This is a genomic window from Lysinibacillus sp. FSL M8-0355 (assembly GCF_038008985.1).
Lineage (GTDB): Bacteria > Bacillota > Bacilli > Bacillales_A > Planococcaceae > Lysinibacillus > Lysinibacillus fusiformis_D.
Window position 1 is genome coordinate 115343 of sequence record NZ_JBBPAI010000001.1, and the last position, 115343, is coordinate 230685.

General features: G+C 38.4%; 89 protein-coding genes, 11 tRNA genes, 5 rRNA genes, 1 pseudogene and 1 riboswitch (2 of these 107 running past the window's edge). Of the genes and pseudogenes, 71 read left to right on the top strand and 35 right to left on the bottom strand.

The features are described 5' to 3' along the window. The 16 genes from MKY46_RS00550 to rrf (MKY46_RS00625) form a co-directional block, all read left to right on the top strand. Nucleotides 1-35 (top strand): 23S ribosomal RNA (locus tag MKY46_RS00550) (it extends 2893 nt beyond the left edge of the window). Between the two features lie 112 nt (nucleotides 36-147). Next, a 5S ribosomal RNA gene (rrf, locus tag MKY46_RS00555) occupies nucleotides 148-263 on the top strand. A gap of 10 nt (nucleotides 264-273) precedes the next feature. After that, nucleotides 274-349, top strand: a tRNA-Val gene (locus tag MKY46_RS00560). Between the two features lie 3 nt (nucleotides 350-352). Further along, nucleotides 353-428: transfer RNA gene (locus tag MKY46_RS00565), tRNA-Thr, on the top strand. Between the two features lie 7 nt (nucleotides 429-435). Then, nucleotides 436-511 (top strand) — tRNA-Lys (locus tag MKY46_RS00570). 17 nt (nucleotides 512-528) lie between these two features. Further along, nucleotides 529-613, top strand: a tRNA-Leu gene (locus MKY46_RS00575). 35 nt (nucleotides 614-648) lie between these two features. Further along, nucleotides 649-723, top strand: a tRNA-Gly gene (locus MKY46_RS00580). Between the two features lie 5 nt (nucleotides 724-728). After that, nucleotides 729-817 (top strand) — tRNA-Leu (locus tag MKY46_RS00585). An 8-nt stretch (nucleotides 818-825) separates the two neighbouring features. Next, nucleotides 826-902, top strand: a tRNA-Arg gene (locus MKY46_RS00590). Nucleotides 903-910: 8 nt separating this feature from the next. Continuing rightward, a tRNA-Pro gene (locus tag MKY46_RS00595) sits at nucleotides 911-987 on the top strand. Between the two features lie 16 nt (nucleotides 988-1003). Then, nucleotides 1004-1079: transfer RNA gene (locus MKY46_RS00600), tRNA-Ala, on the top strand. A gap of 147 nt (nucleotides 1080-1226) precedes the next feature. Next, a 16S ribosomal RNA gene (locus tag MKY46_RS00605) occupies nucleotides 1227-2778 on the top strand. Nucleotides 2779-2872: 94 nt separating this feature from the next. Next, nucleotides 2873-2949: transfer RNA gene (locus MKY46_RS00610), tRNA-Ile, on the top strand. A 12-nt stretch (nucleotides 2950-2961) separates the two neighbouring features. Then, a tRNA-Ala gene (locus MKY46_RS00615) sits at nucleotides 2962-3037 on the top strand. 214 nt (nucleotides 3038-3251) lie between these two features. Then, nucleotides 3252-6179, top strand: a 23S ribosomal RNA gene (locus tag MKY46_RS00620). A gap of 185 nt (nucleotides 6180-6364) precedes the next feature. Next, a 5S ribosomal RNA gene (gene rrf, locus MKY46_RS00625) occupies nucleotides 6365-6480 on the top strand. Together the 16S, 23S and 5S rRNA genes with 11 tRNA genes alongside form the textbook arrangement of a ribosomal RNA operon. A gap of 250 nt (nucleotides 6481-6730) precedes the next feature. Here rrf (MKY46_RS00625) and MKY46_RS00630 read toward each other — a convergent pair. After that, the gene (locus tag MKY46_RS00630) at nucleotides 6731-7402 is read right to left on the bottom strand and encodes a LytTR family DNA-binding domain-containing protein (protein WP_036122152.1); all 672 of its coding nucleotides are present in this window, start codon (nucleotides 7400-7402) and stop codon (nucleotides 6731-6733) included. A 214-nt stretch (nucleotides 7403-7616) separates the two neighbouring features. Between MKY46_RS00630 and aceA the strand changes: the two genes are divergently transcribed. Beyond that, complete coding sequence (gene aceA / locus MKY46_RS00635; RefSeq protein ID WP_036122155.1) at nucleotides 7617-8900, top strand: isocitrate lyase; 1284 nt, start codon at nucleotides 7617-7619, stop codon at nucleotides 8898-8900. Nucleotides 8901-9012: 112 nt separating this feature from the next. Next, entirely contained in the window at nucleotides 9013-10611 is a 1599-nt protein-coding gene (aceB, locus tag MKY46_RS00640; RefSeq protein ID WP_058843784.1) for a malate synthase A, read from the top strand. 240 nt (nucleotides 10612-10851) lie between these two features. Here the strand turns inward: aceB and MKY46_RS00645 are convergent, their stop codons facing one another. After that, nucleotides 10852-11517: an O-methyltransferase gene (locus MKY46_RS00645; protein WP_036126597.1), complete on the bottom strand. Its 666-nt coding sequence runs from the start codon at nucleotides 11515-11517 to the stop codon at nucleotides 10852-10854. Nucleotides 11518-11646: 129 nt separating this feature from the next. Between MKY46_RS00645 and MKY46_RS00650 the strand changes: the two genes are divergently transcribed. From MKY46_RS00650 to MKY46_RS00675, 6 genes are all read left to right on the top strand, one after another. Next, nucleotides 11647-12540: a LysR family transcriptional regulator gene (locus tag MKY46_RS00650; RefSeq protein WP_036126611.1), complete on the top strand. Its 894-nt coding sequence runs from the start codon at nucleotides 11647-11649 to the stop codon at nucleotides 12538-12540. A gap of 73 nt (nucleotides 12541-12613) precedes the next feature. Then, entirely contained in the window at nucleotides 12614-13009 is a 396-nt protein-coding gene (locus MKY46_RS00655) for a GntR family transcriptional regulator (RefSeq protein WP_036126599.1), read from the top strand. A gap of 4 nt (nucleotides 13010-13013) precedes the next feature. After that, complete coding sequence (locus MKY46_RS00660) at nucleotides 13014-14111, top strand: DUF1648 domain-containing protein (RefSeq protein WP_036126602.1); 1098 nt, start codon at nucleotides 13014-13016, stop codon at nucleotides 14109-14111. A gap of 73 nt (nucleotides 14112-14184) precedes the next feature. After that, complete coding sequence (locus tag MKY46_RS00665) at nucleotides 14185-14856, top strand: response regulator transcription factor (RefSeq protein ID WP_036126605.1); 672 nt, start codon at nucleotides 14185-14187, stop codon at nucleotides 14854-14856. Continuing rightward, nucleotides 14853-16226: a HAMP domain-containing sensor histidine kinase gene (locus MKY46_RS00670; protein ID WP_036126608.1), complete on the top strand. Its 1374-nt coding sequence runs from the start codon at nucleotides 14853-14855 to the stop codon at nucleotides 16224-16226. The genes MKY46_RS00665 and MKY46_RS00670 overlap by 4 nt, the downstream gene beginning before the upstream one ends. Before the next feature lie 73 nt (nucleotides 16227-16299). After that, entirely contained in the window at nucleotides 16300-16704 is a 405-nt protein-coding gene (locus tag MKY46_RS00675; RefSeq protein WP_036126609.1) for a hypothetical protein, read from the top strand. Between the two features lie 176 nt (nucleotides 16705-16880). On the opposite strand, the gene MKY46_RS00680 is transcribed toward MKY46_RS00675, so the two are convergent. Further along, nucleotides 16881-18797: an SEL1-like repeat protein gene (locus tag MKY46_RS00680; RefSeq protein ID WP_340833609.1), complete on the bottom strand. Its 1917-nt coding sequence runs from the start codon at nucleotides 18795-18797 to the stop codon at nucleotides 16881-16883. 239 nt (nucleotides 18798-19036) lie between these two features. On the opposite strand from MKY46_RS00680, the gene MKY46_RS00685 reads away from it, so the two are divergent. From MKY46_RS00685 to MKY46_RS00700, 4 genes are all read left to right on the top strand, one after another. Then, nucleotides 19037-19744: a glycosyltransferase family 2 protein gene (locus MKY46_RS00685; protein WP_036125890.1), complete on the top strand. Its 708-nt coding sequence runs from the start codon at nucleotides 19037-19039 to the stop codon at nucleotides 19742-19744. 85 nt (nucleotides 19745-19829) lie between these two features. Next, nucleotides 19830-20090, top strand: coding sequence for a metal-sensitive transcriptional regulator (locus tag MKY46_RS00690; protein ID WP_036125888.1), 261 nt, complete (start codon nucleotides 19830-19832; stop codon nucleotides 20088-20090). 255 nt (nucleotides 20091-20345) lie between these two features. Continuing rightward, nucleotides 20346-21482: a transglutaminase domain-containing protein gene (locus MKY46_RS00695; protein ID WP_036125886.1), complete on the top strand. Its 1137-nt coding sequence runs from the start codon at nucleotides 20346-20348 to the stop codon at nucleotides 21480-21482. Nucleotides 21483-21572: 90 nt separating this feature from the next. Continuing rightward, a complete protein-coding gene (locus MKY46_RS00700) occupies nucleotides 21573-22877 on the top strand; it encodes a transglutaminase domain-containing protein (RefSeq protein WP_340833611.1) in 1305 nt (434 codons plus the stop codon). Nucleotides 22878-23338: 461 nt separating this feature from the next. Here MKY46_RS00700 and MKY46_RS00705 read toward each other — a convergent pair whose 3' ends face one another. The 7 genes and pseudogenes from MKY46_RS00705 to MKY46_RS00735 all read right to left on the bottom strand — a co-directional run bounded on the left by MKY46_RS00705 (nucleotide 23339) and on the right by MKY46_RS00735 (nucleotide 31515). Continuing rightward, entirely contained in the window at nucleotides 23339-24286 is a 948-nt protein-coding gene (locus tag MKY46_RS00705) for an N-acetylglucosamine kinase (RefSeq protein WP_036124964.1), read from the bottom strand. Next, nucleotides 24283-25797: an argininosuccinate lyase gene (gene argH / locus MKY46_RS00710; RefSeq protein ID WP_036124962.1), complete on the bottom strand. Its 1515-nt coding sequence runs from the start codon at nucleotides 25795-25797 to the stop codon at nucleotides 24283-24285. Before argH ends, MKY46_RS00705 begins: the two co-directional genes overlap by 4 nt. Before the next feature lie 27 nt (nucleotides 25798-25824). After that, nucleotides 25825-27546, bottom strand: a complete 1722-nt coding sequence (locus MKY46_RS00715) for an ABC transporter permease (RefSeq protein WP_036124960.1) — start codon at nucleotides 27544-27546, stop codon at nucleotides 25825-25827. A 12-nt stretch (nucleotides 27547-27558) separates the two neighbouring features. Further along, nucleotides 27559-28629: pseudogene (locus tag MKY46_RS00720) on the bottom strand (ABC transporter ATP-binding protein). An 83-nt stretch (nucleotides 28630-28712) separates the two neighbouring features. Beyond that, on the bottom strand, nucleotides 28713-29819 hold the full coding sequence (locus MKY46_RS00725) for an extracellular solute-binding protein (protein ID WP_036124955.1): 1107 nt from the start codon (nucleotides 29817-29819) through the stop codon (nucleotides 28713-28715). Nucleotides 29820-30018: 199 nt separating this feature from the next. Next, nucleotides 30019-30933, bottom strand: a complete 915-nt coding sequence (locus tag MKY46_RS00730; RefSeq protein WP_036124953.1) for an EamA family transporter — start codon at nucleotides 30931-30933, stop codon at nucleotides 30019-30021. 18 nt (nucleotides 30934-30951) lie between these two features. After that, the gene (locus tag MKY46_RS00735) at nucleotides 30952-31515 is read right to left on the bottom strand and encodes a GNAT family N-acetyltransferase (protein ID WP_036124951.1); all 564 of its coding nucleotides are present in this window, start codon (nucleotides 31513-31515) and stop codon (nucleotides 30952-30954) included. A gap of 338 nt (nucleotides 31516-31853) precedes the next feature. Here MKY46_RS00735 and MKY46_RS00740 point away from each other — a divergent pair, with 338 nt between their 5' ends. From MKY46_RS00740 to MKY46_RS00765, 6 genes are all read left to right on the top strand, one after another. After that, the gene (locus tag MKY46_RS00740) at nucleotides 31854-32801 is read left to right on the top strand and encodes a carbohydrate kinase family protein (RefSeq protein WP_036124949.1); all 948 of its coding nucleotides are present in this window, start codon (nucleotides 31854-31856) and stop codon (nucleotides 32799-32801) included. Between the two features lie 20 nt (nucleotides 32802-32821). After that, nucleotides 32822-33253, top strand: a complete 432-nt coding sequence (locus tag MKY46_RS00745; RefSeq protein ID WP_058843787.1) for a protein-tyrosine phosphatase family protein — start codon at nucleotides 32822-32824, stop codon at nucleotides 33251-33253. A 111-nt stretch (nucleotides 33254-33364) separates the two neighbouring features. Then, nucleotides 33365-33568, top strand: coding sequence for a PLDc N-terminal domain-containing protein (locus MKY46_RS00750; RefSeq protein ID WP_004233126.1), 204 nt, complete (start codon nucleotides 33365-33367; stop codon nucleotides 33566-33568). Beyond that, nucleotides 33565-34449 (top strand): ABC transporter ATP-binding protein, encoded by an 885-nt coding sequence (locus tag MKY46_RS00755; protein WP_036125076.1) that lies wholly within the window; start codon nucleotides 33565-33567, stop codon nucleotides 34447-34449. Before MKY46_RS00750 ends, MKY46_RS00755 begins: the two co-directional genes overlap by 4 nt. Continuing rightward, nucleotides 34446-35228, top strand: a complete 783-nt coding sequence (locus MKY46_RS00760; protein WP_036125077.1) for an ABC transporter permease — start codon at nucleotides 34446-34448, stop codon at nucleotides 35226-35228. Before MKY46_RS00755 ends, MKY46_RS00760 begins: the two co-directional genes overlap by 4 nt. A gap of 832 nt (nucleotides 35229-36060) precedes the next feature. Further along, a complete protein-coding gene (locus tag MKY46_RS00765) occupies nucleotides 36061-36765 on the top strand; it encodes a CBS domain-containing protein (RefSeq protein ID WP_036125082.1) in 705 nt (234 codons plus the stop codon). 20 nt (nucleotides 36766-36785) lie between these two features. On the opposite strand, the gene MKY46_RS00770 is transcribed toward MKY46_RS00765, so the two are convergent. Next, on the bottom strand, nucleotides 36786-37505 hold the full coding sequence (locus tag MKY46_RS00770; protein WP_080717103.1) for a DUF421 domain-containing protein: 720 nt from the start codon (nucleotides 37503-37505) through the stop codon (nucleotides 36786-36788). Between the two features lie 102 nt (nucleotides 37506-37607). Between MKY46_RS00770 and MKY46_RS00775 the strand changes: the two genes are divergently transcribed. Further along, complete coding sequence (locus MKY46_RS00775; RefSeq protein WP_036125084.1) at nucleotides 37608-38813, top strand: MFS transporter; 1206 nt, start codon at nucleotides 37608-37610, stop codon at nucleotides 38811-38813. Between the two features lie 33 nt (nucleotides 38814-38846). Here the strand turns inward: MKY46_RS00775 and MKY46_RS00780 are convergent, their stop codons facing one another. Continuing rightward, the gene (locus MKY46_RS00780) at nucleotides 38847-39533 is read right to left on the bottom strand and encodes a histidine kinase (RefSeq protein ID WP_036125087.1); all 687 of its coding nucleotides are present in this window, start codon (nucleotides 39531-39533) and stop codon (nucleotides 38847-38849) included. Nucleotides 39534-40100: 567 nt separating this feature from the next. On the opposite strand from MKY46_RS00780, the gene MKY46_RS00785 reads away from it, so the two are divergent. The 10 genes from MKY46_RS00785 (at nucleotide 40101) to MKY46_RS00830 (ending at nucleotide 48498) form a co-directional block, all read left to right on the top strand. Beyond that, nucleotides 40101-42512, top strand: a complete 2412-nt coding sequence (locus MKY46_RS00785; protein ID WP_036125089.1) for a Na+/H+ antiporter subunit A — start codon at nucleotides 40101-40103, stop codon at nucleotides 42510-42512. Further along, nucleotides 42502-42924, top strand: a complete 423-nt coding sequence (locus tag MKY46_RS00790) for a Na(+)/H(+) antiporter subunit B (protein ID WP_036125091.1) — start codon at nucleotides 42502-42504, stop codon at nucleotides 42922-42924. The genes MKY46_RS00785 and MKY46_RS00790 overlap by 11 nt, the downstream gene beginning before the upstream one ends. Before the next feature lie 3 nt (nucleotides 42925-42927). Next, nucleotides 42928-43266: a Na(+)/H(+) antiporter subunit C gene (locus tag MKY46_RS00795; RefSeq protein ID WP_036125094.1), complete on the top strand. Its 339-nt coding sequence runs from the start codon at nucleotides 42928-42930 to the stop codon at nucleotides 43264-43266. After that, the gene (locus tag MKY46_RS00800) at nucleotides 43259-44764 is read left to right on the top strand and encodes a Na+/H+ antiporter subunit D (RefSeq protein WP_036125097.1); all 1506 of its coding nucleotides are present in this window, start codon (nucleotides 43259-43261) and stop codon (nucleotides 44762-44764) included. Before MKY46_RS00795 ends, MKY46_RS00800 begins: the two co-directional genes overlap by 8 nt. Continuing rightward, complete coding sequence (locus tag MKY46_RS00805) at nucleotides 44764-45246, top strand: Na+/H+ antiporter subunit E (RefSeq protein ID WP_036125100.1); 483 nt, start codon at nucleotides 44764-44766, stop codon at nucleotides 45244-45246. The genes MKY46_RS00800 and MKY46_RS00805 overlap by 1 nt, the downstream gene beginning before the upstream one ends. Beyond that, nucleotides 45246-45530: a Na(+)/H(+) antiporter subunit F1 gene (locus MKY46_RS00810; RefSeq protein ID WP_036125101.1), complete on the top strand. Its 285-nt coding sequence runs from the start codon at nucleotides 45246-45248 to the stop codon at nucleotides 45528-45530. Before MKY46_RS00805 ends, MKY46_RS00810 begins: the two co-directional genes overlap by 1 nt. Beyond that, entirely contained in the window at nucleotides 45508-45867 is a 360-nt protein-coding gene (locus tag MKY46_RS00815; RefSeq protein ID WP_036125106.1) for a Na+/H+ antiporter subunit G, read from the top strand. Before MKY46_RS00810 ends, MKY46_RS00815 begins: the two co-directional genes overlap by 23 nt. Nucleotides 45868-46183: 316 nt before the next feature. Next, a complete protein-coding gene (locus MKY46_RS00820) occupies nucleotides 46184-46978 on the top strand; it encodes a transporter substrate-binding domain-containing protein (protein WP_036125757.1) in 795 nt (264 codons plus the stop codon). A gap of 145 nt (nucleotides 46979-47123) precedes the next feature. Next, entirely contained in the window at nucleotides 47124-47783 is a 660-nt protein-coding gene (locus tag MKY46_RS00825; protein ID WP_036125759.1) for an amino acid ABC transporter permease, read from the top strand. Beyond that, on the top strand, nucleotides 47776-48498 hold the full coding sequence (locus tag MKY46_RS00830; RefSeq protein ID WP_036125761.1) for an amino acid ABC transporter ATP-binding protein: 723 nt from the start codon (nucleotides 47776-47778) through the stop codon (nucleotides 48496-48498). The genes MKY46_RS00825 and MKY46_RS00830 overlap by 8 nt, the downstream gene beginning before the upstream one ends. 51 nt (nucleotides 48499-48549) lie before the next feature. Here the strand turns inward: MKY46_RS00830 and MKY46_RS00835 are convergent, their stop codons facing one another. Together MKY46_RS00835 and MKY46_RS00840 are read right to left on the bottom strand one after the other, a co-directional pair. Continuing rightward, complete coding sequence (locus MKY46_RS00835; protein WP_036125764.1) at nucleotides 48550-49593, bottom strand: saccharopine dehydrogenase family protein; 1044 nt, start codon at nucleotides 49591-49593, stop codon at nucleotides 48550-48552. Continuing rightward, nucleotides 49590-50294 carry a class I SAM-dependent methyltransferase gene (locus MKY46_RS00840; RefSeq protein ID WP_036125766.1) on the bottom strand — a complete coding sequence of 235 codons (705 nt, stop codon included), beginning with the start codon at nucleotides 50292-50294 and terminating at the stop codon, nucleotides 49590-49592. The genes MKY46_RS00835 and MKY46_RS00840 overlap by 4 nt, the downstream gene beginning before the upstream one ends. Before the next feature lie 99 nt (nucleotides 50295-50393). Here MKY46_RS00840 and MKY46_RS00845 point away from each other — a divergent pair, with 99 nt between their 5' ends. Together MKY46_RS00845 and MKY46_RS00850 are read left to right on the top strand one after the other, a co-directional pair. After that, entirely contained in the window at nucleotides 50394-51446 is a 1053-nt protein-coding gene (locus MKY46_RS00845; protein WP_036125768.1) for a response regulator transcription factor, read from the top strand. Nucleotides 51447-51751: 305 nt separating this feature from the next. Continuing rightward, nucleotides 51752-52567 carry a metallophosphoesterase gene (locus MKY46_RS00850; protein ID WP_089933967.1) on the top strand — a complete coding sequence of 272 codons (816 nt, stop codon included), beginning with the start codon at nucleotides 51752-51754 and terminating at the stop codon, nucleotides 52565-52567. A 15-nt stretch (nucleotides 52568-52582) separates the two neighbouring features. On the opposite strand, the gene tatC is transcribed toward MKY46_RS00850, so the two are convergent. The 4 genes from tatC to MKY46_RS00870 are packed head-to-tail and all read right to left on the bottom strand — an operon-like array spanning nucleotide 52583 to nucleotide 56145. Next, nucleotides 52583-53428: a twin-arginine translocase subunit TatC gene (gene tatC, locus MKY46_RS00855; protein ID WP_089933970.1), complete on the bottom strand. Its 846-nt coding sequence runs from the start codon at nucleotides 53426-53428 to the stop codon at nucleotides 52583-52585. A gap of 11 nt (nucleotides 53429-53439) precedes the next feature. Then, nucleotides 53440-53643, bottom strand: coding sequence for a twin-arginine translocase TatA/TatE family subunit (gene tatA, locus MKY46_RS00860; RefSeq protein ID WP_036125774.1), 204 nt, complete (start codon nucleotides 53641-53643; stop codon nucleotides 53440-53442). 29 nt (nucleotides 53644-53672) lie between these two features. Continuing rightward, nucleotides 53673-55385, bottom strand: coding sequence for a GMC family oxidoreductase (locus MKY46_RS00865; RefSeq protein ID WP_036125775.1), 1713 nt, complete (start codon nucleotides 55383-55385; stop codon nucleotides 53673-53675). Between the two features lie 13 nt (nucleotides 55386-55398). Then, complete coding sequence (locus tag MKY46_RS00870) at nucleotides 55399-56145, bottom strand: gluconate 2-dehydrogenase subunit 3 family protein (RefSeq protein ID WP_036125777.1); 747 nt, start codon at nucleotides 56143-56145, stop codon at nucleotides 55399-55401. Between the two features lie 328 nt (nucleotides 56146-56473). Between MKY46_RS00870 and MKY46_RS00875 the strand changes: the two genes are divergently transcribed. Next, nucleotides 56474-58471: a methyl-accepting chemotaxis protein gene (locus MKY46_RS00875; protein WP_036125779.1), complete on the top strand. Its 1998-nt coding sequence runs from the start codon at nucleotides 56474-56476 to the stop codon at nucleotides 58469-58471. 46 nt (nucleotides 58472-58517) lie between these two features. On the opposite strand, the gene MKY46_RS00880 is transcribed toward MKY46_RS00875, so the two are convergent. Beyond that, nucleotides 58518-59696: a serine-tRNA(Ala) deacylase AlaX gene (locus tag MKY46_RS00880; RefSeq protein WP_036125781.1), complete on the bottom strand. Its 1179-nt coding sequence runs from the start codon at nucleotides 59694-59696 to the stop codon at nucleotides 58518-58520. Between the two features lie 157 nt (nucleotides 59697-59853). Between MKY46_RS00880 and MKY46_RS00885 the strand changes: the two genes are divergently transcribed. The 7 genes from MKY46_RS00885 to MKY46_RS00915 all read left to right on the top strand — a co-directional run bounded on the left by MKY46_RS00885 (nucleotide 59854) and on the right by MKY46_RS00915 (nucleotide 66546). Then, nucleotides 59854-60141 carry a DUF6509 family protein gene (locus MKY46_RS00885; RefSeq protein WP_036125783.1) on the top strand — a complete coding sequence of 96 codons (288 nt, stop codon included), beginning with the start codon at nucleotides 59854-59856 and terminating at the stop codon, nucleotides 60139-60141. 224 nt (nucleotides 60142-60365) lie between these two features. Next, nucleotides 60366-61511, top strand: coding sequence for a VanZ family protein (locus tag MKY46_RS00890; protein ID WP_036125784.1), 1146 nt, complete (start codon nucleotides 60366-60368; stop codon nucleotides 61509-61511). 13 nt (nucleotides 61512-61524) lie between these two features. Beyond that, nucleotides 61525-62859, top strand: a complete 1335-nt coding sequence (locus MKY46_RS00895) for an FAD-dependent oxidoreductase (RefSeq protein WP_089933979.1) — start codon at nucleotides 61525-61527, stop codon at nucleotides 62857-62859. Between the two features lie 14 nt (nucleotides 62860-62873). Next, nucleotides 62874-63350, top strand: a complete 477-nt coding sequence (locus MKY46_RS00900; protein WP_089933982.1) for a glutathione peroxidase — start codon at nucleotides 62874-62876, stop codon at nucleotides 63348-63350. Nucleotides 63351-63561: 211 nt separating this feature from the next. Then, nucleotides 63562-64329 (top strand): ABC transporter ATP-binding protein, encoded by a 768-nt coding sequence (locus MKY46_RS00905; RefSeq protein WP_036125791.1) that lies wholly within the window; start codon nucleotides 63562-63564, stop codon nucleotides 64327-64329. Beyond that, on the top strand, nucleotides 64316-66184 hold the full coding sequence (locus MKY46_RS00910) for an ABC transporter permease (protein WP_036125793.1): 1869 nt from the start codon (nucleotides 64316-64318) through the stop codon (nucleotides 66182-66184). Before MKY46_RS00905 ends, MKY46_RS00910 begins: the two co-directional genes overlap by 14 nt. A 2-nt stretch (nucleotides 66185-66186) precedes the next feature. Next, nucleotides 66187-66546, top strand: coding sequence for a YxeA family protein (locus MKY46_RS00915; RefSeq protein WP_036125796.1), 360 nt, complete (start codon nucleotides 66187-66189; stop codon nucleotides 66544-66546). A 688-nt stretch (nucleotides 66547-67234) separates the two neighbouring features. Here the strand turns inward: MKY46_RS00915 and MKY46_RS00920 are convergent. Both MKY46_RS00920 and MKY46_RS00925 read right to left on the bottom strand, forming a co-directional pair. Beyond that, complete coding sequence (locus MKY46_RS00920) at nucleotides 67235-68620, bottom strand: sensor histidine kinase (protein WP_058845255.1); 1386 nt, start codon at nucleotides 68618-68620, stop codon at nucleotides 67235-67237. Then, nucleotides 68617-69339: a response regulator transcription factor gene (locus tag MKY46_RS00925; RefSeq protein WP_058845256.1), complete on the bottom strand. Its 723-nt coding sequence runs from the start codon at nucleotides 69337-69339 to the stop codon at nucleotides 68617-68619. The genes MKY46_RS00920 and MKY46_RS00925 overlap by 4 nt, the downstream gene beginning before the upstream one ends. Nucleotides 69340-69522: 183 nt before the next feature. Between MKY46_RS00925 and MKY46_RS00930 the strand changes: the two genes are divergently transcribed. The 4 genes from MKY46_RS00930 to MKY46_RS00945 all read left to right on the top strand — a co-directional run bounded on the left by MKY46_RS00930 (nucleotide 69523) and on the right by MKY46_RS00945 (nucleotide 74004). Beyond that, nucleotides 69523-70137 (top strand): PH domain-containing protein, encoded by a 615-nt coding sequence (locus tag MKY46_RS00930; RefSeq protein WP_089933986.1) that lies wholly within the window; start codon nucleotides 69523-69525, stop codon nucleotides 70135-70137. 83 nt (nucleotides 70138-70220) lie between these two features. Next, nucleotides 70221-71579, top strand: coding sequence for an acetamidase/formamidase family protein (locus MKY46_RS00935; RefSeq protein ID WP_058845258.1), 1359 nt, complete (start codon nucleotides 70221-70223; stop codon nucleotides 71577-71579). 195 nt (nucleotides 71580-71774) lie between these two features. After that, nucleotides 71775-72329 (top strand): HPP family protein, encoded by a 555-nt coding sequence (locus tag MKY46_RS00940; RefSeq protein WP_036124979.1) that lies wholly within the window; start codon nucleotides 71775-71777, stop codon nucleotides 72327-72329. 199 nt (nucleotides 72330-72528) lie between these two features. Continuing rightward, nucleotides 72529-74004, top strand: coding sequence for a hypothetical protein (locus MKY46_RS00945; RefSeq protein ID WP_036124981.1), 1476 nt, complete (start codon nucleotides 72529-72531; stop codon nucleotides 74002-74004). An 82-nt stretch (nucleotides 74005-74086) separates the two neighbouring features. Here the strand turns inward: MKY46_RS00945 and MKY46_RS00950 are convergent, their stop codons facing one another. The 5 genes from MKY46_RS00950 to MKY46_RS00970 all read right to left on the bottom strand — a co-directional run bounded on the left by MKY46_RS00950 (nucleotide 74087) and on the right by MKY46_RS00970 (nucleotide 79544). Continuing rightward, entirely contained in the window at nucleotides 74087-75292 is a 1206-nt protein-coding gene (locus tag MKY46_RS00950) for a M20 family metallopeptidase (RefSeq protein WP_036124984.1), read from the bottom strand. 12 nt (nucleotides 75293-75304) lie between these two features. Next, entirely contained in the window at nucleotides 75305-76165 is an 861-nt protein-coding gene (locus MKY46_RS00955; protein WP_058845259.1) for a MetQ/NlpA family ABC transporter substrate-binding protein, read from the bottom strand. Between the two features lie 47 nt (nucleotides 76166-76212). Further along, complete coding sequence (locus tag MKY46_RS00960; RefSeq protein ID WP_036124987.1) at nucleotides 76213-76875, bottom strand: methionine ABC transporter permease; 663 nt, start codon at nucleotides 76873-76875, stop codon at nucleotides 76213-76215. After that, on the bottom strand, nucleotides 76865-77890 hold the full coding sequence (locus tag MKY46_RS00965; RefSeq protein WP_089933988.1) for a methionine ABC transporter ATP-binding protein: 1026 nt from the start codon (nucleotides 77888-77890) through the stop codon (nucleotides 76865-76867). The genes MKY46_RS00960 and MKY46_RS00965 overlap by 11 nt, the downstream gene beginning before the upstream one ends. A gap of 107 nt (nucleotides 77891-77997) precedes the next feature. Then, a riboswitch (SAM riboswitch) is annotated at nucleotides 77998-78106 on the bottom strand. Between the two features lie 253 nt (nucleotides 78107-78359). Further along, on the bottom strand, nucleotides 78360-79544 hold the full coding sequence (locus tag MKY46_RS00970) for a CaiB/BaiF CoA transferase family protein (RefSeq protein ID WP_089933991.1): 1185 nt from the start codon (nucleotides 79542-79544) through the stop codon (nucleotides 78360-78362). 482 nt (nucleotides 79545-80026) lie between these two features. On the opposite strand from MKY46_RS00970, the gene MKY46_RS00975 reads away from it, so the two are divergent. The 5 genes from MKY46_RS00975 to MKY46_RS00995 all read left to right on the top strand — a co-directional run bounded on the left by MKY46_RS00975 (nucleotide 80027) and on the right by MKY46_RS00995 (nucleotide 92024). Further along, nucleotides 80027-81586 carry a sensor domain-containing diguanylate cyclase gene (locus tag MKY46_RS00975; protein ID WP_089933994.1) on the top strand — a complete coding sequence of 520 codons (1560 nt, stop codon included), beginning with the start codon at nucleotides 80027-80029 and terminating at the stop codon, nucleotides 81584-81586. 656 nt (nucleotides 81587-82242) lie between these two features. Further along, entirely contained in the window at nucleotides 82243-86418 is a 4176-nt protein-coding gene (locus MKY46_RS00980; RefSeq protein WP_340833618.1) for an S-layer homology domain-containing protein, read from the top strand. A 173-nt stretch (nucleotides 86419-86591) separates the two neighbouring features. Next, nucleotides 86592-88532 (top strand): AraC family transcriptional regulator, encoded by a 1941-nt coding sequence (locus tag MKY46_RS00985; protein WP_340833619.1) that lies wholly within the window; start codon nucleotides 86592-86594, stop codon nucleotides 88530-88532. 802 nt (nucleotides 88533-89334) lie between these two features. Next, complete coding sequence (locus tag MKY46_RS00990; protein ID WP_101967029.1) at nucleotides 89335-90915, top strand: helix-turn-helix domain-containing protein; 1581 nt, start codon at nucleotides 89335-89337, stop codon at nucleotides 90913-90915. A 128-nt stretch (nucleotides 90916-91043) separates the two neighbouring features. Beyond that, complete coding sequence (locus tag MKY46_RS00995) at nucleotides 91044-92024, top strand: ABC transporter substrate-binding protein (RefSeq protein ID WP_101967030.1); 981 nt, start codon at nucleotides 91044-91046, stop codon at nucleotides 92022-92024. A 139-nt stretch (nucleotides 92025-92163) separates the two neighbouring features. Here the strand turns inward: MKY46_RS00995 and tnpA are convergent, their stop codons facing one another. The 6 genes from tnpA to MKY46_RS01025 all read right to left on the bottom strand — a co-directional run bounded on the left by tnpA (nucleotide 92164) and on the right by MKY46_RS01025 (nucleotide 98547). Beyond that, nucleotides 92164-92637: an IS200/IS605 family transposase gene (gene tnpA / locus MKY46_RS01000; RefSeq protein ID WP_036129052.1), complete on the bottom strand. Its 474-nt coding sequence runs from the start codon at nucleotides 92635-92637 to the stop codon at nucleotides 92164-92166. Between the two features lie 170 nt (nucleotides 92638-92807). Beyond that, on the bottom strand, nucleotides 92808-93608 hold the full coding sequence (locus MKY46_RS01005) for an alpha/beta hydrolase (RefSeq protein ID WP_036125805.1): 801 nt from the start codon (nucleotides 93606-93608) through the stop codon (nucleotides 92808-92810). Then, nucleotides 93605-94591 carry an ABC transporter substrate-binding protein gene (locus MKY46_RS01010; protein WP_036125808.1) on the bottom strand — a complete coding sequence of 329 codons (987 nt, stop codon included), beginning with the start codon at nucleotides 94589-94591 and terminating at the stop codon, nucleotides 93605-93607. The genes MKY46_RS01005 and MKY46_RS01010 overlap by 4 nt, the downstream gene beginning before the upstream one ends. Nucleotides 94592-94636: 45 nt before the next feature. Beyond that, entirely contained in the window at nucleotides 94637-95824 is a 1188-nt protein-coding gene (locus MKY46_RS01015; protein WP_036125809.1) for a helix-turn-helix domain-containing protein, read from the bottom strand. 34 nt (nucleotides 95825-95858) lie between these two features. Then, the gene (locus tag MKY46_RS01020) at nucleotides 95859-97493 is read right to left on the bottom strand and encodes an ABC transporter substrate-binding protein (protein WP_036125811.1); all 1635 of its coding nucleotides are present in this window, start codon (nucleotides 97491-97493) and stop codon (nucleotides 95859-95861) included. A 97-nt stretch (nucleotides 97494-97590) separates the two neighbouring features. Next, the gene (locus MKY46_RS01025; RefSeq protein ID WP_170829879.1) at nucleotides 97591-98547 is read right to left on the bottom strand and encodes an ABC transporter substrate-binding protein; all 957 of its coding nucleotides are present in this window, start codon (nucleotides 98545-98547) and stop codon (nucleotides 97591-97593) included. 232 nt (nucleotides 98548-98779) lie between these two features. Between MKY46_RS01025 and MKY46_RS01030 the strand changes: the two genes are divergently transcribed. Together MKY46_RS01030 and MKY46_RS01035 are read left to right on the top strand one after the other, a co-directional pair. Next, a complete protein-coding gene (locus MKY46_RS01030; RefSeq protein WP_036125817.1) occupies nucleotides 98780-99946 on the top strand; it encodes an MFS transporter in 1167 nt (388 codons plus the stop codon). 89 nt (nucleotides 99947-100035) lie between these two features. Continuing rightward, nucleotides 100036-101007 (top strand): helix-turn-helix transcriptional regulator, encoded by a 972-nt coding sequence (locus MKY46_RS01035; protein WP_036125819.1) that lies wholly within the window; start codon nucleotides 100036-100038, stop codon nucleotides 101005-101007. A 38-nt stretch (nucleotides 101008-101045) separates the two neighbouring features. Here MKY46_RS01035 and MKY46_RS01040 read toward each other — a convergent pair whose 3' ends face one another. Then, entirely contained in the window at nucleotides 101046-102011 is a 966-nt protein-coding gene (locus tag MKY46_RS01040; protein ID WP_340833620.1) for an ABC transporter substrate-binding protein, read from the bottom strand. A gap of 98 nt (nucleotides 102012-102109) precedes the next feature. On the opposite strand from MKY46_RS01040, the gene MKY46_RS01045 reads away from it, so the two are divergent. The 4 genes from MKY46_RS01045 to MKY46_RS01060 all read left to right on the top strand — a co-directional run bounded on the left by MKY46_RS01045 (nucleotide 102110) and on the right by MKY46_RS01060 (nucleotide 108884). Next, the gene (locus tag MKY46_RS01045; protein ID WP_036125824.1) at nucleotides 102110-103672 is read left to right on the top strand and encodes an AraC family transcriptional regulator; all 1563 of its coding nucleotides are present in this window, start codon (nucleotides 102110-102112) and stop codon (nucleotides 103670-103672) included. A gap of 100 nt (nucleotides 103673-103772) precedes the next feature. Next, nucleotides 103773-104717 (top strand): ABC transporter substrate-binding protein, encoded by a 945-nt coding sequence (locus tag MKY46_RS01050; RefSeq protein ID WP_036125827.1) that lies wholly within the window; start codon nucleotides 103773-103775, stop codon nucleotides 104715-104717. Between the two features lie 190 nt (nucleotides 104718-104907). After that, a complete protein-coding gene (locus MKY46_RS01055; protein WP_036125829.1) occupies nucleotides 104908-106818 on the top strand; it encodes an AraC family transcriptional regulator in 1911 nt (636 codons plus the stop codon). A 143-nt stretch (nucleotides 106819-106961) separates the two neighbouring features. After that, on the top strand, nucleotides 106962-108884 hold the full coding sequence (locus MKY46_RS01060; RefSeq protein WP_036125752.1) for an ABC transporter substrate-binding protein: 1923 nt from the start codon (nucleotides 106962-106964) through the stop codon (nucleotides 108882-108884). Nucleotides 108885-108990: 106 nt separating this feature from the next. Here MKY46_RS01060 and MKY46_RS01065 read toward each other — a convergent pair whose 3' ends face one another. Together MKY46_RS01065 and MKY46_RS01070 are read right to left on the bottom strand one after the other, a co-directional pair. Continuing rightward, nucleotides 108991-110289: a hypothetical protein gene (locus MKY46_RS01065; RefSeq protein WP_036125749.1), complete on the bottom strand. Its 1299-nt coding sequence runs from the start codon at nucleotides 110287-110289 to the stop codon at nucleotides 108991-108993. 758 nt (nucleotides 110290-111047) lie between these two features. Next, entirely contained in the window at nucleotides 111048-114017 is a 2970-nt protein-coding gene (locus MKY46_RS01070) for a hybrid sensor histidine kinase/response regulator (RefSeq protein WP_196243757.1), read from the bottom strand. Nucleotides 114018-114228: 211 nt separating this feature from the next. Between MKY46_RS01070 and MKY46_RS01075 the strand changes: the two genes are divergently transcribed. Beyond that, nucleotides 114229-115343: the 5' portion of a response regulator gene (locus MKY46_RS01075; RefSeq protein ID WP_036125634.1), read on the top strand. Its footprint extends 46 nt past the window's final position; only the first 1115 of its 1161 coding nucleotides appear in the window; the start codon lies at nucleotides 114229-114231; the stop codon falls past the right edge of the window.

Here is a 115343-nt window from a genome sequence, read left to right on the forward strand (position 1 = left end):
GCTGACGAATACTAATCGATCGAGGACTTAACCAAAAATGTTTGAACCATTCAATGAACCGTTTATCCAGTTTTGAAAGAACAAGAAAGTTTAAAAAAGCTTGCATTTATAACGAAATAAGTTATAATAAATCTTGTCTTTTAAAAGTCTAGTGATGATGGCAAAGAGGTCACACCCGTTCCCATACCGAACACGGAAGTTAAGCTCTTTAGCGCCGATGGTAGTTGGGGGCTTCCCCCTGTGAGAGTAGGACATCGCTAGGCATATTACCCAGGAGGATTAGCTCAGCTGGGAGAGCATCTGCCTTACAAGCAGAGGGTCGGCGGTTCGAGCCCGTCATCCTCCACCATATGCCGGTTTAGCTCAGCAGGTAGAGCAACTGACTTGTAATCAGTAGGTCGTGGGTTCGATTCCTATAGCCGGCACCATTTTTTAGAGCCATTAGCTCAGTTGGTAGAGCATCTGACTTTTAATCAGAGGGTCGAAGGTTCGAGTCCTTCATGGCTCACCATTTTTAAATAATAATAAGCGGGTGTGGCGGAACTGGCAGACGCACTAGACTTAGGATCTAGCGCCGCAAGGCGTGGGGGTTCGACTCCCTTCACCCGCACCATTATTTCATTGCCAGATAAAAAAACTTATGCACATGCGGAAGTAGTTCAGTGGTAGAACACCACCTTGCCAAGGTGGGGGTCGCGAGTTCGAACCTCGTCTTCCGCTCCAAATGTGCCGGGGTGGCGGAACTGGCAGACGCACAGGACTTAAAATCCTGCGGTAGGTGACTACCGTACCGGTTCGATTCCGGTCCTCGGCACCATTTTTAATGCGCCCGTAGCTCAATTGGATAGAGCGTCTGACTACGGATCAGAAGGTTATGGGTTCGACTCCTGTCGGGCGCGCCAAAAAAGAACGGGAAGTAGCTCAGCTTGGTAGAGCACTTGGTTTGGGACCAAGGGGTCGCAGGTTCGAATCCTGTCTTCCCGACCATTTCCTAAAAATATATGGGGCCTTAGCTCAGCTGGGAGAGCGCCTGCCTTGCACGCAGGAGGTCAGCGGTTCGATCCCGCTAGGCTCCACCAATTCGATTTATTAAATGAACCTTGAAAACTGAACAAGCAAAACGTAATCAATAAAGTTTTCAGTAACTAACTTCAGTTAGTGAACAAAACAAAATTTTGGACATCAAAATTGATGCCAGCAAAACAATTTGAGCTATTCAAATTTCTTTTATGGAGAGTTTGATCCTGGCTCAGGACGAACGCTGGCGGCGTGCCTAATACATGCAAGTCGAGCGAACAGAGAAGGAGCTTGCTCCTTCGACGTTAGCGGCGGACGGGTGAGTAACACGTGGGCAACCTACCTTATAGTTTGGGATAACTCCGGGAAACCGGGGCTAATACCGAATAATCTGTTTCACCTCATGGTGAAATACTGAAAGACGGTTTCGGCTGTCGCTATAGGATGGGCCCGCGGCGCATTAGCTAGTTGGTGAGGTAACGGCTCACCAAGGCGACGATGCGTAGCCGACCTGAGAGGGTGATCGGCCACACTGGGACTGAGACACGGCCCAGACTCCTACGGGAGGCAGCAGTAGGGAATCTTCCACAATGGGCGAAAGCCTGATGGAGCAACGCCGCGTGAGTGAAGAAGGATTTCGGTTCGTAAAACTCTGTTGTAAGGGAAGAACAAGTACAGTAGTAACTGGCTGTACCTTGACGGTACCTTATTAGAAAGCCACGGCTAACTACGTGCCAGCAGCCGCGGTAATACGTAGGTGGCAAGCGTTGTCCGGAATTATTGGGCGTAAAGCGCGCGCAGGTGGTTTCTTAAGTCTGATGTGAAAGCCCACGGCTCAACCGTGGAGGGTCATTGGAAACTGGGAGACTTGAGTGCAGAAGAGGATAGTGGAATTCCAAGTGTAGCGGTGAAATGCGTAGAGATTTGGAGGAACACCAGTGGCGAAGGCGACTATCTGGTCTGTAACTGACACTGAGGCGCGAAAGCGTGGGGAGCAAACAGGATTAGATACCCTGGTAGTCCACGCCGTAAACGATGAGTGCTAAGTGTTAGGGGGTTTCCGCCCCTTAGTGCTGCAGCTAACGCATTAAGCACTCCGCCTGGGGAGTACGGTCGCAAGACTGAAACTCAAAGGAATTGACGGGGGCCCGCACAAGCGGTGGAGCATGTGGTTTAATTCGAAGCAACGCGAAGAACCTTACCAGGTCTTGACATCCCGTTGACCACTGTAGAGATATAGTTTCCCCTTCGGGGGCAACGGTGACAGGTGGTGCATGGTTGTCGTCAGCTCGTGTCGTGAGATGTTGGGTTAAGTCCCGCAACGAGCGCAACCCTTGATCTTAGTTGCCATCATTTAGTTGGGCACTCTAAGGTGACTGCCGGTGACAAACCGGAGGAAGGTGGGGATGACGTCAAATCATCATGCCCCTTATGACCTGGGCTACACACGTGCTACAATGGACGATACAAACGGTTGCCAACTCGCGAGAGGGAGCTAATCCGATAAAGTCGTTCTCAGTTCGGATTGTAGGCTGCAACTCGCCTACATGAAGCCGGAATCGCTAGTAATCGCGGATCAGCATGCCGCGGTGAATACGTTCCCGGGCCTTGTACACACCGCCCGTCACACCACGAGAGTTTGTAACACCCGAAGTCGGTGAGGTAACCTTTTGGAGCCAGCCGCCGAAGGTGGGATAGATGATTGGGGTGAAGTCGTAACAAGGTAGCCGTATCGGAAGGTGCGGCTGGATCACCTCCTTTCTAAGGATTATTTCGGAATACAAACCTAGGGTTTGTAAGATTACGTTTTGCGTTCAGTTTTGAAGGTTTATTAAATAATATAAAACTTCCAAGAGGGCCTATAGCTCAGCTGGTTAGAGCGCACGCCTGATAAGCGTGAGGTCGATGGTTCGAGTCCATTTAGGCCCACCATATATACCTCTTGGGGCCTTAGCTCAGCTGGGAGAGCGCCTGCCTTGCACGCAGGAGGTCAGCGGTTCGATCCCGCTAGGCTCCACCAATCGTTGTTCTTTGAAAACTGGATAAAACGACATTGAAATTGTAACAAACACATTTATTTTTTAAGTTTTTTATAGGCTTAATAACATTAAGAGGGTTTCAAGACACGAGCAGTTCTAGGAAGCAATCGAGTGAATGAAGGAGCGTACTTGAGTACGTGACTGATTGAACGAGTGAAGCTGACAACGAAATGTGATGTGTATTGAAAGCCGTTAGGTTAAGTTATTAAGGGCGCACGGCGAATGCCTTGGCACTAGGAGCCGAAGAAGGACGGCACTAACACCGATATGCTTCGGGGAGCTGTAAGTGAGCTTTGATCCGGAGATTTCCGAATGGGGGAACCCACTACGTTTAATCGCGTAGTATCTTGACGTGAATACATAGCGTCTTGAAGGCAGACCCAGGGAACTGAAACATCTAAGTACCTGGAGGAAGAGAAAGAAAAATCGATTCCCTGAGTAGCGGCGAGCGAAACGGGAAGAGCCCAAACCAAGAGGCTTGCCTCTTGGGGTTGTAGGACACTCAATACGGAGTTACAAAAGAGCGAGTTAGATGAAGCGACTTGGAAAGGTCCGCCAGAGCAGGTAAAAGCCCTGTAGTCGAAAGTTCGTTCTCTCCTGAGTGGATCCTGAGTACGGCGGAACACGTGAAATTCCGTCGGAATCCGGGAGGACCATCTCCCAAGGCTAAATACTACCTAGTGACCGATAGTGAACCAGTACCGTGAGGGAAAGGTGAAAAGCACCCCGGAAGGGGAGTGAAAGAGATCCTGAAACCGTGTGCCTACAAGTAGTTAGAGCCCGTTAATGGGTGATAGCGTGCCTTTTGTAGAATGAACCGGCGAGTTACGATTACGTGCGAGGTTAAGCTTTAGAAGGCGGAGCCGCAGCGAAAGCGAGTCTGAATAGGGCGAAATAGTACGTGGTCGTAGACCCGAAACCAGGTGATCTACCCATGTCCAGGGTGAAGGTAAGGTAACACTTACTGGAGGCCCGAACCCACGCACGTTGAAAAGTGCGGGGATGAGGTGTGGGTAGCGGAGAAATTCCAATCGAACTTGGAGATAGCTGGTTCTCTCCGAAATAGCTTTAGGGCTAGCCTCGTGATGAGAATACTGGAGGTAGAGCACTGTTTGGACTAGGGGGCCATCCCGGTTTACCGAATTCAGACAAACTCCGAATGCCAGATATTTATACACGGGAGTCAGACTGCGAGTGATAAGATCCGTAGTCAAAAGGGAAACAGCCCAGACCACCAGCTAAGGTCCCAAAGTAATCGTTAAGTGGAAAAGGATGTGGCGTTGCACAGACAACCAGGATGTTGGCTTAGAAGCAGCCATCATTTAAAGAGTGCGTAATAGCTCACTGGTCGAGTGACGCTGCGCCGAAAATGTATCGGGGCTAAACGATTCACCGAAGCTGTGGATTGACATCTACGATGTCAGTGGTAGGAGAGCGTTCTAAGTGCGTTGAAGTCAGACCGGAAGGACTGGTGGAGCGCTTAGAAGTGAGAATGCCGGTATGAGTAGCGAAAGACGGGTGAGAATCCCGTCCACCGTATGACTAAGGTTTCCTGAGGAAGGCTCGTCCGCTCAGGGTTAGTCGGGACCTAAGCCGAGGCCGATAGGCGTAGGCGATGGACAACAGGTTGATATTCCTGTACCACCTCCTCACCGTTTGAGAAATGGGGGGACGCAGTAGGATAGGGTAAGCGCGCTGTTGGTTATGCGCGTCCAAGCAGTAAGGCGTGTGTGTAGGCAAATCCGCACACTGTAACGTTGAGCTGTGATGGCGAGTCCGTATGGACGAAGTTCCTGATTTCACACTGCCAAGAAAAGCCTCTATCGAGGTGAGAGGTGCCCGTACCGCAAACCGACACAGGTAGTCGAGGAGAGAATCCTAAGGTGTGCGAGAGAACTCTCGTTAAGGAACTCGGCAAAATGACCCCGTAACTTCGGGAGAAGGGGTGCTCTTGAGCGTGCAAGCGCATGAGAGCCGCAGTGAATAGGCCCAGGCGACTGTTTAGCAAAAACACAGGTCTCTGCAAAACCGTAAGGTGACGTATAGGGGCTGACGCCTGCCCGGTGCTGGAAGGTTAAGAGGAGTGGTTAGCGCAAGCGAAGCTGCGAATTGAAGCCCCAGTAAACGGCGGCCGTAACTATAACGGTCCTAAGGTAGCGAAATTCCTTGTCGGGTAAGTTCCGACCCGCACGAAAGGCGTAACGATCTGGGCACTGTCTCAACGAGAGACTCGGTGAAATTATAGTACCTGTGAAGATGCAGGTTACCCGCGACAGGACGGAAAGACCCCGTGGAGCTTTACTGTAGCCTGATATTGAATTTTGGTACAACTTGTACAGGATAGGTAGGAGCCAGAGATCTCGGAGCGCCAGCTTCGAAGGAGGCGTCGGTGGGATACTACCCTGGTTGTATTGAAATTCTAACCCATGCCCCTTAGCGGGGCAGGAGACAGTGTCAGGCGGACAGTTTGACTGGGGCGGTCGCCTCCTAAAAGGTAACGGAGGCGCCCAAAGGTTCCCTCAGAATGGTTGGAAATCATTCGTAGAGTGTAAAGGCACAAGGGAGCTTGACTGCGAGACCTACAAGTCGAGCAGGGTCGAAAGACGGGCTTAGTGATCCGGTGGTTCCGCATGGAAGGGCCATCGCTCAACGGATAAAAGCTACCCCGGGGATAACAGGCTTATCTCCCCCAAGAGTCCACATCGACGGGGAGGTTTGGCACCTCGATGTCGGCTCATCGCATCCTGGGGCTGTAGTCGGTCCCAAGGGTTGGGCTGTTCGCCCATTAAAGCGGTACGCGAGCTGGGTTCAGAACGTCGTGAGACAGTTCGGTCCCTATCCGTCGTGGGCGTAGGAAATTTGAGAGGAGCTGTCCTTAGTACGAGAGGACCGGGATGGACACACCGCTGGTGTACCAGTTGTCTTGCCAAAGGCATCGCTGGGTAGCTATGTGTGGACGGGATAAGTGCTGAAAGCATCTAAGCATGAAGCCCCCCTCAAGATGAGATTTCCCATTACGCAAGTAAGTAAGATCCCTCAAAGACGATGAGGTAGATAGGTTCGAGGTGGAAGTGTGGTGACACATGGAGCTGACGAATACTAATCGATCGAGGACTTAACCAAAACGTTTGAAATATTCAATGCACGTTTATCCAGTTTTGAAAGAATAATTTCTTTTATGAAGGGTTTCAAGATACGAGTAGTTCGAGGAAGCAATGGAGAGAGGAAAGGAGCGTACTCAAGTACGTGACTGACTGAACGACAGAAGCTGACGAAGAAATGCGATGTATATTGAAAGCCGACCATAGTCTAGTGATGATGGCAAAGAGGTCACACCCGTTCCCATACCGAACACGGAAGTTAAGCTCTTTAGCGCCGATGGTAGTTGGGGGCTTCCCCCTGTGAGAGTAGGACGTCGCTAGGCAATTGTGAAAGACCAGAGAATAATTTCTCTGGTCTTTTTTGGTTCTTCTAGTTAGATTTTTCGAGCTCATTAGAAAAATTCCTCTTCAAAATCTGTGACATCCGCTTGATGATTTAGCTTGATTCATCACATGTGAACATCTGCTGAAAATAGCAACAAAGTAAGCAATGATTATCCCCTAGAGAGGAGTGATTCTTTGCTTTCGGTACAAAAATAATCGTTAAATCCAGATAAAAGACAGTCTTCGCACTTAAAATTCAAGAGCACTTCGAAGATTATTGATATAGGATTGACTTACTGGCAATTCACTTCCATCGGTTAATGTAATAATAAAATTTGATGTTAGATCTCGGGCCATTTTTTTTATGAAATGTATATTTACAATATAGGATCTATGAATACGAATAAAGTATGATGGCAACCTTAATTGCAGCTCTTTTAGTGTAATCCCCGTTTTAAACTGTTCTTTATCTACATAAAACCAAGTTTTTTTCTGCAGACTTTCTATATGAGATATTTTACTTATTGCTACTGGATTCCACTCCTCCTCTTGTTTCCCCGTTAAAAATTGGAATGGCTCTGCTTTTTTCATAGTGAATGTGGATGGTAAGATAACAACTAATGCAGCTGGCTTATCTTGAATGGATATGGGATAGCCAATGCCATAATAGGGCGTATTGAATAAAGAATTATCTAATATGGCATCTGTTTTTTTGTGAGTGCGTAACACTTGCTCTGCAATACTCCCAGGCATTACTTGTTGACCTATCTTTAACTGAATATCTTGATGACCTGAGTGAAAATAAATATAAGAATGTTCAACAGCAATTGCAATGGATGAATTCGCTGGAACCCAGTCCTGCAACATTAAAATATACTGTTGTGAAATATCATTTCCAAAAGATTTTAACTCATTGTTCATTGTGAATATCCCCCTTGTTTGTAAACAGTCTTCCAAATTTTATCGCTCAAAAAAGTAGTTTCATCCCGAAAAAATGATCTTTTATCCAAAAATAATGAAAATCCAAACACTCTGTTATATATTAATTTACAACAAATAAACCTGTTATGGAACAGTTAATTAAAAGTTTTTTAACAGAGTATATTGTACACAAAGGGGAAGGTGGAATTTCAATATGTCAACTCGTCAAGAAAGAATCGAAGCTTTAGAAAAACAATGGGCTGAAAACCCACGCTGGGCTGGTATTGAACGCACATATTCAGCTGAAGAGGTTGTTAAATTACAGGGCACTGTGATAATTGAACAAACATTGGCGCAAAAAGGTGCTACTCGACTTTGGAATTCGTTACGTGAAGAACCATTTATTAATGCATTGGGGGCATTAACAGGTAATCAGGCGGTACAACAAGTAAAGGCTGGATTAAAGGCTATCTATCTATCAGGCTGGCAAGTGGCTGCGGATGCAAATCTTTCTGGTCAAATGTATCCTGACCAATCGTTATATCCTGCTAACTCTGTACCAGCAGTAGTAAAAAGAATCAACCAAGCACTTCAACGTGCCGATCAAATTGATCATGCTGAAGGACGTGTCGATCAATTTGACTGGTTTGCACCAATCGTAGCAGATGCTGAAGCAGGTTTTGGTGGTCCTCTAAACGTATTTGAGCTTGTAAAAGGCATGATTGAAGCTGGTGCAGCTGGTGTGCACTTAGAAGATCAATTAGCTTCAGAAAAGAAATGTGGTCATCTAGGCGGTAAAGTTTTATTACCAACGCAAAACGCTGTTCGTAACTTAGTGGCTGCTCGTTTAGCAACAGATGTTATGGGTGTAGATACAATTCTAATCGCGCGTACCGATGCTGATGCTGCGGATATGGTTACTTCAGATATTGATCCACGTGATGCAGAGTTCATCACTGGTGAACGTACACCTGAAGGTTTCTTCCGTACAAAAGCAGGTATTAAACAAGCAATTGCTCGTGGTTTAGCTTACGCACCATATGCAGACTTAATTTGGTGTGAAACTTCTAAACCATCACTAGAAGAAGCTCGTGAATTTGCTGAGGCCATTCATGCAGAGTTCCCTGGTAAAATGCTTGCATACAACTGTTCACCATCATTCAACTGGAAAGCAAACCTTTCAGAAGAGGAAATTGCAGAGTATCAACGTGAACTTGGTAAGCTAGGTTATAAATTCCAGTTTGTAACATTAGCAGGTTTCCATGCACTAAACCACTCTATGTTTGAGCTTGCACATGATTATAAAGATAATGGTATGGCTGCATATTCTAAGCTACAGCAAGCTGAGTTTGCTTCAGAATCAAAAGGCTATACAGCTACACGCCACCAACGTGAGGTAGGTACTGGATACTTTGATGAAATTTCTCAAGTTATCTCTGGAGGTACTTCTTCTACAACGGCAATGGCAGGTTCAACTGAAACTGAACAGTTTGTATAAGTCTTGATTGAATTACGTGTTTTCCTAAATTCATAATCATAGAGTAGTCTCCTCCGCTCCTCCTAAGGCGGAGGATGACGAAACTAAAATAGCAAAGGTGGGTAAACAACTAATGGAACAGGCAACGACAGGTAAGCTTAAAATTGTTGGAGAACAAAACGAGCAAACGAAGGAAGTTTTAACACCTGAAGCTCTTGAGTTTGTTCTTGCCTTGCATAAAAATTTTGATGCTCGTCGTAAGGAGCTGTTGAACGCTCGCCAGGAAAGACAAAATCGTCTTGATGCAGGAGAGAAACTGGATTTCTTACCAGAGACTAAAGGTATTCGTGAAGGTGATTGGACAATTGCACCACTTCCAAAGGACTTGCAAGATCGCCGTGTCGAGATTACAGGTCCTGTTGATCGAAAAATGGTGATTAATGCTTTAAACTCTGGTGCAAAAATGTTTATGGCTTGTTTTGAGGATGCATCCTCTCCAACGTGGGAAAATATGATTGGTGGTCAAATTAATATGCGTGATGCTATTAATAAGACGATTGAGTTTACGCAAGCCTCCAATGGTAAAACGTATACATTAAATACTGAAACAGCAGTGCTGTTAGTTCGACCGCGAGGCTTACATCTGCTTGAGAAGCATGTGCTTGTTGATGGAGAGCCGATCTCAGGGAGTTTCTTTGATTTTGGGTTATATCTATTCCATAATGCGAAAAATGCACTAGCACAAGGTACTGGGCCATACTTCTATTTACCGAAGCTTGAAAGTCATTTAGAGGCTCGTCTATGGAATGATATCTTTGTGTTTGCCCAAGATTATATTGGCATCCCACAAGGGACTATAAAAGCTACTGTTTTGATTGAAACGATTTTAGCAGCGTTTGAGATGGATGAAATTTTATATGAGCTACGTGAACATTCAGCTGGTCTGAATTGTGGCCGTTGGGATTATATTTTCAGTTATATTAAACGTCTTCGTAATCAAGCTGACGTTATTTTACCAGATCGTGGCCAAGTAACGATGACTGTACCTTTCATGAAGGCTTATACGTCTTTATGTATACAGACATGTCATAAGCGAAATGCACCAGCAATGGGCGGTATGGCTGCACAAATTCCTGTTAAAAATGATGATGAGGCGAATGCGGTGGCATTTGCAAAGGTTGCAGAAGATAAACGTCGTGAGGCAACAGAGGGACATGATGGTACTTGGGTAGCACATCCAGGTATGGTGGCAACTGCAATGGAGCAATTTGATGCTATTATGACAACTCCTAACCAAATTCATAAAAAACGCGAAGATGTACATGTAAAGGCAGAAGATTTAGTAGCTGTACCAGAAGGGACAATTACGCTTGAAGGTCTTCGTATTAACTGTAGTGTTGGTGTACAGTATATTGCTTCATGGCTTCGTGGTAACGGTGCTGCACCTATAAATAACTTGATGGAGGATGCTGCAACAGCAGAAATCTCTCGAACACAAGTATGGCAATGGATTCGTCATCCTAAAGGTATTTTAGATGATGGACGTGGCATTACGTTAGCGTTTGTCTTAGAGATATTGGAAGAAGAGCTTGTGAAAATTAAAGAGGCTGTTGGGGAACAAGCCTATAACAGTGGTCGCTATGAAGAAGCTGCTGAACTGTTTAAATCTTTAATTGAGCAAGATGAGTTCGCGGAATTCTTGACACTTCCAGGGTATGAAAAATTAGCATAAGATAAAATCTACTATTAACATATTCAACTTTCCTAATTCTACTAACATAACGTGACGGGGTCTGTTCCCCCGTTAAATGAAAGAGATAAGCATGATCGAATTAAAAGGGGTCTAAATAAAAGTTAAGAGGTTTTAAGGGAGAAAAGATGTCTTATTAGCTTAGATGGGGAGCTGTAGGGCATCTTTTTTGAAATAAATCCGCGTAGCTGCTGCAGCAGTTTACGCGGATTTTTTTCCGTCTTAGTTTACAATGGCTAGTACGAAGCCGTCATACCCCTTCACACCAACTGTTTGTATAGCTGTTGCTTCAATTCTAGGTTCCTCTTTTAGTAAATCTATAAATTGCTGTACGCCTCTGACACGTTCATCTTCACTAATTTCATCAGTTACCGCACCATTACGAACTACATTATCCGCGATGATGATGGCGCCTGGATGAGCTAGTTTTAACGCCCACTTCAAGTAAGCGGGGTTATTAGGCTTATCGGCATCAATAAAAATAAAGTCAAATAAATGGCCTGCTTTTTTCAAGTTTGGTAATGAATCTAAGGCGTTTCCTAAAATGATCTCAACCTGTTCCTTATAGCCAGACCTCTCTATATTTTGTTGAGCGACTAAGGCATACTCTTCATTAATTTCTAAAGTCACTACTTTCCCTTCTTTAGGAAGAGCCTGGGCTAAGCAAATACTGCTATAGCCACCAAGTGTGCCAATTTCTAAAATAGTTGCTGCTCCTTTTATTTTAGCTAGTAAATATAATAGTTTCCCTTGAGTAGGGGATACATCTATCTCTGGAATACCTGCTTCTTTATTAGCCTGTAGTACAGCATCAAGGTGTTCGTTTTCTGGTAGAAGCTTATCCATAAAATAGTCATCTACATTTTTCCAAACATTTAACTCTGTCATCATACAGTCCTCATTTCCCTATATTTTAAAGTGCAAGCTTGCCAATAAAGTGTATGATAGAATAAATCATAATAAAAATATATTATTATTATTTATACATAACTTTATATTATGAATAGGGGTGAAATCATCAACAGTCATAGCTTAAAATTATTTTATCAGGTTGCTACTACAGGTAGCTTCACTAAAGCTGCAGAGATCTTGTGTATTAGCCAACCTGCCGTTTCAAGTCAAATGAAGCGATTTGAACATGAACTAGGAGTCCAATTATTTAAGCAACAAGGGCGTGGTGTAGTACTAACAGAAGTTGGTGAAGCTCTAGCAGAGAAAGCTCAAAATTTTATTGCTCTTGAACAGCATATTGAAACATTTATCGAAAATTACCGTTTGGCGAAAGCAGGGAATTTACATATTGTGGCTACCTATCTGCCTGCCAATTTTTTAATTCCAAAATGGGCAGCTACTTTCAAGGCTGCAAATGAACAGGTGGATTTAATGATTACAACAACCAATACGAAGGACGCTTTTGAACAACTAATAAACTATAAGGCGGATATTGCGATATATGGTGGAGGAATGTCTGAAAGGCCGAAAGAAATCGAGTGGGATGAATTATATGAGGATGAGTTATGGTTTGTTGTGTCTCCAAATCATCGCTTTGCACATCAATCCATTACATTGGTTGAAATGTTTCAGGAGCCTTTTATTATGAGGGAAGAAGGGAGCTCGATGAGAGAGCATCTGTTTTCGTTATGTCAAACATACCAAGTGAAACCACCGAAAATTGCCCTCCAATTTAATGGCATCAATGAAACAATTCGCTCGGTCATGGCAGGCTATGGTGCAAACTTTATTTCTTCCCTTGCAGTTCGAGAGTATGTAGAGAGTGGCCAATTGGCAAGGGTTTATGTAAAGGATATACATGCTATTAAACATAAAATCGCTATTTGTACGAGAAATAACGAGAAACAAAATATGCTTGTGCAAAAATTTATTGAAACAATTAGAAATTCCCCAATTTAATAAGCTTGTATCTCATGCATTATTGCAGTAAATTTGTTATACTAGTTATATAACAAATTTGGAGCTGATAAACATGTTTATTCAAATAGAGCCACAATCAGACGTACCGATCTATGAGCAGGTGACACGTCAAATTATTGAAGGTATTGCAAGAGGCGAAATGAAACCAGGCGATACCCTACCATCTGTGCGAGGGTTAGCTGCTGATTTAGGTGTGAATATGCATACTGTTAATAAGAGCTATCATGAATTAGAGGCGAAAGGAATTATTGTTATTCGACCGAAATCAGGAGCTATTATTAGTTCAACTGAGGAGAGAGCTTTGTCACCTGAGCAGCTACGACAAATCGAAAAGAATTTAAAGCCTGTTGTAGCAGAAGGAATGGTGCTCGGCGCAACAGTAGAACAAATTGAGCACATGATGAAAAAGGTATTCGCTGATTTGCAAATTCCAGCAGAGGGAGTGTAGCAAGATGCTACTGGGTGTTTTTACAACAATCTACATCATGACATTAGCTATGCAAATGGTGGTTCCTTATATTGTAAGAGAGACTATTGTTTTTGGGGTTACTGTACCTGATCAGCATATTAAGCATCTCGCATTAGCTAAGCTGAAAAAACAGTATGTTCAATTGGTAGGAGGCTCAGGCATAGTATTTCTAATCATTATGTTGATGTGCTACAATCGTCTAGCTTCTTCTGAATCCACTCAAAGTATCGTTTTACTAAGCTGTTTGTTTAGTATGCTTACCGTAAGTATGGTGCTGTACTGGATAAATCATCACAAGGTATCAACGTTGAAAAGGCAGGAGCAGTGGGGCGTAAATATTAAACAAGTACGAGCGGTTGATTTAACTGCCCGAAGCCGTGATGCAATGATTCCTTGGACATTTTTTGCTGTGCCTATAGGGATAGCGGTGTTTTTAATCATTTACACATTGCTCCATTACGACCTAATGCCAAATGATATAGCTGTACATTGGGGACCAAGTGGAGAAGCAGATGCTTGGAGAAACAAGACTTATTTTACGGCTATTTCGCTGCCGCTCGTTATGCTAATGATGCAATGTATGATGTGGGGAATTACTGATTCTATTAAACGTTCTGCTATTAAATTAGCTGTAAACCGCAAAGCTGAATCGTTGGAAGATCAGCTAAAGACTCGAAAATACATGAGTTGGCAAATATTGCTGATGAGCTATGCCTTAACCATTCTATTAACGGTTTTACAACTAAGCAATATTTATCCTTCCATGATTGTTGGCTATAGGCTATTACCAGTATTTATTTTATTTCTAGCTGTTGTGTTAGGTTCACTATTTATTTATATTTTGAAAAAGCGTAAACATAGAGTGCGTTATGAAGATAATGTTGATTCACAGGTAATGGATGTAGATGAAGATCGTTATTGGAAAGGCGGCTTAATTTATATGAATCGACAGGACCCTTCCGTTTTTGTAGAGAAACGTTTTGGAGTAGGTTGGACCATGAACCTTGCAAATCCAAGAGGTTATATTGTTATTGGTTTGCCTTTTCTTTTATTACTGTTGATTTCCATATTCTCGTTATAAAATAATAGTAATTTGTGATGAAAAATTCGTTCTATGTGAGCGAGTTTTTTTCTTATTGATTGGAGGTAGGCAGATGAAAATTCTTGTTGTCGATGACGATGCTCATATTTTACAGCTAGTTACTATTTATCTCACAAGGGAAGGCTATCAGGTACTATGTGCAGAAAATGCACAGCAGGCATTAGCTTTACTAGAAGGGAATCTGCCTGATTTAGCTGTTGTCGATGTGATGATGCCGGGGATGGATGGTTTTACATTAACCGAGACTTTAACGCAAGATTATGACATTCCTGTTTTATTATTAACAGCGAAAGGCGAGCTTGAGGATAAAGAGCGTGGCTTTTTAGCAGGATCAGATGATTATGTTGTAAAGCCTTTTGAGCCAAAGGAATTATTGTTTCGTATAGCAGCTATTTTACGGAGATTGGATAAGAGAAATCAAGTAACTTTCCAAGTAGGCAAATTAGTGATTGATCGTCGAAGCTTTGAAGTTGTCATAGGAGAGGATACACTTATATTACCTTTAAAGGAATTTGAACTACTTGCTTTATTGGCATCACGCCCTCACCAAGTATTTACGCGAAGCTATATTATGGAGCAAGTATGGGGCTATGACTATGAAGGAGACGAACAGACGTTGAATACTCATGTGAAGCGAATTCGCGAAAGATTAAATCGCTATGACACGGCTGTTGAAATCACAACCGTAAGAGGTGTTGGCTATAAGCTAGAGGAGACAACATGAAAACTTTATACAGTAAATTTGTTGTGACGACGATGCTAGTGATGATTGGTAGCCTATGTATTGGTTTTTTAGCAACGAATACGTATTATCATCAAGTGGTAAAAGAAAAGAATGATGCAAAAAACGTAAACATAGCAAAGGATATCGTTCATTATATTGAAACAGCGAAGCCAGAGGATTTAAATAATTATTTGAAGACACTGGGTGAAATTGGCTATCAAATATATGTAACATCAGGCGAGGAAGGGTATTTTTTTGGTGGAGACTATCGTGATAAAACATTGTCAGCATCTGTTGTTGACCGCGTTTTACAAGGAGAAACCTATCATGGTATGCGAGACTTCCCTAAAGAAACCTTTGTGACAGGATTTTTCGCTAATGAATTGATTAATACAGTTGGTGTGCCATTTACGTATGAAAACAAGCCATATGCATTATTTATAAGACCTGATATTCGCTTATTATTTTCGGAAGTGCATACGATACTTGCAGGGTTAATGTTGGTTATGACAGTACTGAGTTTACTAGCAATGCTATTGTTTGCTAAAGCATTAATTCGTCCGATTACAAAGCTAACGGCGGCAACTCAACAGCTTGCGCATGAAAAGTTTGATACGGTGTTAGATATTGATAGTGCAGATGAAATTGGTCAATTAGCTGTAAGCTTTAATAGGATGACCGAGAAATTACAAGAAAATGATCGTATACGAAAGGAATTTATTAGTAATGTATCGCATGATTTTCAGTCGCCTTTGTTAAATATTCAAGGCTATGTTGACCTCCTGAAAAATCCGCTGCTGACTGAGCAGGAAAGACAGGAGTATGCAGCGATCATCGAGTTGGAAACAAAGCGCTTATCTACATTAACCAAGCAATTATTATTACTAACATCTCTCGACCAATCGACAAGAATCGTAAAACGTGAGCCGTACCGATTAGACGAACAATTGAGGGAGACTGTGCGAAAATATCGCTGGCAAATAGAAGAGGCACAGCTTCAAATAGCCTACAAGCTAGAGCCAATTAGTTATGCTGGTGATGCAGGACTTTTACAAAATGTGTGGGATAATTTGCTGACGAATGCTATTAAATATAATGTAGAGGGTGGACAAATACATCTACAATTACAGAAAAAATCTACTTCACTTGAAATCCTTGTGGAGGACAATGGGATGGGGATGACGACAGATCAATTAGCCAAAGTATATGACCGCTTTTATCGCGCAGATGCTTCCAGGACAAAGCAAGGAACAGGTCTAGGACTAGCAATTGTCAAACAGATTGTAGAGCTACACGGAGGTACTATTCAGATGGAAAGTACGATGCATGTCGGTACAAAGGTTTATATTCATTTACCAGTCTTGTCATAAGGAGTTCATGTAAAGTTCATGTTCACACGTTAAACTGCTACTTAGTTGAAACAAGCTTAGGGGGAGTTTTCGTATGGAACAGAAGTGGAGTATACGTCTTATTCGATTAGCGGCTATTTTTGCTTTCATCGGTACGTATTTAGGTTCACATATGTCAGGATCAGGTAGTTATGAATATAGACCAATCCATGCACATATTTTACTTGTCGGCTGGCTAAGTATGTTTGCATGGGGCATTTTTTATCGAGCCTTCAAAGTGAAATCACAAAAATTAGTAGCCGTTCACGGTTGGACAGCTATTCTTGGTGTTTTGGGTTTAACAGTTGGCATGTGGTTTTACAATATAAATCCATTTAATTTTGGTAGTACATTTACATTAATCTTCTTTATTGTAGGTGGAACTACGCTATTAATCAGCTTTGCCTTATTTATTATAGTAACATTCATGATTCATCAACAAGACTATATAAAAAGTTAATCCATTACGCATTTCTAGCGCGCAGATAAACAATGTATCCAAAATTTTTCGATTTTGCCTGTAAAAATCTGTTGAGAAAAAATATTCATCTCCCACTATAGAAAAAGGAGATGAATGCCGAAGCAAGAGAAAAACCTACCGTATCACAATTCATGATACGGTAGGTTTTAAACTGTCTATTTAATATTTTCAAGCGATTTTTTCAGCCATTTTTCAGCCTCTTGATAATCTTGTGCAACCCCATGCCCTTTTTTGTAGAGCATACCAAGCTGAAATTGAGCCTTTTGATGTCCTTGATTAGCAGCCAATCGATAAAGCTGGGCAGCCTTTGCAAAATCTTTCGGTACACCCTGTCCATGAATGTGCATTTGAGCTAGTTGATATTGTGCCTTTATATGCCCTTGTGACGTTGCTTGTTCAATCCATTTAGCTGCCTCCGTGTAATCCTGTTTAACACCTTTCCCTTTATCAAATAAATTACCAAGTTGATATTGAGCACCTGCATGGCCCTGAATAGCAGCTAGTCGATAACATCTGCGTGCTTCTTCAAGATCCATAGCAACCCCTAATCCCTGCTCATACAGTAAGCCTAATTGATACTCCGCTTGAATATGTGACTGATCCGTTGCGGCTCGCCACCATTTTACAGCCTCTGTATAGTTTATAGGTATATCAACTCCTAATGTCAGTAATAGACCAAGTTCATACTGAGCATCAGCATAGCCTTTGTTAGCAGCAATTTTAAAGTATGACATAGCTTTAGCAGGCTGTTTTTGCTGATAGACATAAAGCCGACCTAGCTCGAAGCCGGCGCTAATATGCCCATTGTCAGCTGCTCGTAGAAGCCATTTTTCTGCTGAAACAAGATCCTGTTCTTTTTCATACAGTAAGCCGAGACAGTACTGTGCATTTAAATGTCCTTTATATGCTGCTAGCTTGAACCATTTTAAGGCTTCTAGATGATCCTTCGTCATTCCTTGTCCCGTATTGTAGAGCATAGCCAATTGAAACTCTGCGTTCACATGGTCTTGTAAAGCAGCCATATGAAACCATCTCACCGCTTCTTCAAGGTTTTGAACAATACCACGACCTTTAAGGTACATATAGCCGAGATTATACTGTGCACTGGCATCGCCCGCTAAGGCAGCCATTTCGAAATAAGCGATGGCCTCTGCGTAGCTTTGCTCGACACCTGTGCCATTATGATAAAGGAAGCCTAAATTGTTTTGAGCACTTGTATTGCCTTGGTTGGCTGCTAAAGTATACCATTTAGCCGCTTCATGAAAGTTTTGCGAAAGGCCTAGACCTTGATTATAAAGGACACCTAAATTATATTGCGCATCTGCATTTCCGAGATCTGCCGCAATTTGATAATGGTGCGCGGCTTCCTTATAATCTTGTCCAACCCCATGCCCTAAATGAAAGAGTACGCCTAGACTATAGTGGGCATTTGCGTCATTTTGTGCGGCAGCTCGTTCATACCATACTTTCGCAAGTTTATAGTCCCTTTTCACCCCTCGCCCGTGATTGTAAAGAGTTCCTAAATTATATTGTGCACTGGCATCACCGTTTTGCGCTGCCCTTTCAAACCATTTGGCTGCATGTGTATAAGCCTCTGGCGATTGATTGTGCTGGAGTATGTTCTTATCCAATATGGTTGGAAGCTCTGTAGTGTGAGGAGTTAGACTTGCTGACTTGAAACTACGATCATAGCGTTTCATAAACCATTCCACAATATCGCTAAGATAATCCAAAACAATTTTTGCCGCTTTGGCTTCCACAATGTCGTTACTATTATGACTTGTCATTTTATGAACTAAATTCATTAATAAATAAATCCGACGAGGGTGAATTTGCGCAACAAAACTTCGATTATTTAATAGTGTACGGATATTTTTCGTTTTAGGTTCAGTATGCATTTCCAGCCGATAAATCTCATAAAGAATTTCTTCCAATACAAAAAGAGATTTTTGTAAAGATGTAGCTGGGTTTGAAATAGCGAGCAAACTTGCATCCTGTAGGTTTTTTGCTAATTTTGTGAAGGACAGCTGCTTTAATTTCTGACATTGTTCTTCAAGAATTTCGTAATGCATAACAATCACCCTCACCTCTTTCATCAATGATGCCTCGGCATCATTGCGTCTAATTTTCTTCGAGCCAGTTGAAAGCCCCTCTTCTAAATCTCTTTGTACATATATCGGAGAAAAATCTATATTATTGATAAGTTTTAATGGGATTCATCAGTTGAATTGTTGCTGTGACATGATACTATTTGATATAAGGGAAATTCGTAGCTACGGAGAGCCCGTCAGCCTATAGGTGGGGGATCGAAATGAAAAATATTGCAGCTATTATTCCAGCATATAATCCACAACAATCACTCATTACCTATGTACATCAATTATTAGCAACGACCATTACACAAATTGTCATTGTCAATGATGGGAGTGATCAAAGATATAAAGATATTTTTGAAGATTTAAATAAAATTGATCGTTGTCAAGTATTGCAGCATGATCGCAATATTGGAAAAGGTGGTGCATTGAAGACAGCCTTTGCATTTATCCGAGAGCAAAAAGGAGAGTGTCATGGTGTCCTTACAGTGGGGGCACATGGGCAGCATGCACTGCAAGATGTTAAGCTTGTCTTAACGATGACAAAGGTGTTTTCAGAAGGTATTGTGCTAGGGGTACGTAATTTCCATTCTGCCGATAGTTCATTTCTTTCTTATTGGGGAAATCGTGCAACAAGCCTATTTTTTGAGTTACTGTATCATCGAAAATTAATGGATACACAAACGGGTTTGCGATATATATCGATAAATGAGTTGCCTTGGCTGATGAAGGTGAAAGGCGAACGCTATGATTATGATACAAATATGCTAGTTGCGGCACTGAAAAGAAAGTGTCCAATTTTTGAGGTAGAGATTGGGCAATTACGTTTAAAGAAAAATACAATTATCCAGTACGATGAAATAACCAATGCAAGCACTATAATCACAAGAATGCTGATGAATTATTTAAAACCAAGGAATGGCTAGGTTTAAATTTGAAATAATGAGCTAGGATAAAGAATAACGATTACTCATGAGGACGTAGCGAGTATAGAAAGAAGGAGCAATGTTTATGGAATATTCAGATCAAGTGAAAAATCGTGTGAAACGGATGGAAGGCCAGCTACGTGGTATTTTGAAGATGATGGAGGAAGGTAAGGACTGTAAGGCAGTCATTACACAGCTATCGGCTGTACGCTCTGCTGTAGATCGTACAGTTGGTGTTATTGTCAGTACAAACTTATTAGAATGTGTCCAAAATGCTGAAGGTGATGACGAAAAAATGAATGAAGCCATTCAGGAAGCCGTTAATTTGGTTGTGAAAAGTAGATAATTACCTCGATTTTCGGAACAAAAAATAGTAGCTGAATCCAAATAAAACTCACTATAAATGGGGTGAGTTTTATTTTTTTGCAAAAAAATAGTTATATTCGAGAATTATATTTGGTTTTTAGGTATTTTATATCATGTAAGTGTTGATATATTTTTAGATGAAAGTCTTAGTTAGTGAACTTGTATGATAGCTTAGTAGGTACTTTCTTTGTTATGCTAAATAGTAACAAAAGATTCAAAGGGAAGGTGATTAGTGATGAAAAAATGGTTGTTATGTGGAGCAACTTTATTGATGTTAAGCCCAACTGCTGCCTATGCAAAACAAACAGAAATTACTTCCCCAATTTATCCTGTGGTAGCTGACTCAACAGTAGTTACTTGGGATCAATTGACAAAAGAGCTTGCTAAGCAAATGCGAAATTTCGAGACGGAAATAAAATTTACGTATACAGGCCCGATGGGTGATTTCAAAAAAGAAATGATGGATGCGTTTGAAAAGGCTAAACAACAAGCTGTTTATGCAAGTGGACATTTCGAAAGTATGACGGTTTCTGCAGATTCTCTCGGAAATGTAACGTATAAAGTGAAGTATCTGACGAATCAAACACAAGAAGTAGCTGTACAAAAAAAGATTAATCAAATACTGAAAAATATTATCAAACCTTCTATGACAGAGTTCCAAAAAGTAAAGGCTATTAACGATTATATTGTATCGAATACGATGTATGGAACAAAAACAAAGGCAAGCCCACATAGTGCCTATGCTTTATTTTTTGAAGGACAAGCTGTGTGTCAAGGTTATGCATTAGCTGCACAAGCCTTGTTAGAGCAATCTGGGATAGAGACAAAATATGTTATAGGTTTTGTGAATGGGAACGAGGCACATGCTTGGAATTTAGTAAAGGTAGATGGAAAATGGTATCATTTAGATACAACATGGAATGATCCTTTGCCAAATCGTGTTGGTGCTGCTTCATATGACTATTTTTTAGTGACGGACAGTCAGCTTAACAAAGATCACACTTGGGTTAAAGCCGATTATCCTACTGCTACAAGCACAAAATACAGTTATATGCACAATGTTCATTTTGCGTATCAGTTAAATAATGCTGTTTATTTTAGCAATACGGCAGATAACGATAAACTGTATAAGCTGGATATGACTAGTGGGAAAAAGACAAAAGTATTAGATAAACGTGCATTGTATATTACTGGAACTAATGATTATCTATACTATAGTGATTACAGTAACGGTGGGTATTTGACAAAGCTGAATTTGAAAACATTAAAAGCTGAAGTGCTAGTTAAGCAGCCAGTAACGAATTTAAAGATCAATGACAATGATTTGCTGTATACTATGAATACTAAAGAATATAAACTTAAAATTAATTAAGTCAACAAACAAATATTAACAAGCACAATTGGACCCTTAAGTGAGTTCTTTGTGCTTTTTTTGTATATAATGAAAAGAAGACGGTTGGAGGTGAGGAATTTGTGGAAGAAATTAGCTATTATTGCCATTATTATTATTTTTATTGATCCCATTTATATGGCTGGTAAGGCAGTCGTTCAGCAGGTGCTGGATTGGACAAATAATGACGAAATAGAAACAATGCTTCTTTCAACAAAGGAGAGAATCGTAGATGTTACTGCTAGACTTTCAGACGATGCCTCCATAGAAACAGCCATACCTATAGAAGATATACATGAAGCGGAGGTAGCACCTAAAGCGCCGCCAATTCAGAAACCAGAAACGAAGCTAGTCGTGACAAATGCCAAAGAGATGGCTGATGCCATGTATGCATATTATAGTAGTTTTTCACCGAATTTTGAAATTCAATATAAAGGTAATACACAACGAATTGAACAAATTGTGGAAGAGGCCTACAACAATGCTATTGAACGAGATGATTATGTTTATGGTCATGTTAGTAAGCATTCAATTCGTTATGAATATGGGCGAAATAAGGCAACTATTTTTGGAGAGCAGAGCTATTTAATGACGCCAGAACAGGCTGCTTTTGTCGAGATGAATGTCCAAGAAATCATCAGCAAAATCAGTAAAGACTCTATGACAGAAGTAGAAAAGGTACGAGCAGTCAATGACTATATTGTCGCTAATACTGCCTATACAGATCAAACAAATTCTAGTCCACATAGTGCCTATACCGTACTTGCCGAGCATGGGGGAGTATGTCAGGGCTATGCTTTACTAGCTCACTCGATGCTTCAAAAACTGGGAATTGAAACAAAATATATCGTGGGCTATGTCGGCAAAGAGGGACATGCGTGGAATTTGGTCAAGCTGGATGGACAGTGGTATCACCTTGATACGACATGGAATGATCCAGTACCAGATCGCAAAGGTGCCATTCGTTACCAATACTTTTTAGTAGACGATCGTACAATGGCGAAAGATCACACGTGGATTGCTGAGGATTATCCAAAGGCAACAAGCACAATGTATAGTTATTATCATGATATAGACTTCCCAGCACAGGCTGGCGATCAATTATATTTTAGTAATATCTCTGATGACAATAAGTTGTATGTGCTTGATATAAAGACAGGTAAAATAAAGCGTGTCACAAATACTCGTGCACAATACATCGTTTACTCGGATGGGTGGCTATACTTTAGTAATTACTCTCGGGGGGCGTATTTAACAAAAATTCGTCCAGACGGTAGTGGAGAACAGGTACTAAATAGGGAAGATACAAAGGATATATTTGTGAAGGATGGCTTCCTCTATTTCACAACGAATGAATTGAAGAGAATGGCTCTCTAATTTAACATAAAAAAGGTGATGTCAACGGCACAAACAGCCATGTTGAAAGGCGGGGGGGGAATTTCCGTTCTGCCAGCGTCCTTCCCAGGGGGCAGTTCACTAAATCCATGTGGCAAAGGTGTCTTTTCCTTCTCTTTTATACTAGCCGTAGCGATCAAAATATTTGTATAATTAGAGAAAGGATAGGCTCTTATTTTCAATGTGGAGAAGTGATTAGTTACACACCTCTCAATAAATAAGTAGTGAATGCCTTCACTTTACTTAGGAATTTTTTCTAAAAAGATAATCTTTTGTGAGGTGGAGCGGAAGGCTACTCGATTCCCGCGAGACTGGCGAGCCTCTAAACACGAAGCGGCTCGGCGCTAGCCCACGGGAAAGCAAGTAGCCTGCAACGGAAATCCATCTTCATCTTTCACAAAATAGATGGTTTTGTTTTTTTACACTATGAAAAGGGCAATGACTTATAAATAGTCATATGCCCTTTTTGTACGTTCAATCAAATAAGTAATAGGCTGATGCTGACAAAGTTTAATATCAATTTGTGGATATAGTAAGGTGATTTCCTCCGTAAAAGTCTTTAAAATGAGTGGATTATGCTTGATGGCACCACCATTACAATAAAGTGTAAATGGTCCATTCTGATAGCCCATTTTTTTCAATACAGCGCTTGCTAGAAGAACTAATTCGTAGGCAGCCTGTAGTGATATTTGCATGGCGCAAGCATCTTCTTGCTCGACTGCCTTTGCTACAAATGAGCTCATCTTGGCCAGCTGTGCATTCGTATAGGATGGATGGAATAACCATTCCGCAAGCTCTGTTACATCCTGTATATTTAAAAAATGATAGACGGCTTCTTTTAAGATTGTTGGTTCACCACGACCATCCTCCATTTTAAATACAGCTCTTACTACTTCCTGCCCTAGCCAATATCCACTTCCCTCATCACCAGCTCGATGTCCCCAACCTCCTGCACGTACAATTCGTTGCCCGTCATAGGCATAGGCGATGGCTCCTGTTCCGGCAATGAGTAATGCACCAGCCTGTCCAGCAGTCACACCAAGTAGTGTAGCTTCCGCATCATTTTCAATAATTAGCGTCTTGATTTGTAGCTGTGTGGCCTTTAGGGCATTTTGAACAATGGCCGTTACTGTGGCATGATCCTTAGGAGAATCAATGCCAGCTAACGCAAAGGTAGCTACAGCAATTTGAGAATGGGGGTACTTTTGCAAAAATGTTTCTACATTTGCTAAAAGTCCTTGTAATCTTGCTGTAGCTGATTCGACACCAATGGCTTGATAATTCGAGCCTTGCATTGTTGTAGAATAGTGAATGTCACCAGATTCAGCATGAACGACCGCACATGCTGTTTTTGTTGCTCCACCGTCAATAATCAATAACCAATCCTTCATTGATTCCATTCCTCAAGAAAGGCTGTTAATTCCTTTTCTGCTTGTATAATAGAATTTTCCTTTAAGCGGACCCATTCATAAAGGTTTTGAGCATTTATTTTTGAACGTTCGAGCGCTGCTTTCATTGTGGCTGGAGCTGGGCCACCTAGCAATGTTCGCACACCAACAAAAGATTCTGGCTTTAATGTTTTATAAAAGTCTTCTTCTGAAATAGCTAATTCCTTTCCCGTAATCAATTTAGATTGTGTATTGGCAAGGCCCCATGTAAGGCTTGCTAGTGATTCTTCGCCATGGGCAAGTAGAACTTTAATACATTTGCTAACAATACTATGTGCTTGGCGGAATGAAATCCCCTCTGAACGCACTAATGTATCTGCAAGCTCTGTAACATTGGCAAAGCTATTCTCTGCACGGTTTCTTAATTTCTTTTTATTAACATCCATTGTGACAACAAGAGAACCAAATAACTTGTAAATACCATTTAAACGGTCAATGGCACGCCATAAATAGGGCTGCATATCATCTTCAGTGTCGACGATATCTCCGAACGGTGTATTATGTACCATTTGTAATACTGTACTTGCATCTCCAACAACCGCAGATAGTAATGAACGTGTATGCTCTACGGAAACAGGGTTACGTTTTTGAGGCATTATGGAACTTATCTGGACATATGGACTTGCGAGTGTGAATGCATTAAATTCCTGGGTAGCCCATAATAAAAAATCCTGAGATGTACGGCCGAGATTGAGTGCAGCAAGCTGTACAATACTTGCCGCTTCAGCAATATAATCTGCGCCTGCAACAGCATCCCACGCATTTTCGATAATATCATCAAATGCCAGTAGATCACGCATCCGTTCTCTACTAATATTAAAGCCTGTCGTTGTTAAGGCAGCCGCCCCCATACTACTGCGATTGACAGTTTTATAGACATGCTGCATCCGCTCAAAATCACGCTCAAGCTGGTCAATAACAGCTTTTAAATAATGGGCAAAGGTTGTGGGCTGAGCCTGCTGTGTATGCGTGTAGCCAATCATGATGGTATCTATATGTTCCTCTGCAGCCGCGATTAAGTCATCACGTAATGTTAGTAACTCGTTCATTAATAATAATAGTTTTTTCCTTAAGGTCATACGATAGATGGCGATCCCCATATCATTCCTACTTCTGCCAATGTGAAGATTTCCTGCAACATCACCAGCAAGCTCGATTAGTTTATTTTCAATGCGGAAAAATAAATCCTCATATTGGGGACTGTAATCCTCTAAACGATAATAATTTAAATCTATTTTTTTTAGAGCTATCCCAATTTGTTTCGCTTCATCTTTTTTTACGAGTCCTTGTTCTTCTAACATTTTTAAATGAGCAATATTAATTTGTAGCATGATTGTTAAAAAATTTTTCTTCGCCTCATCATAAGCTGGCTGTAAGACAATTTTCCGATAGATGTTAGAAGGGAATATCATCCCATCTTCCCGCTGCGTTTTGTTGCGAAAATCTTCAAACATTGTAATGGCCCCCTAATAGATTGGCAGCTAGATGGCTGTACCAGCACTGCCTTTTGATAGTTTTTCAGAAATAATAAGAACAACTAAAATTAAGCAAATTTGTAAGACACCATAAGCACAGGCGGTCCCAAATTTAAATGCATATAATTTTTGGAATATCGCTACAGACAATGGAATAGTGGATGTACTGTATATTAGAATGGATGCAACAAACTCACCAAAGCTTTGCACGAGAGCTAAGAGTGTCCCTGCTAAAATTCCGGTGAATGTTAACGGTACGACAATCCGCCTAAATGTATACCACCAATTGGCGCCTAAGCCACGTGAAGCCTCTTCAATCGATTGATCTAGTTGTACAAGAGAGGCGGAAGTAGATCGAAAAACAAGTGGTAAATGTCGAATAAAATACGCTAATGGCAAAATCCAAAATGTACCGATCAATACTTGATTGAAACTAAAAATACTTTCTGTACTAAAGGCAGCGATTAAATTGACCGCTACAACAGTACCAGGTAAAGCCCAAGGTACCATAATCAAAATATCGAGCAATGTTTTCCCTTTAAAGTTTAACCGAACCATAGCATAAGCAGCAGCGACACCAAAAATGATATTGCCGATTGTTGCTATGACACCCATTTGAATGGAATTCCAAATAGGTCGCCATGTACGCTCATCAGTAAAAAGAGCAATATAATGATCGATCGTATAGTCGGTCGGGAGAATTTGCGTTTTCCAAGCACCATCAACAGAAAAAGATATCAATATCAAAACTAATATCGGCAATATTAATATGAATGTCCCAACAAAGGATGCGATTGTTGCCATAACTTTAATTTTTTTAGAGGATACCTCAGAACGATGAACACTGATACCCTTACTGAGATTTTGATAATTTCGCTGATTCTGATACCAACGCATGATGATTAAAAAGGTAATAGATACAAAGGATAAAATCATCGACTGTGTTGCAGCCATCTCAAGATTGCCATTTGTACGTGATAAATATATTTGCATCGTCATGGTGCGCTCTACACCAAACATTAAAGGTGCTGTATAGGAAGCCATTGAGATCATAAACACTAATAAGGACGAAGCGACAATGGAAGGTGTCAGCATTGGTAGAATAACCTTTGTCCATACGCGAATACGCCCTGCACCTAGACTGGTTGCAGCCTCTTCTAAAGCAGGATCGAGCCCCTTAATAGCAGCTGAAGCTGTTAAGTAGAAGTACGTATACATCGTGAAGGTATGAACGACGACAACTCCCCAAATGCCTTTCAATGCAAACGGTACATGGTCTAATCCGAATAGATGCTGAAAGATTCGAGGGAAAATACCGCTATCGCCATATAAAAATGAAAAAGAAAGTACACCCACTAGAGGAGGAAGTGCCATAGGAACTAATACTAAAATAGACAGTGTACGCCTTCCTGGGAAATTATAGCGCTCCAGTAAAAAGGCCATCGTAACCCCAACGACTGCACAGCAAATAACACTGATGATCGAAATATAAATACTGGTCCATAAAGCTTCTAAGTTTGCTGGGCTCGCCAGATCAAAAAATTTTTTATAGTGAAAGAAAGCCTCATCACCAGCAAAGCTTTGGATAAATGTTTGATAGAAGGGGTAAACCACATAGGCGAACAACACTAAAAATAATGGCGATATTAAAATATAAACAAACCAATTGGATTGAAAAATTCGTGTCCACGCGCTTTCCTGAGAGGCATTGACAGACTGTTTTCCCATATTGGCTTCCTCCTATTCCCCTAATAAGTACAGTGAATCATGAGCCATATTGATTGTAATGTCTTCACCGATTTTCTTTATTTGGTCATAAGAATTAATAATCATTACTTTAAGTGAAAATGCCGTAAAATCTACAATGTAATTGACGCTAATACCTGTAAATTCAACAAATGTAATTTTTCCTGTTAACGTATTATCACCAGTACCTAGTTGAATAGACTCCGGTCGAATAGAAATAAACACTTTGTCTCCAATCATATGCGTTAAAGAGGGGGAGCTTTATTGCTTTCGCCCAGTCAAAAGATGTCCATTTAAGGTTCTCACTTGTACATTTTCACCATTAATGGCTTGTATAGTGCCTTCGATTAAATTGGTTTCACCAATAAAGTTAGCTACAAAACGATCTTCAGGCTGATGATAAATTTCTTGAGGAGTCCCAATTTGCTTGATCAAACCATTCTCCATGACCATGATTCGATCCGACATAGCCATTGCCTCCATCTGATCATGGGTAACGTAAATTGTTGTAACGCCAAGCTCAGATTGAATTCGTTTGATTTCAATACGTGTTTCCTCACGCAATTTAGCATCTAGATTGGATAGAGGTTCATCCAGTAATAAAATATCTGGCTCAATTACAAGCGCTCTAGCTAAAGCAACCCGTTGTTGTTGTCCACCAGATAGTTCATTTATTTTTCTGTTACCATAAGCTGCTAGATGTACTTGTCCTCTAATGCGGTCAACCTTGTATTGAATTTCGGTCTTTGAAAATTTCCGCACTTGTAAACCAAAGGCAATATTTTCATCAACCGTCATATGAGGAAAAAGAGCATAATTTTGAAATACCATACCGATATTGCGTTTATTGGGCTGAAGTCGAGTGACATCTCGATCGTCAAAAAGAATTTTACCTTTAGAAGGGTAATAAAAGCCTGCAATCATCCTTAAAGTGGTTGTTTTGCCACAGCCGCTAGGACCGAGAAAAGTAAAAAATTCCCCTGCTTTTATTTCAAGATTTATATCATTCACGCCATACACTTGACCAAATTGCTTTGAGACATTTTCAATTTTGACACTTCTCAATCATAAACTCCTCTCTAACAAAGAATGCAGATGATACAGGAAGGTAAAAATTCGCAGCACAAGTCGAATTTTTACCTATTTTATTATTTGCCGCGCCCTTTTACATTGTTATCCCAATATTCCATCCATTCAGCTTCTTTGTCAGACATTAGCTGCCAATCAATATCGAACGTTTTTAAATCTAATTCCTGATACCATTCTGGCATGGAAGCCTTATCGATATCAGAACGTGTAGGAATTTGATAATAATCGTTCGCCAATTGTGTCACCATTTCTTTTTCAAATAAGAACTCTACAAATAGTTTTGCATTGTCTAAGTTTTTCGCATTGTTTACAACGGCTACACCATCTACTAAAATAGGTGCACCACTTTTTGGATAAATATAATCAAAAGGATAATCAGTCGTATATTTCTTTAATAAAATATCTTGCAAATTCCATAAAGAAACACTACCTTCTTGTCGTGTTAGCTTTAAATATAAGGCATTAGGATCTTGTGTATACTCCTTTGTATTAGCATCTAATTGTAATAACCATTCATAGCCTTTATCAGGTGAATCGTCTCCCTGTCGTACAATCATAGAGGAATAAATTGTGCGCATTGTACCTGACGCAAGCACACCTCTAATTAGAATTTGATCCTTCCATTTAGGATCTAATAGGTCATCCCAGTCCTGAGGCCCTGTTTCTTTTGTCAGTAAATCACTATTAATCATAATGACCTCTGGTAGCAACATCTCACCAAACCAACGTCCATCTGCATCTTTGTGTGAGGCATCAATGGCACCGATAAAGCTAGGCTGCCAAGCATGCAATAAGTCTTCATTTGCTCCAACAATGAGAGCGGATTGCGTTCCACCCCACCAAAAATCTGCTTGAGGATTGGCCTTTTCACCGCGGAGGCGCTCTAAAATTTGCTGTGCCCCCATCGTTAAAAACTCGACCTCAATGTCTGGGTATTTTTCATTAAACTGATCGATCACATTTTGCACCATTTCTTCATCACGACCTGTGTAAATGACAAGCTTTCCTGAAGGTGTCGTTGCTGCCACTTCTGTTTTATCACCATCAGATGTTTTGTCTTTATTTGCTGCACCATCTGTAGAATTTTGCTGATTATTGCCGTTACAAGCAGCTAAAGCTAAAAACATCAACACAAGGAAAAAACCAAGAATGCGGGTTTTTTTCATCATCTTCTCCTTTCATAAAGTAAGGTACTTGCATATTGCAGTATAATACGAAAGGATAAGATTAATGTTAGAATTATTAAAAAATTACATTTGCCTTCATCATAGCTAAGTACTTAACAGTAAGCAATGCGATTTCAGCAAAATTCAAAAAAACTCCTTAAAAAGGAATCATTCCATTTTTAAGGAGTTTTTTGTCGATTTATGAATGGGCTTCTAATAAGCTGTCTTTTTGTTGCCGTTGTGCAATAATGGTTGGCAGCATCATACCAGCAATAACGAGAATAATCCCTACGATTTGTACAGCGGTTAAAGGTTCATGTAGAACAATAACCGAAACTGTAACGGCAACTGGTAATTCGATGGCACTTAAAATGGAAGCTAGCGCACCACCGACTTTAGGAATAGCGATTGAAAATAAGTAAATTGGTAAAATGATACCGAAAAGACCTAGTGCTAGTCCAAATTTCCATAAGCCTTGCATGAATAATTGGCCATTCCAAATAACCTCAGGGCTAAGGAAAATACTAATCATAATAAGGGCTACGAAGGAAACGATTAATACCCGAGAAGTCGTAGTAACTCCCTCGACAGGCCGCGAATTGAATTGAATGAAGCAAGCAAAGGTAAAGGCTGCTGCAAAGCCAAATAGCCACCCTTGGATAGGGATGCCACTTAAATCTACATTTAATACACCAGCAGCTAAAATAGTTCCTGCAAATAAGATAATGATCGAAATTACTTCAGGTCGACTGGGTAATCTTTTGTGTAGGGCACAATCAATTAGCAGACCAATCCATGTAAATTGGAATAGCATGACTACCGCAAGAGAAGCGGGTAGATATTTTAAAGATTCTCCATACACTATTCCTGTCGTCCCAGTAAAAATTCCAGCACAAATTAAAATAAGTAAGCCCTTTTTGGATGGACTCGGTAATTTTCTGTCTGTAAAAATAAAAATGGCTACAACGAGTAAAAAGCCAATTATATACTGACTTGATACTGCCTCTGATGTTGTAAAGCCATGCTGCATAGCTACTTTGACAATCGTTGACAATATACCGTAGCTACTAGAAGCAATGACAATCAAAAGAGGGTAAATAAAATTTGTTTTCATATATAAATATTTCACTTCCTAAAACTGTTTCACCATGTGATGGAATGGCTCATCGATTATGGACCATGGCTCTGTAATAACAAAGCCCAAACGCTCATAAAGTCGGCGAGCATCTTCTTTTTGGGTTTCAACATTTAATGATAATTTTGTATAGCCGCGCTGCTTTGTTAGCTCTTCGGCAAATTGTAATAGCAATGTTCCAATTCCTTTACCTCGTGCTTCTGGTGCTACGCAAACAGTATCGATATATGCCTCATCTTCATGTGCTTCTTGATCAATGACAATGGATGTAGCGTTTTTTGCTTCTAGCCATTTAACAAGGTTAGCATCCATGTGAACGGCTTGTGCACCGTGATAATAAACGAGAATCCCTAATATTTGCTCTCCTTCAGTAGCGACAAAGGTATTTAAATAAGAATGTCGATTGTCGTCACGTTGAAAAAGAATTGTCAGTTCTTGTATAACAGCTTCAGCTGATTTCTCGCCAGTTAAGCGATTAGCAATTTCACCAATTGCATCGATAATAAGAGGCACAACGGCATGGGCATCATGTGGTTGCGCTTGTCGAATTGTAATACTCATCTTGATAATCCCTACCTTTCTATAGGCAAGTATAACAAAGATAGAGATTGACTCAAATTTTATAGCCCACTAACAAAAGTAAAACCCATTAGCTTAATCCAGCAGGTGTTCAACAAAACACTAAATTAAAACAATGGCTCTAGCTGATATCAAAGATTTTGAAAAGAGGCTTGTATGATGCAGATCAGTCAACCGTTGTCACAGGATAGACAGACAGTTATAGATTCACTTCTACTCGTCAGCTCGGAAATATTTGGACGCAATGACGCCCCGGCGTCATTGATAGAATGACAATTTTCGTGTTAATCTATAATGACTAGACATTTTGGAGGACAATCATGACAAAGCAAGAGAAGGATTTTATATTAGTCTATGGAGATGCTTTTATTGACTATATTGCTGATGATGTAACAAACACATCATTTACTAAATATATGGGTGGTGCAACGGTAAATGTTGCAGCTGGTATTAGCCGAATTGGGGCACCGTCGGCATTAATTACTATTACAGGGGATGACGAAGGCTCTCAATTTGTGCGAGATGGGCTTGCCCAAGAGGGTGTACAACTGGATTATGCCGTATTTAATCCAGCAAAGCGAGTAAGTGGCGTATATGTGCATCTTACAGAAGCGTGTGAGCGGATTTTTAAAGATTATGTTGATGAAACACCCGATTTACAAGTGGAACCATCACAGCTAAATGAAGCAGCTTTTAAACATGCTTCGGCTTTAACAGTATGTTCAGGTACTATGTTCCATCCAACAGCACTTGCCACAACGCGAGCTGCTGTAGAAATGGCAAAGGATAAGGGTGCAATTATTGCAATGGATGCCAATATTCGACCGCTACGTTGGAGCAGTGAGGAAATTTGTCGAGAGACGATTACATCATTTTTTGAGGATGTTGATATTTTAAAGGTTACGGATGATGAATTATTCTTCCTGACAGAGACAACTACCTTAGAAGAGGGCATTGCACATCTCAATAGCTATTTAGTGCCTATTATCTTAATCACAGTAGGAGAAAATGGTACTTATGCTGTACTTAATGGTGAGGTTCTCCATGTGCCGACGGAGAAGGTAGTACCTGTAGATACGACAGGTGCGGGCGATGCATTTATGGCAGGCGTACTACGTGATGTCCATTATAATGGCTTACCTACAACGCAAGAAGAACTCGTGCGCTGTACAAGCTTCGGCAATAAATTAGGAGCTTTTGCTGCCACAAAAGCAGGTGCATTAACTGCCCTACCATATTATGAGGACATTAAGCATTTACTAAAATAAACATGTGGGATGTGGAGAATATGGAAAAGAACTACGATGCTTTAGTAGAAGATCGACTATTCTTTGGTGGCGCAAAAGACGCTGAGACTGCATTTGCACAAGAATCCGTAAATATTGTGATAGATGTTCGTGTTCAAGGGCTTTCCACACAAGAGCAGCAAACAGTTCCTTATTCTTATAAACATTTGCCAATTGCAGATGAAGAGATTGAGGTAGCATCATCTATTCAACAAGTAGCGAAAGAAATTGCATCAGCCTTCGAGGACGGGCAAAAAGTATATATTCACTGTGGAAGTGGTGGCGGACGTGCAGGTGTTGCCGCCGCAGCCGCATTAATGGAGCTGGGAATGGTTAATTCATTAGAGGAAGCAGAAGCAGCAGTTAAAAAAGCTCGTCCACAAGTATCCATTCGCCCAAAAATGGAAGATGCATTGCAACAACTATATAAATAAAAAAAGATGTACCTATTAGGGTGCATCTTTTTTATTAAATTTTATTTTGTTCTATACATATTAGAACAAAGTTGTTATAGTTAATATATAACAAATGATGAGGTGATCTGTATGATGGAGGAATTAGCAAAGGTTCCATGGGCGGTTATCGCACCGCTCATCATCGTTCAAATTATATTAATGATCGTAGCGCTTATTGATCTGCGTAAAATCCATGCCACAAATGGTCCTAAAATTTTATGGGTATTTATCATTCTATTTGCCAATCTATTAGGGTCCATTGCGTACTTTATAGTAGGGAGAAAGCAGTCATGACAACATTACTTCAAGTTACAGGCTTGACCAAGCAATTTGCAGAGCACACAGTTGTAGATAATATTCATTTCGTGTTAGAAGAAAAGACTTCAACAGCTTTAATTGGACCAAATGGAGCTGGCAAGACAACAACTTTATCTATGTTAACAGGGCTCTTAAAACCGACTGCTGGAAGTGTAAGGATGTTAAATGGAGATTTACGTGCGAATATAGGGTTTTTACCTCAGTATCCGCAGTTTCATCCTTGGCTAAGTGCATTAGAGTTTACAGAAATGGCTGCTAGGTTGAATGGTGTAGCAGCCAAAAAAGCTAAATTAGAAGCACAAAAAACATTAGAGTTCGTAGGGTTGGGGGATGCGCTACATAAAAAAATAGCCACTTTTTCTGGGGGAATGAAGCAACGTCTTGGTATTTCCCAGGCAATTGTGCATAAGCCTAAATTACTGCTATTAGATGAACCAGTTTCAGCGTTAGATCCCGTTGGACGCAGAGAAGTGCTCGATTTATTAAAAGGTTTACAACAAGAGACAACCATTTTATATTCAACGCATATTTTAAATGATGCGGAAGAAATGACAGACCAGCTATTATTTTTGCAAAATGGAAAACTAGTGGAACAGGGTACATTACGTGAGGTACGGCAACGTTTTGATGAGCAAAACTATGTAATTGAATTTGGCAGTGAAGAAGAGGCGAAGCTTTTTGCGGATCCATCCTATACTATAATCGGTTGTTATGTGTATATTGAGGTTGTGAATGAGGAGCCAACGATGAAGGAGCTGCTACAACGTTTAAGTGCATGTCCTTATACCATCCGAAAAGTGGAGCGACAAACAGCATCTCTGGAAGAAATTTTCATGAAGGTGGCGAAAAAAGCATGAGTGGATTCAAAGTACTTCTGCAAAAGGAATATAGAGAAGCATGGCGGAGCTGGAAATTTTTATGGATACCTCTCGTGTTTGCTTTGCTTGGAATGAGTGATCCACTAACAAACTATTATATGATGGATATATTAAATGCTGTTGGGAATGTACCTGAGGGCTTTGAAATGCTAATGCCAGAATTAGTGCCAGTTGATTTACTCCAAGCTTCTATTGGACAGTTTCAAACAATAGGCTTACTGGTGATGATGGCTTCATTTGTAGGGGCTATTAGTAAAGAACGAGCAAGTGGCATGGCTACCCTCTTATATGCACGGCCCATTTCATATGGTGCCTACTTTATGAGTAAGTTTATTGTTATAGGCACAGTTTGTTTTGTAAGTATTTTAGCTGGCTTTGCTGCAAGTGTATATTACACAAGCATATTATATGGAACTTTGGACATTGGAGCACTACTAATTAGTTTTTGTACGTACTATATTTGGCTGTTATTTGTAATAGCTGTCTCATTACTGATGAGTGCTAGTTTTAAAACGGTTATAGCTACTACATGTGCATTTACGGTGATCTTTGTAGGGCAAATCGTAGATATGATAGTGGGAATCTTTTGGACAATATCTCCTTGGAAACTAGCGAGCTATGGAATTTTGCTAGTACGAGGAGCAATGGACATGTCAGACTATTGGTGGAGCCTAATAATCACTGTGGCATTAACAATTATCTGTATTAGCATTGGGATCGCGATGATGAAAAGAAATGCGTCTATGGCAAAAATCTAAAAAAGATAAAACGGTAAAAACCAGTTTGCGATGAGTTTTTACCGTTTTTTATTTTTAAATCATCCCACGATTTATAAGCAGTATCAGCCCGACAAAAAACATAATCCAAGAAAGAGCAGAACTTATACTTTGATCAAAAAGTGTTTGAATTTTTCTTAAGGGTTGATTCATAAATCCACAGAATAAAAGATGTAAAACAAGTAGAATGATTCCTTGTGTAACCACTAAGTTAATGAGATCTATTTCGGCAGCTACAAAAATTTGCTGTCGGAAAGCTTGCTTTTTATCTTGTTATGGATTCGAAAGCTGGATGAATTTCTGGATAAGGGACTCTGTTAGCCCTCCCTCAATAGCCGAAGCGTTCTTTAATCCAAGTATGGCACTCTCCATCTGTTGTCATTTCTTTTGTTCCTCCGCTATAAAAGTTAACTTGTTTGCCACGCCCATGAATTATTTAGTAGAGTTTGAATTTCTTTTAATTTGAATCCTGATGCCTTTAAAAATACGATTTGTTGGGGCATTTTCACCGTAAATCCTCTGTCCATCCTCCGTCTTTGCTGTTGGAAGTAACAGTCCAATCTCCTCACAGTAAGCCAGTTTGCTTGGAAACATGGTGAATCGTCAGCAGAATAACTAATACCCCTCTCTGTTACAGCCAGTATATAAAATAACATTACGTCACTTTCAAGGGGGAATTGTTAATTCATTTCTATATTTAAAAACTACATTCTTGGAATCTCTATAACTTAGGAATATAATGGGTGTGTAACTCGAAATTTGTCAAATAACTCGGAAAATATATAGATGAATAGAGAAAGAAGGTACAAGAAAAGTGGGGACTGAAAACTCCGATCGTTTCCTGACAGCGTTTAATCGAATAGATCATAGATTACGAGATATTGTAGGAGCCAAGGATTTTATGGCTTTTTATAGACTGATTGATCAAGCAAAGAAAAAGGATGTCTTGGTGAAGAAATATGAGGATGATTTACGCTCATATGCCGACTTACGTAATGCTATTGTGCATCACCGTACTTCCTTACATTATGTCATTGCAGAACCACATACCGATGTTGTAGAAAGAATTGAATACATAGATGCTACCCTTGCTAAGCCAACGCTTGTGGGACAAATGTTCCGTAAAAGAGTACTGGTTTTTCAGGAAAACGATTCATTGAAACATGTACTAAAAGTGATACGCCAACGCAAATTTACGCAGTTCCCAGTTTATTATAATAAGCAATTTAAAGGGCTTATCACGACAGTAGGAATTACGAATTGGCTTGCTTCAAAAATGGGTGGTGACCATCTACCAAAAAGGATTCCTACGTTGCATGATATTTTAATGCATGAGAAAAATAGAGTAAATTACAAATTTGTCAGCAGATCTTTAACGATCTATGAGGCTGAGGAGATTTTTAAACAAGGGGTCGAAAGGGGAAGGCGCTTCGAGGCCTTACTAATAACAGAGCATGGCGAACCACATCAAAAATTACTAGGTATCATTACACCATTAGATATAGTAAAGATCGACTAACAAAGAGACGAGACAAACAATTACGGGCTTGAATGTCTCGATTTGTCTTTTAGGCTAATGTATAAGGATCCATTTGTTTGGACTTGAGCAAAATAAACTTCTTCTACTGATTGCACATTTTGTTTTTTCAATTTTTTCAATACCCAATCTTCTGTTAGCTCAAGCTCAACTATATTTTCTGTAATAAGTTGACCATCCGAAATGACTTCCGTAGGCAGATAAGTAGGTGGTGATACATCCGCTTTCACATCTTGCTTCGTAGCCACTTGCTCAGAAGTTTTTTGTAAAACACTGAGTTTACCATTTGTTTCTAACATAGCATATTCAACATCCTGTACAGAGAAAATGGCTTGTTCACGTAGCATCATTGTTAGCTCATCTAAATGAAGACGATTTTTTTGTAGAGCTGATTCTAATATAAGCCCCTTTTGAATAACGATGGTAGGTTTATCATCGATGAGAACACGAGCCTTTTTAGATTTAATGGTAATGACGGTCATCAAATAGGTTAAAGCACTCCACCAAACGAGGGATATCATACCATCTAAAAAAGGTGTTTCTTCCTGTGAGGCTATTTCTGAAGCAATCGAACCAAATGTAATACCTGTAATATAGTGGAAGAATGTTAACTGGCCCAATTGTTTTTTCCCAAGTATACGTGCCAGAATGAGTAATGCAAAAAACGAAAGTGTTGTTCGAAGAATCATTTCCCAAAAGTGAGCATGAATAAAGCTTTCCATGCATATATCAACTCCTTTTACAGCTGTCGAACTATAGCTTGTGCAAAATGGTCGATAGTATGCGACAATCCTGTATAAACAAAATATGAGCGAGGTGGCAACATGAATAAACAATTAAATTTAACAAATCCAATCTATCCAATTATGGTTGCAATCGGTGTTGCTCACCTTATCAATGATACGATGCAAGCTGTTATCCCAGCGATGTTTCCGATATTTAAGAGTGAATTAGGTTTGACCTTTACACAAATTGGTATGATTTCTTTTGTTTTAAACATATTTGCTTCTGCATTACAGCCTGCTGTAGGCTTTATCAGTGATAAAAAACCAATGCCCTATGCTTTACCAATAGGTATGATTAGTTCTTTTATAGGTATCGCCATTATCGCGTTTACAACACAGTATTGGATTATTATTATTGCGGTATTATTTATCGGCTTTGGTTCAGCTATATTTCACCCTGAGGGATCGCGAGTTTCATTTATGGCAGCTGGTTCTAAAAGAGGACTTGCTCAGTCTATCTATCAAGTAGGAGGAAATTCAGGACAAGCTCTTGCACCGTTAATTAGTGCGTACATCTTTGATATTTTCGGGCAGCGTGGTGCTGCAATCGTATTAGTCGTTGCAACGTTTGGTATCATTTTATTGAGTAAAATAGCTACATGGTATAAAAAACAATTGGAGCAAGAGCGTATAGCGAAGAAAAAACGTGTACTAATCTCAACATTGCCTCCTTTAACAAAGAAACAAGTAGGAATTGCGTTAACATTATTATTTACAATTATTTTTGCACGATCATTTTATACAACAAATATAACAAGCTTTTATGTGTTTTATTTGATGGATCACTATGATGTCAGCCTGCGACTAGGACAAATATTAATATTCACCTTCATGGCATTCGGGGTAGTAGGTACATTTTTCGGAGGCTCTTTATCAGATCGTATTGGTAGAAAGAATGTCATTATTCTTTCTGTGGTAGTGCCAATGCCATTTTGTTTAGCATTGCCCTATGTACCATTATGGGCCGCTATGATATTTTTAGTCATTATCGGTACATTGATTATGATTAGCTTCTCCGTAACGGTAGTCTATGCTCAAGAGCTAGTACCAACAAAAATTGGTACAATGGCTGGCTTAACAACGGGCTTTGCCTTTGGTATGGGAGCAATAGGTGCGATGGTTATCGGCATTTTAATGGATCATAAAGGGATTGATTTTACTATGATGGTCGTTTCCTTATTACCGTTATTATTGTTGATTGCCTTCTTTTTACCGAAGGATAAACCAGCATCTACTGCAGTTTAAAAAACGCGTCCTCTTTAAGAGGTACGCGTCTTTTTATTGTCTTAATGGAGCTAAAAATTCTGCTGGCAACTTCTCTTGATCGATCACGTAGCCCTCTGAAATATGAACTTCATGCATTTTATCATTGTAAGTAAATTTAAAGATGCCATTGTCAAAGTCCGTGCCAATTTCCTTGAAAAATATACCTTCGATGGATACATATTTAGGGCAAGTAAATGCTACTTTAAAGTGATCCTGCTCTTTAATTAAGTAAGCACGTACTCCTTTTTCATATGTTTCATTTGCATCATCGTCTGTTGGACGTTGAACAGCCACAATATGAAAGTCTACAAAAGGAACTTCTTTTAACAGTACGTTTAGGAAAGAACCTTTAGTGATTTCCTCCCAACGACTTTGTGCGCTTTGCCCTACGATAATTTGTGAAATACCATAACTCTTTGCGACTTCTGCAATAACTTTTTGAATGGGGCGTTTTTCATTATCTTGCAAAATGAATTTTTCAACCTCAAGTTCATCTGATAGCTTCTTCCATTGCTCTATATAACTAGATTTTTCTGCGTCAAATGCATCAAGGGGTTGCGAATCGACTGAAAGAATATAGAGTGGACAATCTAGCATTGTGGCCATCTTATGACCACGACGTATTAAACGTTCGCCATTTAAGCCGTAGTAAACACAAACTAATATACTTTCATCCAAACGCCCTTTTACATGCTTCATAAAAAATGTACACCTCTTATCTGTTGGTATTTTGTTAATTTCACTGTTGTATCGAAAAAATTATCCTAAAACAGCTAAAATTGATGCTGTTACAGTGCATTATGCTCATTTATATTGTATACTTAAAAACGTATAAAAGTTAACGGAAATATATTGGAAAACCCTTGAAGGATTAAGCTTAAATCAATAATTTAAAATTATTTAATTTATGCATTATGTGCATCTGAGCAAAATTGCTTTCATATGCCACACTATTATGCAGTGTGTTAAATAGATAGTCAAGTGTCTTCATTGTACTGATATAACCTAAGTTACAACTGTATAAATTATCTGATTTTCCACAAGTTATTTAGGCTTGCATCGGGTTAGAAGTGACTAAATAACTAACATAACCATTTTTGATAAACGACAAGGCACTTTTTCACACCCCACCACATTCCATTTAAAAAATTTCAAGAATAGATCTGATATGTTACTTAGCTTGAACAAATTTCTAGAGTCTTAGCACTTACCATTCCAATCACCACAAAAATTTGCTAGATGATTTTGATAGTAGGAGGTTTTCATTTGGTTACTGTTCTCATCGCAATACTTTTGCCAATTGTTTGTGCTGCACTAATCCCATTGCTTTATAGGCGACTAAGGCGTGTCACACATCTTGGCTGGTTTGTTTTATCTGTTCCACTTATCTTGTTTCTTTTACTCGCGCGCTATATTCCTCAACTTGCCGAGGGTAAAACATTTATCCATACATATGAGTGGATTCCCTCTTTTAATATAAATTTCACAACTTACCTTGATGGACTCAGTATGATTTTTGGTTTACTGATTACAGGAGTAGGTAGTTTAGTCATTTTATATTCTATTTTTTATTTATCAACGAAAGAATCTCTTCATCATTTTTACTGCTATTTATTACTATTCATGGGCGCTATGCTTGGCGTTGTTTTTTCAGATAACCTAATGGTATTATACACATTTTGGGAACTAACAAGTGTGTCATCATTCCTATTAATTGCTTTTTGGCACCATAGAAAAGCATCTCGCGCAGGAGCTAAAAAGGCGATGATGATTACAGTCTTTGGTGGTCTATCGATGCTTGCAGGCTTCTTAATGCTTTACGTGGCCTCTCAAACATTTAGTATTCGTGAAATTGTAGCTAATGTAGAAGTAATACGTGATCATTCTCTGTTTACGCCAGCGCTAATTTTAATTTTACTAGGAGCTTTTACAAAGTCTGCTCAATTTCCATTCCATATTTGGTTACCGGATGCTATGGAAGCACCAACACCTGTTAGTGCTTACTTACACTCAGCGACAATGGTTAAGGCAGGAATTTATTTAGTTGCCCGTTTTTCACCAGTCTTTGGAGGAGAAGCCATTTGGTTCTGGCTAGTCAGTGTCGTTGGTCTAATTACACTATTCTGGGGTTCCTTTAATGCTGTTCGTCAAACGGATTTAAAAGCTTTATTAGCTTTTTCAACAGTGAGTCAGCTGGGCTTAATTATGAGCCTATTTGGTCTTGGATCTGTTGGTCATTATTATGGCTATGCAGAGAATTCTATTCTCTATACACAAGCAAGCTTTGCGGCGTTATTTCACCTTGTGAATCACTCGACATTTAAGGGAGCCTTATTCATGATGGTTGGAATTGTCGATCATGAAGTAGGTACTCGTGATATTCGCCGTTTAGGTGGCTTAATGTCTTTAATGCCTATAACATTTACAATCGCAGTTATCGGTAGCTTCTCGATGGCAGGATTACCGCCATTTAATGGTTTCTTAAGTAAGGAAATGTTTTTTGCTGCGGTATTGGCTATTCGAGATGTAGAGGCATTCTCAATTGCTGATGTAGGGCTGTTTTTCCCATTAGTAGCATGGGTGGCAAGTATCTTTACATTTGTTTACAGTTTGATATTAATTAGCCGTACATTTTTGGGTAAACTACAGCCAGAGAAGATGGATAGAAAACCACATGAAGCTCCGTTTGGCATGTTAATTTCACCAATAATCTTATGCTTGTTGGTAATAGGTATCTTTTTCTTCCCAAATGTGCTAGGTCACTATATTTTAGAGCCTGCTATGGCAAGTATTTATCCTACATTCCCAACAACAAGTGAATTAACACCACATGTCCATGCGTGGCATGGCATCAATGCGGAATTAATAATGACGCTAGGTGTCATTATTATTGGGATAATCTTATTCAAAACATTAAAAAGCTGGAAGCCACTTTATCGCCTATTTTCACAAAAGTATACGTTTAATACGTATTACAATCGAATAATTGAGATGAGTGAAAGCGGCTCTAAGAAGCTCACTAGTAAATATATGACAGGTAATTTAACACATTATTTTGTCTATATATATGTATTTTTCGTTGCACTTATTGCTGGTTATTTTATTTGGTCAGACGCAATGACCTTTCATTTTGACATGGACTCTGCTGTTGAATACTATGAGCTAATTCTTGTATTTGTCATGATTTTTGCAGCAGTTTGGATGATTTTTGCAAAAGGTCGTGTGACAGCTATGTTGTTAAATGGTGTATTAGGTTATTCCATTGCCTTCTTCTTTGTCATTTTCCGTGCACCAGATCTAGCTTTAACACAATTGGTTGTTGAATCGGTAACAACGGCTTTATTCCTGTTGTGCTTTAAATATTTACCAGATCTAATGCCGGAAGCTCCTCGCAAAAGGATTCAATGGTCAAAAGCGATGATCTCCATTTTTGTTGGGGCAACCGTAACAATGGTTGGATTGGCAGTCGTACACTACGATCGCTTTGAACCAGTGTCCACTTACTTCAATGATTCCTATGAATTAGCTGGGGGTTCCAATATTGTCAATACAATTCTAGGGGATTTCCGTGCCTTTGATACGATGTTAGAGGTTGTTGTTCTTCTGATTGCTGGCTTAGGGGTCTATATGTTGACAAAGCTTAAGCCACGAAAGGAGGAAGCAGATCGTGAAAATTAATGATGTGATATTAAGGACGGTCACAAAGACAGTCGTGTTCATTATTTTAACACTTGGCGTGTATTTGTTCTTTGCTGGACATCACGCGCCAGGTGGTGGCTTTATAGGTGGCCTCGTGTTAGCTTCTGGCATTGTTTTATTATACTTAGCCTATGATATTGAGACTGTGCATAAAGGAATGCCATTTGACTTTAAAAAGGTTGCAGCATTAGGCGTATTGCTTGCAACTGGAACTGCAATAGGTTCGTTGTTTTTCGATGTGCCGTTTTTAACACAGGCCTATACGTATATTGATGTGCCGATATTTGGGAAAATGGGTTTTTCAACCGTAACCATTTTTGAAGCGGGTGTAGCTTTAACAGTGGTGGGTGTTGTCGTGACAATTATTTTAAGTATAAGTGAGGATGAGTAGCCAATGGAGTCTTTAATACTTGTTTTAGTAGGTATATTAGTAGCTGTTGCAACGTACTTAATCCTCTCGAAACAGTTATTGCGTGTTATATTAGGCACTGCTGTTTTATCACATGCTGCCCACTTACTGATTCTGACAATGGGAGGTCTTAAAAAAGGAGCTGTACCATTATTAGGGGAATCAGAGGGCCCTTATACAGATGCGTTACCACAAGCGTTAATTTTAACAGCTATTGTGATTAGCTTTGCTGTTACTGCATTTGTTTTAGTTTTAGGCTATCGTGCGTACAAGACAAATGGTTCAGGGAATTTTGATGAATTGAGAGGTACGCCGGATGAGTAATATAATTGTCTTACCATTAATTGTACCGGTAATTACAGCTATTTTACTGGTTTTTTTAAAAGAGCATGTGATGTTACAACGTATCATCAGCTTATTGACATTAAGCTTTATTGTTATTATTAGCATTATTTTATTGTTAGAGATTCAACATCAAGGTATATTGCGAATTGATTTTAGTGGCTGGGCTCCGCCATTTGGTATTTCATTTGTGGCAGATTCATTTGCAACATTATTAGTGTTAGTTGCTAATCTTGTGGCCGTTATTTGTATACTATATGCAATTTTTACGATGGAGTTAAGGTATGAAAAAATGTATTTTTATCCATTTACCTTACTCATGGTAGCGGGCGTTAACGGCTCATTTTTGACGGGCGATATTTTTAACTTATTTGTATGTTTTGAAGTAATGCTGCTTGCTTCCTATGCACTTATTAGCTTAGGTGGCGAGAAAATTCAACTGCGTGAAGCATTGAAATACGTGCTCATCAATATTGTGGCCTCTTGGATTTTCTTAGTGGCGTTAGCTTTCCTATATGGCACAGTGGGTACATTAAACATGGCCCATATATCTGTTCGTGTGATGGAGGCAGGGACTAATCCCCTTATTACAACAGTGGCGCTTATTTTCTTAATTGTCTTCAGCTTGAAGGCTGGACTTTTATTATTCTTCTGGTTGCCAGGCTCCTATAGTGTACCACCAACTGCTATTGCTGCTTTATTCGCTGCTTTATTAACAAAGGTAGGGATTTATGCACTTGTACGTACTTTTACATTGCTTTTCCCTAACAATACGGAAGTCACACACATGGCACTCGGCATAATGGCTGGAGTCACGATTATAGCAGGCTGTATCGGCGCTCTTTCAGGACGAGATGTCAGAACGATTGCCTCCTACAATGTGCTGATTGGTGTTGGCTTTATAGTAGCTGGTCTAGCGATTGGTACAGAATCAGCCTTGCAAGGCGTTGTCTACTATTTAATGCATGATATGGTAGCCAAGGCTATGCTGTTTTTAGCAATTGGTATGATGATTTATGTCACTGGGGAAACGGTAATAGATAAAATGAGTGGACTTATACGAAATTATCCTTTTTTTGGATGGTTATTCTTTGTAGCTATGTGTTCTTTAGCTGGTATACCGCCATTAAGCGGTTTTCTAGGAAAAGTTTTAATTGGACAAGGTGCGATAGAAGGTGGCAATTTTGTTCTATTAGGTCTAGGATTTTTCTCTAGTTTAATTGTTTTGTATTCACTGCTACGAATATTTCTTTCTTCCTTTTTTGGAGAAACCATCATTAGTATAGAGGATGAAAAACCTTTACCAAAACGTATTCTGCTACCATTAACACTATTGGCTGCATGTACACTCGGTTTAGGTATTGGGGCTGAAAAATTGGCACCTTTTGTAACAGATGCAGCGGAAACACTTTATACACCATCTATTTATATTGATGCTGTTTTAGATGGTGATTTATGGCAAGGTGAGGTGAATAAATAATGGCGATGCAGTTTATCTTAAATTTATTTATCGCAACACTTTGGTTACTTTTACAGGATGAAGTGACACCACATTTTTCGACATTTTTAATGGGCTTTATTGTAGGTATGGGTATTTTATATGCGATGCATCGCTTTTATGGCACCCAATTTTATTTGCGACGTGTCTTTTCAATCTTAAAATTATTATGGCTGTTTAATTGGGAGCTATTTTTATCAAGTTATAGCGTTATAAGACAAATAACTACTCCAAGGCTTAACATTACACCTGGTATTTTCACGTATAAAACGGTACTTAAGGGCGATTGGGAGATTACAGCTCTTGCCTTACTGCTAACGTTAACACCTGGCTCTGTAGTGATGGAAGTATCAGAAGAGGGCGATGTCTTTTATATCCATGCCATGGACATTGAGCAGTCTAAGGATGCTGTCATACGCTCAATTGGGAAATTTGAACAAGCAATAATGGAGGTGACACGCTAATGATTACCAATATTCTACTGCTAGCGCTTGCTTTTTTTAGTATTTCCATTGCGCTGTCGCTGTATAGAGTCATCCGTGGTCCATCAATGCCTGATCGAGCCATAGCTCTCGATACAATTGGTGTAAATCTATTATCGGCCATTGCGATTGTTTCGATTATTTTAAAGACGAAGGCATATTTGGAGGCCATTCTTATTTTAGGTATTTTAGCGTTTATTGGTACAATTGCCTTTACCAAATATATTGAAAGAGGTGTGATTGTTGAACGTAAATCAAATGATTGAATGGGCGGCCGTCATCCTTATTTTGATAGGTTCAATAGTGAGCGTTATTAGCGCATTTGGCATGATTCGCTTACCAGATGTGTATACACGATCACATGCTGCTACGAAAAGCTCTACATTATCAGTGTTAACTTGTTTACTAGGTACGTTTATCTATTTTTGGGTGCATGATGGTTTTGTCAGTGTACGCCTCATTTTAGGTATTCTTTTCGTCTTTGTAACAGCACCAGTTGCTGGACATTTAATCTGCCGCGCAGCTTATCGTTCGCATGTTCCATTAGCAGAAGGCTCTGGAGAGGACGAGCTAAAGACAAAGTTGTTTCCTGAGGAAAAATAAATTGGAGGACCTCCATTACATTGGGGGTCTTTTTTTATTTATTTTTAATTCAATATTTATGGGATAATTGTTGTGCTTTCGGAAAATAGTATAGTAAAGAGCAATTGAAATATAAATAAATTGACTTATCTGAAAATTATGTATATAATAATTCGCTAAAATATTTTTAGTTTATCTTGATTATTATTTCAAAAGAGTATATCTTAATTAGCAGATAGATTTTTTATTCTTAAGTATGAATAAATATCCAATCAACTATTTTCGAGAAATGAATTCTCATACACAATAAATTATAAATAAAAGGAGATCAATGATTATGAAGAACAAGTTATTCATGGTAATGCTTGTACTTGTTATAGGTGTACTTGCAGCATGCGGCACTAAAGATAATAATGCAAGCGATACAGGATCTAATACTGATACAGGGAACAAGCAAGTATTAAAGGTTGGTACTTCAGCTGACTATGCTCCATTTGAATATGTTGATGCAGCTAAAGGTGAAGAAATTATTGGATTTGATATTGATTTAATCAAATTAGTTGGAGAAAAAATAGGCGTTGACATGCAAGTGCAAGATATGGACTTCAACAGTTTAGTACCAGCATTACAAGCAGGGAAAATTGATGTAGTTATTTCGGGTATGACACCAAACCCAGATCGTGAAAAAGTGGTTGATTTCTCTGATCAATACAATGAAACAGAGCAAGTAATCATTGTTAAAAAGGATAGCGGCATTAAAAAAGAAGCTGACTTGGCTGGAAAAAAGATTGGTGTACAAACAGCATCTATTCAAGAAAATTTAGGTAATGATATTGCAAAAAAAGTAGATGTAGCAGTAGAAGGACGTACACGTATCCCTGAGATTATTCAAGATATGATGTCTAAACGCTTAGACGCAGGTATTTTAGAGGGTGGCGTTGCGAAAGGTTATTTAAAAACAAATGACCAATTAGAAGCCTTTCCTGTAGAAGAACAACCGGAAGATTTCAAAGCGATCGCAGTTCCAAAGGGCAGCGATTTGAAAGATAAAATTAACAAAGCACTAAAAGAATTAGCAGAAGAAGGAAAAATTCAAGAGTTAGAAGAAAAATGGTTAGAAAAAGTTGAATAATTAAAGCGTGCGATAGCTCTTATTTGGGCTATCGCTTGTGCTTTTCTTCTCCCCTATAGAGAGGAGAGTTTTCTATGCTCGACGTTTCACCTTCTGTATAAAAAACAATAGCTGTATCAAGATGAAAAAGAAAGGAGGGAGCGCTGTGAATTTAGATTTTACGGCGATTGTTCCCTCTATTCCTTATATTTTAAAAGGGATAGGTGTTACACTTCAAATTGCAATCGGTGCATCCATCATCGGTTTTATCGTAGGTATACTACTGGCATTATGTAAAATTGGTAAGGTCAATGTTTTACGTTGGTTTGCTGATTTCTATACGTCGATTTTCCGTGGTACACCACTTGTATTACAATTATTGATTATTTATTATGCAGTACCACAATTACTGGATATTCAAATTGAACCAATTCCTACAGCGATTATTGCATTTGGTTTAAACTCTGGTGCTTATATTTCAGAAATTATCCGTGCTGGTATTAATGCAGTGGATAAAGGGCAAATGGAAGCTGCACAAGCACTTGGAATTCCATATGCAAAAATGATGAAGGATATTATTATTCCACAAGCAGTAAAAAATATTTTACCATCTTTAGTTAATGAATTTATTACATTAAATAAAGAAACAGCCGTTGTGACGGTAATCAGTGCATTAGATATTATGCGTCGTGCCTATATTGTAGGAGGTTCAACATACCGTTATCTTGAGCCATTACTTTTTGCGGGAGTAATTTATTACCTTATGACGCTTGTTTTAACGTTCCTTGGTAAACGAATCGAGAAAGGAATGAGAAAAAGTGATTAAAATTGAAGATTTACACAAATCATATGGGCAAAATGAAGTACTAAAGGGTATTTCTACAGAAATCAAAGAACAAGAAGTAATCGCCATTATTGGACCATCAGGATCTGGTAAATCGACATTCCTTCGTTGCTTAAACTTATTAGAAATCCCCACGAGTGGAAAGGTAACAATTGCAGGGGATGTCCTTACGGATAAAGGGACAAATATTATGAAAATACGTGCAGAAGTAGGAATGGTATTTCAGCATTTCCATCTCTTCCCTCATAAAACAGTACTAGAAAATTTAACATATGCCCCAATCAATGTGAAGGGGTTAGATAAAACAGCTGCTATCAACAAAGCAGAAGAACTACTGAAGAAAGTAGGACTGTTTGAGAAGCGCCAGGAATATCCAAACCGATTATCTGGGGGACAAAAGCAACGTGTTGCCATTGCGCGAGCACTTGCGATGGACCCTAAAGTTATATTATTCGATGAGCCTACATCAGCACTTGATCCTGAAATGGTAAAAGAGGTATTAGCAGTTATGAAAAGCCTCGCAGATTCAGGTATGACCATGTTGATTGTGACACATGAGATGGGCTTTGCTCGTGAGGTTGCTGATCGTATTCTTTTCCTTGATGGTGGTAAGCTCATTGAGGATGCTCCACCAGAATTGTTTTTTACAGCACCATCAACACAGCGTGCAAAGGATTTTTTGGAAAAAGTTTTATAAATAATCAGAGGCATTTAGCTCTCCCGTATAGGCGAGTGCTAAATGCTTTTTTTATTGGGAAGAAAATGTGAATTGAGCTTGTAATGTTTCTAGTGTAAACAGTTCCTCAATATGATAAGTTCCAAAAGGATGCTTGTTGTTCAGGAGTTCTTTAGCAATCGCCGTTGCAACTTTTGCTGTCACGAGAGATTCATCACGGTCAAGAAAGTCTAATGTAAAGACTGCTTCTTTATGATGTTTTTTCCCAATGGCTTCTACGTGAATGCCACATACCTCTGAGCCAATTTTTATTTTTTGAATGAGAGAAGCGAGTGTTGTTTGTATTTTGTTGAATTTTAACAATTTTGCAATTCGGCTTTTTTGCAAAAAGGATACGAACCAATTGAGTGACTCTACATCAAAGCCCAATCTTGTCATGATTGGAATAGTAGGGAAATGCTTTGCTAATGTATGTTGGTCTGAGAAGTTGAATTGGTACACACTACGTTTTCCAAGCTCTTTAAACGGAACTTTTCTCCTATTAGTAAAATTAGTGGTTTTTTTATTTTTATAACTATAAAACGGAATGTTTAGTTGGTGTAATATCCAGAGAATAGCCGCGTTTCCATGTGTATCGCCTGCTCCTAGTAGGATAGAAATATGGAGTTTCTCGATGGAGGCTAATTGCTGTGCAGCATGCATAGCCATTAAATTAGTCAATCCAGGTGCCATACCAACACTAAAAACGGCTGTTGCATTATTCTGTTTAGCTATTGGATGGAGTTCCTCTAATTTTTTTAGGAAGGCATAGCTTGCCGTAATATCGATATACATAATCCCTTCCTTCAAGCAGAGAAGTGCAAATGCAGTATCTTTTTGCTCTAGACACATAATGACAAGTGCTACATTGGCTAATTGCTGAGCGTTTACGGTCTTGGACACATCCATTTGGATAGGCTTAGCAAGATGATGGTGTTGTGCGCAAAATTGTTTTGCCTTTTCAAAGCTTCGACCTGCAATCCATATTTTGTTTGGATAGCTTGTGAGTAGCATAGTTGCCATTTTACTACCGACTTCACCATAGCCTCCGACAATTAAAATATTTTCTCTGCTCATTTATTTACCTCTTCCTTCGTGGCTACTAATGCATCGACTAAATATGATTTAAAATAGGGAACAATCTTTGTGAAGCCGACCTCATGTAGTAAGTCAATCAATAATTCAAGTTTAATTGGATAAATAGTTGAGCCAAAGGACTGCTCAAAACGTAACCAATCTTCTTCGGAAATATCATTTTGGTACATGGAATTTCGCCAATACTTGAGCTGCTGTTGGCATATTGTGTCTGTCATATCAGCATTAATAGAAGAAATGAATAAGACGCCCCCATTCTGTAGGCTTGTTGCCAATTTTTGCAGTAGTGCCCTTTTTTGTTCGAGATCCTTTATAAAATGTAAAACCAAATGGCAGGTAGTAACATCATATGGATGGTGGAATCTGAGGGAAAGTACATCATCCTCATACCAATCAATATGAAGGTCTTGATCAAGCTGCTGTATGCGCTGATCAGCAGTCTGTCGCATGATTGTTGAAGTATCAACGGCTGTAAAATGTGAGGAAGGGAAGGCTTCTCCTAGAGTAAGAAGTTCCTGACCTCCGCCAGCACCTACTACTAAAGTGTTATCAATGACAGGGTGACCACGAAGTATATCTGTCATCATGTTATAGATGAGGTCATAGCCTATAATTTTTTGTCGAATGGTATTTTGATAAGTAGATACAATGGGACTGTGCCAATCATGTAGTGGATTTTTCATTTTTATACCTCCGTGTTGTACAATATAATTAATAATTATTCTCAATTATAAATACTTATGGAGAATGTGCTATCCCATAATTCTGGGGGGAGGAGTTTTATGAGAAATTGTCATGATTGGCAAAGGAGATCAGAGAGATGTATAAAAAATAGTCAAAATTCATTTCAATATCGACAAATGATGGTAGAAGAATTACGGAAATTCATTGATTTTGATGCCTATTGCTGTTCAGTGACAGATACGCAAACCCTTTTTTCGATCGGTGCTGTAACAGAGCAATCGATTGAGGATGTTCATCAAAAAATAATGACTTTTGAATATGCATTTGAAGATGTGAATAACTATAGAAAGCTAGTGGAAAGTGGCCAATGTATAGGACGATTAAGTGATGCAAGTAGTCAGAGCTTGCGTTATAGGGAGATATTAGTGCCCAATGGCTTTAGCGACGAAATTCGAGCTGCATTAATGTTTCAGGGGCAATGTTATGGCTTTTTAACCCTTTTTAAAAAGATGAAAAATGCACAGTCCATCTTTCAAGATGATGAGCTAGAACAAATAAAAATACTCATGCCAGTGATGGGAGAGGCATTAAAGGCGTTCTACCATTCAATTATTGAAGAGCGGCTGTCAACAGAAGCAGGAGAGAGTGGCATCGTTATTTTAGATAAGGATTATCATATTTTATCTATGAGTACGAAGGCTTCTCAAATACTAGCACTTTTAAGAAGTAATGAAGGCTTGTCGGATGGGCAATTACCCAAGCCCATACAGGCATCCTGCGCTAAGTTACAGGCTGAAGACAATACACCTATTTCCTTACTAGTGCCTATCCATGACAAAGGATATATTACAATCCAAGCTTCTTTTCTTATGACAACCGATTTACAGCAGCAAATAGCCATTTTATTAAATGAGGCGTCTCCTAAAGAGATGTTGGCTTTTTTACTAACTGCTTATCAACTCACACCTAGAGAAAAAGAGGTAGTAGTGGAAATGATGAGGGGCATACCAACAAAGGTGATTGCATATAATCTTGGCATTTCTAGCTACACTGTACAAGATCATTTAAAGCTAATCTTTCAAAAAGTAGGTGTGGGAGACCGTAATGAATTAGTCTGGAAGATATTCTCCCGTTTTCAAATGAATGAATAGAATACAATAAAAATCTGCATATTTTTGTTGTTTTGAAAAGATGACAAGTTTCAATCTGATTGAATTGAACTAAGTAGTGAAGCGAAGATTTAAACATGTAATTATAGCCGCAGTATATCATGTGAAAGTTAAATAACATTAGTTGAAATATGCGTAAATACCTATTGTGACGAATCCGATTTAGATGGATTTTGTGCATTTTATTTATTTATAGTGCATATGCTTACAATCACTCTGTTTTTTGCTTATAATAAGGAAGTCAGAGTTTTCTCTGAACAAAGTAGCCGCAAAGTGAGCGATTGCGATTGAAAAAATTATTATATAGTGTATGCTTTGTTGTGTTTATAGTCATTTTTTTGTACGTAAACAATCACTGGCTAGTCGTAAGTAAGCATGTGTTCGAATCAGAAAAAGTGCCTGCCAGCTTTGAAGGGCTACGCATTGTACAGGTATCGGATTTACATGATGCCCTCTTTGGTGACAATCAGCAAAAGCTGATTGCAAAGGTTAAGGATACAAATCCTGACTATATCTTTATCACAGGTGATGTGATAGATAGCAATCGCTACGATTTAAAGCAAAGTCTACAGGCAGTAAAAGGACTAGTTGAAATAGCGGATGTTTATTATGTACTGGGCAACCATGAAGTAGCGACGAATAAGGTTGATGAAATTTATGAGGCGCTGTCATCGTTAGGGGTACATATACTGGCCAATGAATCGACCGTACTAGAGCGCAACGGGGAGCGCTTGGCGATTGTTGGAATTGAGGATCCGTTAATGGGTAGATCCACGGAAGACATGCTAGACATAGCAACAGCTTATTTACCAAACGATATGTTTAAGCTGTTACTGGCACATCGACCTGAGGTGTTTAATACGTATGTAAAGTATCACATGGACTTAGTATTTTCGGGACATGCGCATGGTGGGCAAGTTCGTATTCCTGGACTTGGTGGACTTGTTGCGCCAGGACAGGGGCTGTTTCCAAAATATACAGCTGGTGTCTACGAAGCAGGATCGACTGAAATGGTGGTTAGTCGTGGGCTAGGTAATAGCTCAGTACCATATCGCATTTTTAATCTCCCGGAAATTATTGTGATGGAATTAAAGAAAAAATAAGCACTGCGTTAAACTTTACGCAGTGCTTTCAATTTGTTTACGTTCTGTACGTCTCACAAGATAGATACTAATTTCATACAAAATAATCATAGGTATTAATACGAGTAGCTGACTGATAAAATCGGGTGGCGTGATAACAGCAGAGCCTACGCCCATTGCGATATAAGACCAGCCTCGTATTTTTTTCATGGATTCAGCAGTTAGTACACCAATGGCTGATAAAAAGAGAGCAACAATGGGTAACTCGAATAATAAACCGAGCGGTACGGTGGTCATGATTAAAAAATGCAGATATTCACTAGCTGATACCATAACATTGAAATTGGTAGCTCCGAGACTTACTAAGAAGGTATAGCTAAGTGGATTGACAACAAAGTAGCCAAAAGCTATTCCTATTAAAAAAAGAACTAGCATAATCGGTGCATAGAGACCTAAAAATCGACTTTCCTCTTCCTTTAAGCCAGGCTTTACAAAGCTCCACAGAAAATGAACGAGAAAAGGCATTGCAAGACCAAATGCTAAAGTAGTAGAAATAGTCATATAAAATTTAACAACCTCAAGCGGCCCTAAAATAACGAGAGAATGACCTCGAGTTATGAATGGAAACCAAATATTTATAGTCGAAAAGACTACAATAAAAAATAAAATGAAAATTGTTAGCCCTTTTATAATTTGCTTACGCAGCTCAGAAAGATGTTCCAATAATGAGGTAACAGGTATCAGAGGTTCATCTGCTACATGATCTTCTTCAATTGCTACTACAGGTATTTCAGCTAAAGCCTCCACGGGTGATGGAAGCTCAGCTTGTGGTTTATCAAGAGGGCTTAAATATTTTCTTTTTCCGTCTTCATATGGATCCATAGGAACCCCTCCTACGAAGCATCAGATTTTTTTTCGACCTTTTTCTCGGAATCGTCCTCATCATCCATAAGCCCTTTAGTAGACTTTTTAAATTCTGCAAACGTTTTGCCAACTGCTCCGCCGATTTCTGGCAATTTCTTCGGACCAAATACAATTAACACAATGACCAAAATAATGATTAATCCAGGTACTCCAATTGCTCCAAGACCTCCCATAAGCCTTACCTCCTTTAAATATAAGTTTTTTACACTAAAGAACCGCCTGATTGACTATATTTAATAACTCCCTCTGCACAGCGATAAGCAAGTGCTCCTAATGTACCTGTTGGATTGTAGCCGCTATTGTGTGCAAAGTTGCCCGCACTTACCGCGAACAGATTATCAACATCCCAATGCTGTAGGTAATTATTCACGACACCTTGCTCTGGCGTTGAACTCATGACTGTTCCACCTGTGTTATGCGTTGTTTGGTAAGGTACGATATTGTAGTCGGTAATTTCAGCGTTAGGAACAATTGTTTTTGCACCCATCTCTTTCATAATGTCAGCTGCTCTTGCGGAAATATATTTATGAAGTGCACGATCCTGCTCAGTAAAATTGTATGTTAATTGTATTAATGGCAAGCCATAAGCATCTTTATAGGTAGGGTCCAGTGATAAATAGTTTTGCTTATGTGGCATAGATGCTCCTTGCGCACCAATACCGAATGAGCGTGTATAGTAATAAATAGACTGCTTTTTAAATTCAGGTCCCCAAGTAGGCGTATCTGGTGGTGTTGGATTGGAACCGATTGGTCGAGTACCTGTCTGTGTAAGAGCAATGTTTCCTCCGTGAATAAAATCTAAATCACTATGGTCAAAATTATCCCCATTGAAGTCGTCTATACACATGCCTAATGAACCTGCGCCCATAAATGTATTGTATTGTTCATCGAAGAACCCTGCAGCACCAGGTAAGATTTGATAGCAATAGTTTCTGCCAAGTGTGCCTTTACCAGTAGTAGGATCATATCGTTCACCGATGTCTGAGACCATTAACAGCTTGGCATTATTAAAGACATAGCTAGTCAATACAACCGCATTAGCAGGCTGAATAAATTCTTCTCCCGACACAGTATCGATATATCTTACACCAGTAGCCTTATTGCCCTGCTTTAAAATTTCGACAACATTGGAATTGAAGCGTAAATCAAAGTTTCCTGTCTTTAAAGCGGTAGGGACGACTGTAATTTCTGCAGAAGATTTTGCGCCATATTCACAGCCAAACCGTTCACAGAAACCACAATATTGACAAGCATTGATCGTTTCACCATCAGGATTTTTATAAACCTCGGATACGTTGGCAGATGGCACCATATAGGGTGTTAGCTTTAAGCTTTGTGCCGCTTTTTCAAATTGCGTAAGCATAGGTGTTTTTTTCATAGGTGGTGTAGGATAGGGATTTGAACGCTTGCCGCTAAATGGATTTTTATCATCACCTGAAATACCTGCTGTTTTTTCAAATTTATCGAAATAGGGCTCCAGTTGATCGTATGTTAAACCCCAATCCTGTATTAGATAATCTGGTCCAAGCTTGTTTGGTCCATAACGTTTATCTGTTAATGTTTTTATTTGAAAATCATAGGGTAAAAATCGATAGGTCATACCATTCCAGTGCGTTCCTGATCCTCCAAGACCCTCTCCAAGTAGGAAGGAGCCAAGCTGTCGCATTGGCAATGCCTTCATATTGCGATCATTTCGAAAGCTTACCGTTTCTTTAGATAGATTTTGCATCAAATCATATCGAATGGCATAACGGTATTCATCGTGAACATTTAAATAATCTTCGGTACCGCGCTTTTGACCACGCTCTAAACCGACCACCTTTAAGCCGGCTTTTGCACATTCAGCAGCAACGATACCGCCTGTCCAACCTACGCCAACTGTTACAACGTCTACACTAGGTAATGTTTTAGCCATTTTCTAACCCCCCTTAATGATTGCCTAATGGATTAGGCTCAATTTTTTGGAATTTCGCATCTTCTATTTGTGTAATATAAGCCATTTGGTGGCCAGGGAAGCCTTTCATGCGCCAGCCATCCATATTACGATTTCCGCCATACATAGGGTCAGAATAGGCACCCTCTAATGTAGCCGCACGCAGCAGTGTAAAGAAGAATGCGGATGTCACCCCAACCATTTCTATGTCACCCTTTTGAAAGGCTGTTAAAATTTCATCCATCTGTTTACCTTCTAAATCATTAAAGCTCTTTTGATAACGCTTTTGAGCTTCGTCCTCTAATTTTTGAATGCCCTGCCTGAAAATTTCTGCTCGTGTTAAACGACTTTGATAGCCTTGTGTAGGGGCACCTACGTCAAATGGAGCTTGCATATATTCTTTAGAGTTACTCCCATAATTTCCTGCCAGTTGATGATCGATAAAATAGGGAACATCTAAGCCTATAGCGCCGGGCCCTAAATCATCTTCTGGGAAGATACGCTCTGTAGCCTTTGATAAGATACTAAAATCTTTTTCATTTCTAAAAAACATCTTAGCCTTAGGCGAACCAGTAGCCTCATTCGTTTCATGCCCATCATGCTCCAGAGTGGAAGTCCCTTTACCTTGGATGTTGTAGCCTACTAGCCCTCCTATTAATCCACCACCGACTAATGTACCAGCAGCAATACCTGTTGTTTTCAAAAAGTCTCGACGAGAAACATTGTTTTTGTCTGAACTCATAGAAATCCTCCCCTCAAAATGTTTTAAACCGATCCTATTGTTAATAATCAGCAAAAATTGTGAATTATAATCAATTTTTATTGGAAAATGTTTTAATTTCATCCAATGTAGCGAGTATTCTGTCTTTCTATAGCAAACTATATCTATGAATTAAAAAATTTGTAGAAAATTGTTAGCACTATATAGATAGTGAAAATGGTATTATTATACATTTATTAATCATATTGGAAAACTTTTGTTGACTTCTACTTTTTGTGACTTTACTCTGAAGTTATGCATAAATATTCGAATAATATAGCTAAAAACGGAAGAAGTGAGAAAAAGGGATATGTGGATAAAAGGTATTGGTGGTAAATTAATTATTGCAATTATTGCTCTTGTTTTTGTAACTTGCGGCACACTTGGACTATCTACTTGGATCAATAGTACGAATGCAATGAATGAGCAAGTGGAATCCAATTTAGTATCTAGAGCAGAGGATGTTTCACAATACATAGAAGAACACTTCCAACTAACACTGGTAGAGGTAGAAGCAATCGCAGAGCAAGAGGCAGTTCGTAGTATGGACTTTGAAAAACAAAAACAATATTTGTCAAAACGCCTTGCTAATAATAAGAACTACTTAGGTTTTGGCATTATAAAAGCTGATGGGGTAGCCCATTATCTAGATGATACAACTGCTGAATTAGGCGATCGTGATTATGTAAAAGAAGGTTTTACTGGCAAGTCTGTCATGTCTGAAATAACGATTAGCCGTGTAACCGGCGAGCCAGTTATTTTAATTGTTTCACCAATTACTACAGCTACAGGTGAAAAAGCACTATTATTGGCTCGTATTGATGGTTATTATTTATCTAATATTGTCGAGGACATTAAGGTTGGAGACAGTGGCTATGCATTTATGCTGGATGCTCAAGGAACGATTATTGGACATAATAATCATTCCTATGTGAAGGAGCAAAATAATCCAATCGAAGAAGCGGAAGAAACAGGTGTTATGACGGGCAGGGCATTAGCTGCAAAAGAAATGATTACCAATGAAAGTGGCTATTTTTCGTTCGAAACAGAGGATGCTGGTACGAACTTAATGGGCTACCATACCCTTGATAATGGTTGGAAAATGGGGGTTATTGCATTAGAAAATGAGATGTTCTCAGGACTTTCTAAGCTTAAGACGAACTTTATTGTCACGACCATCATTGTTTCGATACTAGGACTATTCATCTCATTTGCTATTTCACGTTCGGTCAGTAGACCACTTCGTCATGTGCTTCGTATTAGTGAAGGCTTATCAGAAGGTGACTTTACACAGGAGATCCCTGAGAAGTATTTAAAGCGTATTGATGAGATGGGGACAATGGCGCGTGCATTAGATCGCATGATTGATAATATGCGAGAAATGGTAGCGAAAGTGAGTCAGGAAGCAACTGCAGTGAATGAAGCCTCGTGTGATTTAATGGGAGATGTCACTGCTGTGACAAAGCATTCTAAGCAAATAGCTAGTGCAATCAGTGAAGTAGACAGGGGGGCACAGAGTCAAACCGTGATGGCAGAAGAAAGTGCCTCTGCAATGGAACAAATGGCTATGGGTATACAAAATGTTGCCGAAGTAGCCTCAGCTATTGCCTGCAATACAGATTTTATTTCCCAGAAAATTAGTGAGAGCAATGAAGCTGTCCAGCAATCTATGCGCCGTATGAATGAGATTCAGGAGGGGACAACAGCTGAGCTAACAATTATTCACAAGCTAGAAAGAGAGTCAGAGGAAATTAGTTTAATTTCTAAAATGATTACAGATATTTCTGATCAAACAAATTTATTAGCATTGAATGCCTCCATCGAAGCAGCTCGTGCAGGAGAGGCAGGTAAAGGATTTGCTGTTGTAGCGGATGAAGTTCGCAAGCTTTCGGAGCAGACAGCAGAGTCAGCTACCAAAATTAATGTATTAATTGAAAGCGTTCAATCCTACACATTAGAGGTAGTAAAGGCGGCAGAATCGGGCGAAGTTCATGTTGAACGCGGATTAGCTTCTATTGAGGCAGTTGGTGAACGTTTTGAGGAAATGGTTCGAGCGGTAGGTGAGATAGCAGGTCAAATTGAAGAAATGAACGCTTCAGCTGAACAAATGTCTGCAAATACAGAGGAAGTTTCAGCATCTATGGAAGAAATGGCAGCAACCGCACATGCAGCAAGTGATTATGTGCATGAGGTAACAGATGCAACAACAGAACAGTTGAATACAGTAGAAACCATGAACGGTCAAACTGAAAAACTATCAGAAATGGCGAAACGGTTATATGGAGCCATTCAAAAATTTAAGTATTAAAAAGGAGGAGCTGTCTCATAATGACGGCTCCTTTTTCATAGTAGAATTAAGCTTTTTCCATAGCTAGCAGTAGTTCTTCTTTGGAAATCATACAATCGCCACCGCCTTGGACCATTTGGTCACTTCCGCCGCCCTTACCATTAATAAGAGGTAATGCCTTCGCGGCAATATCTTTCATGCTTTTGGTAACATTTTTACCTTTTGCTGCAACAAATTGTAGTTTGCCTTCATTTTCAGAAACTAGTAAGGTCATAGCATCTGACTGTTCAGAGACAATCAGACGAGCGATTTTTTGTAGCTCCTGCATTGTTCGTTGATGAAAAGCAGCCGTTACTACACCTTCACTATTAGCCACCAGTGCCTTTGCTTCGTATGTTAGTAACTCCTCTTTCGCAGTAGCAAGTGCTTTCTCTGTCGTTTTTTGGACAGAAAGAACTTTTGTAAGTGCAGTAGCAGCCTCAATCTCTGGAACACTTAATTGTCGAGCAACATCTGCTAATACTTTTTTTCGCATGGCAAGCTCGGCTAAAACACGTTGTCCACAGACAAAAGAAACGCGCACATTGCCTTTCATTTTTTCAGTGCTTAGTATTTTAATAGCACTGACCTGCCCTGTGGATGTTGGATGAGTGCCACCACAGCCGTTATAATCAAAATCAGGGATAATGACCAGTCGAATGTCCCCGGTTACAGCAACTTCTTTCCGAAGATTATAGTTAACAAGCTCATTTTCTGTAATCCATGTTGTTTGAATTGGACGATTTTCTAAGATGATGTCATTGGCTCTTGCTTCCGCCGCTGCAAGCTGCTGTTCAGTCAGCGTATCTACAGCAATATCAATTGTGACCTGCTCACTACCTAGGTGAAAGCTTACAGTCTGTGCATTAAAAAGCTCTATAAATGCCGCTGTTAAAATATGCTGTCCAGCATGCTGCTGCATATGATCGAATCGTCTTGACCAATTGATTTTGCCACGTACTACACCGTCTAAAGTTGATGGATCTCCTTGAATATAGTGACGAATTTCATCATCCACTTTTTCAACATCTATGACATCTACATTATTCAAAGTGCCTGTATCGTGAGGCTGTCCGCCACCAGTTGGATAGAATGCGGTATTGGATAGGACAACATAATGACGACCAGCTTCATCCATTCCTTTGCTTACAAAATTAGCATTAAACTCGTGTAACATAACGTCTTGATAATATAATAGCTCTTTCATGAAAAAGCCTCCTTTTTATATAGGGATTCCTAATTCTAAAACAATTCCATTTTATTCTGGCATAATTACTTACACGTGTATACGGCTTTTCTAGTTGACCCATGCTGAAATTGATTTAATATAGAAAGGAACAGCTAAAGATAAAGGAGCTAGAACAATGGAAATTACACAATTCACAATGGAAGAAATTTTAGACCCTACAAATATTATTGAGGGTAAGCGCTATGAATTTATTTTGGATGTAGAAATTGATGAAGAGGATGAATTATACCACGAAGCAGGTATTGAAATTCGTGTCCTCATTGGTGAAAAGGGCGAATTGCCATTTATTTTAAATTACTTCATCCTGGAAAAGGGTGAGGGTGAATACTTAGATTTTGCATTAGAGGATGATGAACTAGAGGAAATTCTGACATTCTGTAAAGAGGAAATTGCTAAAGTATAAAAAAGGAGCAGGTAGAGAGTATATTCTTTACCTGTTTTTTATGTTGATATAGTAGCTGCCATAGGACGTGATTTCTTTAGAGTAACTACTACTCGTAAGTATGTCAGCTATATTTGGTTGAATTAAGGATTATGTAAGCTTACTGAAATAAATATGTTGTGTTGGAGAACTAAACTTAGTTTTAGTGTTCATAAAAACGGGCATTTTAAAAGAGAGGTGCTTATATGTCAACTTACACAGATTCCATTTTAATAGCGTTTTTTATAACGATTATTTTATCGTTTGTACTTTTTATTCCATGGCTTATTTATACGTATCGTAAATATGGATATTTATCTATGTCCAAAACTATTATTATGTTCTCATTTATTTTTTATTTTTTATCCGCACTATGTTTAGTATTATTGCCGTTTCCATCTACAAGAGATACATGCTCACTCCAATCCGCAGACACTGTTCATACCAATTTGCGACTTTTTCAATTTGTTGAGGATATTTTAAAGGACAGTGGGGTTGTCATAACAAATCCTTCAACATGGCTTGCTATGACGAAACAGCAGGCATTTTTTCAAGCATTTTTTAATTTCTTACTACTGATGCCGTTTGGCGTTTACTTGCGATATTTTCTTAAAGAAAGAAGGTGCTGGAAACGTGCATTTTTAATTAGCTTTTTGCTAACATTGTTTTATGAGGTCACACAAAGAACAGGTATTTACGGCATCTTTAATTGTGCCTACCGCATCTTTGATGTGGACGATTTATTACTGAACAGTGTAGGCGCGTTACTAGGATTCTTTTTAGCACCAATCATATGGGCACTATTCCCTTCGCATGAAGAGGTTGAGGCAAAAGCTGCTGAAATGGAAAAAATGGATATTGTTAAGCCCATTTCTATTTTGCTGGCACTCGTCATTGATTTATGTATCGCACAAATGATATGGATTATGGTTGGCGGTCTGACAGGGTATAGTGGTACATTCGAGTTCTTGGTAAACATGGTCTTGTACATGACCCTCTTTGGCGTGATCCCAAGTATGATGAATGGTGCAACGCTAGGTATGAAGATTATGCGTTTTACAATGGTCAACAAGAATGGCAAAAGTATTGTAAAGCAATCGTGGCGTCGCTGTATTGCTATTGTCGCTACGGCTAGTCTATTCGAAGCCATTTCAACGTTTGGTAGTATTCAATTAAATATGGATTCACCATTTTATGTTCTGCAAATTGTCATTTCTCTACTAGCCGCAATAGCAGGTTTTGCACTTACAATGATTATAGCCATCCATATAATACGTGTCATCGTAAGTGGAGGAAAACGGCGTTTGTATATCGATCAATATGCAGATTTAATGGCAACAAGGAAAAAATAAGGGGGCTTGTAGAATGAAATACGTCATCATTGGGGGAGATGCTGCAGGTATGTCTGCAGCAATGGAAATCTATCGTAATGTGCCAGGGGCAGAAATAACTACTTTAGAACGTGGTTTTATTTATTCATATGGGCAATGTGGATTGCCTTATGTTGTAGATGGACGTATTTCATCAACCAAACGTTTAATTGCACGAGATGTCGAGACTTTTAGAGATAAGTATGGCATTGATGCAAGAGTTGGCTATGAGGTAGAAAATGTAGATATAGAGAAGAAATTTATTACGGGGACACAGGCGAGTGGTGAAGCATTTGAGATTCCCTATGATAAGCTTCTTATTGCTACGGGAGCTAGTCCAGTAGTACCTGTGCAAGAGGGGATTGAATTAGAAGGTATCCACACGGTAAAAACGATTCCTCAGTTGGAGGATTTACTGGCTGATTTAACGCCAGATATTGAACAGGTAACCATCATAGGTGGTGGCTATATTGGATTAGAAATGGCTGAAACGCTACACGCCTGCGGGAAAAAAGTAAGGCTAGTTCAACGAGGAAGCCATGTAGCACGAATTTTAGATGAAGAGCTTGCCCAACATGTTCATGAGGAAGCAAAAAAGAACGATGTGGAGCTATTATTAAATACAAGTGTGGAAGCATTTGAAGGGAGTAAACGGGTCGAGCGTGTCGTCACAGATAACAGTGTTTTAGAAACAGATTTAGTGATTGTCGCTTCAGGTATTCAACCAAATACGCAGTTTTTAAAGAATACTGGAATAGCACTTGCGAAAAATGGAGCAATTATTGTGAATCGCCATTTAGAGACTTCTATTGAAAATATTTATGCAGCAGGAGATTGTGCAACCCATTTTAATATTGTGAAGGAGCGTTTAGATTACGTACCTTTAGGAACGACTGCTAATAAGCAAGGTCGTTTAGCAGGCCTTAATATGTCAGGCAAGTTTGCGCCGTTTAGAGGAATCGTGGGAACTTCTATCTTAAAGTTTTTCAATTTAACCATTGCTACGACAGGCATCAATGAGCGTAAGGCGAAAGAGCTTGGCTTTGACTATGAGGCATTTAAACTATCTGCACGTCATATTGCTGGCTATTATCCAGGTGCACAACGTATGTATATTAAGGTGGTTGTTCGCAAGCGGGACCAGCTGCTATTAGGTGCACAAATCGTAGGTCCAGCAGGAGTTGATAAGCGTATCGATGTATTTGCTACGGCATTGTATAGTAAAATGACATTACCTGATTTGCTAGATTTAGATTTAGCCTATGCACCACCATTCAATGGTGTTTGGGACCCATTACAGCAGGTGGCACGAATGAATGGACGTTTATAATAGGAGGTAGAGAGATGAGCATTTATGATATTAACGTAACTTTAGAAGATGGTACTGTCTATAGCCTCGAACGTTATAAGGGAAAGCCTTTGCTAATTGTTAATACAGCTTCCAAATGTGGCTTTACACCGCAATTTGAAGAATTAGAAGGTCTTTATGAAAAATATCAGGAAGCAGGTCTTGTGGTACTTGGTTTCCCTTCAAATCAATTTAAACAAGAGCTAGCGACTGCTGAAGAAGCTGCATCACAGTGTCGTCTGACATATGGAGTGACTTTCCCGATGCATGAGATAGTTAAGGTAAACGGAAAAGAAGCACATCCTATTTTCGATTATCTAACTTCTCACTCCAAAGGATTTTTAGGCAGTAGCGTGAAGTGGAATTTTACAAAATTCCTTGTAAATCGCGATGGTGAGGTTGTAGGGCGCTACGCCTCAGCAGATAAGCCAAGTAGCTTTGAGGACGATATTCAAAAGGTTTTAGGACAATAGATTAAAATGGTTCATGCACAGTTATTTGTGTATGAATCTTTTTTTATGTCAATCAATTTTAAAAGTTGGGGTATACAAAAGGGAATGGCTTCGATAAAACGTAGGAATTAATCGATAACTAGCGATTGATTTAAGGTTGCTGTAAGCTTGCGACAAATTTGTTGTAAGTTTGAGGTCGTATACTAAAGTCAGAAAGAAGAGGTGAGCGTATATGACGCCATTATTAAAGGTACAAAACGTTGGAAAAACTTACGGCAAAGGCGCAAATACTTTTACAGCGCTATCGAATATATCATTTGAAGTAGAAAAAGGAGAGTTTGTTGGTGTAATGGGTCCTTCTGGGGCCGGGAAATCTACCCTTTTAAATGTATTAGCAACGATTGATACGCCAACGACTGGTGAAATAATTATTGGGAATACTAATTTAGCACGTATGAAGGATGCCGAATTAGCGGATTTTCGTCGCGATAATTTAGGATTTATTTTTCAAGATTATAATTTACTCGATTCTTTGACAGTGCGAGAAAATATTGTTTTACCACTAGCTATTGCGAAGATGCCAACAAAGGCTATCAACGCAAGGGTTGAGCGGATTGCTGCATTATTTGGTATAAGTGACTTGCTTGATAAATATCCTTATCAAATTTCAGGAGGACAAAAGCAGCGTACTGCGTCGTCACGAGCATTAGTGACAGAGCCAAAGCTAATCTTTGCGGATGAGCCTACAGGTGCACTTGATTCAAAATCTGCAACAGATTTACTAGAAAGCTTAAGCGATCTAAACCAATCTCAAGCCGCAACGATTATGATGGTTACCCATGATGCTTTTGCAGCTAGCTTCTGCCAGCGGATACTATTTATTCAAGATGGACAGCTTTCTAAGGAAATTCAACGTGGGACTCTAACAAGGAAGCAATTTTTCCAAGAGATCTTGCAGGTGCTGTCTAGCATCGGGGGTGGAGTAAATGACGTTATTTAGTTTAGCGCGCAAAAATATTCAACGCAATTTGTCGAATTACTTTTTATATATTGCCTCGATGGTATTTAGTATCGTTATTTACTTTACATTTGTGACGCTCAAATATAATGATGATCTTTCGGCCTTAAAACAATCATCACAACAAATAAAGGGGTTGATGAGTGCATCGTCAGTAGTGCTATTATTCTTTATTGTCATCTTTATGGCCTATTCCAATTCATTTTTTATGAAGAAGCGGAAAAAGGAAGTAGCCCTCTATTCATTGCTAGGTGTGCGTAAGCAAAAAATTGGCTTAATGCTCTTTTTTGAGAATTTAGTTATAGGACTTGTTTCTCTAATACTTGGTATCATTCTAGGGTTCTTTATGTCACAAGGGCTGTTAATGATCTTAGTACGCTTAATGGGCTATGAAGTGGTTGGTAGTCTGACATTTTCGATGGAGGCATTAATTAATACGACTGGCATATTTACACTACTGTTTTTATTCACATCATTGCAAGGCTATCGTGTTATTTATCAATTTAAGCTAATTGATTTATTTCACGCTGACAAACAGGGTGAGCAAATTCCACGTGCCTCTTTAGTAGCTGCTTTACTCGGTACTGCGCTAATTGCATTTGGATATTATACAGCTGCCTCTGATATGTTTACGAGTGAAATATGGAAATTCTTCACTATGTTAGGTACGCCATTAATGGTCATAGGTGTAACGATTGCAGGAACATATCTTTTATTCCATAGTGTGAGTGTTTTTGTGTTAACAGCATTAAAAAAAGCCACATCATGGTCATGGAAAGGCTTAAATTTAATCGGTGTTTCTCAGTTATTATATCGTATTCGAGCTAATGCTAAATCGCTGTCGATCATTGCAATTTTAAGTGCAACAACGATTACAGCAGGTGGCGGTGTCTTCGGCATGTATTACAATGCAGAAGCAAGTGTGCGTCAGATGCTGCCAAATACATTTATGTGGAAAGGCGAGACGGTAGAATTTTCTCAAGAAGATGTCTTATATAATGAAGCAGTGGCTGTGAAAAATTTACGTGTTGATAATGAATTCTCGTTTTTCGAATATACATTATTGAAGGAATCTGATTATAATCGTTTAGCGAAATTACAAGGTAAGGATGAAGAACTGCACATTGCAGATGGCTCTACAGTTTTACTTGATGCAGCCTATGATGAACGATTTTCACATGATTTTACGGGTGAGGACTTTAAGCTACAAAACGGAGATTCCTTCCATGTAGAGAAAATGTACAAGGAAAGCGTGCTAAACTTTATAGCAGCGGGAACAGTACTCGTTGTGAATGATCAGGAATTTGCGACTACAAATGCCGAAGAGCTCATCATGCAGGTTGTTGGATTGGACAATGATTTGAAACAACAGAACGTTTCACAAGATATTTATAAACAATTACCTACTGAACAACAAGAAACTTTCTCTAGTGTTCCACAAAGCTATGAGGATGGTTTAGCAACAGTTGGTGCACTATTGTTTGTGGGAAGCTTCTTAGGTCTCGTTTTCCTAGCGGCAACAGGCAGTATTATCTATTTCAAAATTTTAACGGAAGCTGAGGAAGATCAGGCGAAATACGCTATATTAAATAAAATTGGTGTGAATAGTAAGCAAATTTTAAAGACAGTTGCAGGACAGGTGGCTGTGATCTTTAGTGCTCCACTTATCGTCGGCATTGTGCATAGTGCTTTTGCGTTACTAGCATTTTCACAGCTATTTGGTATGAATATTACAAAGCCAGTCATTTTGTGGATTGTTGCATATTCAACTATTTACTTTATTTATTATATCTTTACCGTGCGTTCGTTCTATAAAATAGTGAGACAGGGGAATTAAATATGAAAAAAGTATTTTTCGGAATAGGTGCATTGTTCATCTTATTCGTGGCAGGATTGGTTGTATTGATGACTGTAGACTTTAATCGGTTAAATAAAGACACATACTATGTCCATATTACAGCTGAGGGAGAAGTAGAGGAGTATAAGGTTGATAGCGGTGAAATCTTTAAAATGTACTGGTACGAGCTACCTGCTTACAATAAAAATGGCGAAGAAAAAACATTAAAGTTTTCAGCCCACAAAAATTTACGCCAGGATGCTTATTTAAAGCTTTATGTGAAAAAGGAAACGGAAGTCTCTTCATTTGATGAAGTAAAATTCCACGAGTTACCTGCAAAGGTGCAAGATCAAATGAAATAGCAAAAAGGTGATGTCAATAGCAGAAAAAGAATCTTTAGCAAGGTGAGAGGTTGATTTCCGTTCCGCCAGCGCCCTTTCCAGGGGGCGTCCGATGAGCCGCTTCACTCACTTACGCTCGTTCCAGGGTCTCATCTGTGACGCTAAATCCCCTAGGAGTGACGCTGGCTCCACTCCAATCAACCATTCTGCAAAGTGTCTTTACTTTTTTCATAGGAGTATAGCGATCAAATAGCCCATTATCTGTATTCTTAGAGGGGATAAGCTCTTATTTTCAATGTGGAGAAGTGATACGTGACAACACCTCTCCATAAAGAGAAGTGAACACCTTCACTTTATTTAAAAACCTTTGCTAAAAAGGTAACACTTTTGTGGATTAGAGTGGAGGGCTACTTGACTCCCGTGGGATAGCGAGACAGGCGAGCCTCTAAACGGAGCGGTAGCGGAGGAAGCGGCTCGGCGCTCGCCCACAGGAAAGCAAGTAGCCTGCAGCGGAAATCCATTTTCACCTTTCACAAAAATGCTATGGATAGTTTTGTTTTTCAACACTCTGAGGGGTGTCTCAAAAGTTATTTGAGACACCCCTTTTCTGCACGAAAGCGAAGTGTTACGAAGCGCCAGTGCCAAAAGTATGTTTGAAATTTATCGTTTTTCAAAGAATGCTGCTAGTTAAATTTTGGGTTTTCGTTTATTAGGTATTCCTTTTTAAATAAATGTTAACGCTTGTACCTTTCCCTTCTTCAGAGCTGATACTTACGGTTCCTCCATGGGCCTCGATAATATCTCTAGCAATAGCTGTACCTAAACCAGTGCCAGTTGTTTTTTCCGTATTTGTACCTCGGTAATAGCGTTCAAAAATATGTTCCAGATCCTCTGCTGCGATCCCTCTACCATTATCGGAAATCGTAATAGAATCTTCATCAACTGACACAAGTACGGAAACATCAGGAGCATTATGAAGGATGGCATTGTGTAAAAAGTTCATAATAGCTCTGCGCATAAAGTGCTCGTCAATTTGATGCAGACTGTCCTCGGTGGCTGTCTCAAACTCAAGATTAGCAAGCTCATATTGTGGTGTATTCAATGTATCGATTACAATTTCACGAATAAATGGCACCATATTCACTTTTTTTAATGTGAGAGGAAGCCGTTGATGTCTTAAACGCATTGTTAAATTTAAATCATCTAATAGATCTTGCATATGCAATGATTGTTTTTCTATAATTTTTGCGTACTCTGTTTGCTCACTAGGTGGCAATTTTTCATCATTCAATAGCTCTGCGTAGCCACGAATAGAGGCAAGTGGTGTTTTCATATCGTGTGAAACATTACTAATCCATTCCTCACGCATAACTTCTAGTCTCTTTCTCTCTTGTTCATGGGCAGCTAGTTCTAGTGATACTTCATTTAGATTTTCAAAAACAGGCTTGTAAACTCCTCCAGGCGCTTTGTCGGACGAATGTTTATGATCTTTTAAATGGTGAATTCGTTCAATCATCGCATAAAGAGGCTTCGTTAATGTGCGCCCAAAAAGCCAGCCTACCAATGTTGCTACTAACAAGTCCGCAATAACGATGAACAAGCCGAATTTCCCGATAAACTGTAAGATTGATGTGCCAGAAAAATGCATAACATATCTTGTAACACCACTACCTTGAATGCCAATTAAATAACTAAAATCATCCTTATTGCCAATATAAACCGTAGTATTAGAATCAAATTCTTTATATTTATATACCTGAATTAAGTCGATGGGTGTATAGTGCGAGAGTGCTTTTTCTGGTACAAAATGGGCGTCAATAACTTGACCATTTACATCAAGTAATTGAATCCAAGCATTTCGCAGATGCAAATGTTCAAGCCCATCTGCACTTATTGAGGGAACCCCATTTTTAATTTCGATATATTTTTGGAATTCGCGTACAAAGTTTTCTTCTTTAGTTGCAGAAGCACCATCAGAATCAGTAGCTAACCGATAAGTGAGCAGACCTACTAGAATGGCAGTATTGACAAAAATAACGATGATGACAATAGAAAGTACAGAAAGGAGGAAACGCGCTGTTAATCTCCACTTCATTCTTGTGCCTCTTTTGGTACGACGAATTTATAACCAAGTCCTTTAACAGTGGTGATATACAGAGGTTTTGAGGCATCCTGCTCGATTTTTTCACGCAAACGACGGATATGCACCATGACTGTATTATCTGAACCGAAAAAGTCCTCTCCCCAGACACGTTCGAACAGCGTTTCTTTACTTAAAATTCGATTAGGATTGTGCATAAAGCACGCCATTAAACCAATTTCCTTTGCCGTTAACTCCAATAAAACGCCATCTTTATGAACTTCAGTTTCATCGGTATTCAGCTGGAATGGTCCATGCTGTAGTGCTTTCTTGGTAAGGCTCGGAGCAGTATCTTGAGTTTGGTAGCCAGCTCTTCGTAATTGGGCCTTTACACGATAGGCAACCTCTTTAGGGCTAAAAGGCTTAGTAATGTAATCGTCTCCACCAATGGCTAGCCCTAAAATTTTATCAATTTCCTCGTTTTTAGCAGACATGAAAAGTACAGGCACATGTGAGACTTCACGGATACGTCTACATAAATCGTAGCCCTCACCATCTGGAAGCATGACATCTAGCAGTACAATATCTGGTTTTGTTAGTTGAAAGCTTGTCCAAGCATCATGAATGGAGCCAGCCGTATAAATTTGTTTGTAGCCCTCTTTTTGTAAGCTTACTTTTAACAGATTAGCTAAATCAGCCTCATCATCCACTACTAATATAGTTGGTTCTTGCACTTATTCACACGACCTTTCGATTTGGAAGAATCCTTTTCTGACAATCATTATAAATGAAATATACATGAAAGAGGAAATGAAGTATTGATTATATGAAAATTTGTATACAGTAGGGGAATGTGTTATGAAACTTTTACAGTTTCTAAAGCGTAAAAGGAGTATGACGATTTAGGAGGAATGACGGTGTTCAAAAAAATAGCAGCAGATGCACTTGGACTTTCAGATATTGGAGTAGTTGTGCCACAAGTGGATTATGATAAAACAGATGCAGATGATTTTATCTTACATGAAATTGACGAAAAAATATATTTTTTAATTAAAACGAAGGCAGATGAGTACTGCTTTACGAATCGTGCCATTATTCATGTAGATGGCGAGAGTGCCATGAATAAAAAAAGATTATTGCGACGCTATGACTATTCTATGTATGCCATTACAGATGTTTTTCTAGAAACAGCAGGAACAATTGACCTTGATGTCGAAATTAAGTTTACAATTGGTAATTCTCCACTATCCATCGACATCCATAAACGCTTTATTGATGACATTAAAGACCTCTATAAAGCACTACATGCTATTAGCTATGAGCAAAAACACAATGCCTATAAGCTAGAGGTAGCAGAAAAAAGCTTAAACATTGCTTCTTCATCACTTGGACGGATGGGCAATGATAACATTTCCCCATCTACGTCATTCGAGGAAATCACACGCTTTGCGAGTACTTGGATGATCGATCATAAAGATAAGTACAAAAAAGAAGACTTCTCACATATTTTTGATTTATACATAAACAATTGATAAAAATAGCTCTCTGCAAATGTGGAGAGCGTTTTTAACATATAACACTTACATAAAAATTAGAACCAGGAGTGTGACGAAAAATGACAAACGAATTGCATGTGCTTGAAAAGGAAGGATTAGAAAATGATGACTTTATACAGCAACCGCAAGCCGCTGAGACATTGTTCGTAAATGAGTTCATTGATGGTATTTTAGATCCTTCACAGAAGATGTTAGGGCCCATTAAAGACGGTGGAACGATCATTGCCAATACAGCACCTGGATGCTGGGGACCAATGCTTACACCTACTATTCGTGGGGGACACGAAGTAACAAAGCCTGTTTTTGTAGAAGGCGCTGAGGTGGGTGACGCCATCGTCATAAAAATTAAATCTATTCAGGTCACATCTCTGGCAACCTCGTCAGGTTACGATGAGGCGATTATAGATCGATTCATTGGCGACCCGTTCGTTTCTGTCAAATGCCCAGGTTGTGGCAAGTTACATCCAAGCACAATTGTCAAAGGGATAGGTCCACAAGCGATTCGCTGTTCAACCTGTGATACAGAAACGGCACCATTTAAAATGATAAACGGCTATACAATGGCCCTTGATCAAAAAGGCCAAATAGGTGTCACTGTTGGAAGAGAGGGGGCTCGCCGTATCGCCCTTGATGCTAAAAATTACATGAGAACACCTGAAAATTCTGTACAAAATCCAGTTGTTGCATTAGCACCAAGCGACCTAGTAGGTATAATGGCGAGAATGCGACCTTTTTTAGGACAGCTTGGTACAACCCCTTCAAAAGCAATGCCGGATTCTCATAATGCTGGTGATTTTGGTTCGTTCTTAATTGGAGCACCGCATGAATATGCCTTTACACAAGATGAATTGGATTTACATCGTACCGATGGTCATATGGATATAAGTAGAGTACGCGAAGGGGCAACGATTATTTGTCCTGTAAAGGTTCCAGGTGGCGGTGTCTATATTGGGGATATGCATGCTATGCAGGGAGATGGGGAGGTTGCAGGGCATACAACAGATGTAGCTGGTATTGTACAGCTACAAGTTAGTGTCTTGAAAAAAGTAGCATTGGAAGGCCCAGTGTTATTACCAAACGAAGAAGATTTACCTTATACAGCAAAGCCCTTTACGAAGGAAGAAAAGCGCCGTGCACGAGAGCTAGCAGAGGAGTTCGGTGTGAAACAGGTAGAGGAAGCATTCCCTGTATCTATGATTGGTTCTGGAAAAACGCTAAATGAGGCTACGGATAATGCAGTCCAGAGAGCTGCAAAGTTATTTGAGATGAGTGAGCCAGAAGTATTAAATAGAGCGACGATAACAGGTTCCATTGAAATTGGACGTCATCCAGGAGTTGTCACAGCAACCTTCCAAGTACCTAAAACGATATTGAAAAAGGTACGAATTTATAAGACAGTGAAAAAGCAATATGATTAATAGATGAATTCATTCTAAAGCAAACTGTTAAAGGTTTGCTTTTTTGTATGGGTTATGGGGTGGCAAAGTAAGAATTTGTCTGAAATATGAAGTTTAGATTGAATTCTAATGTTGTGTTGATATAATAGGTAAAGTTTAAAAATGATTAGCCTAACCGAATTTAAATAGAACGTAGCATAGAAAAGTTGGTGTCGAATGACAGAGTTTTTTGGTGTGGAAAATAAAATAGAGAAAAAGAATAGTATAAAACCTTTTATATTAAAAATGAGAGGAGGGGGACATGCCCCCTCTCGAACAAATTTTGCTGATGCCATCACGGGAGCAATAGGCGGCTTAATATGTATTTTTGTTTTGCTATGGCTAACAAATTTTACAGAGGCACCTTGGCTAATGGCTTCACTTGGTGGTAGCTGTGTACTTGTATTTGTCGTCTGGAATGCACCGTTATCTCAGCCTCGAAATATTATTGGCGGCCATTTCATTTCCGCCTTTATTGGTTTGGCTATGTATGCACTATTAGGCTCGAGTATGCTGTCTATTAGTTTAGGCGTAGGGCTAACAATATTTTTTATGGCCTTCCTGGGCATTATCCATCCGCCGGCAGGTGCCAATCCTATAATTATTATTTTAGGAGGCTATGGTTGGAGTTATTTAGTAACACCTGTGTTAATTGGAGCTGTCATTATTGTATTTTTCGGATTGTTGATAAATAATTTACGTGAAAAAAGAAAATATCCACTATTTTGGTGATGGAGATTTCCATCTATGAAGTGTATTCACTTGATAGGTGGTTCTTTTTTGTTTGAGAACATTTTAGCTAGGCATATCACTAATTTTTTAGCATATTTTACTTAAGATTTGTTATATTGAAGAAAGAGTGTTAAAAACATGTATTTGAATGATAGGGGAAGATCTTTGTTGGTCGAATTTGATGGGAGGCTCCAATTTTATGCTGTTGGACTGTGATGAGCAATTATTCATGGCTTATAAACAAAAAAGTGAAAAGGGTGCTGAAAATTTACTAGCAACATGGCTGGAGGCAGAGTCAAATCTGCAGGAAGATCCAAAAATACTTGGTACTTCGCTTTCACCAAAGCTATTTTTAGTAAATGAAGAAACGGCTAAGAATATTGCCTTTTCCACAGCTCGTAAATATTGGGGTCGTGTATCAACAGAAATGCAAATGTATTTTGACAAATATGGCTTAGATGCAAAATTTGTGAATGAACGGCTCAATGCTTTTTTTTATACACAAAAAGGAAAAGAAACTTTTTTTGAGCAACTCTTTGCGCAACACACAATAGACTTAGAACGACTAATTTGGCTAGTTTTTGGGAAACGAATGCAAATAGCAATGCCAGTTAATGAACTACAAACAATTATTTTATATAAATTTCAAGATGAATATTTAGTGCATATGATGTATAAAGAGCATGCATCTTTTTGGCATTGGCTTTTTACAAAAAAGGTTTATTCACTGCTTATCCACAGACCCTTAGAGCAATTCACATTTCTTTATGAAATAATGGGACATTTTGAGCAATCTATGAAAGAAAATTGTGAACATGTGGATAACTTTGTGAATAACTATAAAACGATACTGGATAAGTGTATAACTCATGTGGATAAGCACAATGCTAGCTGTTTGGCAAAAAAACAGTTACGTCTTTATCAAATTGTTGTACACTACCGATTGGCTGAGGGAGATAATAACTGTGTGAAGGCACTTATTACGTCCTTTGAGGCGGATTGGCGCTATTCAATGTATGCATTAACGGAGAAGGAAAAAGTGTTAATAGCCTATCTACTATTTCATATAGCACATCAGGAGAAGGATAATGAATTAGTTATTCAATATGGGGAATATTTATTAGAGGATGAGCGACTTAATAATTATGCAATCGAGATAATGCTTGAATATAAAGAGTTACTACCAAATCGTAAGCCGACTCCTCCTGCAATTATTAAAAACTATGAACTAAATTTTTTAGAGAATTTGTATGCTATATTGCTGGATCATTACGTAAGAATGGGACGTTATCAAGAGGGGTTAGTCCTTTTAAAAGAGCATGTACTAGCATCCAATAAAAAAATACATGCAGCATTAGTGGAGGGGAGTTGTAGCAATGAACAATTGATTGCAATTGAGGCATATGTTCAGCAGGATATTGCATTACACGTTAATAATTCATTACAGCATATTGGGTTATCTGTGGAAGAATGGCGTCAACATTATCGCCAATCAGAGGCTCCTTATTATTTTGTAGCTCAAAGTGCCTCTCTCCATCTATTAAATATTTTAAAGATTTTATTTGTAACAGAGCACTATGAGCTTTTTGAGAAATTAATGGAAATCTACAAAAAGTATTTATTGATTGACGATCATTTTGAAAAGCTACGAGTATTTATAAGTGCATATGTATAAAAGTAGGGCTGTCCAAAAAGTTGATCTTCGGCAACTTTCTGGTACAGCCCTGTTCCATATGCAAATAATGTTAGAATGAGTTTTAGAAGTTTTCTTTCTGTGCCTTCGCTGTCTCAAAAGAAGCTTTTATTTCACTTAAAAGATCACTATCTTTTAATAAGCGATAGCCAGCTGAAGCAAGTGCTTTTGCTCCTTTTATTAAAGCTGCATCACCTTCAGGGGATTTAGCAGCTTCTCTAAATTCATTTGTATGCCCAATTAGATCGTCTGGGCCAATTTTTATATATGGATGTGCTGTTGGAACCTCGTAGCTAATATTCCCAGCATCTGTTGAACCTTTGCCTTGTCCTCGAATTGTCCAAACCTTTTCTCCTAAAGCCTCTAACTCCTCTTGTAAAATATTATCTAGTACAGGATTTAGCACAAAATCCTTTACTTCATTTTGGAATCGTTCAATTTTTACCGTTGCCCCGGTTGCTAGTGCAGCACCTTCAGCAATTGCACGTACCTTTACTGATACCTCCTCTGTTTTTTTCCATGAATCCGCACGAATGAAGAATCTTGCTGCTGCATATTCAGGAATAATGTTTGGTGCATCCCCACCATGTGTAATAATTCCATGAATTCGAACATCTGTAGGAAGCTGCTGGCGTAGAGCATTAATCCCAACAAAAAGCTGGATCACTGCATCTAATGCATTAATTCCTTCCTCAGGAGCCCCTGATGCATGTGCGGCTTTCCCGTAAAAATGAAAATCAAGTGGATCAACGGCAAGTGTTTCGCTTGTTAGAGATGTTTTTCCTGCTGGATGAATCATTAAAGCGACATCTACTTCCTTTAAATAGCCATGTGCTACAAAGCTTCCCTTTGCACTGCCGTTTGGACCACCCTCTTCAGCAGGTGTTCCTAAGACGACGACACTTCCACCGGTTTCATCTAATGTTTTAGAAAGAGCAATTCCGGCTGCGACACTCGTTGTTCCGATAATATTATGACCACAGGCATGCCCTAAACCTGGAAGAGCGTCATATTCAGCAAGAAAGGCAATTGTTGAACCAGGTTTTCCACTGTCTTTCACTGCATAAAAGGAGGTTTCATGTCCAGCAACGGCTGTGTCTACTTTAAATCCTGCATTCGTCAAGATTTCTACATGCTTTTGACTTGCGAAAAACTCCTGATTCCCTATTTCTGGATTGGCATGGATTGCCTGGCTAGTTTCAATATACAATGCTTGATTTGTTTCAATGGATTCCTGGATTAGTTCAATTCCCGATAAAGTTTTGCTCATATTTATCTCCCCCTATAGTCCTTTGCTTTGTTTTATTAACTCATCTTTTGATAAATCAACAACAATAGATCCTCCATTTGTTTCTGCCTCGACTGCCTTCATTACGTCTTCCTCATGATACAGCTCGACAATTCTCTGATATGTTTTATTATCTTGATCATCTGCTCGTGCAGCAAAAATGTTCACATAAGGTAAGGCGTTTGGATCGTTGGCATCTTCAAGATAAATGGGGTCCTTTACGGGATCAAACCCAGCTTGTCCAGCAACTCCATTATTAATAACGGATGCAACTACATCTGGTAATACACGTGGTGTTTGTTGAGCTACAATCGGTAAAATGTCTAAATCTTTCGGGTTGTCGACGATTTTACTTGGGTCACCGAAGAGACCAAAATCATCTGCCAATTTAATTAAGCCAGCTGATTCTAATAATCTTAATGCACGAGCCTGGTTGGAAGGGTCATCAGGGATAGCAATTTTGTCACCTTTTTTAATTTCGTTAACATCCTTCACTTTCTCTGAATATATTCCCATTGGAGCAATAACAGTAGCACCGATTGGAACTAAATCGACATTATTTTCTTTAGTAAATTGTGTTAGAAACGCGATATGCTGAAAGGAATTAATATCAATTTCTTTATTTGCTAATGCCTGATTCGGCAATGTATAGTCAGAGAACTCAACAAGCTCAATTTCAATCCCTTCCTTTTTAGCTTTCTCTTTTAAAATCGGCCATACTTCACCATCTGTTCCAGTTACACCAATCTTTACTTTTTCTTCTTTCTTAGCATTATCTGTAGCTGAATCAGACCCACAGGCAGCCAATGCTAATACTGCTGTTAAAACTAATAAAATACTAAACCACTTTTTCATTATTGATCTCCTCTTTCGTTGTTTTATTCAAATGAAAAATGTCCTTCTTACCGTCGCATAATTTTTCTTGATAGCTTATTCCCAATCCACTGCGCAATTTGTACAAGAATAATAAGAATAATAACGGTCACAAGCATGACACTTCCATCAAAGCGTTGATAACCATATGTCATTGCAATATGACCTAAACCGCCTCCGCCAACTGTACCAGCCATTGCAGAGAAATCTATTAAACCGACTGTCACAAACGTTAAGCCTAAAATTAACGGTCCAAGTGCCTCTGGAATTAATACAGTAAAAATAATTTGTAGAGGACTTGCTCCCATTGCCTTTGCGGCTTCAATTACCCCAGGGTCAATGCTAACTAAGTTATTCTCTACTACTCTCGCAATACCAAATGATGAGGCAATCGTCATTGGAAAGATTGCTGCCCACGTACCAATCGTTGTTCCAACAACCATTCGTGTTAATGGGCTAATGGCCACTAGAAAAATAATAAATGGAACTGGGCGAATAATATTAATTAAAAAATTTAACAATTGAAACACGAATTTGTTCTCTAAAATATTTCCTTTTCGTGTCACATATAGTAGTAAACCTATTGTTATACCAAGAATAGAACCAAAGATAAGGGTTATAATAACCATTAAAATTGTTTCACCTGTAGATTCAAAAATACGGGGCCAAAAAGTCGTCCAATCAACCTTCATTGAATTTTACCTCCTCAACAGTTACAATGTCTTGTAATTCAGTAAGAACACTAGGTATTTTATCGCTATGTCCCTCAAATGAGACGAGCAAGTTCCCATAGAACTTCTCCTGAATTTCTCGGACAGAGCCATAGACGATATTAACGTCCACATCAAATTTTCTTGTTACGCGAGAAAGGATAGGATCGCTAGCAATATCACCTTTAAAAATAACACGGTATAAATTTTTGCCGCCTTTTTTTCTCCATTCCTCTAATAGAGATGCAGATGGTCGATCTTGCTGAACCGATTGAATAAACCGTTGAGTCGTTAAATGCTGTGGATTTGTAAATATATCAAAAACTGAATTAGATTCAATTACTGCCCCATTTTCCATGACTGCTACTCTGTCACATATTTGTTGGATGACATTCATCTCATGTGTGATTAGCAAAATAGTGATTCCTAAATCCTTGTTTACTTTTTTGAGAAGGCGGAGAATTTCCCCAGTTGTATCCGGATCGAGCGCTGAGGTTGCTTCATCACAAATTAATATATCAGGGGAGGTAGCAAGCGCCCTCGCAATTCCAACCCGCTGTTTTTGGCCTCCAGATAATTGCTCAGGGTAATCATTCGCTTTTTCTGTAAGACCAACAAAACTAAGAAGTTCTGCAACTCTTTCATTAATTTCTTTTTTAGGCACTCCCGCCAGCTTAAGTGGATAGGCTACATTTCCAGCTACCGTTCTTGAGGAGAATAAGTTGAAATTTTGAAAAATCATGCCGATTCTTCTTCTCAGCTTTCTTACCTCTTTTGGTGTGAGCGAATTAATATCAACACCTTGTACTTGAACAGCGCCATGGGTTGGACTTTCTAATAGATTCACAAGTCGCAATAATGTGCTCTTTCCTGCACCACTAAATCCAATAATTCCAAAAATCTCTCCCTGCTGAATTGAAAGAGATACATCTTTCACTGCATTCACTTCACGATCACCAAATTTAAAGGTTTTCGCTACATTCTGAAATTCAATCATTTACTTGCTCAACTCCCTATTTAAAAATAAAGAACAAAAAGGACCTTCCTTTTGTTCTTATCGATTAAGAAAAAAGGAAGGTCCCCACTATTGAAGAAACTACTTCCTTCTCATCTTTCAAATGTAAGTACATTTGCAGGAATTGGCACGGTATTATGTTAATAACCCGCTGCCGAGACTTCATTGGGCCTGTCCCTCAGTCTCTCTGGATAAGAAGAAATTATCGTATTTAATTGTCTGTTAAGATTTAAACAATACTATAATGCTTGATGAATTATATGTCAACATTTCTTTTAAAAAGTTTTATTAGAAAAATAAATCCATTTACTGTTATAACAGCAGGAGTACATTGGTAGCCGCGTTTTTTCTAGTGAAATAATTTATGCTTATGTTACTGAGGATGCCAATGAGCAGCCAGCCATAAAAAGGTTCAATTTGAAAATTGCCTACTCCAAATTGAACCTTTCCGTTATTCTAAAACGCCCTTTTCTCGTAAACTAGCAATTTGTTCATCACTATAGCCAAGTGCAGTTAATACTTCTTCATTATGCTCTCCAAGCTTGGCACCGACATACTTGTACTCAGGCTCAGTGCCATCAAATTTAAAGGCAGAAGCAATTTGCTGTTGCATGGTGCCATCGCTTTTTGGAATATCGACGATCATGCCACGAGCCTTCAACTGTGGATGCTCGCATGCTTCTGGAAAAGTGAGTACAGGCTCTACACAACCTTCAAAATCCTCGTTAAATACCTCAAGCCATTCCTCATATGTCTTTGATAGAAAGGCATCATGAACAGCCTCTTTAAAGCGTATTTGTGTATAGTAAGAATCATTAAAGGTATTATCAATCAACTCAGGAATGTCGAGTGCTTCACAGAGCAGTTTACGAAATTGAGGTTCTAAGCTACCGACAGAGAAGAAGCGTCCATCTTTTGTTTTGTAAAAATCATAGTAACTGCCTCCGTTTAAAATTTCTTGCTCTGGCTGTGGTATACGACCACCCCCAATAAACGCAGCACCATACATAGCATTCAGCGAAAAGACAGCATCTGTCATACTAATATCTATGAATTGTCCTTCGCCTGTTTTTTCACGATGAAGGGCAGCAGCCAGTACCCCAATTGCGGCATGCATTGTCCCTCCAGCTATATCAGCTAGTTGAACCCCCATGGAGACAGGCTTTTTATCCTTATGGCGTGAATAATCGAGTAAGCCTGCTAAAGATAAATAGTTATTATCGTGTCCAGGTCGATTGCTATAAGGTCCAGTTTGTCCGTAACCAGTAATCGCACAATAGATAACCTTTGGATTTATTTCCTTTAGAGCTTCATAGCCAATGCCAAGGCGTTGCATGACACCAGGCCGAAAACCTTCGATAATAACGTCATACTCTTGCACCAGTGATTTTACAATGTCTATAGCCTCTGGTGATTTAAGATTTAATGTAATTGATTTTTTAGATCGATTTAAATGTTGATGAATGTAAGCCTCATGATCTTCATCATAGGGAGGCATAATTCGTGTTAAATCAACGCGCTTTGAAGATTCAACATGGATGACATCTGCTCCTAAATCAGCAAAAATCATTGTCGCCATTGGCCCTGGTAGTAATGCAGAAAAATCGAGAATTTTTAACCCTTGTAAAATGCCCAAATCTTCCAACCCCTTTTTGTGTAGGCTACACGACCATCCCATTGATGGAAGCGTAGCGCTTTTCTCATAATCCCCATTGTGTGAAAAGCGTAACGTTCGATTCTGTATTAATACAGTTTATTTTATTTTAAAGAGTATTATAACAGAATAGACCTTAACTTGCCTATGCTATTTTTCATTATAAAATAAACATTTCAACTTTCATATGTCAGAATAACAATAAAAGTAAAAAAATTTAGAATTTAGATTTTTTATCAAATTTCAGACAATAGTTGTCAGTTGTTAGAATATTTAATCTAAGAAAATAAATTGTAGAATTTTGTTTACTAGCTAGCTATATGATACAACCTTTTTTATTGATACAATCCTAGTGGTGTATTGGATTCTTCTTACGCAATTTGGAAATGATACTATTACCCCATTTATTAATAAAGTATCTCTCAAAAAATACATATAAAATTAACGTAAATAGGAGAGAAGAAATGAAGTCACATCAATTAAAACTAAAGCATTTAATTATGGGAGTTGCGATGGCAGCATTCTTTTTCACGAGCCTTGGTAGTGTTTGGGGCGGATACAGAATGAATATTGACTCGATAAAGGAAAATACACTAGAAACGAATAGGGTTTATGCTCAAAAATTGGCATCTACTGCGGATTCTTATCTACATGAATCTTTCCAAATATTGGGTTATAGTGCAACTCAAATACAAGCAAAGATGGACGATGCGCAAGCATTGAATCAGGAAACAGAACGTTTGAGATTGCAAAATCAAATGTTTAATTCTGTAGTAATAACAAATGCAGAAGGATTGGTTCTATCCGTCTCTCCACCATCTATTGAAATAAAGGGAGAAATTTTAACATCAATCGGTGCTAAAGAGGCGTTATCCAAAAGGACACCACTTATCTCTAAACCATATGAGGCGATGACAGGACGTCTCATCATTTTTATTTCTCATCCTATTTTTTCCGACTCCAATGAGTATTTAGGAATGATAGCAGGGACTATTTATTTAAAGGAACCAAATGCCTTTAAAACTTTACTGGGAGAGCATTATAGTAAGGACGGCTCTTACGTATATGTAGTTGATTCAGATGGGCGTGTTATCTATCATCAAGACCCAAGTCGGATTAATGATGTGGTAACGAAAAATAAAGTCGTTCAATCGGTGATATCAGGAAAGAGTGGTGCTCAACTTGTTGAGAACACAGAAAGAGTGAAAATGCTTGCTGGCTATAGTACAGTCCCATCAACAGGATGGGGCGTTGTCGCTCAGAAACCTTTAGACGTAGCACTAGCCCCTTCCTTTGATCGTGTGCAGGAAGTCATTATTAAATCTGTACCCCTTATGATTCTATCTATTATCATTGTACTTTGGGCGGCAGCACGCATTGCCAACCCTTTGCAACAACTAGCAAATTTAACGGAGGAAAGTTTAGATAAGAAAAATGTAGAAGGTTTAAAATCTGTAAGTGGATGGTACTTTGAAGCTTATTCTTTGAAGAATGCCTTGGTTCGGAGTTTATCATTTTTACATGGACAGGTCTCGTTTTTCAAGGATCAATCTACTGTTGATCCACTGACGGGAGTGACGAATCGACGTACAATGGATTCGATGCTTGCCGAATGGTTAACGAACAATGTACCACATGCAATTATTTTACTAGATTTAGATCACTTTAAAAGTGTGAATGACACATATGGTCATGCAGTAGGCGATAAAGTTTTGCAATTTTTAGCCAGTCATATGGAAGCTGTGGCTCGTGAAGGAGATGTATGCTGTCGATATGGTGGCGAGGAATTTGTCATACTGCTACCAAATACGGCAGCAGAAGAGGCAGCACAAGTGGCTGAACAACTACGAGCAATTTTGGCAACAACAGAAAGTCCATGTGGCAGACCCATAACATTATCTGCAGGAATAGCTGTCTATCCAGCAATGGCAGATTCAACAGAGGAACTAATTAAAGCAGCTGACGATGCACTATACCTTGCGAAACAAGGGGGGCGCAATCAAGTAAAGGTTGCGGAAATATAAATGCAGTAAAAAATGAAACAAAGGGGCTTACAATTTTGAATTTCGGGGTAATTGATTAATGCAAACATCATTTGGGCAAGCTACTTGTAAGTCATCCGCCATATGACTTCCTAAACCATGTTCAAATGATATGTAACTCGGGTCACATCTCTTGATCGACTTGACAAGACGTAAGGTTATCCCCCTTTCCCTTATGACACCCCAAGGACGACTAGATGTATGCCTATATATCGTGAAAAGCCAAGCGAGCACCGATGCTCCTTGGCTTTTTTGTTGTGTGAATGAAGGGAATTTATTTTGTTATTAGTGAGGGTCAAACGTGGCCACAATGGTTTGAAGAGGAGAGAAGTGGTGATATCACATGGAAGAGCTCGTCAAAGTGTAGAGCCCGTTCTAAAAGTGGGAAAAGATGCTCATTAAGAAGGGCTATCATTCCAAAAGAAATAGAAAGGTGAGTCAAAATTGCGAATCACTCAGTTAGCAAACTGAAAAATTAATCACCATTTCAGATAGAGAAAGGTCATTTGATTAATCAAGAAATTTACCTGACTAATTTAGATTTATCTATGAAGGTTCGTTAGCTACGAGCCGATATAAAGAGTATGAGGAAATGATATTTGTACGTATCAAAATACATAAGTGAAAGGAAGAGTGGGATGGATAAATCTAAAATCCAAAAAGTAAATAAAGCCTTGATAGCAACAGTATTTGCTACAAGTGGGATTGCCGTTGTAGTACCTCCACCACAAAAAGCGGCAGCGGCTACTTCTCCCTTTACAGACATCGACCAATACTCAGTTCATTATAACGATATATTAAAATTATATTCTCAGGGTGTCATTAACGGGTTTGCCGATAAAACCTTCCGTCCGGATGTCAATGTAACACGTGGACAAGCAGCAAAAATGATTGCAACGGCATTAAAATTGGATACGAGAAATGTCCAAAATCCTTATTATAAGGATGTACCGAAGGGTAGCGAATTTTATAAATTTGTCGCAGCATTGCAAAACGCGGGCATTATGTCTGGGTATTCTAATGGCACATTTATGCCAAACGAAGTGATGACTCGTGGCGAATTAGCAAAAATATTAGTATTAGCATTCCATTTGGAGGTATCTCCTAGTTACAACAATATTTTTAAAGATGTAGATAGCCAATCAAGCAATGCTATCTATATTCAAACACTTATCGATTTAAATATTACTGAAGGCACAACACCTGTGACATTCTCTCCGTTTGATGCTGTAAATCGCGGACAGTTTGCTTCTTTTGTGGTTCGTTCACAAGAGAAAAAGAACAATGAAACATCTTTCAAAATTATAGATGTAGATGATGATGCCGTTTATATAAATGGTGAAGCCTATGCAGTTCCAGAAAGCCTTTCACATATTTTTAATGACGATAATGCACCTGTCTTAAAGGGTGCTTATATTGAGGGGGATCTTTCTGGTAAGAAGGTTCGATCCATCTCTAAACTAACATTAAATGCAAGCGGAACAAGCTCAAGCTTCCTTGATTTTGATGGTGATTATGGTTCATTAGGTGCAACCATTGTAGTTAATGGCAACTATATTGAATTTTCGAATCTGAAGATGACAGGTACTATGTTCGTCAATGAAACAGTTCGACCACCATTGCATTTAGGTGCTACTAACAATCAACCATTATCCATTGGGCGTGTGGCGAGCAATAATATTTCTTTTATCAACTGGTCGAATCCAGATAATACTAAAGGCGATGGTTCATCTAATAACAATTCAACAAACGATCTTCAAAATTGGACGAACCAAAATCCTGATAAAGATAAGCCATTTGTCAACTGGTCAAAAGAAAAACAAGAAATGAAAAATGTTGAAAAGCATCTTGAATTTTATAACAGCACTGTTTCGAGACTAGTAGTATCACAAACAGGGACAAAAATCGAATCCAATATGAAACTACCACGTGTAGACATCATCGGAAGTGTTCGCGAATTTGAAATTCAAGGCTATATTGGAACATTAAATCTGGATACCGAAACAAAGTTAACGATCTATGGAGATGGCAATATTGATTGGATAAACTACAACAGTTATACAGATTTAGAGCTGTATATAGATGGCCGTATCGGTACTCTATATGTTGATAATTCATACGGCAAGGTTGACATTGGGGACTATACGTATATCGACAAAGTCATTTTACCTAAAGATGAATCTCCAAATAATATCTTTGATGATTTCCTAGATGATAAAGACAATATCGGAAATATCACAGATCCGGATGGCAAACCAATCGATAAAGACGAAAACGAGAATCAGAATCCAGATGATAAAACAAAGCCTATTGTAAGTATTACAAGTGTCAAAGTGCTCAATGGCAGTGAGATTCAAGCAGATTTCACATCTGATGAGGTAGGTACGTACTACTATATTGTGCGTGAAAAGGGAGCAGAGGCACCTAATAAACGTGAAATGGTAAACCATCTTTCAATTGAAAACGTTGCATACGGAAGTAGTGCGGCAATCAAAGGCACAAACTCAATAAAAGTTTCAAATCTAGGTGAGAAAAAAGAATATGTCATCTACATCATGGTTGTAGACGGCTCGAAAAATGCATCTGATATTGTCTCTCAAGCATTCCAAATGAAAGATGCAACTCCACCAGTAGTTAAATCTCTACAAGTTACGCCTTTACATGGAGGAACACGTGCTGAATTCAAGTTTGCAGCAAGTGAACCTGGAGATTATTACTATTATGTACGTAAGAAAACAACAGCAGCTGACCCGACGACGGCAGATATCGTCGCAAACCCAACAGGTAAAGGGAAGGCAAAAGCTGGAGAACTTGGAATAACAGGAATTTTAACAGAATTAGATGCTGAAACCGAATATCAACTTTATGTTGTCATGAAGGATGATTCAGGCAACTTCTCGGTAGATCCTATACCTAAAGAGGCGGTTAAAGAGTTTAAAACTGGTGAGCTTGATAATATCCCACCATATGTTGTTGGTGGACAACTTGTATTACTAGATGAGATTAAAAATGAATTTTATCTAACCGTGAGTGAGGATTTAGATCCTATTTCTGCTGAAAAAATAGAGAACTATGATCTTTCAGGTACAGGGATAGTCAATCAAGGTGCACAGCAACCGATACATCCTACAAAGGTTGTCTATAATAAAGCTCAGAAAAGATTAATTTTCACCATTCCATCACTAACAGGCTTTGTAAACGGGGATAATCTAGTTGTTACAATATCACCGAAAGTTAAAGATTTGGCTGATATCGAATTTGAAAATATCAATAACATTCCAAATAATACTGTTCCGCGAAACACAGCCGAATACATTCATAACGATATTGAATTACCAGTCCTCACAATTATAGGAGAACCAGTAATTAATAATACAAAGGACCAAACACTTCTTGAGTTTAACGCTTCAAAAGCAGGAACGTATCATTATCTAATTATGGAGTCAGATATAACTCTTACACGTGATGACCGCTTACGTTTAATTGAAGCTGTCCAATTAAATGAAACAAAATTTAAGGTTGGAACAGAGGAAATCGATATTGTGGGGAGCGGAGGTAATAAACCTGCTCAACTAGGAAAACAAAAGGTAGTAATCCCATTACCAACAGCAAATTTAAATCCGTTTAAGAGCTACTCTATCTATATGGTATTGCGCGATCGATCAGGAAATGTTTCAGATATTGAGACTAGACATGTAATCGATGACCAAACACCACCGAAAATTGAAAATACATCGATAAAGATAGCTCAAGGAGATAAGAATGCTACCTTCAAATTTATGTCAGATGAAGACGGTACGTATCACTATATTCTTAGAAAAGCTGGCGATACAACAGTTCCAGTACCTTCAAGCGCTGAGGAGGTTATTGAAAGAGGAAGAGCTAGTAATATGCGAAAGGGTACTAATGAAATTAATTTTACCTCTTTAGAACCCCATCAAAATTATGAGCTTTATGTTGCGGTAAAAGATAGATATAAAAATGCAACAATGCTTCAAGTAGGTACAGAGTCAAAAGTATATACTTTTGATGAACAGCAAAATAAAACAATTACTTTGACACCAGGCGAAACTGACAAAGGTGTAATGGCATATAAATTCTTCTCAGATGGTACACCACCAAAGGTAGAGGATCCGATCTTTAAACAACTAGATGGTAAAACATTTGAGGTCACTTTCTCAGAGGCCATCGATTTAAAAAATGGAGATTTTACTTTAGTTAAACCAGGAACAACAACAGCTATTTCTCCTACTTACGCATCATGGGAGTGGGAGAATACAACAGCTAAAGAATGGGAACCTCGAAAGCTGATTATTAAATTTGCTAACGAAGTAACACAGAGCTTTGATATTACACTAAATGCTACTGTTAAGGATAAAGGTGAGTGGGAATTTAGTAAGCCAACAGCTTCATTCATTTATAGAACCTTAACAACAAATATTGAAAGTGCTAAATTACAGCCACCAATTACTACAGATAGAAGTAGAAATATTTTAGCTACATTTGACTTTACATTCTCAGATCCTTCTGTTCAACCAGGGGAAAAGGCTAAATTCTACTATAAAGCATATAGTAAAACTTATTCTGATACACAGATTGAAAACGTTACGCCTGTAGAAGTTATTCAACCTGATGCTCCAGGAGCACTAATTAGTTTAAGTAGTGGCAATGGTCAAACAGAGCTTTCAAAAGGACGAACTGAACAACCTATTACCCATCCAACTGTTTCTTTCATTGAAGGAGATTATATTGTAATTGTCATTGTAGACAAATACGGAAATATGTTTAAAGTTCGAGATAAAATAACAAAATAAGCTTAATTTTAAGGAAGAAACTCTTTACATTCAGTTGAAGAGTTTCTTCTTTTAAATATATATATAAAATGAAAGCCCAAACTACCATCAATGTAGTTTGGCTTTCATTTGAGAATCATTTTCAATTATAATGATAGTAGTAAAAAAGATAGATAGGAGGAATTATGTGCATTATGAATGTTGATGACCATATATACCTGTGGGATCATGCTGCTATCAAAGTGCTGGATGTTCGGCATCAGATTATGAGGATGGGAGAAACATTACAGTCTTATAAAATGCCAGCTAATGGCTTTATTTTTGTTTCTCGAGGAAGGGCGCAAGTTCAGCTCAATCAAATCGAGTATATTATTCAGCAGTTTCAAGTCATACATGGTAGCAAAGGGACTATTTTAGATATTTTTCTAACGGAGGATGAGTTGGCGTATTATTTGATTTTTTATAAAGCGACCATGCCTAATCCTATGCGCCCGGAAGTATTACGCCTAATGGATAAAAGTGATCCATTTCAACTGCAATATAGCTATATACCCAGTTACCCGATTGCTATTTTTCACAAAGTTAAATTGATGGAGCAGGAGTGGAGGAAGTCTGGTGGAATAGATCGCTTTCATGTGAAATCATTATTCTATCAATTTGTTCATAATCTGCTACAGCAACTACATAGCCAAGGTGTGGATATGATGAAGCCAGACCTTGTAGGACAGGTAATGAAATATTTACAAGAACATTATGCACAGGCTTTGACACTAGAATCTATTGCAGCCAATTTGAATTATAGCGTTCCTTATTTAGCGTCCATTTTTAAAAAGAAAACGGGTTATAGTGTAATTGACTATTTGATTCAGATTCGCCTTGATAAAGCGGCAAATTTATTAGTAGAAACGGATGCCACATTGAAGGAAATTGCCGAAAATGTGGGCTATAAGGACCCTTATTATTTGAGCCGTCTTTTTAAAAAGCATAGGGGTGTTACGCCATTACGCTTTAGAAAACAAGAAAGAAAAAATGCTATACATCGTCCTCAAAATAGCATTGAATCGTCCATTGTTTGGAGACCAATATGGCGATATATTGATAGTGATAATCATTATCAATATAAGCGAGAGGAAGTTATACATATGCATAGAGGTTCAAGAGCTTCATTCACAGCAATGGCACTACTTTGTATTACGTTACTATTATCAGCATGTACGGGAGGTACTGTTAATCTAAACAATGAAACTACTGGACAAAATCAGACTGTAGTAGAAAGTCAGTCAGCTAGCTCTTCTGAGACAAGGGTTTACAAAGACCTTCAAGGGACAGAAGTAGACATTCCTACAAATCCAGAACGAATTGTCCTTCAGGGTAATGCAATTGGTGATTTAATAGCATTAGGTATAGAGCCTGTTGGGGTAGATCGTCGTTTCATCGAGAGCGGTGTTTTAGAAGATAACGGGAAAATTAGTTCAACAGATATCGGCTTTCCAACAAATTTAGAGAAGGTACTGACGTTAAAGCCCGATTTGATTATGCTGTCATATATTATGGATAATGAGGTTGAAGAAGCTTCTAAAATTGCACCAACCGTTGTTTTCGATGGTATGCAGCCATTAAAGGATCGATTCCCAGTCGTTGCTGATATTGTTGGTAAAAAGGAAGAGGGAGAGCAGCTACTGAGGAAATATAATGAAGATGCCGATGCAATGTGGGAACAGCTTCGCGCAAATGGTAAGGTGGCTGAAAGAGAAACGGCTGTCGTATTCCAATTTTTTTGGAATAAAAAAATGTTCGTGATGAAAACAGGCGGGGTAGCAGGCTTGCTGTATCAAGACAAAGGATATACTATGGACGAAAAGGTACAGGCATTACAGCCAAATAGTGGGCCATATATTGAAATTACTAAAGAAACACTGCATGAGACACTTGTGGGTGATCAATTATTTGTATTAATTTCTGGGGATAAAGAGGCTCAAAAGGCATTTGATGAATTAAAACAAGAGCCATTGTGGAACTCCTTACCTGCCGTGAAAAACAATAAAGTTCACTTTATTGAGGATAAATGGAATTATGATGATATGACAACAAGTAACATGCTGTTAGAGGAATTTCCAAATATACTGAAAAAATAAGTAAACTAGAAAGGCTCGGGGAAATCCTTGGCCTTTTTTGTGTTTGCTAAATAAAGGCAGACGTTATCAAATCATCATCCAGCAGGGGCAATCGATAGTAAAGAGGACTATCAAAACTGTTAGAGAAATAGCTGGCTTTTCTAAAGAATTAAATACGATAAACTATAAAAGTCAAGCAATTATAGTTATCTATATTTGCTTGACTTGTTGTTGAAAAAAGGTAATGTCAACGGCATAATAAGCAATGTGGTAAGGCGAGGGGTTGATTTCCGTTCCGCCAGCGTCCTTTCCAGGGGGCGTCCGATGAGCCGCTTCACTCACTGCGTTCGCTCCAGGGTCTCCTCTGTGACGCTAAATCCCCTAGGAGTGACGCTGGCTCCACTCCAATCAACCATTCTGCAAAAGTGTCTTTTCCTGAACAAAATAGCCATTAAAAGTGATGTGTGACAACACCCCTCCATAAAAGAGTAATGAATACCTTCCCTTTTTTGCTAAAAAGTTAACATTTTTATTTTATGGATTGGAGTGGAAGGCTACTTGACTCCCGTGGGATAGCGAGACAGGCGAGCCCCTGCACGGAGCGGTAGCGGAGGAAGCGGCTCGGCGCTCGCCCACAGGAAAGCAAGTAGCCTGCAACGGAAATCCTTTTTCACCTTTCACATAAATTCTATGGATGGTTTTGTTTTTCAACACTAAGTCAAGCAATTATAGTTATCTATATTTGCTTGACTTTTAATGATAACTATTATCAATTATAATGACTCTATAATGATTGTTTCAATTATATTAAGGTGGATGCAAAATGTATAGATTAATGGACACAGCAATAATTGAATGGAAAGAAAAGGTTAATACATATTCACTTCATACAAAATTTCCAACCTTATTAGCTTGCGATGTTGCTACCAAAATTTCCTTAGATGGAAAATGGTTATGTTTAGATAAAAATGAAATGATATATCTTAGTGCGGGGAAAATAGCAAAGTTAGAAAAAGCAAATCACCAAGTTGTTCATTTATACATTGTATCTTTTCAAATGTACAGTCTTACTGAAGAAAATGCTGATTTATTGCTTTATCGTGTCGATCATAAACAATTGCCTGCCCATGGCTCAATTGCTAGTGTAGAAACATTATCGTATCGTGCTGTTACTCTTCTTCAAGAGCTTGTAGGTGAGTTAGACTTAGGTGAACAGCATTTTCATAGTAGACAAAATTTTTTGTTGGAGGAAATATTACATTTATTTATCCAAGCTTTAAAGCCGTATAAAGAGAAAGTAGATTTGATTATGCGAGAAGCTCTAGCATATATCAATCGCCATTATGATCAAAATCTAAATCGATCACAATTAGCAGAGCTTATGGGTTTTAATCCAAGTTATTTTTCAAGATTGTTTCAACAACAAATAGGGCGTAGTTTCTCGAACCATTTGATGAGAGTGAGAATAGACAAAGCCAAAATGTATCTTCTTTCAACGGATGCCACATTGAACGAGATTGCGAGAAAAGTTGGCTATACAGATGGACTCTATTTAAGCCGAAAGTTTAAACAAATTGTTGGTGTATCGCCAAGTGAGTATCGGTATAGACCAAAGCCGAGACGTATTGTAGCATTCCAATATAGTGGTGATTTACTTGCTTTAGGCATACAGCCAATTGCTGCTCCTTTTACACCATGGGAAGTATCACCGCTTATACATCGTGAGCTTAGTGGTACGATTGATCTGGAGCAAGATAGAACTCATCAACTGGAGAAAATGGACATCGACCTAATCATTGTGCCTGAATATTTATATTATTGTCCAGGCAAGTTAGAAAAATTGGAGCAACTTGCACCCATTTTGGTTTTGCCATGGAATCAATTAGATCGACTTGAAGAAGTTAAGCTTATAGGGAAAATTCTTGGATGTGAGGCAGAGGCAACGATGTGGGTTGAGCATTATCAATCCATTACACATACAGCAGCTGCTAAGCTCGAATTCATTATACAACCTCACGAAACAGTAGGTTTATATGAGGTATGGGAGGATCATACAATATGTATTTGGAATACCACTGCAAGAGCTACCTTTAATTTATATAATGGCTTAAAGTTAACTCCTCCTCCACGTATTCAGCAAGAGGTGCTCGAAGTAAATAGTCATCTTTTTATAGAGGGAAATATATTGTCTGACTACGCTGCTAACCACATGTTTGTCGTCCTCACAGAAGATTACTATCAAGATTTCCCAAATAAGTTATTAAAGCATAAAGCTTGGAAGCAGCTATTTGAAGATCCAACAAGGAGCATTTATCCAATTAAGCTGAATGATTTTTGGTGCAATGATGGATTAACGCTAGAAAAACAACTTAGTATTATGCTAGAAAAGCTATATAATCATTAATAATGAAGCCAATGTCACTTTTGTCCATATGCAAGTTCTCACATTTTGAAATAGACGATTGAAGAAGAGACCATTACGATAAGGATATTGATTGAGAAAGATTATCATTATCGATAGGAGTGGAACAAATGGTCAAGGCGAGGCAAAGAATTTGGATAGGGTTAATGATGCTACTGTTGATTTTAATTGTTTTAGGTGGCTGTAGCAAGGCGACAAAAAGCAATTCAGAAAGCCCACAGTCAGAGTCAAAAAGTAATTCAGAAACAGATACAAAAGTTATTAAAACAGTTGATGGTGATGTTGAAATACCTGCCAATCCTCAACGAATCGTTACGCAAGGATATTTAGCAAATTTTTTAGTTTTTGATGTTAAACCAGTCGGTGCACCATATTGGGAAATGGAAAGCCCTTATACTATGGAATTAAGTGAAGGGATCACAGATATTGGTCAAATTGATGGAGGCTCGGTTGAAAAAATTTTATCACTTAAACCAGATTTAATAGTCACGGTTGGAGGAGATGAAAAATTAAATGAGCAATACCGCAAGATTGCCCCAACATTGGTCATCCCTTATGGTACATATCATGAAGTTCATGACGAAATGAGAGCTTTTGGGGAGATTTTAGGAAAAGAGAAGGAAGCGGAAAAATGGCTAAAAGAATTTGATAAAAAAGTAGCGAAGGCAAAGGATTCTATTAAAGGGTTAATTAGAGAAGGAACGACTTTTTCTCTTATGGGTCCGTTTGGAAAGGATTTTTATGTCTATGGTGATGGTGTAAATCGTGGTGGACAAGCAATTTATCAGCAGCTAGGTTTAACACCACCAAAATTAGTACGCAAGGATTTAATTGAGCCAAAAATTAATGCACTGAGTATTTCACAGGAAAAGATTGCAGATTATGCAGGTGACTATATCTTTTTAGATATTTCAGGAGAAGCGGAATTTGATGAGAATGACCCTGTATGGTCAACGATTGATGCAGTTAAAAATAATAAAGTATTCTACTTAAATCCCGAACGTTTCTGGCCATATGATCCAATTGCAGTGGAATCACAGGTTGAAGAAATTGCTAAAATGTTAAAGAACCATTTAGAGCAAGAGAAGTAAATGCTACAATCAGAACCACCAGTATAACTGGTGGTTTGCTCTGCGCGTGAAACGCTGGGGTACTGGCCCATGTCTAAAGACATTCTGAATGGTCTGCCAACCGCACTCCGTTTTCACACAAACCGCTAAAGCGGCTTACTTATTTTTTCTTTCTCTTGATTTCTTCTCCTGTGAATGGGTCAATGAATTCTTTCATCGTCATTTGATCTTGCAGGATATCTTCTTGTAATTGATTTTTTATATACTCTTGTATCTTTTTCTTATTTCGGCCGACTGTGTCCACATAGTATCCTCGACACCAGAATTGACGATTACCGTATTTATACTTTAAATTCGCATGTCGGTCGAAAATCATTAGACTACTCTTCCCTTTTAAATAACCCATGAACGCAGATACACTCAATTTCGGTGGAATACTTACCAACATATGAATGTGGTCAGGACAGGCTGTTGCCTCTATGATTTCTACATCTTTTCTTTCACATAATTGGCGCAATATTCTTCCAACATCTGCTTTAATTTGACCATAAATAATCTGCCTTCTATACTTTGGCGCAAAGACGATATGATACTTACAATTCCACGTTGTATGTGCTAAACTTTTATTATCCATTTATGGTGGCTCCTTTCGTACGAAGTCGGTTGACTAGACCTGACTTTATTGTACGTTTGGAGTTTTTTTATTGTCCATAGCTAAAAGCTTTCCGGAACCCCCTGCATAGCAGGGGGTTTTCAAAGCACACAAAAAAGCCCAAGTGGATAAATTACCACTTGGGTCTTCTACTAGGAATCCAAAAAACGGGGAAGACGACTAAGCATACAAGGGAGGACGCTCACATGGTCCTCCTCATCAAATTTCACATAATCAGTAAGAATGTTTTTGTCGCTTAAACGCTTCATTTGTTCAGCTGCTTGATCAGCTCCTTCAAGCATATCTGGCAGCTCGTTAGCGCCGATTGTAAGTAAGAGATTAATAGTATGCTGACTGTTCCAAGTTTCAGCAAATTTGTCTATTTCTTTTAGTACGGCATTGTTAGCCCACCAAACAGAGGGGCTTCCGACTACTACATGACTAAATAAATTTGGTCTCGCACATAGAGCATACAGTGTGAAAAGACCGCCTAATGAATGACCAACAACCGCTTGTTTCTTCTTATTGACTGGCCACTCCTTTGCGATAGCAGGCATTAGCTCATGCTCAATAAAGTCTAGGAATTCATTGGCTTTGCCATTAGGAGGCCAAGGCGATCCATCTGGACGTGGTGGTAGCTGAGCTTCACTAACAGGTAGTGTAAAATCATTGCAACGTCGTTCCATATCAAAGGGTTCCTTTGAGGGATAGCCGATCCCAATAACAAGAATTGGCTCATAGCCTTTTGGTTTACGTGTTTGTAATTTTACTGCCTCAGCGAGCGTTGGAAAAAGAGCGTCCCCATCTAAGGCATATATAACAGTATAGCCATCTGCTGGTGGTGCTTCTGTTGGGGCAGCAATTAAAATTCGATAGTCAAGCTGTTGACGAGATGTCATGGCAACTTCAAAGTAGTTATCTGATGTATAAGGTTTCTTTGTCATTGTTGTCATGGCGCTAAAAACTCCAATACATCCTCTATCACTTTTCCTTGTGCATGAATACCACCATTTAGCCAATAATCCTCGGATGTTTCAAATACTTGATTATGTTTGAAGGCAGCTGTACTTTGCCAAATTTTACTGTCCTTCAACTCATTTATAAATTCATCTCCAAGATTGCCATCATTGATTAGGAAAATATAATCGGCATCAAGTTCAGGTAGAATTTCTAATGATACTTCAAAGGCACCATTTTTCACGTAGCTGCTTTGTTCAAATCCTAATTCATGTGTTAAGACATACCCACTGAAATACTCATCAGTCATGAAAAACATTCCTTTTGCATTAAAGCGAATTAACGCAACCTTTTTACCTTCTGTGATGGAGGCTAGCTTTGTTTTTGCTGCATCCACCTTTTCTTGATAGCCTTGTAAAGCTTGCTCAGCCTTGTCTGGTTCATCAAGTAATTGCCCTAAAATTTTAATAGAGCCTTCTAAATCGCTTGCAGCATTATTAAATACATAGGTTGGAGCAATTTTGGCATATTTTTCGTATGTGCCATTTTCCACATAAAATGAATTGTGCAAAATAATTAAATCTGGTTTATTAGCCATAATTGATTCGGCTGAAGGGGGACCACTTGCAAAGCTAATTTCAGGTACGCCTTGTAGCTGATCTTGTAAATAGAGCTGTGGTTTAACACCATTCGACCATTGCATAATAGGCTTGATGCCAAAAGCTAATAACGAATCCTCCATAACAGGTGCAAATATTTTTGTAGGCTTAGCAGGTAGTGTCACATCATTGCCAACCTCATCTTTTATTGTTAATGGATAAACACTTTGCTCCTTCGTATTTTCTGAGTCAGCCTGTTCTTCTTTATTACTTGATTGGTCATTGCATGCCGAAAGTATGCCAATAGCAAGCAATAACATCGCTAATATATAGGCAGATTTTAAAATCGTTTGACAGTGATTACGACAATTTTGTTTCATTGTTCATCAAAGTCTCCTTCCATTGATAATCATTCTCAAATGGAATTATAAATCACTGTCTGATAGGATACCATGGACGGAAACAGGAAAAGGGTTTGGATTTTTTCCGGTTAACATCAGCAACATTTCATCTAGCATTCGGTTTATAGCAATAGCAGAGTATTCGAACCAAGGATTTGATGGCAAAACATATACATGTCCATTTTTTACGGCTTGGAGCTCTTTCCAATGATCGAGGTATTGTAAAGTGAGCCAATAATTCCGAGTGGGCGAATCTGGGCAAATGATAAATAGTAGACGGTCTGGATTTATATCTACTAGCTGTTCAAGTGTAATAGGTTCGTTACATGTTTGTTGTTGCGCATCGACAGGACGAAGCTGCAAATCCGTAAAGAGCACATCCTGAATGCCTTTATTACAATATAAAAATAATTGGTCGCCACATAAACGGAGAACAGCAAAAGTATCCTCCCCAGTCACTCCTTTGATATCTTGTTTAGCCTGTAATACCTTTTGTTCATATGTTTGAATGAAATGCTCACCCACGCTTTGTTTTTTGACAGCAACAGCTATCTCTCTTAACTGTGTTCGCCAGTCCTTAGCTTGTATATAGACATTTTTAATACCCATTGTTTGAAGCCAATCAAGCATGGAGAGGGAGGGCTCCTCTTGGAAAATGTGAATATCTGGCTTAGCAGAGGCTAATTTTCTAAAGTTGTCTTCGGACTCTGCATCAAAAATATTGACATGCACTTGAATTTTGTCTTGGTAATGGTTGTAATAATAAGGACTCCATTTGGCATTCAATGGAGCTGCAACAGGTATGATGCCAAGTGCTAATAAATTCCCGGTAGCTGAAACAGAAAAAGTAGAGATTCGCTGACGAGCTATTTTATTAAAAGCAGAAGGTGAAACCCCCACTTCCTTTTTAAACTTCCGACTAAAATAAAATTCATCACTGTATCCAACTTTTCTAGCGATTTCACGAAGCAATAGATCTGTATCACGCAATAGCTGCTTAGCATGTCCAATACGCAGCTCCGTTAAATAATCAGTGGCACTTTGACCGAATGCCTTTTTAAATGCCTCACCAAAGTAGCTAGAACTTAGACCAGAAATGAGTGCCAGATGCTCCATCGTGAGTGGTTGATGATGGTTTTTAGCAATATAATCTCGAATATCCTTTAATGAAATTTGAGTTGTCATTCTATCTGTTATGCTTTCCGTTTTCATGTAACATGTCACCCCTTGTATATAATTATGGGAATTACTTTACAGTAACCAATAACTTTGGTAATGCACCGAGTAACTTCTCCCTTGTAAAGGCATCACTATAATTCCACTTTGTTGCATCCACTAAATAAACGTGGTTATTTTGTACGGCAGTGAGGCTTTTCCAAATATCACTTTGCATCAATTCCATCGTTGCCTTTTGCGATTCTGGTTTATCAGATAAAAGCATAAAGATTCGATCACCAGCGTATTGAGGCAAGTGGTTTATCGGAATTTCCTTATACCCCATGCTTGCTTGAAGTAATTTTTTTACTTGCGGGTGAGGTTGAAATCCATCTGGATGAAAAAGGGCAGGGGATAGACCTGTACAGCCCATGACATAAAGGCGTTTACCATGATCAAAGGTCAAAACTGATGCCGTTTCACCAGACTCTACAACGGTTTGTAGCTGCTGCCACATAGTTTGTTCTTGGATTTTAAAACGTGTTAGCCAATTTTCTGCACATTGTTGTTGGCTTAGCCATTGTCCTAATAGACGGATGCGTTCTTCTAATGAATCCCAAGAATTTAGGGTAATAGTTGGAGCAATCGACGATAATGCCTGATATTGCCGTTCGTCGTTATTTGTAAAAATGATTAAATCTGGATTAAGCTTTGAAGATTTTTCTAGATTGATTGGAAATGCTACATCTTGAATGTACGGAACATGGTTTTTATAAAAAGATTTACTAATAGAGTTTTTGTCACCACCTATTGGCTGTACATCAAAAATCAACATATCGCCAAATGTCTCTCCATGATAAATAATACGATGAGGAGAGGAAGGGATGACTACCTCATGTCCAGTCCAATCTTTTACAATTGTTCTTTGCTTATACTGCCGTGCAAACTGCTTTGGGGGAATCCCAATCACTTGTCGGAAGCGGCGATTAAAATAATATTCATCATCAAATCCAACTTGCTGTGCAATATCCTTTAATGGCTCATTTGTTTGTAGCAATAATTCCTTTGCATTGGTAAGACGTAAATCTGTAATATAATCTAACGGTTTTTTCCCTGTTAAAGTTTGAAAGATTGCGCTATATTGCCATTGAGCGATATGAGCTAGCTCTGACAGCTTTTTCACGGTTAAAGGCTGTTGATAGTAGCTATGTATATAGTTAATTGTTTCTTCAACCGACTTTGTCATTGTTAATTGGTAATTCACATGAAGCTGATGTTCAAATAATAAATTTAATAGTTCATACAAGATTCCGTGTTGTTTAAGATAATCTGATTTAGGCTTTAAATGATATAGATCTTCGGTAAGACGAATAAAGCGCGTATTTGGGTAAACGGTATACTCCACTTCATCAGAAAAAAGGGCTCCTAAATATGGAGAAGGGTACTCATGTTTTAGCTGAAAAGCTGTAAAAGTTATTTTATAGAAATGGAATTGCTTCGTTAGATCCGATAAATCTATCATAGAATGAGGTTGTATAAGAAAAATCTTCCCTTTCGTCACCAAATAGGGAATATCATCAATCGTTAATGTGCCACAGCCATCCATAAAAAGTATCATCGTATGGTGAGAAGTTGAGATAAACGGATAGCTCTGTGAAATATAGTCGATATCTTCTAAATGAAATAGTAAATTATTGTTAAAAGAAGATGAAATATTGTCTTCCATCTGTTCACTTCCTTGCTAAATGAAAATGATTATCAATTAACTATATTGTATAAAAAGTAAAGAGACATTTCAACAAAGATGAAATGTCTCTTGCTATTTATTTTTTTAGCATAGTAGGTATTTGTGTTAACAGCCATTCTCTAGTTGAGGCATCGCTATCACTTTTTTGAATATCAATTGTGTAAACATGTCCATTTTTCACAGCAGGTAGGTTCTTCCAGATTGGGCTTTCCATCATTTCTTTTGTCGATTGTTTCGCCTCATCATCTACTGGTGTTAGGATGAAAATTCGATCACCAGCATATTCAGGAAGAAGTTCTGTGGAGATTTCAGCAAAGCCTGTTCCATCATCAAGTATTTTTTGTATTTTGTCACCAGGCTTAAGAACGTTTGAATCGTATAAAACTTGAGAAAGTCCAGCACGTGCCATTACAAATAATCGGTCTCCTGGATAATAGGTTAAAACCGATGCCGTTTCATCTGGTTTAACGCTGCCATCAGCTACAAGTGAGTTCCACATTTTATCTGCTTTTTCTGTATAGTCATCTATCCATTGTGCTGCTTCATCTTTTTTATTAAGTATATCGCCTAGCTCTGTCAAACGTTGGTCCAAAGGCGCGAAAGTATCAAGCACTATGGTTGGAGTGATTTTAGAAAGCTGTGAATATGTCTTATCATCAGAAGTACCAATAATGATAAGGTCTGGTTTTAATGACAATGTTTTCTCAACATTTATAGGAAAACCAACGTCCTCTACATCTTTTACACGATCTTCCCAAGCATAATTTGTAATCCAGGAGAAGCCTGCACCAACTGTGTTGATATTCAATGCAAGCAAATCACCGTATCCTTCTCCATGATAAACCACTCTCTGTGGATTTACTGGAATTTCAACCTCATGATCTAAATAATCCTTATACAAACGAGTTGTTGCTTCAGTTGCTGTTGTCCCCTTTTTATTTGTTTCTTCATTGCTTGAACCACAAGCAGCCATAAATATCCCCATCAGTAGTAATAGGCTACAAATGAGCATATGTCGATTTAATTTTTTCATGTCTATTCCTCCATAAATGATAATCATTATCGATATAGATTAGCATAATTTAGTCATTGTCCAAGGACAATGGACAAACAAAAGATGGGTCATTGAGGTTTATCCAAAAAGCGAATGTCTTCTCTTTTAAATGGCAGAAAATAAAATCCGTTTAACCGTATAAGCATCCTTCCATAGGTGGAAAATGGGCCTTTCATTGAACTAAGATGCATGTAATGAAAGGAGTATACAAATGAAAAAATTTTGGGTGTTTGTCTTAACAGGTATGCTATTAATTGTTACAACGACAGGATTTGCACGTATGGCCTATGGCATTATTTTACCGTTTATGCAGGAGGGGTTAAGCCTTACGACCTCTCAGTCTGGTTACTTAGGTACAATGCTGTTTTTAGGCTATTTACTAACTGTTGGACTTTCAGGAGTACTCACAATACGCATTGGTGCAAAAAATGTTCTGTTAGTTGGAGGAGTCTGTGTTGTTTTAGGATTGATGGGTCTAGTTTTCGTCACTAGTTTCTGGGAGGCTGCTATCACACTGTTTTTTGCAGGCGCTGGTAGTGCACTTGTGTATACACCACTACTATCTATAGCCATTAGCCTATACCCTAAGAAACGAGGGGCTGTCATGGGGCTGTTAATGAGTGGAGCTGGAATTGGGATGCTTTTATCAGGCTTACTCGTCCCTTTTATGCTGCAACAATTTCCTACGTTAGGATGGCGAGGGGCGTGGTTAGTATTTGCGATTTTGACACTGATCGTCATGTTGTTAGCGTTCTGGACGATAAAGCAACCAAATCCTGTTAAGAAGGATACAATACAGGAAAAAACAACAGCTTGGCGCAATAAGCAGCTATATATCATTGCAGGTATTTATTTTGCTGTTGGTCTAGTCTATCTTATTCCTAATCTATACCAAACAAGCTATATGAAAAGCCTTGGGCTATCCAATGGACTAGCAGGTTCCATTTATGCCATTGCGGGAATCGTGTCGATTGGAGGCGCTCCATTCTGGGGAATGTTAGCAGATAAAATGGGTGTTAAAAAGGCATTAACAGCGGCTTTACTACTATCGGTTGTCGGCGATTTACTACCAATAGTGTTTGAAAATATTGGAGGGTTTATATTATCCTCTATTATTTGGGGTTCATCACTCGGTGGTGTTCTTGTCTTGATTCAGATGAAGGCAAGCCAGCAAGTGCCACCTCCATATATTGCATCTGCCATCGGATTTATTTCCATTTTTTATGCAGTTGGTCAAATGATGGGGCCTGGTTTAGCAGGTTGGTTAATTGAGCATGTTGGAGGATTTCCAGTTGCTTATGGCTTTGGAGCGATAGTTTTCTTTATATGTATCCTGCTAGCATTTACAATGACTACTGCAACAACAGAAGAATTCTAAATTTCATAGCGGAAAAGATGTACCTTTGCTATACTTTGGTTAATTATTGATAATCATTCTCAATAAAATACTGAGGGATGGTGAACGCTATGAATATCGACTTTCATCAAAATTTTACTCAATTTTTTCATGCATTAGAGATACTAAAACCACAGGAAAATGCAACACAATATATGACATTCCAATCATCGATAAAGGAAGGGGCAATACATCGTTTTATGCCTCGTGCAGATTTAGAGGTGGTTGTATCGGATTATTCATTTCATCAAGAACATCGAATGTATATCTCTACAGCGAAGCCAATGGTGGAAGTTAGCTACTGCTTGCAAGGGACACGTGGCGTTCATATTTCTAATTGTGAATATGAAGTAACGCCAGGAACATGTACTTTGCAATTAATGGAGCAAGTAGAGGCAAATTTTTTATTTAATAAAGATGAGTCTTATCAGATGGTTGGCATCGGTATTCCCGTAACAACTTTTAATCATTACATGGAAAAAATCAATGGCAATGGCGGTGCTACCAAGTTTTCTAAGGTTCTTCAAGGATATCCCTATCGTTTGTTTCAAGAGAAGATAGATTCGCTTGATTTGTTTATGGTAAAACAGCTGCTAGAAGGGATAGCAGCTAATCGGATGACTAATTTGGAGTTAGAAAGCATGGCTTTACAGCTTTTAACGAGAACATTTCAAACCTTTTTCTCTCATCCTACTAATTCAATGGAATTTTCACAGGACGATAGAGCTAAACTATCTCAAGCAAAAGCCATCATGGCAGGAAATATAGTGAATCCTCCTTCACTCATGGAGCTGTCTCGTTTAATTGGCTTAAATGATTATAAGTTGAAAAAAGGATTTAAAGAAATGTATGGCACAACAGTATTTGGCTACTTACGTGAGCAAAGATTAGAAAAGGCTTGTTATTTACTACAAAATGGAACAATGAATGTCATGGAAGTGGCAAATGCTGTCGGGTATTCGAATCCAAGTCATTTTGCTGAGGTTTTTAAGGAGAGGTATGGGCTGAGTCCTCGAGAATTTGTAAAATATAGTTCACACTAAAACCCCTCCAGCGTTATGTTGACGCTGGAGGGGTTTTCTTACTTAGCAATGCTATCTACGACATTTTGAATGATTTGTCGATTAGCAATAGCCCCTGAATATAACCAACTTGAATTTTGGTCAAATTCATAAACATGGCCATTTTTAATAGCAGGTATATTTGCTAAGAGTGGATCACTTAATAATTCAGTGCTGCCTGTATGATCACTGTTAATAACAAAAAGATAGTCAGCATCTATTTGTATAAATTTTTCTAAAGAAACCTGTGACCAATCACCAGCAGCAGAGGCTGATACCTCTTTTACTAAGGTTGGTGTTTGTAGTCCGAGATCCTCATAAAGAACAACACCGCTAGAAGCTGTGTCACTTACCATATAAATTGTATTTTTAATATTCCAGATGACAGTGGCAGAAGGGCTTCCAACTTTGTTGTGAATAGCTTCTTTAGCTTCTTTAGCTTCTTTAGCAAATTGATCATAATCTGCAAGGACTTTTTTTGCTGTATCTGTTTGACCAAAAATTTCGCCCATTGTTAAGAGCTTATTGCGCCAATTATTATCCTCTGCTCCCATGACATAAGTAGGCGCAATTTTGCTATATTGCTCGTATTTTTCACCTTCAGCAATTTCAGGTGAACCAATTACAATTAAATCCGGATTAAAGCTTGTAACAGCTTCGTAAGGAAGATCAAATTCAATTGTTGGGATGTCTTTTAATGAATCTTGAAGGTAGCCTTGGATAGAGGTACCTCCTTTGACTGACCATTGTGCAACTGGCTTTATGCCCAATGCTACAAGGTGATCTTCTAAATAGGGTGCAATGACATGCTGAGGATTTTTGGGAATGGTCACTGCATGACCGATGGCATCTGTTAAAACCCGATTAGTGCTCTTTTCATTTGTTGTATCGGATGAGGAAGATGGTTGATTTCCACATGCAGCTAATAGGATGGAAATAATAAAAATGCCTATTAACAAGACATTTTGTTTTATATATTTTGTCAAAACGATAAGCCTCCTAATTCAATTGATTTCTATCATGCTATTTCATTATAATGAAAATGATAATCAATATCAATTTGATGTTTAGGAGATAAAACGAAATGAACAAAGATCGTCAGTTACTGTCCCATATTTTTTATCAACCTATTCAAATAGTGACATTACAAGAAATGTTAAATGACAAAGCAGCACATTTCACACATCCTATTATTGTCATCATTTATGAGGGACAAGTAGAGTGCACCCACCAAGGTAAGAAGATTCAGCTTAGTTCAAATTCTGTTATGCTGTTGAACGATACTGACGATTTTCATTTACTTGAAACAGGTGAAAGTAGCGGAATCGTCATTCAGTACTGTGCATATGGCTCTAAAACGGATCATTTATTACAAGATGCTATTTTAATTGAACATGGCTCCTATCGGCTCATGAATCTAGCTAAAGAAATAGAAAAGGAAGCGGACGCCCAAGGTAACAATCCGTTTCACTTACAAAAATTATTTGGTGAAATGCTTGAAGTGTTATACAACCATTTACGTGATAATACACAACAACAACTATGGATTGATAAGGTACTTCATTATATCAACCTACATTTTCGTGAAGAATTAACAAGGGAGCAGCTGGCTGAAAATGCACAAGTAAGTCCTGAGCATTTTTCACGTACCTTCCACAAGCATACTGGTCATACATATAGTGAATATTTAACGTTGCTAAGAATACGAGAATCCCAGAAAAAGCTGTTGTTAGCGATGCCGAAATTAGATGATCTTGCCCAGGAGGTTGGCTACCGTGAGGGTACTTATTTAAGTAGGAAATTTAAAGAATTAGTGGGTATGTCACCGACAGTTTATTATCAAAAATCGAAGCGTGTCATTGCGCTTAATACCAATCATACAGCCTGCTTACTTGCTCTGGGCATTACGCCAGTGTTGGGGGTGTATTCTCCATTTCTGGAGGGTATCGAGCCAGTACCCTCTTTGCAGAGGCTTAAAGGCTATGAGTATGCTATTACGTCAAATTATCAGGAGATAACCGCAGCATGTCCAGATGTTATTGTTAACTACAGTGGTGGCAAGGAGAAACAAGCATTACTGTCAGTAGCCCCTGTATTCGAGCTACCATGTAGACAATTGAGTTGGCGAGAGCAATTTGGGCTGATTGCCGATATTGTTGATAGGCGAGAAGTGTGTAAGAGCTGGCTTCAGCAATATGATGAACAAATAGCGCATTGTAACTATATTCTTGATCAACAACTTGGGTCAAGAAGGGGTACCGCTATTGTTTGGGAAATAGGTAGTCATCAAGCATATTGTTTAAATAGTAGTCATGGGAGAGGAAGTCATATATTATATGAGGATTTAGGCTTTAGTCGACCAGATGCGATAGTCACGAAAAACATTGAACAAACAGGCTACTTAACAGTAGATATTGAAGATATTGTGTACTTTCCAGCTGATTATATATTCGTTACGGCTCTTCCTACAACAGATTTTGGAAAGGAGTGTCTCTTAACAGTATTGCAGTCAGAAAAATGGCGGTCACTTACGGCAGTGCAAAAGAAGCAGATGTACTTTATGAATCAATATGAATTATTTTATGGCTATGACCCATTATCTACAGTGGCTCAATTACAAAAATTAATGGAAGTACTAACATCATAAAAGTACAAGGGAACAAATCACTTCCATGCATAGACAGTTATTTTACTTTCTTCTACAATTATTGAGAATGATTATCAACTAATGTGTATGGAGGGAAAAAATGCTTAGACAAAATAGAAAATTCATAGCACCACTGTTTCTTCTATTACTTCTTTTGTTAACGGCTTGTGGGGAAAATGAAAAAAACACTAGTTCAACTACAGAACAAGATACAAAAGAAGCAGAGACAAAAACGGTCCAGACGACAAATGGCGAAATTGTTATTCCGACTAATCCACAGCGTATCGTAGCAGAGGAATATATTGCTAGTTTGCTTGTATTGGACGTGAAACCAGTGGGAGCTCCTGGGTTGGCTCTTGAAAACTATTATTTAAAGGATGGATTAAAGGATGTAGAAGAAATCGGTGATTATGGAAAACCATCGATTGAAAAAGTTATATCACTCAAACCAGATTTAATTATTACGGGCAATGGGGAAAATTACGATGCTTTAAGTAAAATTGCACCGACAGTTGTCATCCCTTATGGTGAATTAAAGAATGCACATGAAGAGCTTACATATTTTGGTGAATTGCTTGACAAAGAGCAGGAAGCGAAGGATTGGCTCGCACAATACGATCAAAAGATTGCCGATGCAAAAGCACTGGTAGATGCGATTATTCCAGAGGATGCAAGCTTTTCTATTATTGAAGATGCAGGCAAATCTTATTATGCTTATGGCGATAACTTTGGACGTGGTGGACAGCCAGTTTATCAGTCGCTTGGTCGTAAGCCACCTGCTAAAGTAGCAGACGAAATTATGGAAAAGCAGTGGGTTGAAATTTCAAAAGAGGTGCTAGCAGATTATACAGGAGACTACATCATTTTAACTGCAGATGGTCGCACAGTTGAAGATTTTAAAAATGATCCAATATGGGGCAGCCTACCAGCTGTAAAAAACGATCATCTTTATGTTTGGCCTGAGGAACGTTCGTGGTACTATGACCCTACAGCAGTGTTGGCTCAGGTTGAGGAATTAACCAAATGGCTAACGACTAAAAAATAACAGGGTGAGTTGTGCAGATAATTTATTAGTACGATGGTTTATAGCAAGTAAAAAAAGGAAGCAACTTTAGCAATAAAGGTGTTTCTTTTTTGTTGTTTCATTTTAATATATTATTGAGAATGTTTATCATTTATAATATTCACATGAGGTACCATTCTATGCTTTGACTAGAAAGGTGTGGAAACAAACAGTGAACATAGATGATCATATCCTTTTGTGGAAAGCGGCTTCCATTCAATTGTTTGATATTCGTTATACAAGGATGCAAAGTGATGAACAGCTTAGCTCCTATCGTGTACCAGCTAGCGGTTTTTTGTACGCAATAAAGGGAAAGGCTAAAGTATTATTAGACAGTAAAGCCTATAAGATAGAAAATTTTTATATAGTGCATATTGGTAAAGGGAGCTGCCTGCATATTAGTGCTGTAGAAGATAGTTTGGAGTACTATTTAATTCTCTACAAAGCGACGTTACCTCCTCCCCATAGAAAAAATTTGCTAGCGTTGTGGGAACGTGAAAAACCTTTTCAGCTTCAATATGCTTTTCAAATTTCGAATGCGCTCACATTACAGGAAAAAATCGAAACTATGCACCGAGAGTGGCTCAAACAGGGCAATCTAGCCCATTTTCATGTCAAAGCCCTTTTTTATCAATTCATTTATGAACTTTTGCAGCAATTACATCAACAGCAGGTCATTGTTCAACAGCCGGACCTTGTGGAGCAAATTCAAAATTATATAGAAGAATATTACAATCAACCGATTACACGAGAATCGCTTGCTCAAATGTTGAATTATAGTGTGCCCTATATAGCTAAGCAATTTAAGCAGAAGACGGGTAGAAGTATTATTGATTATCTTATCCAGATAAGAATACAAAAAGCACAGCAGTTATTATTACATACCACTTCGAGCTTGCAGGAGATTGCGTCGAGTGTTGGCTATGAAGATGTCTCTTATTTTATCCGTATCTTTAAAAAGTACAGTGGGCAAACCCCAATGCAATTTAAACAACAGCCAGATAAGCATAAATCGTATCGTCCTATGTATCGGCTTTCTTTGTCTAATGATAAAAAGTGGATACGACATTATATTGATAATGATAATTATTATCAATATAAAGCAAAAGGAGATTTATCGATGAATAAAAAAGCAAAGTCCTCTATGATGGCGACTCTATTGCTATGCTTCACTTTATTGCTTAGTGCATGCTCTGGTACTGCTATCACAGCTTCTAATAATGGAGAAACAAAAGCACCAGCTAATGAGTCAACGGAAGTACAGTCGACAACCAAAATTGTATCCACTGTGAAGGGGGATGTCGAGATTCCTGTTGACCCAGAACGTATCGTAACCGATTATTACCCAGGTTTTTTATTAACTATGGGCATTAAACCAGTTGGAACACAGGAGCTTTATATGAAAAGCCCTTACCTGAAGGAGCATAATGAAGGAATTACTTATTTTGAAGAATCCCTTGAAGCCGTAGTTGATTTGAAGCCCGACCTTATCATTACTGGGGATGATAAGAAATACGAAGCATATGCTAAAATAGCGCCTACAGTTTTAATACCCTTTAATTTAGAAATGGATGCAACATTGGAGGAGTTTAGTAAAATTTTAGATAAAGAAGAAGAAGTGAAGGCTTGGTTAGATGACTATAATCAAAGGGTAGCAAAAGCGAGACAAACGGTTCAAGATATCATTGGTAAGGATCAAACCGTGACGATTTTTGCTGGTGGAGCAAAAAATAACATAACATTATATGGTAATGGTTATACAGGGCGATCATTTTATGATGGGCTTGGACTAACTCCACCCGCAAAAGTAGTAGAGGAAATTGATCCTGAAAAGCCGTGGCTGGAATTATCACCTGAATTACTTCCAGATTATGCGGGTGATTATATTTTTGTGGCTGTTGATAAAGCGACAGAAACATATGATTATAAAAACGAACCAGTTTGGAAAACGCTAGATGCTGTGCAAGATGATCAAATTTTTGAAATTGATGGCTGGAGTTTCTGGTTTTCAGATCCTATTTCAATCCTAGGACAAATTGAAGAAGTGACAGAAATGCTAGTACAGCATGCAAAAGCAAAATAAATGGGATTCCATAAAATCACTCAAGCATTGGATGTTTGAGTGATTTTTCTATGTTTCATGCATGATTGTAGAAAAATGTATTGAGAACGATTATCAATTATAATAAACTGGGAGATAGTGATAATTGGAAGGAATGATGTAGGATGCTGCCAAAAGAGGAGTTTTTTTTTCTTTGGAATCATGCAACGATTAAAGTACTCGATATACGATATGAACTATTTAAACCTGAAGAGATTGGGAAATTATATAAATTGCCTGCTAATATGTTTCTTTTTGCCACAGGTGGAGGTGCAGAAATCCAGATCGATTTAACAAACTATACACTAGAGGGCTTTCATCTTATTCACGGTGGAAAAGGCTCCACTTTGCAAATCGTGGCAACAGACAAAGGGTTTGAATACTACATGGTATTTTATCGAGCTTCCATTCCTTTAACCCTTAATAAAATGATAGCAAGAGCCATGCAAAGCAATAATCCTTTCAACTATCAATACAGTCTTATACCTAACTCACCTATTACTATGTTTAAAAAAATACATTATATGTATATAGAATGGGGAAATGCTAATAATCTCAGCAAATTTACCATTAAATCGCTATTCTATCAATTATTAAATGAGATTTTCAAGCAGTTAGAACAAGACAGTATCGACATTCAAAAGCTGAATGTCTCTAGTCAAATTAAAGCCTATCTAGAAGAAAATTATGCACAGCCATTGACTTTAGAATCAATTGCGAAGGCATTACGCTATAGTCCATCCCATTTATCCATTCAATTCAAGCAACAAATAGGTTGTAGTCCGATTGAGTATTTAATTCAGCTCCGTATTGAAAAAGCTTCTATTTTGCTTGAGCAGACAAATGCTAGCTTGCGCGATATCGCAATGGGTGTCGGCTATAACGATGTTTATTATTTTAGTAGACTATTCAAAAAGAGAGTAGGCGTTTCCCCCATAAAATTTCGTCAAAGGGAACAGTTGAATCGTCTAGTAAAAGATAGTCCTTCAATGTCTGAAAGATACTCCATTGTCGATTGGAGCTTCCAAGATTATATTGAGAATGGTTATCAATATAATGAAAGGAAGTATGAACCAATGAATAAAAGAGGATTATCAGCTATTGCAACACTCTTTCTATGTCTGACACTTTTATTAAGTGCTTGCAGTAGTGGAGCAACAACAAATACTGGAAGCGGGGAAAAACAGGCCTCTACGGCACAAGCAGTCAGCGAATCACAAACAAAAATTGTATCCACTATGAAAGGAGATGTAGAAATACCTGTAAATCCTGAGCGAGTAGTGGTGATGTATTATACAGGTGATGTACTAGCTTTTGATGTGACACCAGTGGGCTCCTCTAAAATACAAGAGGGAGCAGCATTTGAGGAAGAATTAAAAACAGTTGAAAGTTTAGGTGAGTGGTTCGAACCAAATGTGGAGGCAGTAATCCAATTAAAACCTGACGTCATCATTATCCCAAGTAAGGATGAGCTGTATGAGCAAATGCAAAAAATTGCACCTACTGTCATGATCGATTTCTCTACATCACTGGATGACCGTTTAACGAAGATTGGTGAAGTATTAGGGAAAGAGAAAGAAGCAAAAGAGCTTTTAGCTAATTTCTATACCAAAGTAGAGAACAGTCAAGAGAAGCTGAAAGAGGCAGGTATTTTAGATAAAACAGTTAGTATTATGGAAGGCGGCAAAGGACAAATGTCCGTAGTGACAAGCTATACCTATGGACGTGGTTCCCAAGCTATTTATGAGTATTTAGGTTTGAAAGCACCTGATATTATTCAAAAGAAAATTGATGACAAAAACAACACGGATGAGGCAATCAATGTTTCTTTAGAAGTACTAACAGATTATGCAGGTGATTTTGTGTTCCGTTCATCCTACGAAGGAATGGTGGATTTAACAGATCACCCAGTTTGGTCTAATATCCCAGCCGTTAAAGAAGGAAGGCTGATTGAAATGGATTTTGGTTTTTGTTACTATAACGACATTTATTCATTAACAAAGCAGCTAGATTTCATCGTGGACAACCTAGTAGCTACGACAAAATAGTATAAACATTAGAGAGTGCCCCATAAATATCGTTTATGGGGCTTTTGTCTACAGTCTGGAACAACTAACTTGAATTTAGTTGTTTCTTCTTTCAGAAGCGTCATGCTTATTTTCTTATAATTTGGAATGTGCCAGACGTAGTTGCTTGAACAATATGACGATTTCCATCAACATAGAAGTTAGTATGCAACTTCTCACCTAAATCGTTCCTTTGAATAATGGAAGCATTTTTAGGCAAATTGTTAATAATTAATTCGATGTTTTCCTCGAATTCTATAGGTTTATTATTGAGTGTCATCTTGAATGTAATGTTATTTAATTTTCTTTTAAGCTGAATTTCTATGACACCAGTAGTATCCTTATCCACTAAAGTTGAGAGAGAAGGAATAATTAATGTCATATTAGATTTGGTAGTTAAGATAAATCTTTCTGTGTGAACTCCTGGGTCAGTGACATTTATTTTTGCACTATAATCATTTCTATTTCTAGACATAGCCGTTGTTTTACCAGGCAATGCGGCGGTATTGGAAAAATTAGGCTTTGTATTTTCAACTGATTGTGTTGGAAGTTTATATTTACCATTCACAAAATCAATTAAAATAGACACATTTGGAACTATTTGTTGCTGCACGGGTGTTAGCGCCTCAAACGCAGTTTTAACCTTTTGTACATCCTTAATTGTAGATGTTTTAGGTGATAGAGCAGCAATGGCATTTTCTACATCTTTGGCAGCAGCTTTATCCTTTACGACAAGTCGTTCAGCCTCTAATAATAGTTGCTCTGTACCATACGGTAAATAAGCATTTGTAAATTTTCGTAATGCATTATATTCAGCACGTGCTGCCTCAACTTCTTGATGGAAGCTTAAACGTGAAGAATTTAATAATTGTATTTTCGTTACTACTTTGTCAATTGTCGTATTTGGACTTATATATGATGATAGTATTCTCTGTGTTTCAGCATTAACAAATGTTTTCTGTGCAGCGTTTAAAGAATTGAACCACTCCCTTGTAGCCAAAACATTTTCATAATAATTTACTGCGGTAGGTTCTACAGAAGCTAGTTTTTCTTCAATTTGTGAAGCGAGTTTACGATATAAAATTCTAGTATGTTGATGATTGGAAAGTACGTCATAATTAGTAACATACTGTTTTTCTGTTTCAGTCAAATTGTTATAAGCTTTGAGAGCCGATTCCAATCTTGTTTGGAATGAGGAATATCGATCATCAATGATTGATATGAGCTGAACAACATTCCAGACATTAGAATTGTAGTAGTAGTTATTATTGTATGTGTAGGCTATTTTTGATGGCTCTGTAACTTCAGCTGCTGATGCTGGTGCACTGTAAAGAAGTGAAGGGATAGCAACTAAAGACAGCAAAGCCAATCTTTTTTTGTTTTTCATACTAAGAGAAGCCTCCTATTTTATTTTTCATGGTAGATGCAGTGGGAATCTATCCAAGATTTGGTGTTAAATCAATTTTATCATAGCCTAGGATCTTTTTATGCATTTTTTAGATGATTAGGTAGATTGGTTATAAAATTTATGTGAGCATCATATAACTTCAGTACCTATAGAGGAAGTTATATTTGTAAAGATAATAGAAATTTAATGAGAAAAACAGGTGATGTTGAGTAGAGAGCATGGTGAGTCAATTGGTTACAATTGATCCCGAAGGTTAAAAATGCATCACTAGGTACTGTTCAAAAGAAGAAAATGAACAATTCATCAAAGTATTATGTTGTAACAGGTACATAAGAAAATCGACAAATCGCTGAAAATATTCATGATGTGATGAAGTATTAATTTGGGTGGTATGTAGACATTGAACAGATTAATAGTAGATGGAGAGCCAAGAAGGGAACGGTTACAAGCAAACTAAGCAGAAAAGAAAATTAAGCAGCTGAACAGTCAAAAGTTACGAATGTGATACCTGAATAATTCAAGGATGTTCAGGATTTGTTCAGTACCATGTAGTAAGCTATTTTATGTAATCTTGTCAATGTCTTAAACTGTAAGCAAACCAAGAAAGACTAGGCTTCTTTTGTAAGCCTAGTCTTTTTTGTTCGTGCAATGGATAGGATTTCTGGAAGAGATGAATAGAGCTCATAAAGTGATGGATTCACCTTCCAAACTGACGGTTAGAACGACATCATTCGCCTTTAAGTTTTTGGAATGGAGAAGGAGATGGTTGTGCCTTGATCAATGACACTGTTTATCGTTAATTCCACGCCAAATAATTGCTTTAGACGTTGTTCCGTATTGACAAGACCTACGCTTGTTTTCTTTCCAGGTATCCTATGTTCAAAGCCAACACCGTTATCAGAAATGGCTATTGTAAAAAGCTTCTCCATCTCTTTGATGCAAATGGTCACAGTGCCACCCTCCCGACGAGGTAAAATACCATGCTGGATAGCATTTTCGACCAAGGTTTGTAACGACAGTGGAGGAACAAACAGACTCATCTGATTAGGAATATTCCACACAACTCGTATCCTGTCACCAAAGCGAATTTGTTCAATTGCAATATAGGCGCGTACAAGCTTTAATTCATAGTCGATAGGCACGACTAAATCGACATTTTGGAAATCGAAACTCATTTGTAGGTAATCACTAAAGGCCAGTAGTAATTCCTCCATTTTTTCATCATCTACTCCATTTAAAGAAATAATAGAATTCAGTGTATTGAAGAAAAAGTGAGGTTGAATTTGTGCTTGGAGCCATGCAGCTTCAATGCGAAGACGTTCCTCACTAGATTGCTTCATCTGAATGAGTGCTTGAACACGTGATTTAAGCTCCATGTATTCCATTGGTTTCCTAATGTAGTCATTTGCTCCACTTAAAAAGGCGAGTCGAATATCTTCACTTTGCTGTCGAGCTGTTAAAAATAATATGGGCAGCTCTGAAATTGAGAATTTTTCACGAATGTACTTTGCCAATTCATAGCCAGACATATGCGGCATCATAATGTCGGAAATAACTAAATCAAAGCTACTCTCTTGTAGTTTTCTAAGAGCTTCGGTCCCACTTAAAGCTGTTTCAATTTCAAAGGGTTCAGTCGAAAATGCATTAACGAGAACTTGTAAGTTTACAGCATCATCATCCACGACAAGAATTCTTGCCTGACTGGTCACCAAAGTAGTTTCTTCAGTGGAAGCGGCAAAGCTTTCTTTCATTTGCGATAAATCATTTAACAATGACGTAAATTTTAATAATGTTGTATCCATCTCAGTATTTGAGTCACTGTATTCCACTGTTTGTGTCTTTGCTATGGGTAAGGAGAACGTAAAGGATGAGCCTTCCCCAAGAGTGGAAGTCAACGATATTGTCCCACCGTGCAAAGATATAAGCTCTTGGCAAATACTTAAGCCTAATCCGAGGCCCCCACTTACCGACGTCATTGTTGAATCAACTTGCTCATAAGGGTCGAATATTCTTTCTTGCATATCCTTTTCAATGCCAATTCCTGTATCTGTAACGGAAATATATAATTTTTTACCAACCACTTCGGCATCAATCGTAATGGAGCCCTGCTCTGTAAATTTAATGGCATTATGAATTAGGTTGGCAAAAATTTGAATTAATCGTGTCTCATCTGCTAACACAAAAGGTGAATTAGTAGGTATCCGTATGATAAGCTCAATTGGTTTTCCTTTCAGCATAAAACGAAACATATTGCTAACCCCACTTGCGAGATTATAAGCATTCAAAGGTTTGGGCTGCAGTCGAAGCGTTTTTTCTTTTAGCTTTACTAGATCTAATAAATCATCTAGCATATGGGTCATGTGATTGCCGATTCTTACCAATAGTTTTAAATCACTTTGATCTTCTTTAGTTTCCTGTTTTACTAACAAAGTTTGGGCGATGCTCATCATGCCGTGCAAAGGGTTTCGCAGCTCATGAGAGGTATTTGCTAGAAAATCATCCTTTGTACTTATTTCTTTTTGTAATTTCACAGAAAGCTTTTCAGTTTGTAAGGTTGATTGAAAATAGCGTGTAAACCAAAATGCGGATAATGCCGTTATACCAATTAATAAATCAAAAGGATAATGACTATAAGGTAGTGTAGCATTTTGTCTTATAGAGAAAAATAATGAATTAGTGACTACTGCTGTCCCTGTTAATAATAAAAATATTACGCCTTTTTGACCTTTTATCACGATAGACAATGTGAAAATCGTTATAATAATAGGCGAGACGATGAAAAGTATTATGAATATCATTTTTGTTTTAAAAATGTATTCTATCGGGGTTACTACAATAAATAATAAATAGGTAGCACATAGCAAAGGAACAATCGTTAATATTTTAGGCTTAGCGTATTCCTTCATCAATTCACGTAGGAACAAAACGAAAAACATCATATTGTTAATATAAGAAAAATAAAATAATTTGTTTGCCCAAATCCAATTGATAGGTAGGTAGCTAAATAAAATTTTATTGCTAGAAACGAGTACGGTTACACAGGTTGAAACAATAATCAAGGCAAAATAAAGAAGAGATTTATCCCGAATACCGATAATCCAAAGTAGAATCGTAAATAATAGATAAAAAATAAAGACTAAGCAAACCGCCATTTGAGTTGTAATGGAAAAGGTTTTTGATTGTTCCATAGAGTGCAAATCGCCAAAAATAATTTCTTTTTGAAACCCGCCTTGTACATATGGGTTTGTTTGAACACCTTGGATAATAATTTCGCTTTCATTAGTATTAAGCGTAAAATAATGGGTTACAGGTCTGCCAATAGGAGCCGTTTGAGTATAATCCGCTGTAAGATTCCCTAGTCCACCAATGAATTGACCATCTATGTAAAGCTCATAGGGAGCTAAACCTTCAGGAATCGTAATGCCATACATCTGAGGTGCAGTGTGTTCTTTGAGAATTTTTAAACGATAAGAACCATAATGAACCTCATCATTATGTTGAAAATACTGATCCCAAGATTCTGGTTGATTTGTATAAACTTTATGTTGTTCGACTGATTGGGTATTTTCTGAAGCGAGAAGGATATTAGGGTAGAATTCCCATTCCTTTTGTAGCTTAATTATAAAATTATGGCTTGTATCAATATTTCTTAAATTAACAGTCCCTTGGATAGCATCGATCCCTGTTGAAATATTTGTGAAATTCATCCAAGTGAAGCGTATCAAAGTTAGAAAACAAAAGAATAACCCGGCAATTAGAAAAATAGTAAAATTTTTGGAAAGTATTTTCTTTTTCATCATAAATAATAGATTTCGACAAATAGAGTTATTTCTCCTTCAAAAGTAATGGTTATTCTATCAATTCTTTTAATAATTATACGATAATAAGTAAAGGAATAGTTTTTTAGGAGGGGTCAATGTGAGAATCGTGCTAGTAGATGATGAAATTTTACCATTAACGAGACTAAAAACCTTACTTGAAAAAAGTAATGTCCCGGAAATTGAAATAGTAGGAGAATACACCGATTCTCTAAAAGCAATTGAAGAGATCCAAACGCTACAGCCAAATGCTGTATTTTTAGATATCGTGATGCCTGATTTGGATGGTTTAGCATTAGGGGAAAAAATTCAAGAGTTATTGCCCGATGTAGAAATCGTTTTTACAACAGGGTTTGATCAATACGCAATAGATGCATTTAATCTACATGCTATTGATTACTTATTAAAGCCTGTACAAAATGTTCGTTTAGAAAAGACCTTAGAACGTCTAGAACACATAAATAATAAACATAAAAAAGTTCCGCCTAAACATACAATTATTAAGCTTTTTGGCGGTCTTAATGTTGTTACACCAGATGGTCATACACAGCTCATGAAATGGCGTACATCTAAAGCCAAAGAGCTATTTGCCTTCATGCTAAATCACCGTGATGAAATGATTTATCGTGATACGATTTTAGAATTATTTTGGCCGGAGTCTGATATCGATAAAGCATCTAAGCAGCTTTATACAGCTATCTATACAATCCGTCAAACATTAAAAAATTATGGAATGGATGGTGTGCAAATTTCAAGTCCTTTGCTGAATTCTGGCTATAAGCTCTTAGTTGAAAATGTTGTAGTGGATGTAGAACAGTGGCTGTCCTGTTTAAAATCATTACCCCCATTACAAGAGACATCAGTTGATGAACATGAAAAAGTATTCCAAATGTATACAGGTGATTATTTAGGAGATTGCGATTATCTATGGGCGGAAAGTGAGCGAGAGCGCTTAAGAAGATTGTGGTTACACCATGCTCATCAGCTAAGCGAGTTTTACATAAAAAATGAGAACTACATGGCTGCAGTAAAGGTACAGGAAAAAGTCCAGGCACTTTTTTCTGATGCAGAGGAAAACTACTTCACTTTAATGAAGCTATACGATCTTCTAAATAATACAGCTGCTGTTGAGGAGCAATACTGGTTATTAAAAAAAATGCTTCAGGAGCATTTGGCAGTGGAACCAAGCGAGGAAATTGAGAGTTGGTATGAAAG

Coding starts and splice junctions, on each gene's coding strand:
- MKY46_RS00630 (WP_036122152.1), bottom strand. CDS start 7,402: ATGAACAATGAGTTAAAATCTTTTGGAAATGATATTTCACAACAGTAT.
- aceA (WP_036122155.1), top strand. CDS start 7,617: ATGTCAACTCGTCAAGAAAGAATCGAAGCTTTAGAAAAACAATGGGCT.
- aceB (WP_058843784.1), top strand. CDS start 9,013: ATGGAACAGGCAACGACAGGTAAGCTTAAAATTGTTGGAGAACAAAAC.
- MKY46_RS00645 (WP_036126597.1), bottom strand. CDS start 11,517: ATGACAGAGTTAAATGTTTGGAAAAATGTAGATGACTATTTTATGGAT.
- MKY46_RS00655 (WP_036126599.1), top strand. CDS start 12,614: ATGTTTATTCAAATAGAGCCACAATCAGACGTACCGATCTATGAGCAG.
- MKY46_RS00660 (WP_036126602.1), top strand. CDS start 13,014: ATGCTACTGGGTGTTTTTACAACAATCTACATCATGACATTAGCTATG.
- MKY46_RS00665 (WP_036126605.1), top strand. CDS start 14,185: ATGAAAATTCTTGTTGTCGATGACGATGCTCATATTTTACAGCTAGTT.
- MKY46_RS00670 (WP_036126608.1), top strand. CDS start 14,853: ATGAAAACTTTATACAGTAAATTTGTTGTGACGACGATGCTAGTGATG.
- MKY46_RS00675 (WP_036126609.1), top strand. CDS start 16,300: ATGGAACAGAAGTGGAGTATACGTCTTATTCGATTAGCGGCTATTTTT.
- MKY46_RS00680 (WP_340833609.1), bottom strand. CDS start 18,797: ATGCATTACGAAATTCTTGAAGAACAATGTCAGAAATTAAAGCAGCTG.
- MKY46_RS00685 (WP_036125890.1), top strand. CDS start 19,037: ATGAAAAATATTGCAGCTATTATTCCAGCATATAATCCACAACAATCA.
- MKY46_RS00690 (WP_036125888.1), top strand. CDS start 19,830: ATGGAATATTCAGATCAAGTGAAAAATCGTGTGAAACGGATGGAAGGC.
- MKY46_RS00695 (WP_036125886.1), top strand. CDS start 20,346: ATGAAAAAATGGTTGTTATGTGGAGCAACTTTATTGATGTTAAGCCCA.
- MKY46_RS00705 (WP_036124964.1), bottom strand. CDS start 24,286: ATGAAGGATTGGTTATTGATTATTGACGGTGGAGCAACAAAAACAGCA.
- argH (WP_036124962.1), bottom strand. CDS start 25,797: ATGTTTGAAGATTTTCGCAACAAAACGCAGCGGGAAGATGGGATGATA.
- MKY46_RS00715 (WP_036124960.1), bottom strand. CDS start 27,546: ATGGGAAAACAGTCTGTCAATGCCTCTCAGGAAAGCGCGTGGACACGA.
- MKY46_RS00725 (WP_036124955.1), bottom strand. CDS start 29,819: ATGAAAAAAACCCGCATTCTTGGTTTTTTCCTTGTGTTGATGTTTTTA.
- MKY46_RS00730 (WP_036124953.1), bottom strand. CDS start 30,933: ATGAAAACAAATTTTATTTACCCTCTTTTGATTGTCATTGCTTCTAGT.
- MKY46_RS00735 (WP_036124951.1), bottom strand. CDS start 31,515: ATGAGTATTACAATTCGACAAGCGCAACCACATGATGCCCATGCCGTT.
- MKY46_RS00740 (WP_036124949.1), top strand. CDS start 31,854: ATGACAAAGCAAGAGAAGGATTTTATATTAGTCTATGGAGATGCTTTT.
- MKY46_RS00745 (WP_058843787.1), top strand. CDS start 32,822: ATGGAAAAGAACTACGATGCTTTAGTAGAAGATCGACTATTCTTTGGT.
- MKY46_RS00750 (WP_004233126.1), top strand. CDS start 33,365: ATGATGGAGGAATTAGCAAAGGTTCCATGGGCGGTTATCGCACCGCTC.
- MKY46_RS00755 (WP_036125076.1), top strand. CDS start 33,565: ATGACAACATTACTTCAAGTTACAGGCTTGACCAAGCAATTTGCAGAG.
- MKY46_RS00760 (WP_036125077.1), top strand. CDS start 34,446: ATGAGTGGATTCAAAGTACTTCTGCAAAAGGAATATAGAGAAGCATGG.
- MKY46_RS00770 (WP_080717103.1), bottom strand. CDS start 37,505: ATGGAAAGCTTTATTCATGCTCACTTTTGGGAAATGATTCTTCGAACA.
- MKY46_RS00775 (WP_036125084.1), top strand. CDS start 37,608: ATGAATAAACAATTAAATTTAACAAATCCAATCTATCCAATTATGGTT.
- MKY46_RS00780 (WP_036125087.1), bottom strand. CDS start 39,533: ATGAAGCATGTAAAAGGGCGTTTGGATGAAAGTATATTAGTTTGTGTT.
- MKY46_RS00795 (WP_036125094.1), top strand. CDS start 42,928: ATGGAGTCTTTAATACTTGTTTTAGTAGGTATATTAGTAGCTGTTGCA.
- MKY46_RS00800 (WP_036125097.1), top strand. CDS start 43,259: ATGAGTAATATAATTGTCTTACCATTAATTGTACCGGTAATTACAGCT.
- MKY46_RS00805 (WP_036125100.1), top strand. CDS start 44,764: ATGGCGATGCAGTTTATCTTAAATTTATTTATCGCAACACTTTGGTTA.
- MKY46_RS00810 (WP_036125101.1), top strand. CDS start 45,246: ATGATTACCAATATTCTACTGCTAGCGCTTGCTTTTTTTAGTATTTCC.
- MKY46_RS00820 (WP_036125757.1), top strand. CDS start 46,184: ATGAAGAACAAGTTATTCATGGTAATGCTTGTACTTGTTATAGGTGTA.
- MKY46_RS00835 (WP_036125764.1), bottom strand. CDS start 49,593: ATGAGCAGAGAAAATATTTTAATTGTCGGAGGCTATGGTGAAGTCGGT.
- MKY46_RS00840 (WP_036125766.1), bottom strand. CDS start 50,294: ATGAAAAATCCACTACATGATTGGCACAGTCCCATTGTATCTACTTAT.
- MKY46_RS00845 (WP_036125768.1), top strand. CDS start 50,394: ATGAGAAATTGTCATGATTGGCAAAGGAGATCAGAGAGATGTATAAAA.
- tatC (WP_089933970.1), bottom strand. CDS start 53,428: ATGGATCCATATGAAGACGGAAAAAGAAAATATTTAAGCCCTCTTGAT.
- tatA (WP_036125774.1), bottom strand. CDS start 53,643: ATGGGAGGTCTTGGAGCAATTGGAGTACCTGGATTAATCATTATTTTG.
- MKY46_RS00865 (WP_036125775.1), bottom strand. CDS start 55,385: ATGGCTAAAACATTACCTAGTGTAGACGTTGTAACAGTTGGCGTAGGT.
- MKY46_RS00870 (WP_036125777.1), bottom strand. CDS start 56,145: ATGAGTTCAGACAAAAACAATGTTTCTCGTCGAGACTTTTTGAAAACA.
- MKY46_RS00875 (WP_036125779.1), top strand. CDS start 56,474: ATGTGGATAAAAGGTATTGGTGGTAAATTAATTATTGCAATTATTGCT.
- MKY46_RS00880 (WP_036125781.1), bottom strand. CDS start 59,696: ATGAAAGAGCTATTATATTATCAAGACGTTATGTTACACGAGTTTAAT.
- MKY46_RS00885 (WP_036125783.1), top strand. CDS start 59,854: ATGGAAATTACACAATTCACAATGGAAGAAATTTTAGACCCTACAAAT.
- MKY46_RS00890 (WP_036125784.1), top strand. CDS start 60,366: ATGTCAACTTACACAGATTCCATTTTAATAGCGTTTTTTATAACGATT.
- MKY46_RS00895 (WP_089933979.1), top strand. CDS start 61,525: ATGAAATACGTCATCATTGGGGGAGATGCTGCAGGTATGTCTGCAGCA.
- MKY46_RS00900 (WP_089933982.1), top strand. CDS start 62,874: ATGAGCATTTATGATATTAACGTAACTTTAGAAGATGGTACTGTCTAT.
- MKY46_RS00905 (WP_036125791.1), top strand. CDS start 63,562: ATGACGCCATTATTAAAGGTACAAAACGTTGGAAAAACTTACGGCAAA.
- MKY46_RS00910 (WP_036125793.1), top strand. CDS start 64,316: ATGACGTTATTTAGTTTAGCGCGCAAAAATATTCAACGCAATTTGTCG.
- MKY46_RS00915 (WP_036125796.1), top strand. CDS start 66,187: ATGAAAAAAGTATTTTTCGGAATAGGTGCATTGTTCATCTTATTCGTG.
- MKY46_RS00920 (WP_058845255.1), bottom strand. CDS start 68,620: ATGAAGTGGAGATTAACAGCGCGTTTCCTCCTTTCTGTACTTTCTATT.
- MKY46_RS00935 (WP_058845258.1), top strand. CDS start 70,221: ATGACAAACGAATTGCATGTGCTTGAAAAGGAAGGATTAGAAAATGAT.
- MKY46_RS00940 (WP_036124979.1), top strand. CDS start 71,775: ATGACAGAGTTTTTTGGTGTGGAAAATAAAATAGAGAAAAAGAATAGT.
- MKY46_RS00945 (WP_036124981.1), top strand. CDS start 72,529: ATGCTGTTGGACTGTGATGAGCAATTATTCATGGCTTATAAACAAAAA.
- MKY46_RS00950 (WP_036124984.1), bottom strand. CDS start 75,292: ATGAGCAAAACTTTATCGGGAATTGAACTAATCCAGGAATCCATTGAA.
- MKY46_RS00955 (WP_058845259.1), bottom strand. CDS start 76,165: ATGAAAAAGTGGTTTAGTATTTTATTAGTTTTAACAGCAGTATTAGCA.
- MKY46_RS00960 (WP_036124987.1), bottom strand. CDS start 76,875: ATGAAGGTTGATTGGACGACTTTTTGGCCCCGTATTTTTGAATCTACA.
- MKY46_RS00965 (WP_089933988.1), bottom strand. CDS start 77,890: ATGATTGAATTTCAGAATGTAGCGAAAACCTTTAAATTTGGTGATCGT.
- MKY46_RS00975 (WP_089933994.1), top strand. CDS start 80,027: ATGAAGTCACATCAATTAAAACTAAAGCATTTAATTATGGGAGTTGCG.
- MKY46_RS00980 (WP_340833618.1), top strand. CDS start 82,243: ATGGATAAATCTAAAATCCAAAAAGTAAATAAAGCCTTGATAGCAACA.
- MKY46_RS00985 (WP_340833619.1), top strand. CDS start 86,592: ATGAATGTTGATGACCATATATACCTGTGGGATCATGCTGCTATCAAA.
- MKY46_RS00990 (WP_101967029.1), top strand. CDS start 89,335: ATGTATAGATTAATGGACACAGCAATAATTGAATGGAAAGAAAAGGTT.
- MKY46_RS00995 (WP_101967030.1), top strand. CDS start 91,044: ATGGTCAAGGCGAGGCAAAGAATTTGGATAGGGTTAATGATGCTACTG.
- tnpA (WP_036129052.1), bottom strand. CDS start 92,637: ATGGATAATAAAAGTTTAGCACATACAACGTGGAATTGTAAGTATCAT.
- MKY46_RS01005 (WP_036125805.1), bottom strand. CDS start 93,608: ATGACAACAATGACAAAGAAACCTTATACATCAGATAACTACTTTGAA.
- MKY46_RS01010 (WP_036125808.1), bottom strand. CDS start 94,591: ATGAAACAAAATTGTCGTAATCACTGTCAAACGATTTTAAAATCTGCC.
- MKY46_RS01015 (WP_036125809.1), bottom strand. CDS start 95,824: ATGAAAACGGAAAGCATAACAGATAGAATGACAACTCAAATTTCATTA.
- MKY46_RS01020 (WP_036125811.1), bottom strand. CDS start 97,493: ATGGAAGACAATATTTCATCTTCTTTTAACAATAATTTACTATTTCAT.
- MKY46_RS01025 (WP_170829879.1), bottom strand. CDS start 98,547: ATGAAAAAATTAAATCGACATATGCTCATTTGTAGCCTATTACTACTG.
- MKY46_RS01030 (WP_036125817.1), top strand. CDS start 98,780: ATGAAAAAATTTTGGGTGTTTGTCTTAACAGGTATGCTATTAATTGTT.
- MKY46_RS01035 (WP_036125819.1), top strand. CDS start 100,036: ATGAATATCGACTTTCATCAAAATTTTACTCAATTTTTTCATGCATTA.
- MKY46_RS01045 (WP_036125824.1), top strand. CDS start 102,110: ATGAACAAAGATCGTCAGTTACTGTCCCATATTTTTTATCAACCTATT.
- MKY46_RS01050 (WP_036125827.1), top strand. CDS start 103,773: ATGCTTAGACAAAATAGAAAATTCATAGCACCACTGTTTCTTCTATTA.
- MKY46_RS01060 (WP_036125752.1), top strand. CDS start 106,962: ATGCTGCCAAAAGAGGAGTTTTTTTTTCTTTGGAATCATGCAACGATT.
- MKY46_RS01065 (WP_036125749.1), bottom strand. CDS start 110,289: ATGAAAAACAAAAAAAGATTGGCTTTGCTGTCTTTAGTTGCTATCCCT.
- MKY46_RS01070 (WP_196243757.1), bottom strand. CDS start 114,017: ATGAATTTCACAAATATTTCAACAGGGATCGATGCTATCCAAGGGACT.